At 68.0% G+C, this 109,392-nt stretch carries 118 protein-coding genes (1 of these 118 cut by a window edge); 84 read left to right on the top strand and 34 right to left on the bottom strand.

The annotated features are described in order from the left end of the window. Window positions 1-158, bottom strand: partial view of an NUDIX hydrolase gene (locus H610_RS25695; RefSeq protein ID WP_161630463.1) — the start only. Its footprint begins 280 nt before the window's first position; 158 of the gene's 438 nt are visible here — the first part of the coding sequence; its start codon is at window positions 156-158; its stop codon lies beyond the left edge, outside the window. After that, a complete protein-coding gene (locus H610_RS25690) occupies window positions 155-595 on the bottom strand; it encodes a GNAT family N-acetyltransferase (RefSeq protein ID WP_028239510.1) in 441 nt (146 codons plus the stop codon). The genes H610_RS25695 and H610_RS25690 overlap by 4 nt, the downstream gene beginning before the upstream one ends. Before the next feature lie 129 nt (window positions 596-724). On the opposite strand from H610_RS25690, the gene H610_RS0109880 reads away from it, so the two are divergent. The 3 genes from H610_RS0109880 to H610_RS0109870 all read left to right on the top strand — a co-directional run bounded on the left by H610_RS0109880 (window position 725) and on the right by H610_RS0109870 (window position 3,800). After that, window positions 725-2,668, top strand: coding sequence for a sodium:solute symporter family protein (locus H610_RS0109880; RefSeq protein WP_028239509.1), 1,944 nt, complete (start codon window positions 725-727; stop codon window positions 2,666-2,668). A 215-nt stretch (window positions 2,669-2,883) separates the two neighbouring features. Then, entirely contained in the window at window positions 2,884-3,399 is a 516-nt protein-coding gene (locus H610_RS0109875) for a hypothetical protein (protein WP_028239508.1), read from the top strand. Window positions 3,400-3,593: 194 nt separating this feature from the next. Next, window positions 3,594-3,800, top strand: coding sequence for a DUF2795 domain-containing protein (locus tag H610_RS0109870; RefSeq protein ID WP_028239507.1), 207 nt, complete (start codon window positions 3,594-3,596; stop codon window positions 3,798-3,800). Window positions 3,801-4,111: 311 nt separating this feature from the next. Here H610_RS0109870 and H610_RS0109865 read toward each other — a convergent pair whose 3' ends face one another. After that, window positions 4,112-4,903 (bottom strand): SIR2 family protein, encoded by a 792-nt coding sequence (locus H610_RS0109865; RefSeq protein ID WP_028239506.1) that lies wholly within the window; start codon window positions 4,901-4,903, stop codon window positions 4,112-4,114. Beyond that, window positions 4,904-5,452: a non-canonical purine NTP pyrophosphatase gene (locus H610_RS0109860; RefSeq protein WP_028239505.1), complete on the bottom strand. Its 549-nt coding sequence runs from the start codon at window positions 5,450-5,452 to the stop codon at window positions 4,904-4,906. 149 nt (window positions 5,453-5,601) lie between these two features. Here H610_RS0109860 and dgt point away from each other — a divergent pair, with 149 nt between their 5' ends. Beyond that, window positions 5,602-7,095 (top strand): dGTPase, encoded by a 1,494-nt coding sequence (gene dgt, locus H610_RS0109855; protein ID WP_028239504.1) that lies wholly within the window; start codon window positions 5,602-5,604, stop codon window positions 7,093-7,095. 456 nt (window positions 7,096-7,551) lie between these two features. Here the strand turns inward: dgt and H610_RS0109850 are convergent, their stop codons facing one another. Then, entirely contained in the window at window positions 7,552-9,216 is a 1,665-nt protein-coding gene (locus H610_RS0109850; RefSeq protein WP_028239503.1) for an electron transfer flavoprotein-ubiquinone oxidoreductase, read from the bottom strand. 323 nt (window positions 9,217-9,539) lie between these two features. On the opposite strand from H610_RS0109850, the gene H610_RS0109840 reads away from it, so the two are divergent. The 7 genes from H610_RS0109840 to H610_RS0109810 all read left to right on the top strand — a co-directional run bounded on the left by H610_RS0109840 (window position 9,540) and on the right by H610_RS0109810 (window position 16,233). Next, on the top strand, window positions 9,540-10,289 hold the full coding sequence (locus H610_RS0109840) for an electron transfer flavoprotein subunit beta/FixA family protein (RefSeq protein ID WP_028239502.1): 750 nt from the start codon (window positions 9,540-9,542) through the stop codon (window positions 10,287-10,289). Continuing rightward, a complete protein-coding gene (locus H610_RS0109835; protein WP_028239501.1) occupies window positions 10,289-11,218 on the top strand; it encodes an electron transfer flavoprotein subunit alpha/FixB family protein in 930 nt (309 codons plus the stop codon). The genes H610_RS0109840 and H610_RS0109835 overlap by 1 nt, the downstream gene beginning before the upstream one ends. 938 nt (window positions 11,219-12,156) lie before the next feature. Further along, window positions 12,157-12,981 (top strand): substrate-binding periplasmic protein, encoded by an 825-nt coding sequence (locus tag H610_RS0109830; RefSeq protein WP_028239500.1) that lies wholly within the window; start codon window positions 12,157-12,159, stop codon window positions 12,979-12,981. Window positions 12,982-12,992: 11 nt separating this feature from the next. Continuing rightward, window positions 12,993-13,346: a DUF4398 domain-containing protein gene (locus tag H610_RS0109825; RefSeq protein ID WP_051231646.1), complete on the top strand. Its 354-nt coding sequence runs from the start codon at window positions 12,993-12,995 to the stop codon at window positions 13,344-13,346. Beyond that, window positions 13,343-14,143 carry an OmpA family protein gene (locus H610_RS0109820; RefSeq protein ID WP_028239498.1) on the top strand — a complete coding sequence of 267 codons (801 nt, stop codon included), beginning with the start codon at window positions 13,343-13,345 and terminating at the stop codon, window positions 14,141-14,143. Before H610_RS0109825 ends, H610_RS0109820 begins: the two co-directional genes overlap by 4 nt. 121 nt (window positions 14,144-14,264) lie before the next feature. Next, window positions 14,265-15,722, top strand: a complete 1,458-nt coding sequence (locus tag H610_RS0109815; protein ID WP_028239497.1) for an aminotransferase-like domain-containing protein — start codon at window positions 14,265-14,267, stop codon at window positions 15,720-15,722. 25 nt (window positions 15,723-15,747) lie between these two features. Beyond that, a complete protein-coding gene (locus H610_RS0109810) occupies window positions 15,748-16,233 on the top strand; it encodes a hypothetical protein (protein WP_051231644.1) in 486 nt (161 codons plus the stop codon). A 6-nt stretch (window positions 16,234-16,239) separates the two neighbouring features. Here H610_RS0109810 and H610_RS0109805 read toward each other — a convergent pair whose 3' ends face one another. Further along, entirely contained in the window at window positions 16,240-18,855 is a 2,616-nt protein-coding gene (locus H610_RS0109805) for an EAL domain-containing protein (protein ID WP_084166425.1), read from the bottom strand. A 141-nt stretch (window positions 18,856-18,996) separates the two neighbouring features. Continuing rightward, on the bottom strand, window positions 18,997-19,164 hold the full coding sequence (locus H610_RS24880; protein ID WP_084166424.1) for a DUF2897 family protein: 168 nt from the start codon (window positions 19,162-19,164) through the stop codon (window positions 18,997-18,999). A 162-nt stretch (window positions 19,165-19,326) separates the two neighbouring features. On the opposite strand from H610_RS24880, the gene pyrF reads away from it, so the two are divergent. After that, on the top strand, window positions 19,327-20,022 hold the full coding sequence (gene pyrF / locus H610_RS0109795; protein WP_028239494.1) for an orotidine-5'-phosphate decarboxylase: 696 nt from the start codon (window positions 19,327-19,329) through the stop codon (window positions 20,020-20,022). 39 nt (window positions 20,023-20,061) lie between these two features. On the opposite strand, the gene H610_RS0109790 is transcribed toward pyrF, so the two are convergent. Then, window positions 20,062-21,066 carry an NADP-dependent oxidoreductase gene (locus tag H610_RS0109790; protein ID WP_028239493.1) on the bottom strand — a complete coding sequence of 335 codons (1,005 nt, stop codon included), beginning with the start codon at window positions 21,064-21,066 and terminating at the stop codon, window positions 20,062-20,064. 177 nt (window positions 21,067-21,243) lie between these two features. Continuing rightward, entirely contained in the window at window positions 21,244-22,434 is a 1,191-nt protein-coding gene (locus H610_RS0109785; protein WP_043238170.1) for a benzoate/H(+) symporter BenE family transporter, read from the bottom strand. A gap of 119 nt (window positions 22,435-22,553) precedes the next feature. Between H610_RS0109785 and H610_RS0109780 the strand changes: the two genes are divergently transcribed. The 19 genes from H610_RS0109780 (at window position 22,554) to flhB (ending at window position 39,407) form a co-directional block, all read left to right on the top strand. Next, window positions 22,554-23,192, top strand: coding sequence for a hypothetical protein (locus H610_RS0109780; protein WP_028239491.1), 639 nt, complete (start codon window positions 22,554-22,556; stop codon window positions 23,190-23,192). Between the two features lie 139 nt (window positions 23,193-23,331). Continuing rightward, a complete protein-coding gene (gene fliE / locus H610_RS0109775) occupies window positions 23,332-23,661 on the top strand; it encodes a flagellar hook-basal body complex protein FliE (protein WP_028239490.1) in 330 nt (109 codons plus the stop codon). Window positions 23,662-23,674: 13 nt separating this feature from the next. Beyond that, entirely contained in the window at window positions 23,675-25,465 is a 1,791-nt protein-coding gene (gene fliF, locus H610_RS0109770; RefSeq protein ID WP_028239489.1) for a flagellar basal-body MS-ring/collar protein FliF, read from the top strand. After that, window positions 25,458-26,474: a flagellar motor switch protein FliG gene (gene fliG / locus H610_RS0109765; RefSeq protein ID WP_028239488.1), complete on the top strand. Its 1,017-nt coding sequence runs from the start codon at window positions 25,458-25,460 to the stop codon at window positions 26,472-26,474. Before fliF ends, fliG begins: the two co-directional genes overlap by 8 nt. A gap of 10 nt (window positions 26,475-26,484) precedes the next feature. Further along, window positions 26,485-27,258, top strand: a complete 774-nt coding sequence (gene fliH, locus H610_RS0109760) for a flagellar assembly protein FliH (RefSeq protein WP_028239487.1) — start codon at window positions 26,485-26,487, stop codon at window positions 27,256-27,258. After that, window positions 27,248-28,606 carry a flagellar protein export ATPase FliI gene (gene fliI / locus H610_RS0109755; protein WP_028239486.1) on the top strand — a complete coding sequence of 453 codons (1,359 nt, stop codon included), beginning with the start codon at window positions 27,248-27,250 and terminating at the stop codon, window positions 28,604-28,606. Before fliH ends, fliI begins: the two co-directional genes overlap by 11 nt. Before the next feature lie 11 nt (window positions 28,607-28,617). After that, window positions 28,618-29,070 carry a flagellar export protein FliJ gene (fliJ, locus tag H610_RS0109750; RefSeq protein WP_028239485.1) on the top strand — a complete coding sequence of 151 codons (453 nt, stop codon included), beginning with the start codon at window positions 28,618-28,620 and terminating at the stop codon, window positions 29,068-29,070. Between the two features lie 84 nt (window positions 29,071-29,154). Next, a complete protein-coding gene (locus H610_RS0109745; protein WP_028239484.1) occupies window positions 29,155-29,460 on the top strand; it encodes an STAS domain-containing protein in 306 nt (101 codons plus the stop codon). A gap of 1 nt (window position 29,461) precedes the next feature. Next, window positions 29,462-31,156 (top strand): fused response regulator/phosphatase, encoded by a 1,695-nt coding sequence (locus H610_RS0109740; RefSeq protein WP_028239483.1) that lies wholly within the window; start codon window positions 29,462-29,464, stop codon window positions 31,154-31,156. Between the two features lie 28 nt (window positions 31,157-31,184). Next, window positions 31,185-31,544 carry an Hpt domain-containing protein gene (locus tag H610_RS0109735; protein ID WP_028239482.1) on the top strand — a complete coding sequence of 120 codons (360 nt, stop codon included), beginning with the start codon at window positions 31,185-31,187 and terminating at the stop codon, window positions 31,542-31,544. A gap of 932 nt (window positions 31,545-32,476) precedes the next feature. Next, a complete protein-coding gene (locus tag H610_RS0109730) occupies window positions 32,477-33,778 on the top strand; it encodes a flagellar hook-length control protein FliK (protein WP_028239481.1) in 1,302 nt (433 codons plus the stop codon). 180 nt (window positions 33,779-33,958) lie between these two features. Next, window positions 33,959-34,489 carry a flagellar basal body-associated FliL family protein gene (locus H610_RS0109725; RefSeq protein ID WP_028239480.1) on the top strand — a complete coding sequence of 177 codons (531 nt, stop codon included), beginning with the start codon at window positions 33,959-33,961 and terminating at the stop codon, window positions 34,487-34,489. A gap of 9 nt (window positions 34,490-34,498) precedes the next feature. Beyond that, the gene (gene fliM / locus H610_RS0109720) at window positions 34,499-35,470 is read left to right on the top strand and encodes a flagellar motor switch protein FliM (protein WP_028239479.1); all 972 of its coding nucleotides are present in this window, start codon (window positions 34,499-34,501) and stop codon (window positions 35,468-35,470) included. A 34-nt stretch (window positions 35,471-35,504) separates the two neighbouring features. After that, window positions 35,505-35,963 (top strand): flagellar motor switch protein FliN, encoded by a 459-nt coding sequence (gene fliN / locus H610_RS0109715; RefSeq protein ID WP_028239478.1) that lies wholly within the window; start codon window positions 35,505-35,507, stop codon window positions 35,961-35,963. Between the two features lies 1 nt (window position 35,964). Further along, window positions 35,965-36,387 carry a flagellar biosynthetic protein FliO gene (gene fliO, locus H610_RS0109710; protein ID WP_028239477.1) on the top strand — a complete coding sequence of 141 codons (423 nt, stop codon included), beginning with the start codon at window positions 35,965-35,967 and terminating at the stop codon, window positions 36,385-36,387. Then, window positions 36,387-37,175, top strand: a complete 789-nt coding sequence (fliP, locus tag H610_RS0109705; protein ID WP_028239476.1) for a flagellar type III secretion system pore protein FliP — start codon at window positions 36,387-36,389, stop codon at window positions 37,173-37,175. Before fliO ends, fliP begins: the two co-directional genes overlap by 1 nt. Next, window positions 37,172-37,441 (top strand): flagellar biosynthesis protein FliQ, encoded by a 270-nt coding sequence (gene fliQ / locus H610_RS0109700; protein ID WP_028239475.1) that lies wholly within the window; start codon window positions 37,172-37,174, stop codon window positions 37,439-37,441. Before fliP ends, fliQ begins: the two co-directional genes overlap by 4 nt. A gap of 28 nt (window positions 37,442-37,469) precedes the next feature. Then, a complete protein-coding gene (fliR, locus tag H610_RS0109695; protein ID WP_028239474.1) occupies window positions 37,470-38,246 on the top strand; it encodes a flagellar biosynthetic protein FliR in 777 nt (258 codons plus the stop codon). A 24-nt stretch (window positions 38,247-38,270) separates the two neighbouring features. Then, complete coding sequence (gene flhB / locus H610_RS0109690) at window positions 38,271-39,407, top strand: flagellar biosynthesis protein FlhB (protein WP_028239473.1); 1,137 nt, start codon at window positions 38,271-38,273, stop codon at window positions 39,405-39,407. Window positions 39,408-39,485: 78 nt separating this feature from the next. Here flhB and sodC read toward each other — a convergent pair whose 3' ends face one another. Next, window positions 39,486-40,007: a superoxide dismutase family protein gene (gene sodC / locus H610_RS0109685; RefSeq protein ID WP_028239472.1), complete on the bottom strand. Its 522-nt coding sequence runs from the start codon at window positions 40,005-40,007 to the stop codon at window positions 39,486-39,488. Window positions 40,008-40,271: 264 nt separating this feature from the next. Here sodC and flhA point away from each other — a divergent pair, with 264 nt between their 5' ends. The 15 genes from flhA (at window position 40,272) to H610_RS0109610 (ending at window position 55,036) form a co-directional block, all read left to right on the top strand. Continuing rightward, window positions 40,272-42,398, top strand: coding sequence for a flagellar biosynthesis protein FlhA (gene flhA, locus H610_RS0109680; protein WP_028239471.1), 2,127 nt, complete (start codon window positions 40,272-40,274; stop codon window positions 42,396-42,398). A 15-nt stretch (window positions 42,399-42,413) separates the two neighbouring features. After that, window positions 42,414-43,739, top strand: coding sequence for a flagellar biosynthesis protein FlhF (gene flhF, locus H610_RS0109675; RefSeq protein ID WP_028239470.1), 1,326 nt, complete (start codon window positions 42,414-42,416; stop codon window positions 43,737-43,739). Between the two features lie 86 nt (window positions 43,740-43,825). Then, window positions 43,826-44,653 carry a flagellar synthesis regulator FleN gene (gene fleN, locus H610_RS0109670; RefSeq protein WP_028239469.1) on the top strand — a complete coding sequence of 276 codons (828 nt, stop codon included), beginning with the start codon at window positions 43,826-43,828 and terminating at the stop codon, window positions 44,651-44,653. Between the two features lie 17 nt (window positions 44,654-44,670). Continuing rightward, window positions 44,671-45,396: an RNA polymerase sigma factor FliA gene (gene fliA / locus H610_RS0109665; RefSeq protein ID WP_028239468.1), complete on the top strand. Its 726-nt coding sequence runs from the start codon at window positions 44,671-44,673 to the stop codon at window positions 45,394-45,396. Window positions 45,397-45,587: 191 nt separating this feature from the next. Further along, window positions 45,588-45,962 (top strand): chemotaxis response regulator CheY, encoded by a 375-nt coding sequence (locus H610_RS0109660; RefSeq protein WP_170829026.1) that lies wholly within the window; start codon window positions 45,588-45,590, stop codon window positions 45,960-45,962. A 19-nt stretch (window positions 45,963-45,981) separates the two neighbouring features. Then, window positions 45,982-46,770, top strand: coding sequence for a protein phosphatase CheZ (locus H610_RS0109655; protein ID WP_028239466.1), 789 nt, complete (start codon window positions 45,982-45,984; stop codon window positions 46,768-46,770). Between the two features lie 10 nt (window positions 46,771-46,780). Next, a complete protein-coding gene (locus H610_RS0109650; protein WP_028239465.1) occupies window positions 46,781-48,982 on the top strand; it encodes a chemotaxis protein CheA in 2,202 nt (733 codons plus the stop codon). A gap of 37 nt (window positions 48,983-49,019) precedes the next feature. Continuing rightward, window positions 49,020-50,120: a protein-glutamate methylesterase/protein-glutamine glutaminase gene (locus H610_RS0109645; protein ID WP_028239464.1), complete on the top strand. Its 1,101-nt coding sequence runs from the start codon at window positions 49,020-49,022 to the stop codon at window positions 50,118-50,120. Window positions 50,121-50,141: 21 nt separating this feature from the next. Further along, window positions 50,142-50,882, top strand: a complete 741-nt coding sequence (locus tag H610_RS0109640; protein ID WP_028239463.1) for a flagellar motor protein — start codon at window positions 50,142-50,144, stop codon at window positions 50,880-50,882. A 3-nt stretch (window positions 50,883-50,885) separates the two neighbouring features. Beyond that, a complete protein-coding gene (gene motD, locus H610_RS0109635) occupies window positions 50,886-51,749 on the top strand; it encodes a flagellar motor protein MotD (RefSeq protein WP_028239462.1) in 864 nt (287 codons plus the stop codon). A 32-nt stretch (window positions 51,750-51,781) separates the two neighbouring features. Next, complete coding sequence (locus tag H610_RS0109630) at window positions 51,782-52,570, top strand: ParA family protein (RefSeq protein WP_028239461.1); 789 nt, start codon at window positions 51,782-51,784, stop codon at window positions 52,568-52,570. Between the two features lie 90 nt (window positions 52,571-52,660). Then, window positions 52,661-53,503: a CheW domain-containing protein gene (locus H610_RS0109625; protein ID WP_028239460.1), complete on the top strand. Its 843-nt coding sequence runs from the start codon at window positions 52,661-52,663 to the stop codon at window positions 53,501-53,503. A gap of 86 nt (window positions 53,504-53,589) precedes the next feature. Next, the gene (locus tag H610_RS0109620) at window positions 53,590-54,069 is read left to right on the top strand and encodes a chemotaxis protein CheW (protein ID WP_028239459.1); all 480 of its coding nucleotides are present in this window, start codon (window positions 53,590-53,592) and stop codon (window positions 54,067-54,069) included. A 3-nt stretch (window positions 54,070-54,072) separates the two neighbouring features. After that, a complete protein-coding gene (locus tag H610_RS0109615) occupies window positions 54,073-54,477 on the top strand; it encodes a DUF2802 domain-containing protein (protein ID WP_028239458.1) in 405 nt (134 codons plus the stop codon). A 121-nt stretch (window positions 54,478-54,598) separates the two neighbouring features. Continuing rightward, window positions 54,599-55,036, top strand: coding sequence for a rhodanese-like domain-containing protein (locus H610_RS0109610; protein WP_028239457.1), 438 nt, complete (start codon window positions 54,599-54,601; stop codon window positions 55,034-55,036). 3 nt (window positions 55,037-55,039) lie between these two features. Here H610_RS0109610 and H610_RS0109605 read toward each other — a convergent pair whose 3' ends face one another. Both H610_RS0109605 and fliK read right to left on the bottom strand, forming a co-directional pair. Continuing rightward, the gene (locus H610_RS0109605; RefSeq protein ID WP_028239456.1) at window positions 55,040-55,369 is read right to left on the bottom strand and encodes an EscU/YscU/HrcU family type III secretion system export apparatus switch protein; all 330 of its coding nucleotides are present in this window, start codon (window positions 55,367-55,369) and stop codon (window positions 55,040-55,042) included. Further along, complete coding sequence (gene fliK, locus H610_RS0109600) at window positions 55,366-56,904, bottom strand: flagellar hook-length control protein FliK (RefSeq protein WP_028239455.1); 1,539 nt, start codon at window positions 56,902-56,904, stop codon at window positions 55,366-55,368. Before fliK ends, H610_RS0109605 begins: the two co-directional genes overlap by 4 nt. A 142-nt stretch (window positions 56,905-57,046) precedes the next feature. Here fliK and ccmA point away from each other — a divergent pair, with 142 nt between their 5' ends. The 14 genes from ccmA to H610_RS0109530 all read left to right on the top strand — a co-directional run bounded on the left by ccmA (window position 57,047) and on the right by H610_RS0109530 (window position 69,270). Beyond that, on the top strand, window positions 57,047-57,682 hold the full coding sequence (ccmA, locus tag H610_RS0109595) for a cytochrome c biogenesis heme-transporting ATPase CcmA (RefSeq protein ID WP_043238164.1): 636 nt from the start codon (window positions 57,047-57,049) through the stop codon (window positions 57,680-57,682). Beyond that, the gene (ccmB, locus tag H610_RS0109590; RefSeq protein ID WP_028239453.1) at window positions 57,679-58,350 is read left to right on the top strand and encodes a heme exporter protein CcmB; all 672 of its coding nucleotides are present in this window, start codon (window positions 57,679-57,681) and stop codon (window positions 58,348-58,350) included. Before ccmA ends, ccmB begins: the two co-directional genes overlap by 4 nt. 51 nt (window positions 58,351-58,401) lie before the next feature. Next, window positions 58,402-59,157 (top strand): heme ABC transporter permease, encoded by a 756-nt coding sequence (locus H610_RS0109585; RefSeq protein ID WP_028239452.1) that lies wholly within the window; start codon window positions 58,402-58,404, stop codon window positions 59,155-59,157. Next, a complete protein-coding gene (ccmD, locus tag H610_RS0109580) occupies window positions 59,154-59,330 on the top strand; it encodes a heme exporter protein CcmD (RefSeq protein ID WP_028239451.1) in 177 nt (58 codons plus the stop codon). Before H610_RS0109585 ends, ccmD begins: the two co-directional genes overlap by 4 nt. Beyond that, window positions 59,327-59,794, top strand: coding sequence for a cytochrome c maturation protein CcmE (gene ccmE, locus H610_RS0109575; RefSeq protein ID WP_028239450.1), 468 nt, complete (start codon window positions 59,327-59,329; stop codon window positions 59,792-59,794). The genes ccmD and ccmE overlap by 4 nt, the downstream gene beginning before the upstream one ends. After that, window positions 59,791-61,764 carry a heme lyase CcmF/NrfE family subunit gene (locus H610_RS0109570; RefSeq protein WP_028239449.1) on the top strand — a complete coding sequence of 658 codons (1,974 nt, stop codon included), beginning with the start codon at window positions 59,791-59,793 and terminating at the stop codon, window positions 61,762-61,764. Before ccmE ends, H610_RS0109570 begins: the two co-directional genes overlap by 4 nt. Before the next feature lie 3 nt (window positions 61,765-61,767). Beyond that, complete coding sequence (locus H610_RS0109565) at window positions 61,768-62,298, top strand: DsbE family thiol:disulfide interchange protein (RefSeq protein ID WP_028239448.1); 531 nt, start codon at window positions 61,768-61,770, stop codon at window positions 62,296-62,298. Further along, the gene (locus H610_RS0109560; protein ID WP_028239447.1) at window positions 62,298-62,765 is read left to right on the top strand and encodes a cytochrome c-type biogenesis protein; all 468 of its coding nucleotides are present in this window, start codon (window positions 62,298-62,300) and stop codon (window positions 62,763-62,765) included. Before H610_RS0109565 ends, H610_RS0109560 begins: the two co-directional genes overlap by 1 nt. Further along, window positions 62,762-63,961, top strand: a complete 1,200-nt coding sequence (ccmI, locus tag H610_RS0109555) for a c-type cytochrome biogenesis protein CcmI (protein WP_028239446.1) — start codon at window positions 62,762-62,764, stop codon at window positions 63,959-63,961. The genes H610_RS0109560 and ccmI overlap by 4 nt, the downstream gene beginning before the upstream one ends. 32 nt (window positions 63,962-63,993) lie before the next feature. Beyond that, the gene (locus H610_RS0109550) at window positions 63,994-64,425 is read left to right on the top strand and encodes a hypothetical protein (RefSeq protein ID WP_051231642.1); all 432 of its coding nucleotides are present in this window, start codon (window positions 63,994-63,996) and stop codon (window positions 64,423-64,425) included. A gap of 110 nt (window positions 64,426-64,535) precedes the next feature. Continuing rightward, window positions 64,536-64,832: a flagellar protein FliT gene (locus H610_RS0109545; protein ID WP_028239444.1), complete on the top strand. Its 297-nt coding sequence runs from the start codon at window positions 64,536-64,538 to the stop codon at window positions 64,830-64,832. Between the two features lie 250 nt (window positions 64,833-65,082). Continuing rightward, a complete protein-coding gene (locus H610_RS0109540; protein WP_028239443.1) occupies window positions 65,083-66,555 on the top strand; it encodes a sigma-54 dependent transcriptional regulator in 1,473 nt (490 codons plus the stop codon). Between the two features lie 164 nt (window positions 66,556-66,719). Next, complete coding sequence (locus H610_RS0109535; protein WP_028239442.1) at window positions 66,720-67,862, top strand: sensor histidine kinase; 1,143 nt, start codon at window positions 66,720-66,722, stop codon at window positions 67,860-67,862. A gap of 4 nt (window positions 67,863-67,866) precedes the next feature. Further along, the gene (locus H610_RS0109530) at window positions 67,867-69,270 is read left to right on the top strand and encodes a sigma-54-dependent transcriptional regulator (protein ID WP_028239441.1); all 1,404 of its coding nucleotides are present in this window, start codon (window positions 67,867-67,869) and stop codon (window positions 69,268-69,270) included. On the opposite strand, the gene H610_RS0109525 is transcribed toward H610_RS0109530, so the two are convergent. Then, the gene (locus tag H610_RS0109525; RefSeq protein WP_028239440.1) at window positions 69,267-69,716 is read right to left on the bottom strand and encodes a MarR family winged helix-turn-helix transcriptional regulator; all 450 of its coding nucleotides are present in this window, start codon (window positions 69,714-69,716) and stop codon (window positions 69,267-69,269) included. The genes H610_RS0109530 and H610_RS0109525 overlap by 4 nt on opposite strands. Before the next feature lie 79 nt (window positions 69,717-69,795). Here H610_RS0109525 and H610_RS0109520 point away from each other — a divergent pair, with 79 nt between their 5' ends. Both H610_RS0109520 and H610_RS0109515 read left to right on the top strand, forming a co-directional pair. Next, a complete protein-coding gene (locus H610_RS0109520) occupies window positions 69,796-70,962 on the top strand; it encodes an aminotransferase-like domain-containing protein (RefSeq protein ID WP_028239439.1) in 1,167 nt (388 codons plus the stop codon). Between the two features lie 11 nt (window positions 70,963-70,973). Continuing rightward, complete coding sequence (locus H610_RS0109515; RefSeq protein ID WP_028239438.1) at window positions 70,974-71,576, top strand: glutathione S-transferase family protein; 603 nt, start codon at window positions 70,974-70,976, stop codon at window positions 71,574-71,576. Window positions 71,577-71,592: 16 nt separating this feature from the next. Here H610_RS0109515 and folE read toward each other — a convergent pair whose 3' ends face one another. The 4 genes from folE to H610_RS0109495 form a co-directional block, all read right to left on the bottom strand. Then, the gene (folE, locus tag H610_RS0109510; RefSeq protein WP_028239437.1) at window positions 71,593-72,141 is read right to left on the bottom strand and encodes a GTP cyclohydrolase I FolE; all 549 of its coding nucleotides are present in this window, start codon (window positions 72,139-72,141) and stop codon (window positions 71,593-71,595) included. Window positions 72,142-72,235: 94 nt separating this feature from the next. Then, window positions 72,236-72,796, bottom strand: coding sequence for a Smr/MutS family protein (locus H610_RS0109505; RefSeq protein WP_028239436.1), 561 nt, complete (start codon window positions 72,794-72,796; stop codon window positions 72,236-72,238). 52 nt (window positions 72,797-72,848) lie between these two features. Then, window positions 72,849-73,169: a hypothetical protein gene (locus H610_RS0109500; protein ID WP_028239435.1), complete on the bottom strand. Its 321-nt coding sequence runs from the start codon at window positions 73,167-73,169 to the stop codon at window positions 72,849-72,851. A 108-nt stretch (window positions 73,170-73,277) separates the two neighbouring features. Next, entirely contained in the window at window positions 73,278-73,871 is a 594-nt protein-coding gene (locus H610_RS0109495; RefSeq protein WP_028239434.1) for a cysteine hydrolase family protein, read from the bottom strand. Between the two features lie 168 nt (window positions 73,872-74,039). On the opposite strand from H610_RS0109495, the gene prmB reads away from it, so the two are divergent. Then, window positions 74,040-74,972, top strand: coding sequence for a 50S ribosomal protein L3 N(5)-glutamine methyltransferase (prmB, locus tag H610_RS0109490; RefSeq protein WP_028239433.1), 933 nt, complete (start codon window positions 74,040-74,042; stop codon window positions 74,970-74,972). 3 nt (window positions 74,973-74,975) lie between these two features. On the opposite strand, the gene H610_RS0109485 is transcribed toward prmB, so the two are convergent. Beyond that, the gene (locus tag H610_RS0109485; protein ID WP_028239432.1) at window positions 74,976-75,743 is read right to left on the bottom strand and encodes a hypothetical protein; all 768 of its coding nucleotides are present in this window, start codon (window positions 75,741-75,743) and stop codon (window positions 74,976-74,978) included. 139 nt (window positions 75,744-75,882) lie between these two features. Here H610_RS0109485 and aroC point away from each other — a divergent pair, with 139 nt between their 5' ends. The 8 genes from aroC (at window position 75,883) to H610_RS0109445 (ending at window position 81,224) form a co-directional block, all read left to right on the top strand. Then, window positions 75,883-76,974, top strand: coding sequence for a chorismate synthase (gene aroC, locus H610_RS0109480; RefSeq protein ID WP_028239431.1), 1,092 nt, complete (start codon window positions 75,883-75,885; stop codon window positions 76,972-76,974). A gap of 106 nt (window positions 76,975-77,080) precedes the next feature. After that, window positions 77,081-78,232, top strand: coding sequence for an MFS transporter (locus H610_RS0109475; protein ID WP_028239430.1), 1,152 nt, complete (start codon window positions 77,081-77,083; stop codon window positions 78,230-78,232). Beyond that, window positions 78,229-78,849 carry a methylthioribulose 1-phosphate dehydratase gene (locus H610_RS0109470; RefSeq protein ID WP_028239429.1) on the top strand — a complete coding sequence of 207 codons (621 nt, stop codon included), beginning with the start codon at window positions 78,229-78,231 and terminating at the stop codon, window positions 78,847-78,849. The genes H610_RS0109475 and H610_RS0109470 overlap by 4 nt, the downstream gene beginning before the upstream one ends. 38 nt (window positions 78,850-78,887) lie before the next feature. Then, entirely contained in the window at window positions 78,888-79,433 is a 546-nt protein-coding gene (locus H610_RS0109465; protein ID WP_028239428.1) for a 1,2-dihydroxy-3-keto-5-methylthiopentene dioxygenase, read from the top strand. Between the two features lie 9 nt (window positions 79,434-79,442). Continuing rightward, window positions 79,443-80,126, top strand: coding sequence for an acireductone synthase (mtnC, locus tag H610_RS0109460; protein WP_028239427.1), 684 nt, complete (start codon window positions 79,443-79,445; stop codon window positions 80,124-80,126). Window positions 80,127-80,210: 84 nt separating this feature from the next. Next, on the top strand, window positions 80,211-80,420 hold the full coding sequence (locus H610_RS0109455; RefSeq protein WP_028239426.1) for a PLD nuclease N-terminal domain-containing protein: 210 nt from the start codon (window positions 80,211-80,213) through the stop codon (window positions 80,418-80,420). A 1-nt stretch (window position 80,421) separates the two neighbouring features. Then, window positions 80,422-80,613 carry a PLDc N-terminal domain-containing protein gene (locus H610_RS0109450; RefSeq protein ID WP_028239425.1) on the top strand — a complete coding sequence of 64 codons (192 nt, stop codon included), beginning with the start codon at window positions 80,422-80,424 and terminating at the stop codon, window positions 80,611-80,613. Between the two features lie 50 nt (window positions 80,614-80,663). After that, a complete protein-coding gene (locus tag H610_RS0109445; RefSeq protein WP_028239424.1) occupies window positions 80,664-81,224 on the top strand; it encodes a histidine phosphatase family protein in 561 nt (186 codons plus the stop codon). Window positions 81,225-81,235: 11 nt separating this feature from the next. Here H610_RS0109445 and H610_RS0109440 read toward each other — a convergent pair whose 3' ends face one another. Next, window positions 81,236-82,120 carry a DNA-3-methyladenine glycosylase family protein gene (locus tag H610_RS0109440; protein ID WP_028239423.1) on the bottom strand — a complete coding sequence of 295 codons (885 nt, stop codon included), beginning with the start codon at window positions 82,118-82,120 and terminating at the stop codon, window positions 81,236-81,238. Between the two features lie 334 nt (window positions 82,121-82,454). Between H610_RS0109440 and speE the strand changes: the two genes are divergently transcribed. Together speE and H610_RS0109430 are read left to right on the top strand one after the other, a co-directional pair. After that, window positions 82,455-83,315 (top strand): polyamine aminopropyltransferase, encoded by an 861-nt coding sequence (speE, locus tag H610_RS0109435; protein ID WP_028239422.1) that lies wholly within the window; start codon window positions 82,455-82,457, stop codon window positions 83,313-83,315. A gap of 171 nt (window positions 83,316-83,486) precedes the next feature. Continuing rightward, window positions 83,487-83,828 carry a ribonuclease E inhibitor RraB gene (locus H610_RS0109430; protein WP_028239421.1) on the top strand — a complete coding sequence of 114 codons (342 nt, stop codon included), beginning with the start codon at window positions 83,487-83,489 and terminating at the stop codon, window positions 83,826-83,828. A 10-nt stretch (window positions 83,829-83,838) separates the two neighbouring features. Here H610_RS0109430 and H610_RS0109425 read toward each other — a convergent pair whose 3' ends face one another. Beyond that, window positions 83,839-84,804, bottom strand: coding sequence for a LysR family transcriptional regulator (locus H610_RS0109425; protein WP_028239420.1), 966 nt, complete (start codon window positions 84,802-84,804; stop codon window positions 83,839-83,841). A 104-nt stretch (window positions 84,805-84,908) separates the two neighbouring features. On the opposite strand from H610_RS0109425, the gene H610_RS0109420 reads away from it, so the two are divergent. Further along, window positions 84,909-85,664: a sulfite exporter TauE/SafE family protein gene (locus tag H610_RS0109420; RefSeq protein WP_028239419.1), complete on the top strand. Its 756-nt coding sequence runs from the start codon at window positions 84,909-84,911 to the stop codon at window positions 85,662-85,664. Window positions 85,665-85,667: 3 nt separating this feature from the next. Here the strand turns inward: H610_RS0109420 and H610_RS0109415 are convergent, their stop codons facing one another. Continuing rightward, the gene (locus H610_RS0109415) at window positions 85,668-87,053 is read right to left on the bottom strand and encodes an MATE family efflux transporter (RefSeq protein WP_028239418.1); all 1,386 of its coding nucleotides are present in this window, start codon (window positions 87,051-87,053) and stop codon (window positions 85,668-85,670) included. A 138-nt stretch (window positions 87,054-87,191) separates the two neighbouring features. Between H610_RS0109415 and pdxB the strand changes: the two genes are divergently transcribed. The 8 genes from pdxB (at window position 87,192) to H610_RS0109375 (ending at window position 95,019) form a co-directional block, all read left to right on the top strand. Then, window positions 87,192-88,346, top strand: coding sequence for a 4-phosphoerythronate dehydrogenase PdxB (gene pdxB / locus H610_RS0109410; RefSeq protein ID WP_028239417.1), 1,155 nt, complete (start codon window positions 87,192-87,194; stop codon window positions 88,344-88,346). A gap of 131 nt (window positions 88,347-88,477) precedes the next feature. Then, a complete protein-coding gene (gene dnaX / locus H610_RS0109405; protein ID WP_028239416.1) occupies window positions 88,478-90,562 on the top strand; it encodes a DNA polymerase III subunit gamma/tau in 2,085 nt (694 codons plus the stop codon). Between the two features lie 14 nt (window positions 90,563-90,576). Next, window positions 90,577-90,903 carry a YbaB/EbfC family nucleoid-associated protein gene (locus tag H610_RS0109400; RefSeq protein WP_008567825.1) on the top strand — a complete coding sequence of 109 codons (327 nt, stop codon included), beginning with the start codon at window positions 90,577-90,579 and terminating at the stop codon, window positions 90,901-90,903. Window positions 90,904-91,016: 113 nt separating this feature from the next. Next, complete coding sequence (recR, locus tag H610_RS0109395; RefSeq protein WP_028239415.1) at window positions 91,017-91,616, top strand: recombination mediator RecR; 600 nt, start codon at window positions 91,017-91,019, stop codon at window positions 91,614-91,616. Between the two features lie 125 nt (window positions 91,617-91,741). Further along, the gene (locus H610_RS0109390; protein ID WP_028239414.1) at window positions 91,742-92,731 is read left to right on the top strand and encodes an ABC transporter substrate-binding protein; all 990 of its coding nucleotides are present in this window, start codon (window positions 91,742-91,744) and stop codon (window positions 92,729-92,731) included. 84 nt (window positions 92,732-92,815) lie between these two features. After that, entirely contained in the window at window positions 92,816-93,562 is a 747-nt protein-coding gene (locus H610_RS0109385) for an ABC transporter ATP-binding protein (protein WP_028239413.1), read from the top strand. Next, window positions 93,559-94,332 (top strand): ABC transporter permease, encoded by a 774-nt coding sequence (locus H610_RS0109380; protein WP_028239412.1) that lies wholly within the window; start codon window positions 93,559-93,561, stop codon window positions 94,330-94,332. The genes H610_RS0109385 and H610_RS0109380 overlap by 4 nt, the downstream gene beginning before the upstream one ends. Window positions 94,333-94,341: 9 nt before the next feature. Beyond that, complete coding sequence (locus H610_RS0109375) at window positions 94,342-95,019, top strand: type 2 periplasmic-binding domain-containing protein (RefSeq protein ID WP_051231640.1); 678 nt, start codon at window positions 94,342-94,344, stop codon at window positions 95,017-95,019. 277 nt (window positions 95,020-95,296) lie between these two features. Here the strand turns inward: H610_RS0109375 and H610_RS0109370 are convergent, their stop codons facing one another. The 3 genes from H610_RS0109370 to hemN all read right to left on the bottom strand — a co-directional run bounded on the left by H610_RS0109370 (window position 95,297) and on the right by hemN (window position 98,082). Then, window positions 95,297-95,845: an adenine phosphoribosyltransferase gene (locus tag H610_RS0109370; protein ID WP_028239410.1), complete on the bottom strand. Its 549-nt coding sequence runs from the start codon at window positions 95,843-95,845 to the stop codon at window positions 95,297-95,299. Between the two features lie 15 nt (window positions 95,846-95,860). Next, window positions 95,861-96,595 carry a fumarate/nitrate reduction transcriptional regulator Fnr gene (fnr, locus tag H610_RS0109365; protein ID WP_028239409.1) on the bottom strand — a complete coding sequence of 245 codons (735 nt, stop codon included), beginning with the start codon at window positions 96,593-96,595 and terminating at the stop codon, window positions 95,861-95,863. Between the two features lie 104 nt (window positions 96,596-96,699). Next, on the bottom strand, window positions 96,700-98,082 hold the full coding sequence (gene hemN / locus H610_RS0109360) for an oxygen-independent coproporphyrinogen III oxidase (protein ID WP_028239408.1): 1,383 nt from the start codon (window positions 98,080-98,082) through the stop codon (window positions 96,700-96,702). Between the two features lie 209 nt (window positions 98,083-98,291). Between hemN and nadE the strand changes: the two genes are divergently transcribed. Further along, window positions 98,292-99,122, top strand: coding sequence for an ammonia-dependent NAD(+) synthetase (nadE, locus tag H610_RS0109355; protein ID WP_028239407.1), 831 nt, complete (start codon window positions 98,292-98,294; stop codon window positions 99,120-99,122). A 7-nt stretch (window positions 99,123-99,129) separates the two neighbouring features. On the opposite strand, the gene H610_RS23680 is transcribed toward nadE, so the two are convergent. The 9 genes from H610_RS23680 to ccoN form a co-directional block, all read right to left on the bottom strand. Further along, entirely contained in the window at window positions 99,130-99,864 is a 735-nt protein-coding gene (locus tag H610_RS23680; protein ID WP_043238157.1) for a sulfite exporter TauE/SafE family protein, read from the bottom strand. After that, window positions 99,861-100,070 carry a cbb3-type cytochrome oxidase assembly protein CcoS gene (ccoS, locus tag H610_RS0109345; protein ID WP_028239406.1) on the bottom strand — a complete coding sequence of 70 codons (210 nt, stop codon included), beginning with the start codon at window positions 100,068-100,070 and terminating at the stop codon, window positions 99,861-99,863. The genes H610_RS23680 and ccoS overlap by 4 nt, the downstream gene beginning before the upstream one ends. An 11-nt stretch (window positions 100,071-100,081) precedes the next feature. Beyond that, a complete protein-coding gene (locus H610_RS0109340; RefSeq protein WP_028239405.1) occupies window positions 100,082-102,484 on the bottom strand; it encodes a heavy metal translocating P-type ATPase in 2,403 nt (800 codons plus the stop codon). 13 nt (window positions 102,485-102,497) lie between these two features. Further along, window positions 102,498-102,998: a FixH family protein gene (locus H610_RS0109335; protein ID WP_028239404.1), complete on the bottom strand. Its 501-nt coding sequence runs from the start codon at window positions 102,996-102,998 to the stop codon at window positions 102,498-102,500. Between the two features lie 12 nt (window positions 102,999-103,010). Beyond that, window positions 103,011-104,420, bottom strand: coding sequence for a cytochrome c oxidase accessory protein CcoG (ccoG, locus tag H610_RS0109330; RefSeq protein WP_028239403.1), 1,410 nt, complete (start codon window positions 104,418-104,420; stop codon window positions 103,011-103,013). A gap of 129 nt (window positions 104,421-104,549) precedes the next feature. Next, window positions 104,550-105,512, bottom strand: coding sequence for a cytochrome-c oxidase, cbb3-type subunit III (gene ccoP, locus H610_RS0109325; protein WP_028239402.1), 963 nt, complete (start codon window positions 105,510-105,512; stop codon window positions 104,550-104,552). Beyond that, on the bottom strand, window positions 105,509-105,703 hold the full coding sequence (locus H610_RS0109320) for a CcoQ/FixQ family Cbb3-type cytochrome c oxidase assembly chaperone (protein WP_028239401.1): 195 nt from the start codon (window positions 105,701-105,703) through the stop codon (window positions 105,509-105,511). The genes ccoP and H610_RS0109320 overlap by 4 nt, the downstream gene beginning before the upstream one ends. A 6-nt stretch (window positions 105,704-105,709) precedes the next feature. Next, window positions 105,710-106,321, bottom strand: a complete 612-nt coding sequence (gene ccoO / locus H610_RS0109315) for a cytochrome-c oxidase, cbb3-type subunit II (protein WP_028239400.1) — start codon at window positions 106,319-106,321, stop codon at window positions 105,710-105,712. A 12-nt stretch (window positions 106,322-106,333) separates the two neighbouring features. Further along, window positions 106,334-107,758 (bottom strand): cytochrome-c oxidase, cbb3-type subunit I, encoded by a 1,425-nt coding sequence (ccoN, locus tag H610_RS0109310; RefSeq protein ID WP_028239399.1) that lies wholly within the window; start codon window positions 107,756-107,758, stop codon window positions 106,334-106,336. Between the two features lie 54 nt (window positions 107,759-107,812). On the opposite strand from ccoN, the gene H610_RS0109305 reads away from it, so the two are divergent. Continuing rightward, window positions 107,813-108,499 (top strand): alpha/beta family hydrolase, encoded by a 687-nt coding sequence (locus H610_RS0109305; RefSeq protein WP_028239398.1) that lies wholly within the window; start codon window positions 107,813-107,815, stop codon window positions 108,497-108,499. Between the two features lie 3 nt (window positions 108,500-108,502). On the opposite strand, the gene tsaA is transcribed toward H610_RS0109305, so the two are convergent. Continuing rightward, on the bottom strand, window positions 108,503-109,207 hold the full coding sequence (tsaA, locus tag H610_RS0109300; protein WP_028239397.1) for a tRNA (N6-threonylcarbamoyladenosine(37)-N6)-methyltransferase TrmO: 705 nt from the start codon (window positions 109,205-109,207) through the stop codon (window positions 108,503-108,505). Window positions 109,208-109,392: the final 185 nt, after the last annotated feature.

Genomic DNA, 109,392 nt, shown 5'->3' with positions numbered 1-109,392 from the left:
TCCAGTTCGCGGGCCAGCGTCTGGCGCGGCGATTCGCCCGGTTCGGCCTTGCCGCCCGGGAGCATGAAGGTCTGCGTGCCGCGCTTGCGCACGAGCAGCACGCGGCCCTGGGTGTCGAACAGGCAGGCGATTGCGAGGGTCAGGGTAGGCAGGGTCACGCGCGGGGCTCCCGGGCTGTGGGCGGCATGCCGGATCGGCACAGCGCCAGAAGGGGTTTCCGTTGTCGGTAGCGGGCTAGGCGCTCCGCCAGTTCGGGCGGCAATTGCATCGTCTCGGCGAACCCGGCATCGGCGTAGAAGGCCGCCAGCTCCGGCGCACAGAACAGCCACACCGGCTGCCGTGCCGAGTCGAGCGCGCAGCCCAGCAGGGCGCGGCCGACGCCCTGGCGACGCGCCGCCGGCGCTACCAGCAGTCCGGTCAGCCAGAGGCCTCCGGCCACCGGCCGCAGGTTGAGCCCGCCGACGATCTCGCCTCGCCGCGCCACCCAGCAGCAGCCGGGGCGGCCCGCGCGCATCGGGCTGCGATGGGCGCGGTAGAACTTGTCCAGCAATGGCTTCTGATCGTCCTCGAGCCGGGCGAAGGCTGGCCTGTTCATGCGCTCATGCCTGGTGGGGAGTATTCGGATGCATGGGTTTCCGGCGACCGACCGTTCGTCCAGTCGATGCATTTTTTCCTGGCCGGCCGGCTCTCAGGGTGAGAGCCCTCCAACAACAGGAAGAACAACATGTTGGACCTTCTGATCGTGGTGGCCTTCGTTATTTACGGCCTGGGCGCGGGTTTGAGGGCGCGCAGCAAGGCTTCCGAAAGTCTCCAGGAGTATTTTCTCGCGGGCAAGACCATCAAGGGATGGCGCGCCGGTTTCTCGATGGCGGCGACCCAGTTCGCCGCCGACACGCCGCTGCTGGTGACCGGCCTGGTGGCCACCGCCGGCGTGTTCGCGCTCTGGCGCCTGTGGATCTACGGGCTGGCCTTCCTGCTGATGGCCTTCGTGTTCGCCGCCGGCTGGCGTCGCGCCGGCGTGCTCACCGATGCCGAGCTGACGCGGGTGCGCTACAGCGGCAAGGGTGTGACGCCGCTGCGGCTGCTCAAGGCCATCTACTACGGCACGGTGATCAACTGCGTGGTGCTGGCGATGGTGCTGGTCGCGGCGATACGCATCGCCGAAGTCTTCCTGCCCTGGCACGACTGGCTGCCGGCGGGCCTCTACCAGCCGATCGTGAGCTTCGTCGCCAGCACCGGGCTGCAGCTCGGCGAAAGCATCACCGGGCTCGAGCCCGCGGTGCTGACGGCCAACAACCTGATCTCGATCCTGCTGATCCTGGCCTTCACGGCGATGTATTCGATCACCGGCGGCTTGCGTGCGGTCATCCAGACCGACGTGGTGCAGTTCAGCATCGCCATGATCGGCACCTTGCTCTACGCCTGGTTCGTGGTCGATGCGGCCGGCGGGCTGGGCGGCCTGACCGACCGCGTGGTCGAACTCTACGGTGCGGAACAGGCGGGCAAGATGCTGTCCTTCTCGCCGCCCAGCAGCGCCGGGGAGGCGCTGCTGCCGTTCCTGGTGATCATCGGGCTGCAGTGGTTCTTCCAGATGAACTCGGACGGTACCGGCTATCTGGCGCAGCGCAGCATGGCCTGCAGCAGCGACCGCGAGGCACGGATCGCCTGTATCGTCTTCACCTGGCTGCAGATCCTGCTGCGCAGCCTGATCTGGCTGGCCATCGCCATCGGGCTGCTGGTGCTCTATCCGTTCGCGGTCGGCGACATGGGCGGCGACGGCTTCGCCGCCGGTCGCGAAGCGCTGTTCGTGCAGGGCATCGAGGATCTGCTGCCGCCCGGCGTGCGTGGCCTGATGCTGGTCGGCCTGCTCGCCGCGCTGGCCTCGACGGTGGACACCCATCTCAACTGGGGCGCGTCCTACTGGAGCAACGACGTCTACGCCGGGGTGGTGGCGCCGCACGTGCTCAAGCGCCAGCCGCGCGATCGCGAGCTGGTGATCGTCGCCCGGCTGTCCAACGTGCTCATCCTGGTCATCGCCATGGCGGTGATGGCCAATCTTGGCTCGATCCAGACGGCCTGGTTCATTTCGCTGCTGTTCGGCGCGGGCATGGGCTCGGTATTGGTGCTGCGCTGGCTGTGGGAGCGCATCAACCTCTACTCGGAACTCACGGCCATGGCGGTGTCGCTGATCACCGCGCCCTTGCTGCTCTACTTCATGGGTGCCGACCCGGACGAGGAGTGGATTCGCCTCGGCATCATGGCGCTGGTGACCACCACGGCGGCGGTCCTGGTGACCTTCATCACCCCGGAGACCGACGATGCCACGCTCAGCCGCTTCTACCGCCGTGTCCGCCCGTTCGGCTTCTGGGGCCGCGCCGCCTCGCTCTGCGGCGTCAGCCCGGCGACCAGCCGCAACGCGCTGGGCACCCGCCTGGTGGCGGTGGTGACGACCGCCATTTCGCTCTACACGCTGCTGATCGGGATCGGGCGCCTGCTGTTCCCGCCGCCCGAAGGGGGCACGCTGCTCAGCTGGGTCTGCGTCGCGATCGGCGTCCTGCTGGTGCCGGTCTGGATGCGCATGCTGTTCCGGCGCGACTTCGACGGCGTTCCGGAAGACGAGTCTCTGCACGAGCATGAAAAGGCAGGACGACAGCCTTCGCGTATATGACCGAAGGCGACGCGCCGAAGAATCCGCTGCAAGTCATGCCGTTTCGCTTGTTGTTCGTCCGGACATTCGCAAGTTGTCGCCTGAGTGTCTGTCTGTTCAAAAAAGAGTGCCGTTCATGCCAGACGGCTGAACGGTACGGGAACTCTCTTGTCATTAATGCACGCAATACGTCCACGTATGCGCGTTCCTACCCATGAACAACAAGAGGCTGAGTCATGAACAGACTTTTCAAAACCTCCTTACTTGTCGCGGCAATGTTTCCCTTTGCAGCTTTCGCGACACCGCAGGCGGGTGACCAGGAAGTGACTCTCGGCGGTGCGGGAAGCAGCGACAAGGACTTCAACGATACGGTGTTTTCCGTCCAGGGCAGTTGGGGTAAATATCTGAGCGACTCTTCCCTATGGGGTATTCGTCAGACGGTGAACGCCCGGGATAGTGAAGGCGAGAGCGTGCAGTGGGACGGTTCGACCCGCGTGTTCTACGACTATCATTTCGGTACCGGCAACGCCCGTCCGTTCGTGGGGGTGAGCCTCGGCGGCTTGTACGGTGAGGAAGTGGACGAAACTTTCATGGGCGGTCCTGAGGTCGGCATCAAGTACTGGGTGCATGATCAGACCTTCATTACCGCGATGGCCGAATACCAGTTCCTGTTCAAGAGCGGTAGCGACGCGCGCGATCGTTATGACGACGGTGCGTTCTTCTACAGCGTCGGTGTCGGTTTCAACTTCTGAGTGAGACTGTTGGCGCCGAATCGCTTCGGCGCCAATTCCACCTTTTCCCGCCCCCCGTAATCCTCAACAGAATATATATAGCGCGCATTCATCGCCCCTCCGGCTGTTTCCTCGAACGCCTCATGACCCTGTCGAGTCTCAATTGAGCACGCCCGAATTCGAAGGGCCTATCAATCGACAGAGGAGACCGATTCATGACCAGAGGGCTCGGTGGCAAATCCCCGGCGAACGTCACTCACCATCTCAAAGGCATCGATTTTCCGGCCGGACGCGAGGATCTCGTCGAACACGCCAGGAAGAACGATGCCGACCAGGAAGTCCTGGATGTGCTCGAGCAGATGCCCGACGAGAAGTACGGCAGCATGGCTGCGGTGATGAAAGGGCTCGGTGAGGTCGAGTGACACCGAGAAGGCCCCGGACCCCGGGGCCTTCTTCGTTTCGGCACCTCGTGGGAGCGGGCTCTGCCCGTGATCCCTTGCCAGCATGATCCCCATCGCGTTGCGACCATTCGCGAGCTTGCTCGCTCCTACGGGAGGGGGAGCACCTGGCGTCGTGCAGGGGCGGTCGCAGGCAGAGCCTGCTCCTACGGGGCACCGGCTTTTCCCTTCTCCCCGCGGGAGAAGGTGGCCCGCAGGGCCGGATGAGGGCCGCTGCATCGAGCAGGCTCGTTCGCGGTCGAGACCACGTTCGGTGCGGGCAGGGCCGGCGCAATCTACCCCTCGACCAGGTCCTGCAGGAACTGCCTGAGCGCCAGGCCCGGGTCGTCGATCTCGGAGGAGAGCATGCGGATGCCCCACTGGCTGAGGATCTCCTCCTGCACCGGGTTGGGCTTGTGCGAGAACACGTAGGAGATGGGCCTGACGCCCAGGCTTTCGTGCTTGCTCCAGATCTTCGACAGCTTGTGGAACAGCAGGCGGATGTTGGTATCGGACAGGCTGTAGCCGATGAACAGCACCGCCTTGCTCAGGGTGTCGGCGCGCAGCTTGATGTCCAGCGGCGTCTCGAACTGCAGGCGCTCGTAATAACTCGTCTCGTCCAGCACGATCGAATCGTCGTCGTCGAAATCGCCGTGGAACTTGATGATCTGCCGCACGCCCTCGTGCGCCTTGGCCAGGTCGCTGGCGTTGGCGATCTTGATGTAGTCGGCGCCGTAGGCGTCGTGCGCGTACTCCAGCCAGCGGTCGTAGTTGGTGGTGTAGATGGAGGCGAAGCGGCCCTGCACGATCAGCCGGTGGATGTCCGACTGGCGAACGTCGATGTCCTTGTGCCACTCGCGGTCCATCCAGCTGCGCAGGCCGCCGATGTTGCCCTTCTTGATGCGGTAGTACTCGGCCAGCGCGAGGAAGTTGCCGTAGGTGTTGAACACCTCGGGGTCGTAGTCGAGCTGCAGGGCGATCTGGTCGATCAGCCGCCGCCAGGGCGGCAGCCCGATGTTCGCCGACACGCCGGAGCCGACGAAGAGGATCAGCCGGTTGCTGCGGTAGGCCTCCCGTAGCTTCTCCATTCAGGTGTTCCTCAGGTGTTCGACGAACGCCTCCAGCGCCCTGCGCCGCATCGACAGTTCGTTCTTCGTCTCGCCCAGTTCCGCCAGAGTGCGCTCCTGGCCGTCCGGTATGAACACGCTGTCCCACTCGAACGCCCGGTCGGAGGAGGGTTCGGCGGCAATCCGGCCTTCCAGCCGGCCCTCGAAGAAATGCCGCTTGCGCCCGTCGCAGTAGCCGATCAGCGTGCGGCCGATCGCGCGCGGGTCGTCCAGCTGGCCGATCAGGGCGGCAAAGCGCTCGGCTTGCAGCATGTCCCAGAAGCGTTGCGTCAGGCCGCCGGGGAATCCGTTCAGGCTGGGAATCTCCAGCCCGGTGTGCTCAACGAACACCGGCTTGCCGATCAGCCGGAAGGCGGCCAGCAGCTTGGTGCTCACCAGCAGCTGCATGTCGTCGCTCTGCAGTTCCTCGATCTCGACCGGATAGGGGAGCACGTCGAGGCCGAGCGCCGAGGCGATCTCGCAGACTTCGCGTATTTTTCGATCGTTGCTGGAAACGAACCTGATCTTCATGTCGCCGCCTGTCCGGGCCTTCAGTTAGGACGCGTGCGGCCGTGGACGGTTCGGGCTGCCGGTCGGGCGGCCGGGCCGGCGCCTGGCACGCTTGGTAAAAACCGGGGCGCGGCGTAGGCTGCGGGCTTCTCTGGCAGGAAGGTGGTGCGATGCGGCCTGGTCTGGATTTGCGGCACAAGATTTCTCGCGAACGTCCCCGTGGAGGCGCGCGGGAGCGCCTGCGCGCCCATGAATGCAGCCCTGATGAGCTGCAGCATGAGCTGGAAAGCGACCGCGGCCGCATCATCAACTCGGCCGCCGTCCGGCGCCTGCAACAGAAGACCCAGGTCTTCCCGCTGGAGCGCAACGCCGCGGTGCGCAGCCGCCTGACCCATTCGCTGGAGGTCCAGCAGACCGGTCGCTATATCGTCCGCACCCTGTACCGGCAGCTCGGCGCCAGCGCCGCCGATTACGGCCTGCTGGGTCTCGAGGACGCGCTCGAGAGCCTGGTGGAGATGGCCTGCCTGACCCACGACATCGGCAACCCGCCGTTCGGCCACTTCGGCGAATTCGCCCTCGGCGACTGGTTCGAGCGGCATCTCGACGACCTGCTCGCCGCCGCCGTGCCGGTGGAGCAGGGTGACCCAGCGTTGCGCGAACGCATGCGTGCCGACCTCGCGCATTTCGAAGGCAACGCCCAGGCGCTGCGGCTGGTGGTCAGGCTGCTGCGGCTGAACCTGACCTACACCCAGACCGCGGGGCTGCTGAAGTACGTGCGTCCCGCGCATCTGCCCAGGCCGGACCGCGACGCCCCCGGCGCCTACCTGAACAAGAAGCCGGGCTTCTATCTTTCCGAGGCGCCCTTCCTCGAGCGGCTGCGCGGCGCGCTGGACATGGCGCCGGCGACCCGCCATCCGATCGTCTACATCATGGAGGCCGCCGACGACATCGCCTACTGCCTCGCCGACATCGAGGACTCGGTGGAGAAGGGCATCCTCGACATCGACACGCTCGCCATGCTGCTGATGCAGCGCTTTTCCGCGTTGGCCGACGTGGACGAGCCGCTGCCCGGTGGCGGGCAGAGCTTCCGGCAGCGGCTGGACGAGGCGCTGGAGCGGGCGCGCAGCGAGGAGATCAACCGGATCGGCGAATTCTTCGTCTGGCTGCGCGTGAAGATGATCCATCCGCTGGTGCAACACGCCGCCAGCCAGTTCATCGGCAATTTCGAGGCGGTGTACCACGGCACGCTCGACCGTGCGCTGATGGAGGACGACAGCCTGCCGCACGCCATCGTGCAGACCTTCAAGGACGTCGCCATGGAGCGGGTGTTCTGCCATCGCGAGGTGGAGACGCTGCAGCTGCAGGGCTTCCGCATCCTGCAGGGGCTGCTGGACTTCTATGCGCCGCTGTTGCGGGTGTCTCCCGACGATTTCCTCGCGCTGACCGAAGGATGCGATCGCCGGCATCCACAGCTGCAGATGCTCGCCCGCCGGCTGCCCAGCCACCTGCTGCGGGCCTATCGGGAGGCGGTGAAAGAGACTGCGGCGGGCGCCGACTGGTCGCTGTGGGAGTTCTATCACCGCTGCCGGCTGCTGCAGGATTTCGTCAGCGGCATGACCGACCAGCACGCCCAGGACGAGTACCGGACGCTCTGTGCCTGCTGATCGGGCCTCCGGGCCTGTGCGGGCGTGATCGGGGAAGGTGCGCATGGCGCGCCCCGCGAGCGCTGGGCGTGGCCTCGACGCAGGAGCGGTCTTGACCGCGAACAGGTGTGGACCCGATCGCGGTGGAGACGCTGCCACAAGAGCATCGCCCCAAGGTCGGGCCTCCCACAAAAGCACCGGCCCCTGTGGGAGGCGCGCCCTCGCGGCGACAGCGCCGGCCATGGCTCTTGGTGGGAGTGGCTTGGCTGCGAAAGGGCGGTGGAGACTGTTGCTCCCACGCTCACAGCCCCGACGCGGTGGAGACGCTGCCACAAGAGCATCGCCCCGAGGTCGGGCCTCCCACAAAAGCAGCGGGCCCTGTGGGAGGCGCGCACTCGCGGCGACAGTGCCGGCCACGCCTGGAGGCCGGAAACGAAAACGCCCGAACCAGGGTTCGGGCGTTTCGCTTTATGGCGATCACATGTTGGGGTAGTTCGGCCCGCCGGTGCCTTCCGGGGCGACCCAGGTGATGTTCTGCGCCGGGTCCTTGATGTCGCACGTCTTGCAGTGCACGCAGTTCTGCGCATTGATCTGGAAGCGCTTGCTGCCGTCGTCCTGCGTCACTACCTCGTACACGCCGGCCGGGCAGTAGCGCTGCGCCGGCTCGTCGTACAGCGGCAGGTTCTGCTCGATCGGGATGCTCGGGTCCTTGAGCTTGAGGTGGACCGGCTGATCTTCCTCGTGGTTGGTGTTCGACAGGAACACTGAGCTGAGCTTGTCGAAGCTGAGCACGCCGTCCGGCTTCGGATAGTCGATCTTCTTCGACTCGGAGGCCTTCTTCAGGTGGGCATGGTCGGGCTTGGTGTCGTGCAGGGTGAAGGGCAGCTTGCCGCCGAAGAGGTTCTGGTCGACGAAGTTGAAGGCGCCACCGAACAGCGCGCCCCACTTGTGCAGGGCCGGTCCGAAGTTTCGGCTGGCGTAAAGCTCCTGGTACAGCCAGCTGTTCTTGAAGCTCTCTTCGTAGGCGGTCAGCTCGTCGCCGCCTTCGCGCCCGGCGAACAGGGCATCGGCCACCGCCTCGGCGGCGAGCATGCCGGATTTCATCGCAGTGTGGCTGCCCTTGATCTTGGCGAAGTTCAGCGTGCCGGCGTCGCAGCCGATCAGGGCGCCGCCGTTGAAGACCATCTTCGGCAGGCAGTTCAGGCCGCCCTTGGCGATCGCGCGGGCACCGTAGGACACGCGCTTGCCGCCTTCGAGGTACTGCTTGATCACCGGGTGGTGCTTGAAGCGCTGGAACTCGTCGAAGGGCGAAATGTACGGGTTGCTGTAGGCCAGGTCGACGATCAGGCCGACCACCACCTGGTTGTTCTCCAGGTGATAGAGGAAGGAGCCGCCGCCGTTCTCGTTGTCGGTGAGGCTCAGCGGCCAGCCTGCGCCGTGCACCACCAGGCCCTGGTCGTGCTTGGACGGGTCGATGTCCCAGAGCTCCTTGATGCCGATGGCATAGTGCTGCGGGTCGACGTTGGCGTTGAGGTTGTAGCGGGCGATCAGCTGCTTGCCGATGTGGCCGCGGCAGCCCTCGGCGAACAGGGTGTACTTGGCACGCAGTTCCATACCGGGGGTGTACATGCCTTCCTTGGGCTGGCCTTCGCGGTTGACGCCCAGGTCGCCGGTGACGATACCGCGCACCACGCCCTGTTCGTCGATCAGCGCCTCCTGCGCGGCGAAGCCCGGATAGATCTCGACACCCAGGTTTTCCGCCTGCTGGGCCAGCCAGCGGCACAGGTTGCCGAGGGAAATGATGTAGTTGCCTTCGTTGTGCATGGTCTTGGGGACCAGCGCATTAGGCATCTTGGTGGCCGCTTCGGCGTTCTTGAACAGGTAGATGTCGTCGCGCTTGACCGGCGTGTTCAGCGGCGCCTCGAGTTCCTTCCAGTTGGGGAACAGCTCGTTCAGCGCGCGCGGCTCGAATACCGCGCCGGAAAGAATGTGCGCGCCGACCTCGGAACCCTTCTCGACCACGCATACACTAATCTCGTTGCCTGCTTCGGCAGCCTTCTGCTTCAGACGGCACGCGGCGGAAAGGCCTGCCGGGCCCGCACCGACGATCACCACGTCGAATTCCATGTACTCGCGTTCCATAGGCTAACTCCTAGTCAAGGCTTTGAAGATTTATAAGAATGGAGGGCTTGGATCCGGTGCGTGATCGAACCGAGCCGGCGCATTATATCGATCGGGATTCGCGGGTCCAATACAAACGTTTGTTTGAAATTCCTCAAGCCCTGTTAGAATCGCCCGTCTGCGGGTTTATCAAGGGTCATTCGCATTGTTGACCCCCCGCGCTCGAGCGGTCCAAGATACGGGCGGTTCTGCGCTCGCCGAAAAACAAGCCCAATGAAGGGTCGCTGAGCATGGTCCGGTTCGCCTCGGCGACGATAAATTCACCGGAGAGTAACGAGGAATCCATGAAGGTTCTTGTAGCTGTCAAACGAGTGGTCGACTACAACGTCAAGGTTCGCGTCAAAGCGGACAATTCCGGCGTCGACCTCGCCAACGTCAAGATGTCGATGAACCCCTTCTGCGAAATCGCCGTGGAAGAAGCCGTGCGCCTGAAAGAGAAGGGCGTGGCCAGCGAGATCGTGGTCGTGTCCATCGGCCCGACCGCTGCCCAGGAGCAGCTGCGCACCGCGCTGGCGCTGGGCGCCGATCGCGCCATCCTCGTCGAGTCGAGCGAAGAGTTGAACTCCCTGGCCGTGGCCAAGCTGCTCAAGGCCGTGGTCGACAAGGAGCAGCCGCAGCTGGTGATCCTCGGCAAGCAGGCGATCGACAGCGACAACAACCAGACCGGCCAGATGCTCGCCGCGCTGAGCGGCTACGCGCAGGGCACCTTCGCCTCCAAGGTCGAAGTCGCCGGCGACAAGGTCAACGTCACCCGCGAGATCGATGGCGGCCTGCAGACCGTCGCCCTGAACCTGCCGGCGATCGTCACCACCGACCTGCGCCTGAACGAGCCGCGCTACGCCTCGCTGCCGAACATCATGAAGGCCAAGAAGAAGCCCCTGGAAACCGTCACTCCCGACGCCCTGGGCGTGTCCACCGCTTCGACCGTCAAGACCCTCAAGGTCGAAGCGCCGGCTGCCCGCAGCGCCGGCGTCAAGGTCAAGTCCGTGGCTGAACTGGTCGAGAAACTGAAGAACGAGGCGAAGGTTATCTGATGGCTATCCTGGTTATCGCTGAACACAACAACGTCGTTCTCGGGACGGCAACCCTGAACACCGTTGCCGCGGCCCGGGCCATTGGCGGCGACATCCACGTGCTGGTCGCCGGCGCCGGTTGTGGCGCGGTAGGCGAGGCGGCAGCCAAGATCGAAGGCGTTTCCAAGGTACTGGTCGCCGACGACGCGGCCTATGCCCACCAGCTACCGGAAAACGTCGCGCCGCTGGTCGCCGAGCAGGCCAAGAGCTACAGCCACGTGCTGGCGCCGGCCACCACCAACGGCAAGAACTACCTGCCGCGCGTCGCTGCGCTGCTGGACGTCGACCAGATCTCCGAGATCATCGCCGTCGAGAGCCCCGACACCTTCAAGCGCCCGATCTACGCCGGCAACGCCATCGCCACCGTGCAGTCCAGCGCGCCGATCAAGGTGATCACCGTGCGCACCACCGGCTTCGACGCGGTCAACGCCACCGGCGGCAGCGCTGCCGTGGAAGCCATTGGCGGCGCCGGCGATGCCGGCAAGTCGGCCTTCGTCGGCGAAGAGCTGGCCACTTCCGACCGTCCGGAACTGACCGCCGCCAAGATCGTCGTTTCCGGCGGTCGCGGCATGCAGAACGGCGAGAACTTCAAGTACCTGTACTCGCTGGCCGACAAGCTCGGCGCGGCGGTGGGTGCCTCGCGCGCCGCGGTCGACGCCGGCTTCGTGCCGAACGACATGCAGGTCGGCCAGACCGGCAAGATCGTCGCGCCGCAGCTGTACATCGCGGTCGGCATCTCCGGTGCCATCCAGCACCTGGCCGGCATGAAGGACTCCAAGGTGATCGTGGCGATCAACAAGGACGAGGAAGCGCCGATCTTCCAGGTAGCCGATTACGGCCTGGTCGGCGACCTGTTCGAGGTCGTTCCGGAGCTCGAGCGTCTGATCTGACGGTCGTCGAGCCGAAAGAAGCCCGCTTTCGAGCGCAATGCTGTTCACTTAAGTATGGTCCCTTGGCCTCGGGCAGGCCTACGGCCTGCATCGCCGCGAGGGCGCGCCTCCCACAGGGATGTGGTGGATGCCGCAAGCCCGTCGGGAACGGGCGCGGCCTCCCACAGGGCTTGGCGGGCAACTCCGCTTTTGTGGGAGGCCCGACCTCGGGGCGAGCTTGCCTAAGTGAACGGCATTACGCTTTCGAGCGGGCTTTTTTGTGGGCGTCAGCCTGGGAAGCGGGTCTGTGGTGTAAATGCTGCCGCGCGGGTTTCACCCGCCCTGCGAAGTCGTGACAAGCGCTGGCGGGGAGGGCGGCTCTATACCCTTTCGAAGACCCGTAGCGCTTTCCTCGGCACAGGGCTACAGGTTGCGCCTCGCACGGCGCGTCACTTTTTCTTGTCTGCGGATCGCCGCCCGGGCCAAGAACAAGTAACCAAAAAGAAGGCCACCCCGACATCCGGGTCCGCCCGCTGTGCGGCCGGACTTCCCTCGCTCCGGCGCTGCTCCGGGGGCCGTCACGACGGGACGTCCCGCCTGGGCGGCCCCGTCCGTCGCTCCTTGCTCGGCGTCCATGCCTCGCGTCCCCCAGCGCAACGCCTACGCTCGGCCTCCTGACGGGGATTCGGGTGTCGTCCCCACCCTTGGTTGAGGTGGCGTAGGGTTGGATGACGGCGCAAACCTCATCCACGCAGGCGCCGATCGGCCAATCGATGTGCAGGGTATGTCGATGGGGGATTCTGCGGCCGCGGTTACCGCCTTTCGTCACATGCTTCCGAGGCAGCGTGGGCGCCAGAGCGAACGATGATCACCCTCAACCTTTTATGTGCCCCGATGGGGTAGGCCGCGGTAATATCCCGGCTCGACCGGCTGTCTCGCTCCTGCCGAAGAGGACCTGCATGCGGTTTGCGCTGCTTTCACGATTCGCCTTCGCCACCTTCCTGCTCGCCTCGCCGCTGCTCGCCAGCGCGGCCGCCAAGTGCGAGCGGCTGATCGCCACCGGCGCCAGCAACAATCCCCCGTATCTCTGGCGCGACCCGCAGAATCCGGAGCGGCTGATCGGCGCCAATGCCGACCTGCTCACGCGTGCCGCCGAAGCCATGGGCCTGCAGCTCGAAGTGCTGCACAGCGGCGATGCGCAGGCAGCGCTGGAGGAGGTGCGGACCGGGCGCATCGACATCCTCGCCGACGCCGTGCTGGTCGCCGACCGGCTCGACGAGCTGGATTTCATCCACCCACCGATCCTGCAGTTGCAGACGCTCGTCTGGGCGCCGCGCAACCGTACCTTCGGCTACCGCAGCCGCGAGGACCTCTCCGGGCTGCGGGGCATGGTGCTGGCCGGGCGCTCGCTCGGCAGCCAGTTCGACGCCTTCGCCGCCGAACGCCTGCAGCTGCGTCCGGTCCAGGGGCTGACCCGGGCGCTGCAGGAACTGGTGACCGGCGACGCCGACTACCTGCTGCACGAGCGCTTTTCCGTGCTCAGCCGCGCCGAGCCGCTCGGTCTGATGGACGACATCGAGCCACTGGAGCCGCCGGTGCTGAGCCGCAGCATGCACTTCGCCGTGTCCCACGATTCGGCCTGCAACAGCGCCTGGCTGCGGGGACAGCTGGCGCTGAAAATGACAGAATTCCGCGCCGCCGGTCTGCCTCGGCAACTGATCGAGGAGAACCTCGCGCGCTGGACGGCGCAGCAGCTGCAGCCGGCCGGCACTGCCAACGAATAGAGCATTCCGACGTGAACAAGACCCTCATCATCCTGCTTTCCGCGCTCGGCCTGCTGGCCGGCTGTGCGAGCGACCCGGTGCCGAGCGAGCAGCTACGGCTGACCGAACAGACCATTACCCAGGCCAAGGCGGTCGGCGCCACGTCCGAATCCGCCGAACTGGCGCTGGCCGAGCAGAAGCTCGCCGAAGCCGGCAGGGCGCTCGCCGACGGCGACAACAAGGCGGCGCGCCTGCTGGCGGAGCAGGCCGAGCTGGACGCGCGGCTGGCCGAGGCGCAGCACCTGAACCAGAAGAGCCGGGACCAGCTCGTGGAGCTGAGCGCCCACATCGCGCGGCTGCGCCAGCAACTCGGAGAGGTGCGATGAACGGGTGCGCGTGGATGCTGCTGTTGCCGGCCCTGGCGCTCGCCGGGTGCGCCAGCCAGGAGGCCGAGCAGGCCCTGGCCAGGGCCTCGGCCAGTTACGAAGGCGTTCGCCAGGACCCGGACGTGCTGCGCAGCGCGCCCAAGGAGGTGACGCGCGCCGGCGAGTCGCTGGAGCGTGCCCAGCGCTTTTCCGGCTACCTGGGCGCCAGCGGGGATGTCGCCCACTACGCCTACCTGAGCCAGCGTTACAGCGAGATCGCGCGCCAGCACAGCGAGCTGGCGCTCAACCAGGAACGCGCCGCGCAGATGGGCATGGAGCGCGACCGGCTGCGCATGGCGCTGCAGGAGGCCGAGCTGCTCAGCGCCCAGCAGCAGGGGCGCTGGCTGGAGGACCAGATGATGAGCCTGGCGGCGACCGAAACCGACCGTGGCCTGGTGATGACCCTCGGCGACGTGCTGTTCCAGTCCGGCAGCAGCGCGCTCAGCCCGTCGGCCAGCCGGACGCTGCTGCGCCTGGCGCATTTCCTGCGCATCAATCCGCAGCGGGTGATCCGCATCGAGGGCTACAGCGACAATCGGGGCAATGCCGCCGCCAACCTGGAGCTCTCGCGGGCCCGGGCACAGTCCGTCGCGCAGTTGTTGCAGGAGCTGGGAGTCGCGCCCGAGCGCATGCAGGTGACGGGCTACGGTGAAGCGTATCCGCTGGCGGAGAACGCGTCGGAGCGGGGTCGGGCGCAGAATCGCCGGGTCGAGATCGTCTTTTCCGACGCCCAGGGCGTGCTGAGCGCGCCGCGCTAGCGGTTTCCCGCGGTGCGGCGCGCTCGCGAGCCGCACTGTGCCATCCAGGCGGGCAATAACTGTACTGGTGTTTGGTCGTCCTCTGGGCTACTGTTTCGGTTCAGTTCCAGGGGACGGTGCCATGACCAATCTGTTGCTTTACCAGCGTATCGCTCAGCAGCTTGCCGAAGACATCCGCCGCGGCGTCTACCGCCCCGGCGAGCGGGTGCCGTCGGTGCGCAAGATGAGCCTGCAACTGAACGTCAGCCACGCCACCGTCCTGCAGGCCTACGCCAATCTCGAAGACCAGGGGCTGATCCGCGCACGCCCGCAATCGGGGTTCTACGTCCACCAGACCGCCGCGCTGACCGCGCCGACGCCGGACATCGCGCGGGTGGAGCGGCCAACCCTGGTCACCCGCAGCAGCATCATCAACCAGGTGCTCAGCCAGACCCGCCGCGAAGGCGTCATCCCGCTCGGTGCGGCGGTGCCGCACGTCGACTACCTGCCGGTGCGGGCGCTGCACCAGCAACTGGCCAAGGTCACCCGTTTCCACAGCGCCCAGGCCTTCAGCTACATGTTCAGCCCGGGCTTCGAGCCGCTGCGCCGGCAGGTGGCGATCCGCATGCGTGACGCCGGAGTGGTGGTGGACCCGGCCGAGATCGTGATCACCCATGGTTGCGTCGATGCGCTGCAGATGTCCCTGCGCGTACTGACCAGGCCCGGCGACCTGATCGCCGCCGAGTCGCCCACCTACTACGGGCTGCTGCAGCTGGCCGACCTGCTGGGGCTGAAGGTCATCGAGATTCCCAGCGACCCGACCACCGGCATCAGCCTGGAAGCCCTGCAGCTGGCCGCCAGCCAGTGGCCGATCAAGGCCCTGGTACTCACCGCGCGGCTGAGCAACCCGCTGGGCGGGACCATCCCGGAGCCGCGCCAGCGGCAGCTGCTGGAGCTGGCCGGGCGCTTCGACATCCGCGTGGTCGAGGACGACATCTACGGCGAGCTGCTGTTCGAGCAGGGCACGGTCAAGGCGCTGAAGTCGCACGACCGCGACGGCCGGGTGATCTACTGCTCGAGCTTTTCCAAGACCCTGTCGCCGGGCGTGCGCATCGGCTGGATCATCGCCGGGCCCTACCAGGCCGAGGTCCAGCGGCTGCAGACCTTCAGCACCCATTCGGCCTGCAGCCTGACGCAGATGGGGGTCGCCGCCTACCTCGAGAATGGCGGCTACGACCGCCACCTGCGCTCGATCCGCCAGGAATACCGCAAGAACCTGACCGCCTTCCAGCTGGCGGTGCAGCGCTACTTCCCCGAGGGCACCCAGATGACCCGGCCCAGCGGCGGCTTCATCCTCTGGGTCAGCCTGCCGGCGCCGGTCAACACCAAGGCGCTGCACGGCCGCGCGCTGGAACGCGGCATCAGCATCGCGCCGGGGCTGATCTTCAGCAATACCGAGCAATTCAACCACTGCATCCGGCTCAACTGCGCGCTGCCGATGGGGCGTGCCGCCGAGCAGGCGCTGCGTACCCTGGGTGCGTTGGCGGCCGAGCTCTGCGACGAGGCGCAGGCGGAGTCCGCGCCGTGCCAGATGGCCTGAGCGGCGAACGGGAGGCGGACGAACGATGACGAACAGGCTTTGCTGCGCCTTCGGGCTGGGCTTGCTGCTGCTGGCCGGTTGCGAGCGCGAGGTGCCGGCACCGCCGGGCCCGGCTCCGACGCCGGCCGCGCCGACCACCGAACCGAGCGCGCCGGCAAGGCCCGAACCGCCGGCCGTGCCGCCGCCGTCGCAGGCGCAGGCGGCTGCCGTGGCCGCATCCTCCGCCCCGGCCGCGCCGCCGCGCGAGCGGCGCCCCGCGTCGCCGGCGAAAGGCCAGGCGCAGGCGGAGGAAAATGTCCGGGTCCAGTCGCTCGATCTGGACCTGAGCCTGCCGGAGGATTGGGCGGCCGAGCTGATGCCCGAATCCATGGAGCCGCAGCCGCTGCTGCCGCCGCTGTTCGGCGCGCATGAGCCGGACGGCGTCGGCCTGAGCGGTCGGCTGATCTCCGGCCAGCAGCCCGACGATCCGCTGATCCAGGGCGCCGAGGTGCAGTTCGAGTTCCGCCGCTGAGGCCGTTCAGCCCGGCGCCTGCCCGAACAGCTGGTAAAGCGCCTGCGCAGGCAGCGGCTGGCTCATGTGGAACCCCTGCACCTCGGTGCAGCCGGCGGCCACCAGCGTCTGCAACTGGTCGGCGGTCTCCACGCCCTCGGCGGTGACCTCCAGGCGCAGGCCGCGGCCCAGGCCGATGAGGGCGTGCACGATGGACTGGTCGTCCGGCGAACTGGCCATGCCGGCGACGAAACTGCGGTCGATCTTGATCAGGTCGAACGGGAAGTTGCGCAGGTTGCTCAGCGACGAATAGCCGGTGCCGAAATCGTCCATGGCCATGCGCACGCCCAGCGCCTTGAGGCTGCGCAACAGTTCCAGGGTCGCCTGGCTGTCGTGCAGCAGGGCGCTCTCGGTGATCTCCAGTTCCAGCCGGCCGGCCGGCAGATCGCTTTCGAACAGGGCGGCGCGAACCTCGTCCAGCAGCTTGCCGCGCCGCAGCTGGATCGCCGACAGATTGACCGAGACCACCGTGTCCTGCGGCCAGTGCCTGGCCTGCACGCAGGCTTCGCGCAGCACCCAGGCGCCCAGCGGCACGATCAGCCCGGTCTCCTCGGCCAGCGGTATGAAGGTGTCGGGCAGCAGCAGCCCCTGCGTGGGGTGCTGCCAGCGCAGCAGCGCCTCGGCGCCGCGCAGTCGCAGCCCTTCGCTGAGGTAGCGCGGCTGGAAGTGCAGGACGAACTGGCCCTTGTCGATGGCCGTGCGCAGTTCGTCCTCCAGGCGCTGGCGTTCGTGCAGGCGGTCGTCCATTTCTTGGGAATAGAAGCGCCAGGCGCCGCGCCCGTCCGCCTTGGCCTGGTACAGCGCGACGTCGGCGCGGCGTAGCAGCTCGCCGGCGCGCGCGGCGTCCTGCGGGGCGTTCGCGATGCCGATGCTGGCGCCGATGTACAGGCGCTGGCCGGCATGCTGGAAGGGCTCGTCCAGTGCCGCCATCAGGCGCGCGCAGAGGTGCTCGATGTCGGCCTCGGCATGCGTTCCGTCGAGCACCATGACGAACTCGTCGCCGCCCAGGCGGGCGATTAGGTCGCCGTCGCGGGTACACAGCCGCAGGCGCTCGGCCACCTGCAGCAGCACCTCGTCGCCGGCCGCGTGGCCAAAGGTGTCGTTGATCGGCTTGAAGCGGTCGAGGTCGATGTACAGCAGGGTGCAGGCCGCCGGCTGGCCGCCGCCGGGCTCGAGCCGTTGCTCGAGGTGCTCGCGCAGCTGGTTGCGGTTCGGCAGGCCGGTCAGTGCGTCGTGCTGCGACAGGTGGGCGATGCGCGCCTGCGCCTCGGTTTCCTCGGTGGTGTCGGTCGCCGTGCCCCGGTAGCCGATCAACCTGCCGTCGCGCAGGATAGGCTTGGCCGCCAGCCGGCAGTGCCGGGCGTGGCCGTCGGCCGAGCGATAGCGGCAGCGCAGGGGCGCCTCGTCGGGGCTGAGCAGCCAGCCCTGCAGCGCCTCGTCGTCGCTGGTCAGCAGGGCGCCCAGCGGCTGCTCCAGCCAGACCTCGGGCCGGTGCCCGGTGATCTGCTCGAAGCGGCAGGAGAGGTAGGTCAGGCGCAACTGCTCGTCGGTCTCCCAGATCCAGTCCGAGGCGGCCTCGGCGACGTCGCGAAAGCGCGCTTCGCTGGCCGCCAGGGCCTGGCGGCTGTTGGCCAGCCGCTCGTAGCTGGCGTCCATCAGCTGAGTGGCGCGCAGCGCCTGGCGCAGCAGCAGCCAGGCGAGGAAGCCGAGGCCGAGGCTGACCAGCGCGAGGATGGGCAGCGTGACGAACAGCATATGCCGGCCGGGGCGTTCGGGCGTCCAGCCGAAGGTGAGCGGCGTGCCGTCCTCGTAGCGCAGGTGGATCGACGCGTCGTCCGCCTCCTCGTCGCGCGGCACCACCCGCAGGCCTTCGACGGCGTAGGCTTCGCCGAGCTGTTCGAGGCGCTCGGGGTCCAGCACGTCGGCGAGGATCAGCACCGAGGCAGGGCCGTCCATGGGCGGCACGTCGCTGTGGCCAGGCGTGAACATCGCCGCGGCGGCGATCACCGGCGTGCCGGCGGAGCTCAGTACCGCGGTGGCGCCTTGCTCGTCTGCGCCGCGGGCCTGATCCAGCAGCCGCGGCAGCCCGGACTGGAACCAGGCGGCGGCGTCGACCGTGACCAGCTTGCCGTCGATCACCGAATAGGTGGTGCGACCCTGCGCATCCACCACGAACAGGCCTTCAGTGCCGAAGTCCCGATGCAGGGAAGGGCCGAGGTTGCCCTGGCGATAGGCCCACTCGATGTCGGGCACCCCGTTGAGCCGGGCATAGGCATCGCCCCAGAAGGCGTTGTCGGCCACCGAGCGGGCCAGCCACTCGTGCGGTACCTGCAGCGCCTTCTCGGCGAGGAAGCGGCCGCGCTCAAGCTCCTCCCGGTCCAGGTTGCGGGCCAGATGGGCCAGCGTGATCGCCGTCCCCAGCAGGGCGCTCAGCAGCAGGCAGACGATGCCCGGCAGAACGCGGCGGGCGAAGGTCGCCTGGAATTTCGGCAGGGAAGAAAAAGGCAGATCGGACAACGGTCGCTTCCTTGAACGGGCATGCACGACGGAGCCCCGGTAATCGCCGGGGCCTGTCTCTGTCATGCGCCGGCTTTTCGGCGGTCATGAGGATCTGAGCAGGAAATGCGCCCCCTCGTTCGGGCAAGGCCGAGGCGACGACGAATGGCTTAAGGTCTGTTGCCATTTGACGCGGCAACGCGGCTCGCGACGAAACGGCAACAGACCTTAGCGGTCTTGCGCGTCGCGCGCGTCGGCTTCGGCGTTGCGCTTGGCGATCTGACGTTTCTGCTCCTCGGTCAGCGGGATCTTGCGCGAGGTCGAACGCAGCGCCATGAGGCTGCCGACGATCGACCCCAGGGCGAGGGCGAGTATCAGCCAGGCATACCAGGGCATTGTCTTTCTCCAGGCAGATGAGAGGTTCACCTTACTGCAGGTGGGGAGTGCGGCGATAGGATCGACAGCGCGCACCAGCGCGCTTGCGATGGCTGGCCTGCCGATCATCCGCGGCCTACCTTTTTCTGCGACAATGCGCGCCGTTTTTCGTGAGGCCCCGCCATGACCTGCCAGACTCCCATCATCGTCGCCCTCGATTTTCCCAGCCGCGAGGCCGCGCTGGCGCTCGCTGCCCGGCTCGATCCGACGCGGTGCCGCGTCAAGGTCGGCAAGGAGCTGTTCACCCGCTGCGGGCCGGCGATCGTCGAGGCGCTGCAGGGCCTGGGTTTCGAGGTGTTCCTCGACCTGAAATTCCACGACATCCCCAACACCACGGCGATGGCGGTCAAGGCGGCCGCCGAACTGGGCGTCTGGATGGTCAACGTGCATTGCTCCGGCGGCCTGCGGATGATGGCGGCCTGCCGCGACGTGCTGGAGCAGGGCGGCGGTGTGCGTCCGCTGCTGATCGGCGTGACGGTGCTGACCAGCATGGAGCAGGGCGATCTGGCGCAGCTGGGCCTGGACGTGCCGCCGCAGGAGCAGGTGCTGCGCCTGGCCGGGCTCGCCGAGCAGGCGGGGCTGGACGGGCTGGTGTGTTCGGCCCAGGAGGCGCCCGCGCTCAAGGCGCAGCTGCCGCGCCTGCAGCTGGTCACCCCGGGCATCCGCCCGGCCGGCAGTGCCGGCGACGACCAGCGGCGCATCCTCACTCCGGCGCAGGCGATGCAGGCCGGTTCCGACTACCTGGTGATCGGCCGTCCGATCAGCCAGGCCGCCGATCCGGCGGCGGCCCTGGCGGCGGTGGTCGCCGAGCTGTCCTGACCAACCGCGCCGCGGCTGCGACCGCGGACGTTCGCCGGGTCAGCTCACCTTGAGCACGAGCTTGCCGAGGTTGCCGCCGGTGAACAGCTTCATCAGGGTTTCGGGGAAGGTCTCCAGCCCCTCGACGATGTCTTCCCTGCTCTTGAGCTGCCCGCTCTGCAGCCAGCCGGCCATGTCGCGCATGGCTTCGGGATAGCGGGAGACGTAGTCGGTCACCACCATGCCTTCCATGCGCGCCCGGTTGACCAGCAGCGACAGGTAGTTCGACGGCCCCTTGACCGCCTCCTTGTTGTTGTACTGGCTGATGGCGCCGCAGAGCACCACGCGCGCCTTGAAGTTCAGCCGGGTCAGCACGGCGTCGAGGATGTCGCCGCCGACGTTGTCGAAGTACAGATCCACGCCTTTCGGGCACTCGCGCCTGAGCGCGGCGTGCAAGTCCTCGCCCTTGTAGTCGATCGCCGCATCGAAGCCGAAATCCTCGGTGAGCAGGCGGCACTTGTCGGCGCCACCGGCAATCCCCACCACGCGGCAGCCCTTGATCCGCGCGATCTGCCCGGCCACGCTGCCGACCGCCCCAGCGGCGCCGGAGACCACCACCGTCTCGCCGGCCTGCGGCGCGCCGACCGCCAGCAGCCCGAAGTAGGCGGTCATCCCGGTCATGCCGAGCGCCGACAGGTACAGCGGCAGGGGCGCCTGGCCGGGGTCGACCTTGTAGAAGCCGCGCGGCTCGCCGAGGAAATAGTCCTGCACGCCGAGGGCGCCGTTGACCCAGTCGCCCACCGCATGGTCAGGGTGCTGCGAGGCGACCACCTGGCCGACGCCCAGGGCCCGCATCACCTCGCCGAGACCGACCGGCGGGATGTAGGACCTGGCGTCGTTCATCCAGCCGCGCATCGCCGGGTCGATCGACAGGTACCGCACCCGCACCAGGATCTGCCCTGGCGCCGGCTCGTCCAGCGGCGTTTCGACGAAGCGGAAGGTATCGCGCGTAGGGGCGCCGATCGGGCGCTGGGCCAGCAGGCACTGGCGGTTGAGGATCGTCATCTCGGGTCTCGACTGGCTGAGGGAAAGGGTCGATCTAGCCTGCGCTCGCGACCCTGGGCAAGGTCCGGATGCTCTGTGGAATATGGCGACATTTGGCCGGCTGATCGGCCGGGCGGTGCGACCGTCACCACCGGCGTGCCCTGGCGGTCGGCGGCGGGGCGACCGTGATCTATACCCTCAGCCGGCCTTGCGGATGTTGAGGATCCACAGCGTCAGCACGCCGGCGACCAGCCCCCAGAGCGCCGAGCCGACGTTCCACAGCGACAGGCCCGAGGCGGTGACCATGAAGGTGATCAGTGCCGCTTCCCGCTCGCTGGGCTGCTGCATCGCCTGGGTCAGCCCGGCGCCGATCGAACCGAGCAGCGCCAGCGCGGCGATCGACAGCACCAGGGCACTGGGGAAGGCGGCGAACAGCGCGGCCAGGGTGGCGCCGAACAGCCCGGCGATGCCATAGAAGATTCCGCACCAGACCGCCGCGGTGTAGCGCCGCGCCGGGTCGGGGTGCGACTCTCCGCCGGCGCAGATGGCCATGGTGATGGCCGCCAGGTGGATGCCGTGCGAGCCGAAGGGCGCCAGCAGCACCGAGGCGATGCCGGTGACGGAGATCAGCGGCGAGGCGGGCACGGTGTAGCCCTCGGCGCGCAGCACCGCCAGCCCGGGCATGTTCTGCGAGGCCATGGCGATGACGAACAGCGGAATGCCGATGCTGACCACGGCCGCCAGCGAGAACGATGGCGTGGTCCACACCGGCACCGCCAGCTGCAGGCTGAAGCCGCTGAAATCCAGCAGCCCGAGCGCGCCGGCCAGCGCGCTGCCGACCAGCAGCGCGCTGAGCACCGCGTAGCGCGGGAACAGCCGCTTGGCCAGCAGGTAGCTGAAGAACATCGACAGCACCAGCAGCGGCTGTACCTCCACCGCATGGAAGATTTCCAGGCCGATGCGGAACAGCACGCCGGCCAGCAGCGCCGCCGCCAGCGAGGCAGGCACGTGGCGCATCAGGCGCTCGAAGCTGCCGGTCAGCCCGCACAGGGCGATCAGCGCCGAGGCCAGGATGAAGGCGCCGATCGCCTCGCCGTAGGGGACGCCGGGCAGGCTGCCGATCAGCAGCGCGGCGCCCGGCGTCGACCAGGCGATCACCACCGGCGTGCGAAAGCGCAGCGACAGGACGATGCTGCAGATCGCCATGCCGATCGACAGTGCCCAGATCCAGGAGGAAATCTGCCCGCTGCTGAGACCGGCCGCCTGGCCGGCCTGGAACATCAGCACCAGCGAGCTGGTATAGCCGGTGAGCATGGCCACGAAGCCGGCGACGATGGTGGAGGGGCTGCTGTCGGCCAGCGGTCGCATGGGCAGGCGGGTGGCTTCCATGGGGGATTCCGGAGCGGTCAAAAGCGCTAGGCTAGCGGCCAATGCACGATGGCGCCCGGTACAGCCGGGCGCGCAAGCGGCGATACAGTCGCGCGAGGCGATGAGGGCGAGGAGCGAGCGTGGAACCGGACAACCCCTATGCGGCGCCCGAGGCGCCCCTGATCGAACCGACGCGGCCAGCGGCCATCGGCGCCTGGACGGTCGGCCAGTTGCGCCTGCTCGCCGCCCTGAGCGCGGCTGCGGTGCTCGGCACGCTGGTGATGTCGGTCTTGCTGCTGACCATCGATCCGCTGCTGCACCCGGCGCTCACCCGGCTCGGCGAGTGGATGGGCCCGCTGGTGGCGGTGCTCGGCTGTTATCTGCTGATCCGTTTCAAGCAGTTCGTCGAAACCCGCTTCGAGGCCCCGCGGCTGGCCTGGCCGGTGTGGTCGCTGGTGGTCGTCAGCCTGGTGGTCACCGGCCTGGAGATCGCGCTGGGCGACGCCATGCTGATGACGCCGGGCTGGGCGATGCTGCTGTACTTCGCCACGGTGGCGCTGTACGGGCTGGTCACCGTCTGGTTCGGCATCCGGCTGCTGCGGGTGCACGACGTCTATGCCGCCGTGCGAGTGCTGGCCTGGCTGGCCATCGTCGGCGGCGCGATGCTCGCTTCGGTGATCCTGGTGCTCGCCGCGCTGGTGCCCCTGCTGGGGGTGCAATTGGCGATGACGGCGGTGTTCCTGCGCGGCGCCTCCGAACGCCGTGCGCTGGGCCCGTAGGGTGGATGACGGCGTAGCCTCATCCACGCGTCTGGCCGGTGTCCGGTGCCCCGCAAAAAGGGCCTTCCGATAGCTGGCATCCTTGTTGCTAATGTCCCTGCACTGGCGGAAAAGCGTCAAAAATCCGCGGAGAGGACAGATGAGCCAAGGTGTCGAATTCAATCGCTTGATGCTGGAAATGCGGGCCATGCAGATGGATGCGATGGCGCGCGCGAAGCCGGCACCGACGCCCGAGCAGGTGAGCGGCCCGAGCTTCGCCGACATGCTCGGCCAGGCGGTCAACAAGGTGAACGAGACGCAGCAGGCATCGAGCCAGCTGGCCACCGCCTTCGAGATGGGGCAGAGCGGCGTCGATCTCACCGATGTGATGATCGCTTCGCAGAAAGCCAGCGTTTCCTTCCAGGCCCTGACCCAGGTACGCAACAAGCTGGTCCAGGCCTATCAAGACATCATGCAGATGCCGGTCTGAGGTGGAGTGAGTCATGGCTGAAGCGGTAACCACCAACATCCCGGTCCCTGCCGATTCCGGCGCGGCGAAAAAGCCCCTGCTGGGCCTGTCGTTCCTGGAAAACCTCTCGGAAATGTCCATGCTGCGGCAGATCGGCCTGCTGGTCGGCCTGGCCGCGAGCGTCGCCATCGGCTTCGCCGTGGTGCTCTGGTCGCAGCAGCCGGACTACCGTCCGCTGCTCGGCAGCCTCGCCGGGATGGACGCCAACCAGGTGATGGAAACCCTCGCCGCGGCGGACATCAAGTACACCGTCGAGCCCAACTCCGGCGCCCTGCTGGTCAAGGCCGACGACCTGGCCCGCGCGCGCCTGAAGCTGGCCGGCGCCGGCATCGCGCCGGCCGACAGCACCGTCGGCTTCGAGATCCTCGACAAGGAGCAGGGCCTGGGCACCAGCCAGTTCATGGAAGCGACCCGCTACCGTCGCGGCCTGGAAGGCGAGCTGGCGCGCACCATCACCAGCCTGAACAACATCAAGGGTGCCCGCGTGCACCTGGCGATCCCGAAGAGCTCGGTGTTCGTCCGTGACGAGCGCAAACCGACCGCCTCGGTGCTGGTCGAGCTGTACCCGGGGCGCAGCCTCGAGCCCAGCCAGGTGATGGCGATCATCAACCTGGTGGCCACCAGCGTGCCGGAACTGACCAAGTCGCAGGTCACCGTGGTGGACCAGAAGGGCAACCTGCTGTCCGACCAGCAGGAGCTGTCCGAGCTGACCATGGCCGGCAAGCAGTTCGACTACAGCCGCCGCATGGAAGGCCTGTACACCCAGCGCGTGCACAACATCCTGCAGCCGGTGCTGGGCATGGGCCGCTACAAGGCGGAGGTGAGCGCCGACGTCGACTTCAGCGCCGTCGAGTCGACTTCCGAGACCTTCAACCCGGACCAGCCGGCGCTGCGCAGCGAGCAGAGCGTCAACGAGCAGCGCCAGAGCAGCCTCGGCCCGCAGGGCGTGCCGGGCGCGCTGAGCAACCAGCCGCCGGGGCCGGCGACCGCGCCGGAGCAGACCGGCGGCCAGGCTGCCGGGGTCGGCGCGGTCCCCCCGGGCCAGCCGCTGCTGGACGCCAACGGCCAGCAGATCATGGACCCGGCCACCGGCCAGCCGATGCTGGCGCCCTATCCGGCGGACAAGCGCGAGCAGGCCACGCGCAACTACGAGCTGGACCGTTCGATCAGCTACACCAAGCAGCAGCAGGGCCGCCTCAAGCGCCTGTCGGTGGCGGTGGTGGTGGACGACCAGGTGCGCATAGGCGCCGACGGCCAGGCGGTACGCCAGCCGTGGTCGGCCGACGACCTGGCGCGCTTCACCCGCCTGGTGCAGGACGCGGTGGGCTACGACGCCAGCCGTGGCGACAGCGTCAGCGTGATCAACACGCCCTTCGCCCCGGACGTCGCGGAAGAATCCTTCGAGATCCCGTTCTACTCGCAGCCCTGGTTCTGGGACGTGGTCAAGCAGGTACTCGGCGTACTTTTCATCCTGGTACTGGTGTTCGGCGTGCTGCGCCCGGTGCTGAACAACCTGACCGGTGCGGGCAAGGGCAAGGAGCTGGCCGCCGGCGGTGTGGGTGGCGAGAACGGGCTGGGCGAGATCGCCGGTCTGGACGACGAGCTCGCCAGTGATCGGGTGAGCCTCAGCGGGCCGCAGAGTATCCTCCTGCCGAGCCCGACCGAGGGCTATGATGCCCAGCTCAATGCAATCAAAAGCCTCGTGGCCGATGACCCGGGCCGTGTCGCCCAGGTCGTGAAAGAGTGGATCAATTCCGATGAGTGAAACCCGAGTTCCGGTCAAGCTGAACAAGGTCGACAAGGCCGCGATCCTCCTGCTCTCGCTCGGCGAGACCGACGCCGCCCAGGTGCTGCGGCACATGGGCCCGAAGGAAGTGCAGAAGGTCGGTACCGCCATGGCGCAGATGCGCAACGTCCAGCGCGAGCAGGTCGAGAAGGTGATGAGCGAGTTCGTCGAACTCGTCGGCGACCAGACCAGCCTCGGCGTCGGTGCCGACGGCTACATCCGCAAGATGCTCACCGCCGCGCTCGGCGAGGAGAAGGCCGGCGGCCTGATCGATCGCATCCTGCTCGGCGGCAGCACCAGCGGCCTGGACAGCCTCAAGTGGATGGAGCCGCGCGCCGTGGCCGACGTGATCCGCTACGAGCACCCGCAGATCCAGGCGATCGTGGTGGCCTACCTCGACCCCGACCAGGCCGGCGAGGTGCTCTCGCACTTCGACCACAAGGTTCGCCTGGACATCATCCTGCGCGTGTCCTCGCTCAACACCGTGCAGCCGGCCGCGCTCAAGGAACTGAACCTGATCCTGGAGAAGCAGTTCTCCGGCAGCGCCAACACCACCCGTGCCTCGCTGGGCGGGGTCAAGCGCGCCGCCGACATCATGAACTACCTCGACAGCTCGGTCGAAGGCCCGCTGATGGACTCCATCCGCGAGATCGACCAGGACCTGTCGACGCAGATCGAGGACCTGATGTTCGTCTTCGACAACCTGGCCGACGTCGACGACCGCGGCATCCAGGCACTGATGCGCGAGGTTTCCTCCGACGTGCTGGTGCTGGCGCTCAAGGGAGCCGACGAGGCGGTCCAGGACAAGTTCTTCAAGAACATGTCCAAGCGCGCGGCCGAACTGCTGCGCGACGATCTGGAAGCCAAGGGACCGGTGCGCGTCAGCGACGTGGAGAACGCCCAGAAGGAAATTCTCACCATCGCTCGCCGCATGGCCGAAGCCGGGGAAATCGTCCTCGGCGGCAAGGGCGGCGAGGAAATGATCTGAGCCCCTGCCGATGGCCAAGGACAATCCGAGCGAACTGATCCGCGCCAAGGACCTGGGGGCCTTCGACCGCTGGGCGCTGCCCAGCTTCGACCCCGAGGGCGCCGAGCCGGAACCGGTCGAGCCGCCGGCACCGGAGCCCGAGGAAGAGCTCAGCCATGTCGAGGACGTTCCGGTAGAAGACGTCAAGCCCTTGACACTCGACGAACTGGAGGCGATCCGCCAGGAGGCCTACAACGAGGGCTTCGCCACCGGCGAGAAGGACGGCTTCCATGCCGGCCAGCTCAAGGCCCGTCAGGAAGCCGACACGGCGCTGGCGCCACGGCTGGCGAACCTCGAACGCTTGATGACGCAGTTGCTCGACCCGATCGCCGAGCAGGACGCTAACCTCGAGCACGCCATGGTTACCCTGGTCAGCCACCTGGCGCGCGAGGTGATCCAGCGCGACCTGCTGATCGATTCCAGCCAGATCCGCCAGGTCCTGCGCGAGGCGCTCAAGCTGCTGCCGATGGGCGCGGAGAACATCCGCATCTTCATCAACCCGCAGGACTTCGAGGCGGTCAAGGCGCTGCGCGAGCGGCACGAGGAGAGCTGGAAGATCCTCGAGGACGACAGCCTGCTGCCGGGCGGCTGCCGGGTCGAGACCGAGCACAGCCGTATCGACGCCAGCATCGAGACGCGCCTGGGCCAGGCGATCAAGCAGCTGTTCGAGCAGCAGCGCGAGAACGCCACCCATCCGCCGTCCGCCGACCTTTCCCTGGATATCGACGCCCCCCATGCACCTTGACCGCATCAGTTTCGCCCGCCGCTTCGAAACTTACCTCGGCGCGGTCAAGCTGCCCGGCCAGCCGGTGCTCGAGGGCCGCCTGCTGCGCATGGTCGGCCTGACCCTGGAGGCCGAGGGCCTGCGCGCGGCCATCGGCAGCCGCTGCCTGGTGATCAACGACGACAGCTACCACCCCTCGCAGGTCGAGGCGGAGGTGATGGGGTTCTCCAGCGGCAAGCTGTACCTGATGCCGGTCGGCAGCCTGGCCGGCATCGCCCCCGGCGCGCGCGTAGTGCCGCTGCCCAACACCGGCCGCCTGCCGATGGGCATGTCCATGCTCGGCCGTGTGCTCGACGGCGCCGGCCGCGCGCTGGACGGCAAGGGCGGGATGAAGGCCGAGGACTGGGTGCCGATGGACGGGCCGGTGATCAACCCGCTCAAGCGCCACCCGATCAGCGAGCCGCTGGACGTCGGCATCCGCTCGATCAACGGCCTGCTGACCGTCGGCCGCGGCCAGCGCCTCGGGCTGTTCGCCGGCACCGGCGTCGGCAAGTCGGTGCTGCTGGGCATGATGACCCGCTTCACCGAGGCCGACATCATCGTCGTCGGGCTGATCGGCGAGCGGGGCCGCGAGGTCAAGGAGTTCATCGAACACATCCTCGGCGAAGAAAGCATCAAGCGCTCGGTGGTGGTGGCCTCGCCGGCCGACGACGCCCCGCTGATGCGCCTGCGCGCGGCGCAGTACTGCACGCGCATCGCCGAATACTTTCGCGACAAGGGCAAGAACGTCCTGCTGCTGATGGATTCGCTGACCCGCTACGCCCAGGCGCAGCGCGAGATCGCCCTGGCCATCGGCGAGCCGCCAGCGACCAAGGGCTATCCGCCGTCGGTGTTCGCCAAGCTGCCGGCGCTGGTCGAGCGCGCCGGCAACGCGGAGCAGGGCGGCGGTTCTATCACCGCCTTCTACACCGTGCTCAGCGAGGGCGACGACCAGCAGGACCCGATCGCCGACGCCGCACGCGGGGTGCTCGACGGCCATATCGTGCTGTCGCGCCGGCTCGCCGAGGAAGGCCATTACCCGGCCATCGACATCGAGGCCTCGATCAGCCGGGTGATGCCGCAGGTGGTCAGCCCCGAACACCTGCGCGCCTCGCAGCGCTTCAAGCAGCTCTGGTCGCGCTACCAGCAGAGCCGCGACCTGATCAGCGTCGGCGCCTACGTGCCCGGCGGCGATCCGGAAACCGACCTGGCGATCGCGCGCCAGGCCGACATGGTCCGGTTCCTGCGCCAGCGTCTGGATGAGAGCGAGGGCCTGGCCAGCAGCGCCGGCCAGCTGTCCTCGGTGTTCAACCCCGGCGCCAAGGGCTGAGGGCGGGCTGAGTGTCGAGCAGTCGCGCCGACCGGCTCGCCCCGGTGATCGAGATGGCCGAACGCGCCGAGCGCGAGGCGGCCAAGCTGCTCGGCCAGGGACAGACGCAACTGACCCAGGCGAAGAACAAGCTGAGCGAGCTGGAGCAGTATTTCGGCGACTACCAGCGGCAGTGGATGGAGCAGGGCGCCAGGGGGGTGTCCGGCGACTGGCTGATGAACTACCAGCGCTTCCTGTCCCAGCTCGAGTCGGCCATCGGCCAGCAGCGGCGCAGCGTCGCCTGGCACGAGAACAACCTCGGCAAGCTGCGCGACCAGTGGCAGCAGCGGCATGCCCGGCTGGAAGGGCTGCGCAAGCTGGTCGAGCGCTACCTGCGGGAGGCGCGGGTCGCCGCCGACAAGCGTGAACAGCGTCTGCTCGACGAATTCTCCCAGCGGCTCGCGTCACGCAGTCGGCACGACTAGGTTGCCGGCACCGGAGTCGAGTGCTAAATCTCTGATATCCCCGGCTTATGCCGGCGGGTCCTTCTCCAGGTCAGGGAGTCTCCCATGTCAATCTCCTCGCAGCCTGCCGATGATGGTAGGGAACTGATCATCCACATCCAGGGCCGCTTCGATTTCAGCACGCACCAGGCATTTCGCGATGCCTACCAGAACGTCTCCGTCACGCCCCGGCGCTACGTCGTCGACCTCAAGGAGGCCACCTACCTCGACAGCTCCGCGCTGGGCATGCTGCTCCTGCTGCGCGACCATGCCGGCGGCGACGACGCCGATATCCACCTGATCAACTGCAACGCCGACGTCCGCAAGATTCTCTCGATCAGCAACTTCGAACAACTGTTCAAGATCGACTGACATGCCGCTGCGGCTGACGATCCTCATCGCCGAGGACAACCCCGCCGACCGGATGCTGCTGTCGACCATCGTCAGCCGCGAAGGCCACCGGGTGCTGACCGCGGCCAACGGCATCGAAGCCGTATCGCTGTTCCGCCAGGAGCGTCCCCAGCTGGTGCTGATGGACGCCCTGATGCCGGTGATGGACGGCTTCGAGGCGGCCCGGCAGATCAAGGCGCTGGCCGGCGACGAGCTGGTACCGATCATCTTCCTCACTTCGCTGGCGGAAAACGAAGCCCTGGCCCGCTGCCTGGAAGCGGGCGGCGACGACTTCGTCGCCAAGCCGTACAACCGCATCATCCTCGCCGCCAAGATCGGCGCCATGGACCGCCTGCGCCGCCTGCAGGCGACGGTGCGCCAGCAGCGCGACCTGATCAGCCGGCAGCACCAGCAGCTGCTGCGCGAGCAGGAGGTGGCCAAGGCGATCTTCGACAAGGTGGCCCACGCCGGCTGTCTCGACGCCCCCAACATTCGCTACCGGCAGTCGCCGCTGGCGCTGTTCAACGGCGACCTGCTGCTCGCCGCGCAGACGCCGACCGGGCGCATGTTCGTGCTGCTCGGCGACTTCACCGGCCACGGCCTGCCGGCGGCGATCGGCGCCATGCCGCTGGCCGAGACCTTCTACGGCATGGCCGCCAAGGGCTATTCCAGCAGCGACCTGCTGCGCGAGATGAACGCCAAGCTCAAGCGCATCCTGCCGGTGGGTGTGTTCTGCTGTGCCACGCTGCTCGACCTGTCCTTCGACAAGCGCACGGTGGACGTCTGGAGCGGCGGCCTGCCGGACGGCTACCTGCTCTGCGCCAACGGCACCCGGGTGCCGCTGAAGTCCCGGCATCTGCCGCTCGGCGTGCTCGAGCCGGAGGCCTTCGTCGCCCGCTTCGAGCCGCATACGCTGGCCGAGGGCGACCGGGTGCTGCTGCTGTCCGACGGCGTGGTGGAAAGCTGCAACGCGCAGAACGAGCTGTTCGGCGAGGCGCGCCTGCTGGCGGTGATCGACGCCAACCGCGAGCCGCTGCGCCTGCTCGAAGAAATCGTCGAGGCGCTGCTCGCCTTCCACGGCCAGGCACAGGACGACCTCAGCCTGGTGGAGATCGACGTCGACGGCCAGCCCGGGCCCATGCCGATCCAGGCATCCTACGTCGGTGCGGTGCAGCCGAGCCCGCTGGACTGGTCGGGCTCGTTGCTGCTGCGCGGCGAAACCCTGCGCGACTACAACCCCCTGCCGGCGCTGCTGCACCTGCTGCTGCAGGTGGTCGAGCTCAGGCGCCACGCCGGGCGTGTCTTCGCGGTCCTGGCCGAGCTCTACGCCAATGCCTTGGAGCATGGTGTGCTCGGGCTGGACTCGGCGCTGAAGGTCGACGCCGACGGTTTCGCCCGCTATTACCGGCTGCGCGAGCAGCGCCTGAGCGCGCTGCGTGACGGCTGGATCGAGATCGACCTGCGCGTGGAGCCGGAGGATCATGGCGGCTGCCTGCGCATCGGCGTTCGCGACAGCGGCGCCGGCTTCGACATCGCGCGCGCCCTGGCCGAGCAGCCGGCGACCGGCAAGCTGTCCGGCCGGGGGCTGGCGCTGGTGCGCGAGCTCAGCGACGGCTGCGCCGCGGATGCCGACGGACGTGGCGTCAGCGTGGAGTTCCGCTGGAGGCGTGAGGCATAATCGCGGCTTCCACCAAGGAGATGCCCCGGTGTCCGACGCCCACCTCGACAGCGCTGTGCTGGCCACCCTGCGGGTCGTGATGGAGGACGAGTACCCGGTCCTGCTGGATACCTTCCTCAAGGATTCCGAAGAGCGCGTGCGCCTGCTCCACCAGGCCTGTGCGGTCAGCGACGCCTATCTGCTGCGGCAGACCGCGCACAGCTTCAAGGGCAGTTGCAGCAACATGGGCGCGCCGCTGCTCACCGAGCTGTGCCGCGAACTGGAGGATAGCGCCCGCCGTGAGCAGCTCGACGGCGCGAACGAGCTGATCGGCCAGATTGAACGCGAATTCGCCATCGTGCGCATCCTCATGCGCGCCGAGCGCCAGCGCTTCGGCGCCTCGGGCTGAGCGCCGGGGCGCAGTTGCCGCAAGGGCAGGGCGTGCTCCCGCAGGCAGACCGGGCCTGGGCTGTAGGAGCGACCTTGGTCGCGAATCGTGTCGACGCCGTAGCTATGTTCCTTCGCGAACAAGGACTTAGCGTCTCCTCGCTCCCAAGGGAACTGAGAAGCCGCACCGCTGCGTGGGGCCAGGCCGTAGGGTGGGGCTGGCGGCGCTCCTTGGTGGGCTTCAGCCCACCAAGGAGGCCACGGTTTTCAGCATCTGGTGGGCTGAAGCCCACCCTACGAGGCAATCGCCGTGCGGGTGTTTCCCACAGACGAGGCCGGGCCCCGGCTGTAGGAGCGACCTTGGTCGCGAAGGGATTCGATGGCGGAGCTGCGTTCCTTCGCGAGCAAGGACTTAGCGTCTCCTCGTTCCCAAGGGGACTGAGAAGCCGCACCGCTGCGCGGGGCCAGGCCGTAGGGTGGGGCTGGCGGCGTTCCACGTGGGCTTCAGCCCACCAAGGAGGCCACGGTTTTCAGCATCTGGTGGGCTGAAGCCCACCCTACGAGGCAATCGCCGTGCGGGTGTTTCCCACAGACGAGGCCGGGCCCCGGCTGTAGGAGCGACCTTGGTCGCGAAGGGATTCGATGGCGGAGCTGCGTTCCTTCGCGAGCAAGGACTTAGCGTCTCCTCGTTCCCAAGGGGACTGAGAAGCCGCACCGCTGCGCGGGGCCAGGCCGTAGGGTGGGGCTGGCGGCGCCCCACGTAGGGTGGGCTTCAGCCCACCAAGGAGGCCACGGTTTTCAGCTCTGGTGGGCTGAAGCCCACCCTACCACGCCAGCCGCCGCAAGGCGCGCCCGCTGCAGGCGAGACCGGCCCAGCGCTGGCGGCCTTGGTCGTGAGCGCTGGCCTGATCCTTGCAACCACACCGCCAAGATCATCCCGAGCGGAAAGACGCCATGTCCGTTTCACCCGATACGCTACTCAAGCTGAACACCGATATCGGCAGCCGTACGAACCCCTCCCGAACCACTACGCCCGCGCAGTCCCAGGCGGACGCGGGGCGTTTCGCCGAACTCTACGCGCAACAGCGCCAGCCCCGGCAGCCGCAGGCGGCGGCGCCCGAGCGGCAGGAAACCGCGCCCAGGCCGAAGCCGGCCGAGCGTCAGGAACCCGCCGCGCGCGCCAAGCCGGCCGAGCGTCGCGAAGCGGGCGCTGCAGAGCGCAGCTCGAACGCCGAAACCCGGGACACCGAGCAGACGCCGCAGACCGCCGGCGGCGACGAAAAGCCGGCGGTTGCCGCCAGCGGCAATGCCTTGCCCGCCGAAGAACCGGCGACCGACCAGGGTTCCGAGACGGATCCGCTGCTGATGCTCGGGCTCGCCGGGCAGCTGCCGGTCGACAACGCCCAGGCGGCCGCGGCGATGAGTGTGCCGGGAACCGCCCAGGCGCTCGACGAGATGCCCGAGGAGGTCTCGCTGGAGGACCTGCTCGGCGGCCTCGGCGATCCGCTGAAGAAATCCACGGGAAAGGACGAGGCGGTGGCGCTGGCCTCCGGCTCGGCCGATCCGAAGGGCCAGGCGGCGGCGAAGAGCGGTGACGGCTTCGTCGCGACCCTGCTGGCCGTCAAGGGCGAGTCGGAGAAAGACGAGTCGCTGGGCGACGCCCTGGCCCTGGAGGACGGGCTGCAGGCGCTCGACGGGCCGAAGGAAACCCGTAGCGCCACGGCTGACGCACTGGGCGCCCGGCTCAACACCCTGGCCCAGGCCGTCGGCCAGGCGCAGCAGGCTCAGCGCCCGGCGCAGGTGCCGGGGCAGCCGGTGCCGATGCAGCAGAACGGCTGGAGCGAGCAGGTGGTGGACCGGGTGATGTGGCTGTCCAGCCAGAACCTCAAGTCGGCCGAGATCCAGCTCGACCCGCAGGAGCTCGGCCGCCTCGAAGTGCGCATCGAGATGAACAAGGATCAGACCCAGGTCACCTTCCTCAGCCCGCACGCCGGCGTGCGCGATGCGCTGGAAGCCCAGTCGCAGCGACTGCGCGACCTGTTCACCCAGCAGGGCATGAACCTGCTGGACGTGAACGTCTCCGACCAGTCGCTCGCCCGGGGCTCGCAGGGGCAGGGCGGCGACGGGCAGGGCCGTGGGCGTGGCGGGCTGCTCGGCGAGGGCGGGGACACCGGCGACGAGCGGCTGCTGGGCACCAGCGAAATTTCCGCCGACCGGACCGGCGGCGATCGCGGGCTGGTCGACTATTACGCCTGATTCGCCAGGCGGCTGAGCGACCGGCGCCCTCGAGGCGCCGGTTTCGTTTTCGCATCCGGTGATCGGCGCGGGCGGCTTCCCGCGCATTTACGCCATGCAGGCCGGCTGATACTTTGGCACAGCTGTTGCTCCCAAGCCTTTGAACACAGGTGAAACGCTTCAAGATGACGGATTTCTGGCATGGCTAAGAAACAGGCAACGGCTCCCGCGGCGACGGCCGGCGACGCGCCGGCGGGTGGCAAGGGAAAGCTGAAACTGATCATCGTCGGCGTGGTCGCCTTCTTGTTGGCGATCGGCCTGTCCATCGGCGGCACCTGGTACGTGATGCAACAGGGCCAGGAGCAGGAGGCCGCGGCGCCGGCCGAGGGCGCGCCGGGCATGCCGCAGCGGCAGGCCGCGGTGTACGAGGTGCTGATGCCTGCCTTCGTGGTCAACTACAACCAGAACGGACGGCAGCGCTACATGCAGACTACCCTCGCGCTGATGTCGCGCGATCCGGTGGCCCTGGGCGCGCTGAAGGAACACATGCCGCTGTTGCGCAACCGGCTGGTGATGCTGTTCTCCAGCCAGGATTTCGCCGCGCTGGCCACGCCGGTCGGCAAGGAGATGCTGCGCCAGCAGGCGACTGCCACGGTGCAGGAACTGGCACAGAAGGAACTGGGCAAGCTCGCCGTCGAGCAAGTGCTGTTCACCAATTTCGTATTGCAATAAGAGTTCTCCATGGCCGTTCAAGACCTGCTTTCCCAAGACGAGATCGACGCGCTGCTGCACGGCGTCGACGACGGTCTGGTCGAGACCGAGAGCGACAGCGAGCCGGGTAGCATCAAGAGCTACGACCTGACCAGCCAGGACCGCATCGTCCGCGGCCGCATGCCGACCCTGGAGATGATCAACGAGCGCTTCGCACGCTACACCCGGATCAGCATGTTCAACCTGCTGCGGCGCTCGGCCGACGTTTCGGTCGGCGGCGTGCAGGTGATGAAGTTCGGCGAGTACGTGCACTCGCTGTACGTGCCCACCAGCCTCAACCTGGTGAAGATGAAGCCGCTGCGCGGCACCGGCCTGTTCATCCTCGATGCCAAGCTGGTGTTCAAGCTGGTCGACAATTTCTTTGGCGGCGACGGCCGCCACGCCAAGATCGAGGGCCGCGAGTTCACCCCGACCGAGCTGCGGGTGGTGCGCATGGTGATCGACCAGGCCTTCGTCGACCTCAAGGAAGCCTGGCACGCGGTGCTGGACGTCAACTTCGAGTACATCAATTCCGAGGTGAACCCGGCGCTGGCGAACATCGTCAGCCCCAGCGAGGTGGTGGTGGTTTCCACCTTCCACATCGAGCTGGACGGCGGCGGCGGCGACCTGCACGTGACCATGCCGTACTCGATGATCGAGCCCATCCGCGAGATGCTCGATGCCGGCTTCCAGTCCGACGTCGACGACCAGGACGAACGCTGGGTCAAGGCGCTGCGCGAGGACATCCTCGACGTCAACGTGCCGCTGGGCGCCACCGTGGTCCGGCGCCAGCTCAAGCTGCGGGACATCCTCAACATGCAGCCGGGCGACGTGATCCCGGTGGAGGTGCCCGAGGACATGATCATGCGCGCCAACGGCGTGCCGGCCTTCAAGGTCAAGCTCGGTGCCCACAAGGGCAACCTGGCGCTGCAGGTGCTGGCGCCGGTCGAGCGCCCCCGCTGATATCCACCCTATTCGTGCCGTTCGAGGATTTCCCATGGCAGACAACGAACAAACTCCCGAAGAGCAGGCGCTGGCCGACGAGTGGGCCGCCGCGCTCGCCGAGGCGGGCGATGCCAGTCAGGACGACATCGATGCGCTGATGAACAGCGCGCCCGCCAAGCCGGCGCCCCCGCGTGCGCCCATGGAGGAGTTCGGCAGTTCGCCGAAGCCGAACGCCAACATCGGCCTGGAAGGGCCGAACCTCGACGTGATCCTCGACATTCCGGTGTCCATCTCGATGGAGGTGGGCAGCACCGAAATCAGCATCCGCAACCTGCTGCAGCTGAACCAGGGCTCGGTGGTCGAGCTGGACCGCCTGGCCGGCGAGCCGCTGGACGTGCTGGTCAACGGCACGCTGATCGCCCACGGCGAGGTGGTGGTGGTGAACGAGAAGTTCGGCATCCGCCTGACCGACGTGATCAGCCCCAGCGAACGCATCAAGAAGCTGCGCTGAGATGGGCAGGTTCGCGGCTTTCCTCCTGGCCCTGCCGGCGCTGCCGGCGCTCGCCGCCGAGCCCGCGGCGAGCATGAGCGGCTCCGACATGGGCGGACAGATCACCAAGCTGCTGTTCGGCCTGCTGCTGGTGGTCGGGCTGATCTTCCTGCTCGCCTGGCTGCTGCGCCGGGTCCAGCAACTGAACCCGCGCGACGCCCAGGCCATCAAGCTGGTGTCGAGCCGCTCGCTCGGCCCGCGTGACCGCCTGGTGCTGGTCCAGGTCGGCGGCGAGCAGATCCTGCTCGGCATGAGCCCCGGCCGCATCACGCCCCTGCACGTGCTCAAGGACCCGGTGATCCTGCCGGACGCCGAGCCGGCCAGCCCCGAATTCGCCCAGCGCCTGATGGAACTGCTCGGCAAGGATCAGAAGGACAGACACTGATGCTTCGACTCGTGCTGGCGCTGCTGCTGGTGCTGGGGGCCCCGCTCGCGCTCGGCCAGGAACTCGGGCCGCTGGTGCGCGAGGGTGAGAACCCGCTGTCGATCCCGGCGATCACCCTGACCACCGACTCCGAAGGCCAGCAGGAGTACTCGGTCACCCTGCAGATCCTGCTGATCATGACGGCGCTGAGCTTCATTCCGGCGTTCGTCATGCTGATGACCAGCTTTACCCGGATCATCATCGTCTTCTCCATCCTGCGCCAGGCGCTCGGCCTGCAGCAGACGCCGTCGAACCAGATCCTCGTCGGCCTGGCGATCTTCCTCACGCTGTTCATCATGGCGCCGGTGTTCGAGCAGGTGAACCGCGACGCCTTGCAGCCCTACCTCAACCAGCAGTTGACGGCGCAGGACGCGATCGCCCGGGCCGAGGTGCCGCTGAAGGACTTCATGCTGGCGCAGACCCGCGAGAGCGACCTGGAGCTGTTCGTGCGGCTGTCGCGGCGCACCGACATTCCGTCGGCGGATGCCGCGCCGCTGACAATCCTGGTGCCGGCGTTCGTCACCTCCGAGCTGAAGACCGCCTTCCAGATCGGCTTCATGATCTTCATCCCGTTCCTGATCATCGACATGGTGGTGGCGAGCGTGCTGATGGCGATGGGCATGATGATGCTGTCGCCGCTCATCGTCTCGCTGCCGTTCAAGATCATGCTGTTCGTGCTGGTGGACGGCTGGGGGCTGATCATCGGTACCCTGGCCGGCAGCTTCGGCACGCTGGGAGGTTCCCCATGACACCCGAGGTGGCGGTCGACCTGTTTCGCGAGAGCCTGTGGATCACCGCCATGATCGTCGGCGTGCTGGTGGTGCCGAGCCTGCTGGTGGGCCTGGTGGTGGCCATGTTCCAGGCCGCCACGCAGATCAACGAGCAGACCCTGAGTTTCCTGCCGCGCCTGATCGTCATGTTGTTGACGCTGATCTGGGCCGGCCCCTGGCTGGTTCGCGAGCTGATGGAGTACACCCAGACGCTGATCACCAACATCCCGCTGGTCATCGGCTAGCGCAGCGCGATGGCACGGGCGCTCGCGCATGCTTGAACTGACCGAGGGACAGATCGGCGGCTGGGTCGCGGCCTTCCTGCTGCCGCTGTTCCGCATCGCCTCGATGCTGATGGTCATGCCGATCATCGGGACCCAGCTGGTGCCGACGCGGGTGCGGCTGTACCTGTCGCTGGCCATCGCCGTGGTGCTGGTGCCGACCCTGCCGCCGATGCCGGAGGTCGAGGCGCTGAGCCTGCGCGCGCTGGTGCTGGTGGCGCAGGAGGTGCTGGTCGGCGCGATGATGGGCTTCGTCCTGCAATTGTTCTTCCACCTGTTCATCGTCTCCGGGCAACTGCTGGCGATGCAGATGGGCCTGGGTTTCGCCTCCATGGTCGATCCGGCCAACGGCGTCTCGGTACCGGTGCTCGGCCAGTACTTCAACATGCTGGTGATCCTGCTGTTCCTGGCCATGAACGGCCATCTGGTGACGCTGGAGATCCTCGCCGAAAGTTTCGTCACGCTGCCGGTGGGCGAGGGATTGGGCACCAACCACTACTGGGCGGTCGCCGGCAAGCTCGGCTGGGTGCTCGGCGCCGGCCTGCTGCTGGTGCTGCCGGCGATCACCGCGCTGCTGGTGATCAACCTCGCCTTCGGCCTGATGACCCGGGCGGCGCCGCAGCTGAACATCTTTTCCATCGGCTTCCCGCTGACGCTGGTGCTGGGCCTGATCATCGTCTGGATCGGTATTGCCGACCTGCTGTCGCAATACCAGATATTCGTCACCGAGGCGTTGCAACTGCTGCGCGAACTGGTGAGGGCCTCATGAAGCGTCGGACGTCTGAGGTGCGTCGTGGCTGAAAACGAGAACGGTGCCGACAAGAGCGAAGAACCCACGGCGAAACGGCGCCAGGAGGCCCGCGAGAAGGGCCAGCTGGCGCGCTCGCGCGAGCTGAACACGGTGGCCGTGATGATCGGCGGCATCGGCGGGCTGCTGGTTTCCGGCAGCAGCCTGGCGCAGAGCCTGATGGCGGTGATGCGCGGCAGTTTCGAGGTCAGCCGCGAGACCCTGCTGCAGCCGGACGCCATGGCGCAGATGCTGCTCGCCGCCGGGCTGGTGGCGCTGAAGGCGACGCTGCCGTTGCTGTTCATGCTGCTGGTGGCCTCGATCGTCGGACCGATCTCGCTCGGCGGTTGGCTGTTCTCGGGCAAGGCGATGGCACCGAAGTTCAGCCGCATGAACCCGCTGTCCGGGCTCAAGCGCATGTTCTCCACCCACGCCCTGGTGGAGCTGCTCAAGGCGCTGGGCAAGTTCCTGGTGGTGCTGGCGGTGGCGCTGGTGGTGCTGACCGCCTACCAGGACGACCTGCTGTCGATCGCCAAGCAGCCGCTGGAGCTGGCCATCGCCCACAGCGCGGAGATCGTCGGCTGGTGCGCGCTGTGGATGGCCTGCGGGCTGATCATCATCGCCGCGGTGGACGTGCCGTTCCAGCTCTGGGACAACAAGCAGAAGCTGATGATGACCAAGCAGGAGGTCAAGGACGAGTACAAGGATTCCGAGGGCAAGCCGGAGGTCAAGGGCCGCATCCGCCAGATGCAGCGCGAGATGGCCGAGCGCCGGATGATGCAGGCGGTGCCCGAGGCCGACGTGGTCATCACCAACCCGACCCACTTCGCCGTGGCGCTCAAGTACGACGTCGACAAGGGCAACGCGCCGGTGCTGCTGGCCAAGGGCGGCGACTTCCTGGCGCTGAAGATCCGCGAGGTAGCGCAGGAGCACAAGGTGATGGTGCTCGAATCACCCGCGCTGGCGCGGGCGGTGTACTACTCCACCGAGCTGGACCAGGAAATCCCCGCCGGCCTCTACCTCGCCGTGGCCCAGGTGCTGGCCTACGTCTACCAGTTGCGCCAGTACCAGGCCGGCCAGGGCAAGCGTCCCGACCCGCTGCGCGACCTGCCGATTCCGAAGGAATTGCGTAGGGACGAATAAAGCGAGAAGCCGAATAAGAGGCTTGAGGCTTGAGGCTGGAGGCGGGGGTGTTTATCCGTCCAGCCTCCAGCCTCCAGCCTATTCGATCACCCCACACGCCACCCGCGAGCCGCCGCCGCCGAGCGGTTTGGGGTGGTCGGAATGGTTGTCGCCGCCTTCGTGGACCATCAGCGCCAGGCCGCTGATGCGGTCGAGGCTGACGATGCGTGGCGCCAGCACCGGATAGTGGGCCATCCCCTGGTCGTCGACGAACAGCGCCGGCAGGTCGCCCAGGTGGCCGTCGCCCCAGGGTTCGCCGTGCTTGCCGGTGTTGTTCGGGTCCCAGTGGCCGCCGGCGGCGCCGGCCGCGGTGGGCTTGCCGTCGGTTTCCGCCGGTTCGCAGCTGCCCTTGGCGTGGATGTGGAAACCATGCACCCCCGGCGGCAGGCCCTTGAGGTCCGGGCGCAGGACGAGCCCGTGCTCGGTTTCCTCGACCTGCACCTGGCCGACGGAATCGCCGACGCCCTGGGCGCTAACCGCGTTCATCTCCACCGAGAGGGTGGCGGCCTGTACCCCGACGGCACAGGCGCCGGCGAGGGAGGCGATGATCCAGCGTTTCATGACGACACTCCTGTTGTTCTGGGATTCGGGAGGAACCGGCCGCGGCCGGTGACTCTGTGACCCGCGACAGGCGCGCGTGTTCGCTGGGCGTTCCTCGCGGGGAAAGTTCGGGGCCGGGCTGCCTGTGCGGGAGACTGGGCGTGCGCCTGTCGTAGCCGGCCGATGCCAGTGACGACGGGATTCTCCAAGTTGGTCTCCTTCTTGCTCTATGCCAGCCAGGGCGCTCTTGGCGTCAGAATTCCGTTCCGCTGCTCCGGGGGCTTCGTGGACCGCACGCAAATGATCACGCTACGCAACAACCTGGCCGGGGTGGGCCGCGGCAACCTGGGTGTGCCGCTGCTGCTGCTGGTCATGCTGGGCATGATGATGCTGCCGGTGCCGCCGTTCTTGCTGGACGTGCTGTTCACCTTCAACATCGCGCTGTCGATCGTGGTCCTGCTGGTCTGCGTGTACGCCATGCGGCCACTGGATTTCGCCGTTTTCCCGACGGTGCTGCTGGTGGCCACGCTGCTGCGCCTGGCGCTGAACGTCGCCTCGACGCGGGTGGTGCTGATCCACGGCCACGACGGCGGTTCGGCGGCCGGCCACGTGATCGAGGCGTTCGGCAACGTGGTCATCGGCGGCAACTACGTGGTCGGCGTGGTGGTGTTCGCCATCCTCATGATCATCAACTTCGTGGTGGTGACCAAGGGCGCGGGGCGGATCTCCGAGGTGAGCGCGCGCTTCACCCTCGATGCCATGCCCGGCAAGCAGATGGCGATCGACGCCGACCTCAACGCGGGCCTCATCGACCAGGCCGAGGCCAAGAAGCGCCGGGCCGAAGTGACCTCCGAAGCTGATTTCTACGGCTCCATGGACGGTGCCAGCAAGTTCGTCCGCGGCGACGCCATCGCCGGCCTGCTGATCCTCTTCATCAACCTCATCGGCGGCATCGCGATCGGTATCGCCCAGCACCAGATGAGCTTCTCCGAGGCCGGCCAGGTCTACGCCCTGCTGACCATCGGTGACGGCCTGGTGGCGCAGATTCCGTCGCTGCTGCTGTCGACCGCCGCGGCGATCATGGTGACCCGCGTTACCAGTTCCGAGGACATGGGCCAGCAGGTCAACCGGCAGATGTTCGCCTCGCCGAAGGCGCTGGCGGTTTCGGCGGCCATCCTCATCGCCATGGGCCTGGTGCCCGGCATGCCGCACATGTCATTCCTCGGCCTCGGCGGCATCGCCGCCGGCGGCGCCTACTGGATCTACCACCGCCAGAAGCAGGCCAAGGCCGTCGAGCAGCAGGCCGTCGAAAAACAGGCGCAGGAGATGCTCCCGGCCCAGCAGCGCGCGGCGGAAACCAAGGAGCTCGGCTGGGACGACGTGACCCCGGTGGACATGGTCGGGCTCGAGGTCGGCTACCGGCTGATCCCGCTGGTCGACCGCAACCAGGGCGGGCAGCTGCTGGCGCGGATCAAGGGCGTCCGCAAGAAGCTCTCGCAGGACCTGGGTTTCCTCATGCCGTCGGTGCATATCCGCGACAACCTCGACCTGATGCCCAACGCCTACCGCCTGACGCTGATGGGCGTGAGCCTGGCCGAGGCCGAGGTCTACCCGGACCGCGAGCTGGCGATCAACCCCGGCCAGGTGTTCGGCACGCTCAACGGCGTCGCTACCAAGGACCCGGCCTTCGGCCTGGAGGCCGTGTGGATCGAGAGCAGCCAGCGCGACCAGGCGCAGTCGCTCGGCTACACCGTGGTCGACGCCAGCACCGTGGTCGCCACGCACCTCAACCAGGTTCTGCACAAGCATGCCCACGAGCTGCTTGGCCACGAGGAAGTCCAGCAACTGATGCAGCTGCTGGCCAAGAGCTCGCCGAAGCTGGCCGAGGAGCTGGTGCCGGGGATGATTTCGCTGTCGACGCTGCTCAAGGTGCTGCAGGCGCTGCTGCAGGAGCAGGTCCCGGTGCGCGACATCCGCACCATCGCCGAGGCCATCGCCAACGTCGCGCCGCGGAGTCAAGATCCCGTCGCGATGGTGGCTGCGGTTCGCGTCGCGCTGTCGCGCGCAATCGTCCAGGGCATCGTGGGACTAGAGCCGGAGCTGCCTGTGATCACGCTGGAGCCGCGTCTGGAACAGATATTGCTCAACAGCCTGCAGAAGGCCGGACAGGGTTCGGAAGATGGCATTCTTCTCGAGCCGGGAATGGCCGAAAAGTTGCAACGTTCCCTGGTAGAGGCAGCACAGCGTCAAGAAATGCTCGGCAAGCCGGCGATCCTGCTGGTGGCCGGTCCGGTTCGGGCGATGCTGTCGCGGTTCGCCAGACTGTCCGTGCCGAGCATGCACGTACTGGCCTACCAGGAAATTCCGGACAACAAGCAGGTCACCATCGTCGCGACGGTGGGTCAGAACTAATCGAGGTTGCAGGCCATGCAGGTCAAACGTTTCTTCGCCGCCGACATGCGGACCGCCATGAAGCTGGTCCGCGACGAGCTGGGGGCCGACGCCGCGATCATCGGCAACCGCCGGGTTGCCGGCGGTGTCGAGCTGACCGCCGCGCTGGACTATCCAGTGTCGGCGCCGGCCGCGCGTCAGCCGAATCCGGCGCTGGAAGCCGAGCTGCGCAAGACCCAGGCGAAGATCGCCTCGGCGCATGCCAGCCTGGCCAGCCGTGAGCAGGGCGAGGCCCGCGACCGTCAATTGTTCGCCAACGAGTCGCTGGTGGCGCCGGAACTGCCGGCCTCGACCGTCTCCGCGACGCCCGCCAGGCCGGCCCCGGACGCCGAGGCGCTGGCTGCCCGTGCCGCCGCCGACTCGCGCGCGCTGGACGCCATGCGCGCCGAACTCAACGGGCTGCGCGAGCTGATCCAGGTGCAACTCGGTTCCATCGCCTGGGGCCAGATGCAGAGCAGCCGTCCGCAGCAGGCCAACCTCTGGCGCCGGCTGCAGCGCATGGGCCTGCCGGTCGAGCTGTCGCGCGCGCTGCTGGACAAGGTCGCCGGCATCGAGGAGCCGCGCCAGGCCTGGCGCATGCTGCTGGCCTACCTCGCGCAGGGCATCAAGATCCCTGCGCAGGAACCGCTGGAAGAGGGCGGGGTGATCGCGCTGGTCGGCCCGGCGGGGGCCGGCAAGACCACTACGCTGGCCAAGCTGGCGGCCCGCTACGTGCTGAAGTACGGCGCGCAGAACATCGCGCTGGTGAGCATGGACAGCTACCGCATCGGCGCCCAGGAGCAGCTGAAGACGCTCGGGCGCATCCTCAACGTGTCGGTGACGCCGGTCGATCCCGGCCAGTCGCTGACCCAGGTGCTGGCGCCGCTGGCTCGCAAGCGGGTGATCCTCATCGACACCGCCGGCCTGCCGGCCAGTGATCCGGCGCTGCGTCTGCAGCTCGAGGCCCTGGCCAGCCGCGGGCTGCGTTCGAAGAACTACCTGGTGCTCGCGGCGACCAGCCAGAGCCAGGTGCTGCGTGCGGCCTGGCACAGCTACCGCCGCTGCGGGCTGGCCGGCTGCATCCTGACTAAACTCGACGAGGCCGGCAGCCTCGGCGAGGTGCTGGGTCTGGCCATTGGCCAGCAGCTGCCGGTAGCCTATCTCGCCGACGGTCCGCGTATCCCGGATGATCTGCATCTGCCACGCAGTCATCAGCTGGTCAGTCGCGCCGTGAGTCTGCAGGCGCCGGAGAACCCCAGCGAAGAAACCATGGCCGACCTGTTCGCGGGTCTGTACAACGAAGCGACTCGCCAGGCCGGATGACATCCGGGCGTACGGTCAGAATCGAAAAGGGCGCTTGCGGGCGCCTCGCGGGCCCGGTGCCCGGAAACACATAAGGTGTCAAGAAAATGGGAATGCATCCCGTACAGGTGATTGCGGTGACCGGCGGCAAGGGTGGCGTCGGCAAGACCAACGTGTCGGTGAACCTGGCGCTGGCGCTGGCCGACCTCGGCCGCCGCGTGATGCTGCTGGACGCCGACCTCGGTCTGGCGAACGTCGACGTGCTGCTCGGGCTGACCCCCAAGCGCACCCTGGCCGACGTGATCGCCGGCGAGTGCGACCTGCGCGACGTGATCCTGCAGGGCCCCGGCGGCGTACGCATCGTGCCGGCGGCCTCGGGCACGCAGAGCATGGTGCAGCTGTCGCCGATGCAGCACGCCGGGCTGATCCAGGCCTTCAGCGAGCTGAGCGACAACCTCGACGTGCTAATCGTCGACACCGCGGCCGGTATCGGCGATTCGGTGGTCAGCTTCGTGCGGGCCGCGCAGGAGGTGCTGCTGGTGGTCACCGACGAGCCGACCTCGATCACCGACGCCTACGCGCTGATCAAGCTGCTCAACCGCGACTACGGCATGAACCGCTTCCGTGTGCTGGCCAACATGGCCCACACGCCGCAGGAAGGGCGCAACCTCTACGCCAAGCTGACCAAGGTCACCGACCGCTTCCTCGACGTCGCCCTGCAGTACGTCGGCGCCGTGCCCTACGACGAGTCGGTGCGCAAGGCGGTGCAGAAGCAGCGCGCGGTCTACGAGGCCTATCCGCGTTCCAAGTGCTCGCTGGCCATCAAGGCCATCGCGCAGAAAGTCGACACCTGGCCGCTGCCGGCGAATCCGCGCGGCCACCTGGAATTCTTCGTCGAACGCCTGGTTCGACCTGCCGCAGATACCCCAGCATGAACAGCGCCGGACTTCGTATGTACAACAGCAAGGCACAGGCGAAGGATTCGCAGCACCGTCTGATCGACCAGTACGCCCCCCTGGTGAAACGCATCGCCTACCACCTGCTGGCCCGCCTGCCGGCCAGCGTGCAGGTCGACGACCTGATGCAGGCCGGCATGATCGGCCTGCTGGAGGCGGCCCGCAAATACGACTCGGGCAAGGGCGCGAGCTTCGAGACCTACGCCGGCATCCGCATCCGCGGCGCCATGCTCGACGAGGTCCGCAAGGGCGACTGGGCGCCGCGCTCGGTGCATCGCAACTCGCGCATGGTGAGCGACGCGATCCGTGCCATCGAGGCGAAAACCGGACGTGACGCTAAAGATCAGGAAGTTGCTGCCGAACTTAAATTGAGTCTCGATGAGTACTACGGCATCCTTGGCGACACCCTGGGCAGCCGCCTGTTCAGCTTCGACGACCTGTTGCAGGAAGGCGAGCACGGCGAACTGAGCGAGGATGCCGCGAGTGCGCATCCCGAGCCGTTTCGCGACCTCGAAGACGAACGCTTCCAGGATGCGCTGGCCGAGGCCATTTCGAACCTGCCGGAGCGCGAGAAGCTGGTGCTCTCGCTGTACTACGACGAAGAAATGAATTTGAAGGAAATCGGCCAGGTGCTGGGCGTCAGCGAATCGCGCGTCAGCCAGCTGCACAGCCAGTGCGCCGCCCGCCTGCGCGCCAGGCTCGGCGAGTGGCGCACGCACTGACCGGTTTCCATTGGATGTTGTACTCAACTGCTTTGAGCCCGCTTGGTACCGCGAGCGAAGGCCAGGCAAGGCAAGGTCGCCACGGGCGAGCGAACGTTCCGACGACCTCGACGCAGCATGACCAGGCGCAACAGATCCTCAACGGGCTCTGAGGCATTTTGAGACTTACGGAGGTCGACTTGGACAAGAACATGAAAATCCTCATCGTCGATGATTTCTCGACGATGAGGCGGATCATCAAGAATCTCTTGCGTGATCTGGGCTTCACCAATACCGCCGAAGCGGACGACGGCACCACCGCGCTGCCGATGCTGCAGAGCGGCAGCTTCGATTTCCTCGTGACCGACTGGAACATGCCCGGCATGACCGGCATCGACCTGCTGCGCGCCGTGCGCGCCGACGAGCGTCTCAAGCACCTGCCGGTGCTGATGGTGACCGCCGAAGCCAAGCGCGACCAGATCATCGAGGCCGCCCAGGCCGGCGTCAACGGATACGTCGTAAAGCCCTTCACAGCCCAGGTGCTCAAAGAAAAGATCGAGAAGATCTTCGAGCGCGTTAACGGGTGATGTCTGCCGCGAGGGCGCTATGGAGCACAACGAGTCACACTCAGGCGACCTCGAGTCGTCGCTGAAAATTCATGCCGACGATCTGGCCGGCCTCCTGCAGCAGGGGCAGTTCGGCGAGGCTGCGCGACTGATCCACGAGCTGTCCGAGATCCACGATCGTGAGCTGTATAACGAGGTCGGCAAGCTGACTCGGGAGCTGCACACGGCCATCGTCAACTTCCAGATCGACCCCCGCTTCCCCCACGCCGAGGAGGTGTCGCAGATTTCCGACGCCACCGAGCGGCTGTCCTACGTGGTGCAGATGACCGAACGCGCCGCCAACCGCACCATGGACCTGGTGGAAGAGTGCGCGCCGCTGGTGAACGACCTCAACGACGAGGCGCAGACCCTGTCCGCCGACTGGGGTCGGTTCCTGCGTCGGGAAATGAAGGTGGAGCATTTCCGCGAGCTGGCCAAGCGTATCGAGCTGTTCCTGGCGCGCGGCGAGCGTGACACCCAGAAGCTCTCCGCTCACCTGAACGACATCCTGCTGGCGCAGGACTATCAGGACCTCACCGGGCAGGTGATCAAGCGCGTGACCAGCCTGGTCACCGAGGTGGAGGCCAACCTGGTCAAGCTGGTGCTCATGGCCAGTCAGGTCGACCGCTTTACCCACCTCAAACATGACCACGAGCAAATTCGACAAGAGCAAGAACGACAAAAATCACCCACCAGGGGTGAAGGTCCGCAGATTCATGCCGATAAGCGTGAGGACGTCGTATCCGGTCAGGATGACGTCGACGATCTGCTTTCCAGTCTAGGGTTCTAGGGGTGCCAATATGAGCTTCGACGCCGATGAAGAAATCCTTCAGGATTTCCTGGTTGAGGCTGGCGAGATACTTGAGCAGCTGTCCGAACAGTTGGTGGAGCTGGAAAGCAGCCCGGACGACACGGCCCTGCTCAATGCCATTTTCCGCGGGTTCCATACCGTCAAGGGTGGGGCCGGTTTTCTCCAGCTGAACGAGCTGGTGGAGTGCTGCCACATCGCCGAGAACGTGTTCGACATCCTGCGCAAGGGTGAGCGTCGCGTCGATTCGGAATTGATGGACGTGGTGCTGCAGGCACTCGACGCCGTCAACGAAATGTTCTCCCAGGTCCGCGAGCGCGTCGAGCCGACGCCTGCTTCGCCGGAACTGCTGGCCGCGCTCGCCCGCCTGGCCGAGCCGGCCGGGGCCCAGTCCGCCGAGCCGGCGGCCGCGCCCGTGCCTGCCGCCGCGCCGCCGGCTGGCGATGGCTCCGACATCACCGACCAAGAGTTCGAGCAGCTGCTCGATGCCCTGGGCGACCAGGCGGCCGCGGCCGGCGCGACCGAAAAAGCCAGCGGCGAGCCTGCGAGCGACGAGATCACCGACGACGAGTTCGAGGCGCTGCTCGACCAGTTGCACGGCAAGGGGCAGTTTTCCGCAACGGATGCCGCGCCGGCCAAGACCGAGGTGACGGCCGAGCCGGTCGCCGCATCTTCCGGCGGCGACGAGATCAGCGACGACGAATTCGAAGCGCTGCTCGACCAGTTGCACGGCAAGGGCAAGTTCAACGGTGCCGCCGAGCCTGTGCCGGCGGAACCGGCTGCGCCGGCCGGGCCGGCACCTGCCGCCGGCGGCGATCTGATCACCGACGACGAATTCGAAGCGCTGCTCGACCAGTTGCACGGCAAGGGCAAGTTCAACGAGGCCGCGGTCGCGCCGGCCGAGGCGAAGCCGGCTCTCGCCGCGAAACCGGCGGCTGCGGCCAAGCCGGCCCAGGCCCCGGCGCGTGCGGCGGCCAAGCCGGCGACCGCTCCGGCGGCAGGCGCCGACAAGCCTGCCGCGAGCGAGGCCGAGACCACCGTACGGGTCGACACCGCGCGGCTCGACGAGATCATGAACATGGTCGGCGAGCTGGTGCTGGTGCGTAACCGCCTGGTACGCCTGGGCGCCAACAGCGGCGACGAGGCCATGGCCAAGGCCGTGTCCAACCTCGACGTGGTCACCGCGGACCTGCAGACGGCCGTGATGAAGACCCGCATGCAGCCGATCAAGAAGGTCTTCGGCCGCTTCCCGCGCCTGGTTCGCGACCTGGCGCGCAACCTGAAGAAAGAGATCAACCTGGAGCTGGTGGGCGAGGAGACCGACCTCGACAAGAACCTGGTCGAGGCGCTGGCCGACCCGCTGGTGCACCTGGTGCGCAACGCGGTCGACCACGGCATCGAATCGCCCGAGGAGCGCGAGGCGGCAGGCAAGCCGCGAACCGGGCGGGTGGTGCTCTCGGCCGAGCAGGAAGGCGACCACATCCTGCTGATGATCACCGACGACGGCAAGGGCATGGATGCCGACATCCTGCGCGCCAAGGCGGTGGAGAAGGGCCTGCTGGACAAGGACGCGGCCGAAAGGCTGAGCGACCTGGAGTGCTACAACCTGATCTTCGCCCCGGGCTTCTCGACCAAGACCGAGATTTCCGACGTCTCCGGGCGCGGCGTGGGCATGGACGTGGTCAAGACCAAGATTTCCCAGCTCAACGGCACGGTCAACGTGTTCTCGCAGAAGGGGCAGGGCTCGAAGATCGTCATCAAGGTGCCGCTGACGCTGGCGATCATGCCGACGCTGATGGTGATGCTCGGCAACCAGGCCTTCGCCTTCCCGCTGGTCAGCGTCAACGAGATCTTCCACCTCGACCTGTCGCGCACCAACATCGTCGACGGCCAGGAAGTGGTGATCGTGCGCGACAAGGCGCTGCCGCTGTTCTACCTCAAGCGCTGGCTGGTGCATGGCACCCATCAGGAAGAGCAGCGCGAGGGGCACGTGGTCATCCTCAGCGTCGGCAACCAGCGCATCGGCTTCGTCGTCGACCAGCTGGTGGGCCAGGAAGAGGTGGTCATCAAGCCGCTCGGCAAGATGCTCCAGGGCACCCCGGGCATGTCCGGCGCGACCATCACCGGTGACGGTCGCATCGCCCTGATCCTCGACGTTCCCAGCATGCTCAAGCGTTACGCGCGGCGGATCTGATCGACCGGCGGCTCCGGCCGCCGTCGCAGGAGTTTTTATGGCAGTCAAGGTCCTGGTAGTCGACGATTCCGGCTTCTTCCGTCGGCGCGTCTCGGAAATCCTGTCGGCTGATCCGGCCATCCAGGTGGTCGGCACCGCTACCAACGGTCGCGAGGCGATCGATCAGGCGCTGGCGCTCAAGCCCGACGTCATCACCATGGATTACGAGATGCCGATGATGGACGGCATCACCGCAGTGCGGCAGATCATGCAGCGCTGCCCGACGCCCGTGCTGATGTTCTCGTCCCTGACGCACGAGGGTGCGCGGGTCACGCTCGATGCGCTGGACGCCGGCGCCGTCGATTACCTCCCGAAGAATTTCGAGGACATCTCGCGCAACCCGGACAAGGTCCGGCAGCTGCTCTGCGAGAAGGTCCACACCATCGCCCGCAGCAACCGCCGCTACAGCGGCCTGCTGTCCTCGCCGTCGGCCGGTGCCGGCTCGTCGGCGCGTACCAGTGCTCCGACGACCGGGGCGGCGGCGCCGCGTACCGCCCAGAGCGCGTCGCCGGCGAGCACGCAGGCGCCGCGGCGCAAGGCCTACCGGCTGGTGGCGATCGGCACCTCGACCGGCGGACCGGTGGCGCTGCAGCGCGTGCTGACGCAGCTGCCGGAGCGCTTTCCGTCGCCCATCGTGCTCATCCAGCACATGCCGGCGGCCTTCACCAAGGCCTTCGCCGAACGCCTCGACAAGCTCTGCCGGATTCGCGTCAAGGAAGCCGAGGACGGCGATCAGCTGCGTCCGGGGCTCGCCCTGCTGGCGCCCGGCGGCAAGCAGATGATGGTCGACGGCCGCGGCTCGGTGCGCATTCTCCCGGGCGACGAGCGGCTGAACTACAAGCCGTGCGTCGACATCACCTTCGGCTCGGCGGCCAAGGCCTTCCATGACAAGGTGCTGGCGGTGGTGCTCACCGGCATGGGCGCGGACGGTCGCGAAGGGGCGCGCATGCTCAAGCAATGCGGCAGCCAGGTGTGGACGCAGGACGAAGCCAGCAGCGTGATCTATGGCATGCCGATGGCGGTGGTGAAGGCCAATCTCAGCGACGCCAGCTACAGCCTGGACGACATCGGCCGGTTCCTGGCCGAGGCCTGTCAGTGACGGCGCGGGGTCGGTAGTTCCATGGATGTGCTCAGTCTCATCGGGCTGACCCTGGCGTTCATCGCCATCGTCGGCGGCAACTTCCTCGAAGGTGGGCATGCCGGTGCATTGCTCAACGGCCCCGCGGCGCTCATCGTGCTGGGCGGCACCCTGGGTGCGGTGCTACTGCAGACCCCGATCACCGCGTTCAAGCGCGCCATGTCGATCGTCGGCTGGGTGCTGGTGCCGCCGCGCATAGACCTCTCCGGCGGCATCGATCGGGTGGTCGGCTGGAGCATGACCGCGCGCAAGGAAGGCCTGCTGGGCCTCGAGCCGCTCGCCGAGGCCGAACCCGACCCGTACGCCCGCAAGGGCCTGCAGCTGCTGGTCGACGGCGTCGAACCGGAAGCCATCCGCAGCATTCTCGAAGTGGACCTCTACACCCAGGAGGCGCGCGACCTGCGTGCGGCCAAGGTGTTCGAGGCCATGGGCGGCTACGCGCCGACCGTCGGCATCATCGGCGCGGTGATGGGGCTGATCCACGTCATGGGCAACCTCGCCGACCCGGGGCAGCTCGGCAGCGGCATCGCGGTGGCCTTCGTCGCCACCATCTACGGCGTGGCCTTCGCCAACCTGCTGGTGCTGCCGATCGGCAACAAGCTCAAGTCGCTGGTGCAGAAGCAGTCGGCCTATCGCGAGATGCTGCTCGAGGGCGTGCTGTCGATCGCCGAAGGGGAGAACCCGCGCTCCATCGAACTGAAGCTCCAGGGTTTCATGGACTGAGCCATGCGCCGTCGAATCGAAGAGGAACACGATAACCACGAACGCTGGCTGGTGTCCTACGCGGACTTCATCACGCTGCTGTTCGCCTTCTTCGTGGTGATGTATTCCATCTCGTCGATCAACGAGGGCAAGTACAAGATTCTTTCCGAGTCGCTGGTCGGCATCTTCAATCAGCCCGATCGTTCCATCGCACCGATCCAGGTGGGCGAGAACCGCCCGGCAGCGGTCGAGGCGCCGCGTCCGGAGAACGATCCAGCGCCCGCCACGCAGGGCGAGTCCGAGGCCGTGCTGGACGACATCGCCCGCAGCATGCGCGAGGCCTTCGGCGATCTGATCGAGACCGGCCAGCTGACCGTGCGCGGCAACGAGCAGTGGGTCGAGATCGAGCTCAGCTCGAGCCTGCTGTTCCCCAGCGGGGACGCCATCCCCAACGACAACGCTTTCGCCTTGGTCGAGCGTGTCGCCAGAATTCTGGCGCCGTACCGCAACCCGATCAACGTGGAAGGCTTCACCGACAACCTGCCGATCAGCACGCCGCAGTATCCGACCAACTGGGAGCTGTCGGCTGCCCGTGCCGGCAGCGTGGTACGCATGCTCGCGGCGCAGGGCGTCGACCCCGAGCGCCTGGCGGCGGTCGGCTACGGCGAGTTCCGGCCGATCGCCGACAACGCCACGGCACAGGGGCGGGCGCGCAACCGCCGGGTGGTGCTGGTGATCTCGCGCAACCTGGACGTGCAACGCAGCAGTACCGGTGTGGGCAACAGCAGCGCGGCCGCCGCTGGCATGCAACCTGCAACCGACACTGCCAGTCCGGCATCCGTCGCGGGTGCCGTCAATTCCCCGTCGGGTCTCCCCGCGAGCCCCTGATCCCCGCCTGCCAAGGTCGGGAGGAACACTGAATGAGAGTCTGGGCTGTAGCCAATCAAAAGGGCGGTGTGGGCAAGACCACCACCTCCGTCGCGCTCGCCGGCCTGCTCGCCGACATGGGCAAGCGGGTCGTGGTGGTCGACCTCGATCCGCACGGTTCGCTGACCAGCTACTTCGGTCACGACCCCGACAGCCTCGAGCACAGCGTCTTCGAGCTGTTCCAGCACCAGGGCGGCGTGCCGGCCGGGCTGCCGGCGCAGCTGCTGCTGCCGACCAGCCACGAGCGCATCGCGCTGCTGCCGTCGAGCACGGTGCTGGCGACCCTCGAGCGGCAGTCGCCGGGGCAGAACGGCCTCGGCCTGGTCATCGCCAAGAGCCTGTCGCAGCTGTGGGGCGATTTCGATCACGCGATCATCGACAGTCCGCCGTTGCTCGGCGTGCTGATGGTCAACGCCCTGGCCGCCAGCCAGCACCTGGTGATCCCGGTGCAGACCGAGTTCCTCGCGGTCAAGGGGCTGGAGCGGATGGTCAGCACGCTCACCATGATCAACCGTTCGCGCCGCCAGGCGTTGCCGTACACCATAGTGCCGACCCTGTTCGACCGCCGCACGCAGGCGTCGATGGGCACCCTGAAGGTGCTGCGCAACGCCTACGAGGCGAACCTGTGGCAGGCCTTCATCCCGGTCGACACGCGCCTGCGCGACGCCAGCCGCAGCGGCGTGACGCCCTCGCAGCACGATGCCGGCAGCCGCGCGGTATTGGCCTACAAGGCGCTGCTCAAGCACCTGCTGGCCCTGCAGACGGCGCCGCAGGTGGCCTGACGGCATGCCGCCGGACGGCGCCGCCCACGCGGCGCTCAAGTCGCGTCGGCCGCGGCCGATAGCCTGTTTAACTTCAAACGAGTCCGTTGCATGAGTCGCACCGTACCGACTGCCACCCGCCCGCAGCTGGCGCTGCAGTCCTACCTGGACGCGCTGCTCCAGGAAGCCAGCATCGAGCTGGCCGAATCCGTCGACGCCGACGAATTCCAGGCCGCGGTGCTGGAAGAGCAGCGCCGCGACCAGGCGCTGGCGTCGGTCTCGCGCGCCGCCCGGCCGGAGCCCGTGGCCCCGGTGGCCGAAGTGCGGCCGCCGAAGCCGGTCGCGCCGGTGGCGGTGCCCGAAGTGGTAGTGCCGGTTGCGCCGCTGGTGATCCCGGCTCCCGTCGAACCGCCGGCGCCGGTCGCCGAACCGCTCCGTCCGAGCGTCGAGCGTCTCGAGCCCGCGCCGGTGTCGATCGACCGGCAGCCGAGCTGGGCCGACGAGCCGTTCGAGTGCCTGCTGTTCGACGTCGCCGGCCTGACGCTGGCGGTGCCGCTGGTAAGCCTGGGCTCCATCTACCCGCTGGCGGGCCAGGAACTGACGCCGCTGTTCGGCCAGCCGGACTGGTTTCTTGGCATACTGCCGTGCCAAGCTGGCAACCTCAAAGTGCTGGACACGGCGCGCTGGGTGATGCCGGACCGTTACCGGGACGATTTCCGCCAGGGCCTGCAATACGTCATTTCCGTGCAGGGCTACGAATGGGGGCTGGCGGTACATCAGGTCAGCCGGTCGATCCGGCTCGACCCCCGCGAGATCAAGTGGCGCAGCCAGCGTGGCCAGCGCCCCTGGCTCGCCGGGACGGTCATCGAGCACATGTGCGCGCTGCTGGACGTGGCGGCGCTCGCCGAGCTGATCGCCAGCGGCGCCGTCCGCCACCCGGGAACGCGGGCATAGCTGTCAAGAAAACACGGGGCCGCAGGGCGCGGCCCGAGCGCATCGAAGAATCGACCGCCTGGGCGGTGAATGAAGAGGCTGGGGATATGAAAAACATGGCTGGGCAGGGTTCGGACGATCCGATCCTGCAGTGGGTGACCTTCCGTCTGGACAACGAGACCTACGGCATCAACGTCATGCAGGTGCAGGAAGTGCTGCGCCACACCGAGATCGCGCCGGTGCCCGGTGCGCCGAGCTACGTGCTCGGGATCATCAACCTGCGCGGCAACGTGGTGACCGTGATCGACACCCGCCAGCGCTTCGGCCTGGATCCGGCGCCGGTCACCGACAACACCCGCATCGTCATCATCGAGGCCGATCGCCAGGTGGTCGGCATCCTCGTCGACAGCGTGGCCGAGGTGGTCTACCTGCGCCAGTCGGAGATCGAAACCGCCCCGAACGTCGGCAACGACGAATCGGCCAAGTTCATCCAGGGCGTCTGCAACAAGAACGGCGAGCTGCTGATCCTCGTCGAGCTGGAAAAGATGATGACCGAGGAAGAGTGGTCGGAACTCGAGAGCATCTGATCCATGCTGATCGCCGCGGTCGTGTTCCTGGCGGTCTGCTGCGCGGGCCTGCTCGGTTTCTGCCTGTGGCTGCTGAAACTGCAGCGTCTGCAGGCACGGCAGCAGGCCGAGCGTGATGCCGCGCACGAGCGGCGCGCCCGCGAACTGGGCAAGCGGCTCGATGCCTACCTGATGGGCAGCGTGCGCATGGGCGAGGAGCTGCAGGAACTGCGGCGCCTCGTCGAGCCGCTGCCGGACCGGCTCAACCAGATGGAGCAGCGCGATCCCGGCAGTCTTTCCTTCACCCAGGCCGCGCGCCTGATCGGCATGGGCGCCAGCGTCGACGACCTGACGCAGGCCTGCGGGCTGACCCAGGCCGAGGCCGAGCTCATGAGCCGCCTGCACCAGCCGCGCCCGCCGGAACGCTAGCCGGCGGCCCCGCCCGTCCCCTTGCCGGCCATGGCGCCGGAACCTCGCGGCAGGACTTTCCTCCAACGCTCAGGACCCGTCCGGGCCCTACTCGTTGCGGCCGCCGGCCGAGGAGGGCGTCATGTTGCGCATTCTCGCTTTTATCGTCGTGTTCCTCCCGGTCGGCGTCCAGGCCACCGAGGCGCCCCTGCAGGTCCAGGGGGCGATGACCATCAACGTGCATCAGGCCAAGCGGCTCTACGACCTGGGCGCCGTGTTCGTCGACGTGCGCCCGGTACGCGAATGGAGCTGGGGCCATGTGTACGGGGCCGTCCACCTGGATTTGCAAGACGGTTTCCAGGGGCTCGCGCAGCCGCAATGGCCGCGCCAGGTGCCGTTGGTCGTCTACTGCGACAGCGAGGTCTGCCCGAGCGGCGCGGAGGCGGCGCGCATGGCGGTCGACTGGGGCTACGTGCAGGTGTTCTATTTCCGCGGCGGCTATTTCGCCTGGCAACTGGCGGACTATCCGCAGGGCAAGGGCGAAGCCGGCGAGTTCGGCGAGCTGACCGCGCGGCGCTGAGCGTCAGTCGGCGTCCGGGCCCGGCAGGCGCGGCAGTTCGTCGCCGGCCTCGGTGCGGCCGAAGCCGGGCGGGCACTTGCCCTTGAGGTACCAGGCGAAGGCGATGATCTCGGCGATGGTGCGGTAGAGCGCTTCGGGGATCGCCTCGCCCAGTTCCAGCTGGGCCAGCAGGCGTACCAGCTCGGCGTTCTCGTAGATCGGTACGGCGTGCTGGCGGGCGATGGCAATGATCGCCTCGGCCAGTTCGTCGTCGCCCTTGGCGGTGAGGTTGGGCGCGTTGCTGCCGTCGTAGGACAGGGCGATGGCGCGCCGGCCGCCGAAATGATCGGTCATGCGGTTTCGTCCACGAAGCGTTGTTGCAGGGTGGTGCGCCGGCCCTGGGGCGGCGTGCCCTGGCGGCAGGCCAGTTCGTTGACGGTCAGCCCGGCGGCCACCAGGCGCTCGCGCAGATGGTCGAGTTCGCCGTCGATCAGGCGCGCGGTGCCGGCGCGTTCGGCCCACAGCTGGCTGGACAGCATGCCCTGTGCCAGCTGCGCCTGCACCTGCAGCGGGCCGAGCGGGGCGACGTCGAAGGCCAGCTCGATCCGCCAGACCGGCTGCTGGTCCTTCTGCCGCTGTGGATCGGCCGGCTCGTCCTCGCGCTGCACCTTGACCTGCAGCGGCACCAGTTGCTGCTGATCGCGCATCGGTACCTCGAACTGCCAGGTTGTGACCGGATTGCCGTCCGGGCCCGGCTGGGTCTGTGCCAGGCTGGACAGCTGGTGGGTCTGCAGGCGGGCGATGGCGGCGGCGGCGAGCTTGAGCAGCATTTCCAGATCCGGTTCCTGATCCAGGCTCTCCAGCAGCCGTGCCGGCAGCGGGAACCCGGTGCCCTGCTGGCGCAGGCCGGCCTGCCCCAGCGCGCCCAGGGCGCTGCGGGCGAAGGCCGGCAGTGCCTGGGCAAGGTTCGCGCTCGCCTGGTTCGTCGCCAGCGGCGAACTGCCGGGCAGGTTCGGCAGCAGCTGGGCCACCAGCCGCAGCAGGCCGGCCTTGACGTCTCCCTGCAGGGCATCGGTGTGCCCGGCGAGCAGGCGCGCCTCCATCAGCAGGCCGCTCTTGCCCAGGGCCTGCGCCAGCGCCTTCGCCTCGCCCAGCTCGGCCATCTGCGGCAGGCCCTGGAGCAGGGCGCTGGCGGCGGCGCGCAGCCCCTCAGGCGCATTCCCGGGGAGCCGCTGCAGTGCGCCGAGCAGGGCGTCCAGCGAGCCCTGGCGGGCGTTCTGCGCGCCGAGCTGCTGGCCCAGGGCGAGGCCGTCGAGGCGGCCGCCGAGCGGGATCAGCGTCAGCGTCCGATCGTCGCGCACGCGCGCGGTGAGCAGGCTGCCGACCGCCAGCGGCGTGCTCGTCTCGATGCTCAGCTTGCGGCCCGCCAGGTTGCCGTCGAGCAGCGACACGATGACCTTGTAGATCGCCTGCTGCCCGCGGGCGTCGGCGACCTGCTGGGCGGCGACGACCTTGCCCTGCAGCAGGCTGCCGGTGGGGAAGAGGTCCAGGTCGAGGCTGTCCAGCGGCTGGCGGCCGGCCGGCGCGAGGGTGCCGCTGAGGCGGCTGTCGGACAGGGCGGTGATGCCGTAGGCGGTTCCCAGCGCCACCGGTCGGCTGGCGCTCGCCTGCAGCAGGGCCTGGCGACCGTCGGCCAGGGTCAGGCGCAGCACGACCTGGAAGCTCTGGGCCTGCTCCCTGACCGAGACCACCTCCGCTTCCGCGCTCTCGCCGGCCAGCAGCAGGCCCTGCATCGGCTGCAGCAGCTTGAGTGCCAGGTCGGCGGCCGCGCCGCCCGCGCGCTGGGCGTTGGCGACCGGCATCGGCGCTGCGATCTTGATCTGAGTCATCTAAGGTCCGATTGCCTTACACCCTGTCGAATTTCCACCCCGCGACCGGTGTGCTTGCCATGTATAATTTCGGCCCGCCGTGGCCGGCTGCATCAGTATAGCGGCCGGTTCCCCGTCCTCTTGAATGCCAGGTGTCCCTAGCGTGTCCAGTCCCTTTCTCGAAGCCGTGTCGCTCAGCTGTGAGCGGGACTGGCGCCTGCTGTTCGAGAAGCTCGACCTGAGCCTGCTGCCGGGCCAGATGCTGCAGGTGGCGGGGCCCAACGGCAGCGGCAAGACCAGCCTGCTGCGCCTGCTGGCCGGTCTGATGCAGCCGACCGCCGGCGAAGTGCGGCTGAGCGGGCGGCCGTTGCGCGAGCAGCGCGCCGAGCTGGCGCGTAACCTGCTGTGGATCGGGCATGCCGCCGGCATCAAGGGCCTGCTCACGGCGGAGGAGAATCTCGCCTGGCTGTGCGCGCTGCACCGGCCGGCCTCGCGCGAGGCGATCTGGCAGGCGCTGGCCGCGGTGGGGCTGCGCGGCTTCGAGGACGTGCCCTGTCACACCCTTTCGGCCGGGCAGCAGCGGCGGGTCGCGCTCGCCAGGCTGTACCTCGAGGCGCCGCCGCTGTGGATTCTCGACGAGCCGTTCACTGCGCTCGACCGGCACGGCGTGGCCCAGCTCGAGGCGCACCTGTCGGCGCATTGCACCGGCGGCGGCATGGTGGTGCTGACCACCCACCACAGCCTGACCGAGCGCCCGGCCGGCTATCATGAACTCGATCTGGGGCAGCGCGCCGCATGAGCAACGTCTTCGCGCTGCTGTTCCGACGCGAGGCCCGGCTGCTGTGCCGGCGCCCGGCCGAGCTGGCCAACCCGCTGGTGTTCTTCGCCATCGTCATCGCGCTGTTCCCGCTGGCGGTGGGGCCGGAGTCGCAACTGTTGCAGAGCATTTCTCCCGGCCTGGTGTGGGTGGCGGCGCTGTTGGCCGTGCTGCTCTCGCTGGACGGGCTTTTTCGCAGCGATTTCGAGGATGGTTCCCTCGAGCAGTGGGTCGTTTCGCCGCACCCCCTGGCCCTTCTGGTGCTCGCCAAGGTGCTGGCACACTGGGTTTTTTCCGGCCTGGCGCTGGTCCTGCTCGCTCCCTTGCTGGGGCTGATGCTCGGGTTGCCGGCCAGCACGCTGCCGGTCCTGCTGCTGTCGCTGCTGCTCGGCACCCCGGTGCTCAGCCTGCTCGGCGCGGTCGGGGCGGCGCTGACGGTCGGGCTCAAGCGCGGGGGCTTGCTCCTGGCGCTGCTGATACTGCCGCTGTACATCCCGGTGCTGATCCTCGGCAGCGGGGCGTTGCAGGCGGCGCTGCAGGGACTGCCCGCGGCCGGCCACCTGTTGTGGCTGGCCAGCCTGACCGCCTTGTCGGTCACCCTGACCCCCTTTGCGATCGCCGCCGGTCTGACGATCAGCGTCGGCGAATGACAGGTGCACCATGCGAACATGCCTGATGTCCATTGCTGCCGAGGCCGCCCGATGAACTGGACCTGGTTTCACAAGCTCGGCTCGCCCAAGTGGTTCTACGAGATCGGCGGGCGCTGGCTGCCCTGGTTCGGCTGGGCCGCCGCGATCCTGCTGCTGGTGGGCACCGTCTGGGGCCTGGCCTTCGCGCCGCAGGACTACCAACAGGGCAACAGCTTCCGAATCATCTACATCCACGTGCCGGCAGCCTTTCTGGCCCAGTCGATCTACGTGATGCTGGCGGCGGCCGGCCTCGTCGGGCTGGTGTGGAAGATGAAACTGGCCGACGTCGCGCTGCAGCAGGCCGCGCCGATCGGCGCCTGGATGAGCTTCATCGCGCTGCTCACCGGCGCGGTCTGGGGCAAGCCGACCTGGGGCGCCTGGTGGGTCTGGGACGCGCGCCTGACCTCGATGCTGATCCTGCTGTTCCTGTACTTCGGCATCATCGCCCTGGGCCAGGCGATCAGCAACCGCGACAGCGCCGCCAAGGCCTGTGCGGTGCTGGCGATCGTCGGGGTGGTGAACATCCCGATCATCAAGTATTCGGTGGAGTGGTGGAACACGCTGCACCAGCCGGCCACCTTCAAGATCACCGAGAAGCCGGCGATGCCGGCGGAAATGTGGCTGCCGCTGCTGGTGATGGTGCTGGGCTTCTACTGTTTCTTCGCGGCGGTGCTGATCATGCGCATGCGCCTCGAGGTATTGCGTCGCGAAGCGCGGGCCAGCTGGGCGAAGGCCGAGGTGCGCGCGCTGGTGGAGAAACACGCATGAGCTTCTCGTCGTTCTCCGACTTCTTCGCCATGGGCAACCATGGTCTCTACGTATGGACCGCCTATGGCGTCAGCCTGGCGGTGCTCGGGTTGAACCTGGCCCTGCCGCTGGTCGCCCGGCGGCGTTACCTGCAAGACGAGGCGCGCCGTCTGCGCCGGGAGGAAAACAAGTGAATCCGGTGCGCAAGAAGCGTCTGTACATCGTGCTCGCCATCCTGGCGGGCGTGGGCATCGCCGTGGCGCTGGCGCTCTCCGCCCTGCAGCAGAACATCAACCTGTTCTACACACCGAGCCAGATCGCCCACGGCGAAGCGCCCGAAGGCACCCGCATCCGCGCGGGCGGCCTGGTGGAGCAGGGCTCGGTGCAGCGTCACCCGGAAACCCTTTCGGTGGACTTCCGCGTGACCGACGGCGCCGAGACCGTGACCATCCGCTATCAGGGCATCCTGCCGGACCTGTTCCGCGAAGGGCAGGGCATCGTCGCGCTCGGCCGCGTGGATGCCGACGGCGTGCTGGTGGCCGACGAGGTGCTGGCCAAGCACGACGAGAACTACATGCCGCCGGAAGTCACCCAGGCGCTGGAGAAGAGCGGCATGATGAAGCACTACGAGGGCGGCAAGCAGGAGTACGTGCAATGATCCCGGAGCTCGGCCACCTGGCGATGATCCTCGCGCTGTGCCTGGCGGTGGTGCAGGGCACGCTGCCGCTGATCGGCGCCTGGCGCGGCGACCGGCAGTGGATGGGCCTGGCGCAGCCGGCCGCCTGGGGGCAGTTCGCCTTTCTCGCGTTCTCCTTCGCCTGCCTGACCCAGGCCTTCCTGGTCGACGACTTCACCGTCGCCTACGTGGCCTCCAACTCCAACAGCGCCTTGCCCTGGTACTACAAGTTCAGCGCCGTATGGGGCGCGCACGAGGGCTCGCTGCTGCTCTGGGCGTTCATCCTCGCCGGCTGGACCTTCGCCGTGTCGATCTTCTCGCGGCAGCTGCCGGAGGAGATGCTGGCCCGCGTGCTCGGCGTGATGGGGCTGATCAGCATCGGCTTCCTGCTGTTCCTGATCATCACCTCCAACCCCTTCGAGCGGCTGCTGCCGCAGGCGCCGGCCGACGGCCGGGACCTCAACCCGTTGCTGCAGGATTTCGGCCTGATCGTCCATCCGCCGATGCTGTACATGGGCTACGTGGGCTTCTCGGTGGCCTTCGCCTTCGCCATCGCCGCGCTGCTCGGCGGCCGCCTGGACGCGGCCTGGGCGCGCTGGTCGCGGCCCTGGACGCTGGTGGCCTGGACCTTCCTCGGCATCGGCATCGTGCTCGGCTCCTGGTGGGCCTACTACGAGCTGGGCTGGGGTGGCTGGTGGTTCTGGGACCCGGTGGAGAACGCTTCCTTCATGCCCTGGCTGGTCGGCACTGCGCTCATCCATTCGCTGGCGGTGACCGAGAAGCGCGGGGTGTTCAAGAGCTGGACCGTGCTGCTGGCGATCGCCGCCTTCTCGCTGAGCCTGCTCGGCACCTTCCTGGTCCGCTCCGGCGTGCTCACCTCGGTACACGCGTTCGCCACCGACCCGGAGCGGGGCGTGTTCATCCTCTGCTTCCTGCTGCTGGTGGTCGGCGGCTCGCTGACGCTGTTCGCCCTGCGCGCGCCGGCGGTCAAGAGCCAGATCGGCTTCGCGCTCTGGTCGCGCGAGACCTTGCTGCTGGTCAACAACATCCTGCTGGTGGTGGCGACCGCCACCATCCTGCTCGGCACGCTCTACCCGCTGCTGCTCGACGCGCTCTCCGGCGCCAAGCTGTCGGTCGGCCCGCCGTACTTCAATGCGCTGTTCCTGCCGCTGATGGCGCTGCTCATGCTGGTCCTGGCGGTCGGCGTGCTGGTGCGCTGGAAGGACACGCCGGTGAAATGGCTGCTGGGCATGCTGATGCCGATCCTGCTCGCCAGCGTGGTGCTCGGCGGCCTGGCCTCGCTGCTGTTCGGCGATTTCCACTGGGCGGTGCTGGCGGCCTGCCTGCTGGCGGCCTGGGTGGTCGCCGCCGGCGTGCGCGACCTGCTCGACAAGACCCGCCACAAGGGCCTGGTCAGGGGCGCGCGCGGCCTGTCGCGCAGCTACTGGGGCATGCAGCTGGCGCACTTCGGCATCGCCGTCTGCGCGCTCGGCATCGTGCTGTCCAGCCAGCAGAGCGCCGAGCGCGACCTGCGCCTGGCGCCGGGCGAATCGCTCGAGCTCGGCGGCTACCGCTTCGTCTTCGAGGGCGCCGCGCACCACGAGGGGCCGAACTACACCTCCGATCGCGCCACCGTCCGCGTGCTCGACGAGGGCCGGGAGGTCGCCGTGCTGCATCCGGAGAAGCGCCTCTACACCGTGCAGCAGATGCCCATGACCGAGGCCGGCATCGATGCCGGCTTCACTCGCGACCTCTATGTCGCGCTCGGCGAGCCGCTGGAGAACGGCGCCTGGGCCGTGCGCGTGCACATCAAGCCTTTCGTGCGCTGGATCTGGCTGGGCGGGCTGCTGATGGGCCTCGGTGGCCTGCTGGCGGCCAGCGACCGCCGCTACCGGGTCAAGGTGCGTACGCGCGTGCGCGAGGCGCTCGGCCTCGCCGAACAAGGAGCCTGACCGATGAGACGTGTGCTGTTGCTGTTGCCGCTGGTGATCTTCCTCGGCGTGGCAGTGTTCCTTTACCGCGGCCTGTTCCTCGATCCCTCCGAGCTGCCCTCGGCGCTGATCGGCAAGCCCTTCCCGGCCTTTTCCCTGCCCTCGGTTCAGGCAGGCGAGCCGGCGATCACCGAGGCCGACCTCAAGGGCCGGGCGGCGCTGGTCAACGTCTGGGGCACCTGGTGCGTGGCCTGCAAGGTCGAGCACCCGGTGCTCAACCAGCTCGCGTCCCAGGGCGTGGTGATCCACGGCATCAACTACAAGGACGACAACGCCGCCGCGCAGGTCTGGCTGCGCGACTTCCACGATCCCTACCAGCTGAACGTCAGCGATGCCGACGGCAACCTCGGCCTGGACCTGGGCGTGTACGGCGCGCCCGAGACCTTCCTCATCGATAAGGACGGCATCATCCGGCACAAGTACGTGGGCGTGATCGACGAGCGCGTCTGGCGCGAGCAGATCGCCCCGCTGTACCAGGAACTGGTGGACCAGTGATGAAGCGCCTGATCGCCGCCCTGGTGTTCGGCCTGGGCCTCACGGTTGCCCATGCGGCCATCGATACCTACGAATTCGACAGCGAAGCCGAGCGCGAGCGTTACCGCACGCTGACCGAGGAACTGCGCTGCCCGAAGTGCCAGAACCAGAACATCGCCGACTCCAACTCGCCGATCGCCATGGACCTGCGCCGGGAAATCTACCGGATGCTGGAAGAGGGCCGCAGCAACGACGAAATCGTCGATTACCTGGTGGCCCGCTACGGCGACTTCGTGCGCTACCGGCCGCCGCTCAACAGCACCACGCTGCTGCTCTGGTACGGCCCCGCCGGCCTGCTGGTGATCGGCTTCGGGGTGGTGGTCGTGATGCTCGTGCGCCGTCGCCGCGGGGCAGCCCGCCCCGAGAACCATTCGCTTTCCGAGGCCGAGCGTGAACGCCTCGCCTCGCTGCTGGAAAACAGGAAATGATCGATCTGTGGATTGGCGCCGGCCTGCTGTTGCTGGCGGCGCTGGCGTTCCTGCTGCTGCCGCTGGTTCGTGGTCGGCGGTCGCAGGCCGAAGAGGACCGCACGGCCCTCAACGTGGCCCTCTATCAGGAGCGCCTGGCCGAGCTGGATGCCCAGCGCGCGGCCGGCACGCTGTCCGGTGAACAGCACGAGGCGGGCCGCGTCGAGGCGGCCCGCGAGCTGCTCGAGGACACCGAGGGCGCCGAGGCCCGCAAGGGTGCCCGGCTCGGACGGGCGGTGCCGTTGCTGGCGACCCTGCTGGTGCCGGCCGTGGCCTTCGGCCTCTACCTGCACTGGGGCGCGAGCGACAGGCTGCAACTGGCCCGGCAGTTCGCCGAGCAGCCGCGCTCGGTCGAGGACATGATCGGCCGCCTGGAACAGGCGGTACGCGCCCAGCCGGAATCGGCCGAGGGCTGGTACTTCCTGGGGCGTGCCTACATGGCGCAGGAGCGCTCGGCGGAGGCGGCCAAGGCCTTCGAACGGGTGGTCGAGCTGGCCGGACGCCAGCCCGAACTGCTCGGCCAATGGGCGCAGGCGCTGTACTTCGCCGAGGGCCGCAAGTGGACGCCGCAGCTGCAGACGCTGACCGAGGAAGCCCTGCGCGGCGACCCGCACGACAGCACCAGCCTCGGGCTGCTCGGCATCGCCGCCTTCGAGGACGGCCGCTTCCAGGAGGCGGTGGATTTCTGGGAGCGCCTGGTGGCGACCCTGCCGCAGGAGGACCCGTCGCGCCAGGCGATCCGCGCCGGCATCGAGCGCGCCCGTGCACAGATCGACGGCGGCGCTGCGCCGGCGCAGGGGCAGGCCGAAGCGCCGGCCACCGAGCTGCAGGTGCGGGTCAGCCTCGCGCCCGAGGTGAGGGCGCAGGTGCAGCCGGGCGACAGCGTGTTCGTCTTCGCCCGCGCGGTCTCGGGCCCGCCGATGCCGCTGGCGGTCAAGCGCCTGTCGGTCGACCAGTTGCCGGCGACCGTGACGCTGAGCGACGCCGACGCGATGATGCCGCAGTTGAAACTGTCGGGCTTCGATAGGATCAGATTGATGGCGCGCGTGTCCCGCGAGGGCGACGCCATGCGCGGGGAGTGGCTGGGCCAGAGCGAACCGCTCGAGCCGTCGGCGGCCGATGGGCCGGTTGAACTCTCGGTGGACCGGCCGGAGTGACCTGACAACGCGGTAACGGAATGGAGAAGGGCATGCGGGACAGCCAGCGGGTGGCGGGGCGGTTGGGACGAGGCGTGGCCATCCTGGGGCTGGCCCTCGGGCTGGCCGCCTGTGCCGGCAATCCCTACAGCAGCCAGCCGGCACCGCAGCCGGCGCCCGAACCCGTTCCGCCGGCGCAGGAGCCCAGCCGTCCGGTGATCACCCCGCCGCCGGTGCAGAGCACGCCGGCGCCCCGCCCGCCGGCCACGCAGAAAAGCCACCCGCGCTATGCGCCGCCACCGCATGTCGACGCGCACTGGGACAACCGGCTGGGCGTCTACGTGGTGGAGGGCTCTGAGCTGTTCTACCGCGAGCGGCTCTACTATCGCTGGGACGGTGACTGGCTGTGTGCGCCGCGCCCCGAAGGCCCCTGGGAGCCGGTGCCCGCGCCGAGCGTACCGCCGGGACTGCGCAGCCGATATTGAGCTAAAGGTGCGCGCACCGGTGCCGATAAGAGGGAAGCAGCAGCCACAGACGGCTGCTCGGATGACGGCCGCACGATCCTGGCGGCGATCAGAAGCGGGAGTGGTTGTTGATGAATGCATCGGTCAAACGCCTGGAAGAGACGGGCACCGCCTTGCGCGAAGCGCTGCAGCGGCAGGACTGGAGCGCGATCGGCGAATTGGATCTGCAGTGCCGCCAGGCCGTCGACGAGGCCATGCGCGAACCCCAGCGCGACGTGGAACTGGTGCGCGAGCGCATGCAGGAGCTGCTCGATCTCTACCGCCAGTTGGTCGATATGTGCCAGAACGAAAAGCGTCGGCTGGCCAGCGAGTTGCTGCAGCTCAATCAGTCCCAGCAGGGCGCCAAGGTCTATCAGCTGTTCGGCTGATTCATGCAGGCAGGCGGACGCCCGGCGGTTTGCCTGCTTTTCCCGGTTTTTCGCAGCGGATTGCCCGCACGCTCGCCTCTTTTGTTCCGCGCGGGAAGTTGACGCCCGGCTCCGCAGCGAAATTGTCACGTCATAAATTTGACTCAGTGCGCATTTTTAACTTAACTAATGGCGTTCTGCCGTTTGTCGAACCCGCCTGGTTGCGTCTCGGCAGGCCTCCTATCTCGGCGAAAAGAGACCTGGAAAAAGAATGTGGCGCGAAACCAAGATTTTGTTGATTGACGATGACAGCGAACGCCGCCGCGATTTGGCCGTCATCCTGAATTTTCTCGGCGAAGAGCATCTGGCCTGTCCCAGCAGCGAATGGCGCCAGGCCGTCGAGACGCTCGAATCCAGTCGCAACGTCCACAGCCTCATGCTCGGCCAGGTCAACAGCAAGGGTGGGCCCATCGAACTGCTCAAGCAGATCGGCCAGTGGGACGAGAACATCCCGCTGCTGCTGATCGGCGAGCCCGCGCCGGCCGACTGGCCGGAGGACATCCGCCGCCGGGTGCTGGTGAGCCTGGAAATGCCGCCGAGCTACAACAAGCTGCTCGACTCGCTGCACCGGGCGCAGGTCTATCGCGAGATGAACGACCAGGCGCGCACCCGCGGCCGCCATCGCGAGCCGAACCTGTTCCGCAGCCTGGTCGGCACCAGCCGCGCCATCCAGCACGTGCGGCAGATGATGCAGCAGGTCGCCGACACCGACGCCAGCGTCCTCATCCTCGGCGAATCGGGGACCGGCAAGGAGGTGGTGGCGCGCAACCTGCACTATCACTCCAAGCGCCGCCAGGCCCCCTTCGTGCCGGTCAACTGCGGGGCGATCCCGGCCGAGTTGCTGGAAAGCGAGCTGTTCGGTCACGAAAAGGGCGCCTTCACCGGCGCCATCACCGCGCGTGCCGGCCGCTTCGAGCTGGCCGACGGCGGCACCCTGTTCCTCGACGAGATCGGCGACATGCCGCTGCCAATGCAGGTCAAGCTGCTGCGCGTGCTGCAGGAGCGCACCTTCGAGCGGGTCGGCAGCAACCGCATGCAGAACGTCGACGTGCGCATCATCGCCGCCACCCACAAGGACCTGGAGAAGATGATCGTCGAGGGGACCTTCCGCGAGGACCTCTACTACCGGCTCAATGTCTTCCCCATCGAGATGGCCCCGCTGCGCGAGCGCGTCGAGGACATCCCGCTGCTGATGAACGAGGTCATCTCGCGGATGGAGCACGAGAAGCGCGGCTCCATCCGCTTCAACTCCGCGGCCATCATGTCGCTGTGCCGGCATGACTGGCCGGGCAACGTCCGCGAACTGGCCAACCTGGTCGAGCGCATGGCGATCATGCATCCCTATGGCGTGATCGGCGTGCACGAACTGCCGAAGAAATTCCGTCACGTCGATGACGACGACGAGCAGTACATGCCGCCGATCCATGAAGAAGAGGAAGAGCGCGCCGCCATCACCGCCCCCATGCCGGGGCAGGAAGGGCGGGCGATGCTGCCGGCCGAGGGGCTCGACCTCAAGGACTACCTCGGCAACCTGGAGCAGGGCCTGATCCAGCAGGCGCTCGACGATGCCGGCGGCGTCGTCGCCCGTGCCGCCGAACGCCTGCGCATCCGCCGTACCACGCTGGTGGAGAAGATGCGCAAGTACGGCATGAGCCGCCGGGAAGAAGAGGACGAGCAGGTCTGACCGGACGCGCCGGCTTCCATACATCCTTCATGCAGGCACGGGGCTTGCAATCACGCTGACAGTGACAATCTTCCGACGCCTGTCAGCGAGTGAGCCTTGTGAAACCGATTGCCCCGCCGAGCCGTCCCGCCCGTCCCGAAGCCTGCGCTTCGGGCGGGGAACCCGTGCACCTGCGGCAGTCGCTGGAGCGGGTCGAGCGGATCGCCCATCAGCTCGGTGATTCGCACGGCCTGCTGCAGGCCCATGTCGCCGCCCTCGAAGACCGCCTCGAAGTCGTCAGCGCGCAACGCCTACAGGAACTCGACGAGAAGGAGCGCCTGGCCAAGCGCCTGCAGAGCCTGCTCGACTCGCTGCCCGGCGGCGTGGTGGTGCTCGACGGCCAGGGCGTGGTCCGCGAAGCCAATCCGGTGGCCCGGCAGCTGCTCGGCGAGCCTCTCGAGGGCGAGCTGTGGCGCACGACCATCGCGCGCTGCTTCGCCCCGCGCCGCGACGATGGCCACGAGATTTCCCTGAAGGACGGCCGCCGCCTGTCCATCTCCCTGCGGTCGCTGGACGGCGAGCCCGGCCAGCTGATCCTGCTCACCGACCTGACGGAAACCCGTCGCCTGCAGACCGAGCTGGCGCGTCACGAGCGGCTGTCGGCGCTGGGGCGGATGACCGCCTCGCTGGCCCATCAGATCCGCACGCCGCTGTCCGCCGCGCTGCTCTATGCCAGCCACCTCAGTGACGCTCCGCTGCCGGCCGAGCAGCAGCAGCGCTTCGCCGCGCGCCTCAAGGCGCGGCTGCTGGAACTCGAGCACCAGGTGCGCGACATGCTGGTGTTCGCCCGCGGCGACCTGCCGCTGACCGACCGGCTGATGCCGCGGCAGTTGCTGCAGGCGTTGCAGGCCGCGGCCGAGACCCACCTGCAGGGCGCCGCGGTGCGCTGGCAGTGCGACGCCCACGCCGGGCGGCTGCTGTGTAACCGCGACACCCTGGTCGGCGCGCTGCTCAACCTGATCGAGAACGGCCTGCAGGCGGCGCACCCACAGCCGCGGCTGAAGATCCATCTCTATGCACGCGGCGACAGGCTGCGGATCTGCGTCAGCGACAACGGTCCGGGAGTCGCGCCGGCGATCCGCGCCCGCCTCGGCGAGCCGTTCTTCACCACCCGCCAGACCGGCACGGGGCTGGGCCTGGCCGTGGTTCAGGCGGTGGCCCGTGCCCATCGCGGCGAATTCAAGCTGTTATCCCGGTCAGGCTTCGGCACCTGCGCGCGCCTCGTGCTGCCGCTGCTGCCCGCCGACCTGACCGCCAACCGAGAGTGATGCCATGAGCACCAGGATTCTATTGGTCGAGGATGATCCCGCCCTGCGCGAAGCGCTGGCCGACACGCTGGGCCTGGGCGGCTACGACTACCGAGCGGTCGACGGCGCCGAGGCGGCGCTGGCGCTGCTTTCGCAGGAGACCTTCTCCTTGGTGGTCAGCGACGTGAACATGCCGGGCATGGACGGCCACGCGCTGCTGGCGACCATCCGCGCACGTTACCCGCAGCTGCCGGTGCTGCTGATGACCGCCTACGGCGACGTCGAGCGCGCGGTCGAGGCGATGCGCCAGGGCGCCGTGGACTATCTGGTCAAGCCGTTCGAGCCGCGCCGGCTGCTCGGCCTGGTCTCGCGTCACGCCTGTGGCCATTGCGGCGGGGACCAGGCAGGGCCGGTCGCCGTCGAGGCGGCCAGCCAGCAGTTGCTGGCACTGGCCGCGCGGGTCGCGCGCAGCGGCTCGACCGTGCTCATCTCCGGCGAATCGGGCACCGGCAAGGAGGTGCTGGCGCGCTACATCCACCAGCAGTCGCCGCGCGCCGGCAAGCCCTTCGTCGCCATCAACTGCGCGGCCATTCCCGACAACATGCTCGAGGCCACGCTGTTCGGCCACGAGAAGGGCGCCTTCACCGGGGCGATCGCCTCGCAGCCCGGCAAGTTCGAGCTCGCCGAAGGCGGCTCGCTGCTGCTCGACGAGATTTCCGAAATGCCGCTGGCGCTGCAGGCCAAGCTGCTGCGCGTGCTGCAGGAGCGCGAGGTGGAGCGGGTCGGCGGGCGCCGGCCGATCCCGCTGGACATCCGGGTGATCGCCACCACCAACCGCGACCTGGCGGCGGAAGTGGCAGCCGGCCGCTTCCGCGAGGACCTGTTCTACCGGTTGTCGGTGTTTCCCCTGGCCTGGCCGCCGCTACGCGAACGGCCGGCGGACATCCTGCCCCTGGCCCGGCGCCTGCTCGCCAGCCATGCGGCCAGGCTGGGGCAGGGGCCGGCACGCTTTTCCGCTGGTGCCGAGCAGTGTCTGCTCCAGCACCCCTGGCCGGGCAACGTGCGCGAGCTCGACAACGCCGTGCAGCGTGCCCTGATCCTGCGCCAGGGCGGGCTGGTCCAGCCGCACGACCTGTGCCTGACGGCACCGATCGGCCTGACCCCGTCGAGTGCGCCCGCGATGACGATGAATGCAGTCGACAGTGTTGCGGCCGTTTCCCGACCGCAGGCGGTGGACAGCGCCGGCGCGCTCGGCGAGGACCTGCGCCGCCGCGAGTTCGAGATGATCCTCGAGACCTTGCGCGCCGAGCGTGGTCGGCGCAAGGAAGCGGCCGACCGCCTGGGCATCAGCCCGCGCACGCTGCGCTACAAGCTGGCGCAGATGCGCGACGCCGGGCTCGACGTCGAGGCCTGTCTCTACGCGAGCTAGGCGCTCTTCTTCGGCGGCCGGTCGGCCAGCGCCTGGTTCACCGACAGCCAGGCGGCCACCGCCGCTTCGCCCATGTCCCCGAACACGCGCCGCAGGTGGCGGATCTGCTCGCGGCGCAGCCGCTGTTCCAGCTGCTCGCCGTCGGCGGTGAGGGCGAGCAGGCGCTTGCGCTTGTCGTCCTCGGCGGGCCGGCTGTCCACCAGCCCCATTTCGATCAGCTGGCGCAGCGGCGTGTTGAGCGCCTGCTTGCTCACCCCGAGCCGGGCGAGCAGCGCGCTGACGCTCAGCCCCGGGTCGCTGGCGATGAAGAACAGGATACGGTGATGCACGCGCGACAGGCCGCGACGGGCGAGCATCTCGTCCGGCTTGGCGGTGAACGCCTGGTAGCCGCGGAAGAACACTTCCATGACGTGGCGTTGAACGGCGCTGTTTTTTAGGTCAGGCATATTGACGTTTTTATCGATGCGGCGTTAGTTTCGGTCAACCAGTTTGACTGATTTCTCCCGCCCCCGCACCGGTGTCCCCATGGCCTTCTCCGAACGCGTCGACCGCCTCAAAAGCTCCCTCATCCGTGAAATCCTCGCCGCTGCCCAGCAGCCAGGGATGATGTCCTTCGCCGGCGGGCTGCCGGCCGAGGGCATGCTGCCGCAGGTGGACTGGGCGCCGATGCCGGCGAGCATGGGCCAGTACGGCATGAGCGAGGGCGAGCCGGCGCTGCGCGAGGCGATCGCCGCCGAGGCGCGCGCCCGTGGCATCGCTTGCGATGCGGGCCAGGTGCTGATCGTCAGCGGTTCGCAGCAGACCCTCGATCTGGCGGCGAAGCTGTTCATCGACCGCGGCACCGAGGTGCTGGTGGAGTCGCCGACCTACCTGGCCGCGCTGCAGTCGTTCCAGCTGTTCGGCGCCGACTGCCTGGCGGTCCCGCAGACCGCCGAAGGCCCGGATCTGGAGGCGCTGCACGAGCGCCTGCTGAACCACAAGCCGGCCTTCGCCTACCTCATTCCGACCTTCCAGAACCCGTCGGGCGTGCGCTACAGCGAGGCGCGCCGGAGTGCCGTCGCCGAACTGCTGGACGAGTTCCAGGTGACCCTGATCGAGGACGAGCCCTACCGCGAGCTGGTGTTCGACGGCGGCGAGGCGACCCCGCTGGTGGCGCGGCTGCAGCGCGCCAGCTGGATTCATACCGGCACGGTGTCGAAGACCCTGCTGCCGGGCCTGCGGGTGGGCTACCTGATCGCAAGCCCGGACCTGTTCCCCCATCTGCTGCGCCTGAAGCAGGCGGCCGACCTGCATACCAACCGCGTCGGCCAGTGGCAGGCGCTGCAATGGCTGGGTAGCGAGCGCTACCGTGAGCACCTGGCGGCATTGCGTGCCTTCTACCGCGAGCGGCGCGACGCCATGCAGTTGGCGCTGACCGAACACTTCGCCGATCTGGCCGATTGGGAAGTGCCGCAGGGCGGACTGTTCTTCTGGCTGGCGCTGAAGCGGCCGGTCGATACCCGCGCGCTGCTGCCCAGGGCGCTCGAGCGCCAGGTGGCGTTCATGCCCGGCGAGCCGTTCTTCGTCGAGCCGGAGCGCAACCCGGGATACCTGCGGCTGAACTTCAGCCACGTGCCGCCGGAGCGCCTGGGCGAGGGGCTGCGGCGCCTGGCCGAAGTGATCCGCGAGGCATTGCCGGCCGAGGCGGCCTAGGAGGCACCGACATGTACAAGGTCTATGGCGATTACCGCTCGGGCAACTGCTACAAGGTCAAGCTGATGCTCCACCTGCTCGGGCAGCCGTACCAGTGGGAGGCGGTGAACGTGCTGCGTGGCGAGAGCCGCTCCGAGGCGTTCCTGGCGAAGAATCCCAACGGCAAGATTCCGGTGCTGGAGCTGGACGACGGCACCTGCCTGTGGGAGTCGAACGCGATCCTCAACTTCCTCGCCGAGGGCAGCGAGTTCCTGCCGAGCGATCCGCGCCTGCGCACCCAGGTGCTACAGTGGCAGTTCTTCGAGCAGTACAGCCATGAGCCCTATATCGCGGTGGCGCGCTACATCAAGCTCTATCTCGGGCTGCCGAAGGAGCGTCGCGCGGAGTACGAGGCCAAGCAGCTGGACGGCTACCACGCCCTGAACGTCATGGAGCAGCAGCTGCGGCGCACGCCCTACCTGGTCGGCGAGGCCTACTCGATCGCCGACGTGGCGCTCTATGCCTACACGCACGTGGCCGAGGAGGGCGGGTTCTCGCTGGAGGCGTATCCGGCGATCCGCGAATGGCTGGCGCGCGTGGCCAGCCATCCGCGGCACGTCGGCATGTTCGACTGAGCTGAGCGCTCGGGGTCTACTTGTTCACCAGGCCGAGGAATTCGGCGCGGGTCGCGACGTTCTCGCGGAACGCGCCGAGCATGACCGAGGTGACCATCGAGGAGTTCTGCTTCTCCACGCCGCGCATCATCATGCACATGTGCTGAGCCTCGATCACCACCGCCACGCCGGCGGCGTCGGTGATCTGCTGGACCGCTTCGGCGATCTGGCGCGTGAGGTTCTCCTGGATCTGCAGGCGCCGCGCGTACATGTCGACGATCCGCGCCACCTTCGACAGGCCGAGCACCTTGCCGTTGGGCAGGTAGGCCACGTGCGCCTTGCCGATGAAGGGCAGCATGTGGTGCTCGCACAGCGAATAGAGCTCGATGTTCTTCACCAGCACCATCTCGCTGTTGTCCGAGCTGAACAGCGCGCCGTTGGTTACTTCCTCGAGCGTCTGCTGGTAGCCGCGGCAGAGGTACTGCATGGCTTTGGCAGCGCGCTTGGGCGTGTCGACCAGGCCTTCGCGGGTGACGTCTTCGCCGATCTGGCTGAGGATGGCGGTGTACTGTTGTTCCAGGGACATTGAACTACCTGTTGAGGCCTCGTGTGGGCGCGAAGCGCGCAGGGTAGGGCGCGGGCGGCGGGCTGACAAGTGTTTCGCTCGGCCGCCGGCCCGGCTACTCGTCGCGACCTTCGAGCATGGTTCGCCTGAGCATCACGTACAGGGCACCGGTGCCGCCGTGGCGGGGCTGGCAGGAGGCGAACGCCAGCACCTGCGGATGCTGGCGCAGCCAGGTGTTGACGTGGCTCTTGATCAGCGGCCGCTTGCCGTCCAGGCGCGCCGCCTTGCCGTGGGTGACGCGCACGCAGCGGATTTCGTACTTGCCCGCTTCGGCGATGAATTCCCACAGTTGCTCGCGGGCCTTCTCGACGCTCAGGCCGTGCAGGTCGAGGCTGCCCTCGAAGGCGATCTGGCCGGCCTTGAGCTTGCGCACCTGGCTGTCCTGCACGCCGTCGCGGGCCCAGAGGAGCTCGTCCTCGGCACCCACGTCGATGATGAACTGGTCGGACAGGCCGTCGACCCGCGTCTCGCCGCTGCGGACCGTGGCGCTGGCGCGACGCGTGGCCAGCTGCGCATCGTTGCGCCGCGGCTTGCCGGGATCGGCGCGGTCGTGGCTGAGCGGCCTGACACCGCGCACCGCGCTACGGAAAAGGGAAAGATCATCGTCGTCTTGCATGCTGGCCTCCGCATCGGCCGGGCATTCTAGCAGGCCATGGGCGCTGCACGGATCAGCCGCGCTTCCTCATCAGGTGCGGCGACAGGCTGAGTCCGTTCGGCTGGCGGCCGCGGCGCCGGCAGCGCCGCCAGAGGAACAGGCCGAACCACAGCAGCAGCACGCCGCCGGCCAGCAGGACGAGGGCGCCGTCGCGGCCGCTGCCGAGGCCGCCGAGCGCCTCTGCGCCGCCGGCCAGCGAGATCGCGCCGAGCGCGCCGAGCAGCAGGCCGACCAGGGCGAACAGGGCACCGAGGGCTGCGCAGAAGCGCAGACGCCAGCTCTTGGGCTCCTGCGGACGCAGGCGGCGGGCGTCGAAACCATCGGATATCTTCATTCCGATTACCTCTTCGGGAACAGGGCTATGACCGGAACGTGACGGTCGGGTTCACCGGCCGCCGGTTCGGGTCGCCTGCCTTCAAGGTAGCGGCATCTGGGCCTCGCGTCAGGCGAGGGCGGCGGCGTCCTCGACGCAGACCGCGAAGTTGTCGGCGAGAATCGCCATTTCCATGCGGTGCACCTGGGCGGCGTCCAGCACCTGGTCGCCCATCGGCAGGTCGCGGGTGGCGCAGGCCCGGTCGACCAGCGTACAGCGGTAACCGTAGTCCTTCGCGGCGCGCACCGTGGTGCTGACGCTCGAGTGGGTCATGAAGCCGCACACCACCAGGTCCAGGTGCCCGAGCTGCTGCAGGGTCTCATGCAGCTCGGTGCCGGCGAAGGCGTTGGGCAGGCGCTTTTCCACCACGATCTCGCCGGCCGCCGGTGCGGCCTCGGGCATGATCTGACCGCGATGGCCCTGCGGGTCGAACAGGCCGCCGCTGATGCCCAGGTGCCTGACGTGGACTACCGGCGTACGCGCCTCGCGCGCCGCCGCGAGCAGCCGGGCGATTTCCGGCAGCGCACCGTCGAGTCCGGGCAGGGCGAGCACGCCGCTACGGTATTCCTCCTGCGCATCGATGATCAGCAAGGTGGCATTGGCCAGTTTCGCCGGTGCGTAACCACGGCCACTGAGCTGAAGCATGGTCTGCGGCAAGGTCATACGGACTCCTTGGTTCGAGGGTGGCTGTCATGGCGCGAGATTGTGGCCACATGAACCGGCCCGATGCAATCGGCCATCATCACTATGGCAAGGGTGAATACCGCGTCAAGAAGCGAAAAGCATCCGCGCTTCGGCTAAACTTGCCGGCTTTTCACCGGAGATGCCGCCGTGACCGCTTCAGCCTCCCGCCTGCGTACCCTGCGCGACCACATCCGCTGGGCCGTGAGCCGCTACCACGCCGAGCAGCTGTTCTTCGGCCACGGGACCGACAACGCCTGGGACGATGCGCGGCAACTGGTGCTCGGCGCCCTGCATCTGCCCTGGGAACTGGCCGACGGCTACCTGGACTGCCGCCTCGAGGACGACGAGCGCGAGCATCTGCAGGCGCTGTTGCGGCGGCGCATCGAGGAGCGCGTGCCCACCGCCTACCTGCTCGGCCAGGCATGGTTCTGCGGGCTGCCCTTCATCGTCGACGAGCGCGTGCTGATCCCGCGCTCGCCCATCGCGCAGCTGATCGAGCGCCGCTTCGAGCCCTGGCTGCCCGGCGAGCCCGCGCGCATCCTCGACCTGTGCACCGGCTCGGGCTGCATCGGCATCGCCTGCGCCTACGAATTCCTCGAGGCCGAGGTGGTGCTAGCCGACCTCTCGTTCGACGCGCTGGAAGTGGCCAACCGCAACATCGAGCACCACGGGCTCGAGGAGCGCGTCTACGCCGTGCAGGGCGACGGCTTCGACGCGCTGCCGGGCCAGCGCTTCGACCTGATCGTGTCCAACCCGCCCTATGTCGACGCCGAAGACTTCGCCGACATGCCGGCCGAGTATGGCCACGAGCCGGCGCTGGGGCTGGCCTGCGGCAACGACGGGCTGGACCTGGTGCGGTGCATTCTCGCCGAGGCGGCCGACCACCTGACCGAGCAGGGCGTGCTGATCGTCGAGGTCGGCAACAGCCAGGTGCACGTCGAGGCGCAGTACCCGGAGGTGGACTTCACCTGGCTGGACTTCCCCGAGGGCGGCCACGGGGTGTTCCTGCTGGCAGCGCGTCAGTGCCGGGAGCATCAGGCGCTGTTCCGCGAGCGCCTGGCGTCCCGTACGGGCGACTGAGGCTCAGCGGGTCGCGATCCAGATCAGCAGGCCGCCCTGGAACAGCGCGAAGGCGACCAGGCAGGCGACGGTGAAACGCAGCGTGCCGTCCTCGCGGCGCAGCTGGGCGATGCGCTCGTTCAACTGGCGGATCTGGTTCTCCTGGGCGTCCAGGTTGCGGTCGGCCTGCTCCAGCATGCCGCCCGCTTCGGCGAGCGGCACCACGCCGACCCGTTCGGGATTCCAGTCGCTGCTCAGGGCCGAAACGCTCGGCGCCGCGTAGACCGCCTTGAGCTGGCGCGCGTCGGCGTAGGTCACCTCGAAGCCCTGCGCCAGCAGCATGCGGTCGCGTATCAGGCGCTGCTCCTCGTTCGCCGCGGTACCCAGCGCGCCGCCTTCGAGCTGGTACTGACCCCAGCGCTTCTTCGCCCAGGCCGCCCCGCGCGCCAGCAGGAAGCGCCCGAGTCCGCGGTTGGCCGGATTCAGCCGCAGCCCGCTGTCGGGGCCGAAGCGGACCTCCCGGGTGCGGTGGTCGGCCCAGACCTCCAGCAGGTTGTGGTCGCGGTGCGAGGCCTCGCCGGGCACACGGATGGTCAGGCGCAGCAGGCTGAGCTGCGGGCTGTGCCGCTCCACCTCGCCGAGTTCGACGAAGCGAAGCGGCCGCGGGCCGTTGCGGTCGGTCGCCAGCGGCGCCAGGCGCAGCAGATGGAAGCGCTCCGGCGCCAGCCCGTTCCAGGGATGCTGGGCCGGTGCCTGGGGTTGCTGCGTGGCGGTTTCTTGGGTATCGCTCATGACGTATCCCCGTCCCGGGGTGGATGGCTGTTTCGATTGTATCGGCCGCCGCGGCCTGCGCTGCAGTGCCGGCGGTCAGCGCCGCAGCCAGTAGGGTATACTGCCGCGCATTTTTCGAGGCCCTCAGCGGAGCATCTGCATGTCCGGCAACACCTACGGCAAGCTGTTCACCGTCACCACCGCCGGCGAAAGCCATGGTCCGGCGCTCGTCGCGATCGTCGACGGCTGCCCGCCGGGCCTGGAACTCACCGCCGAGGACCTGCAGCGTGACCTCGACCGGCGCAAGCCGGGCACCAGCCGGCACACCACCCAGCGCCAGGAGGCCGACGAGGTGGAAATCCTTTCCGGGGTGTTCGAGGGCCGCACCACCGGCACCGCCATCGGCCTGCTGATCCGCAACACCGACCAGAAGTCCAAGGACTATTCGGCGATCAAGGACCTGTTCCGCCCCGCCCACGCCGACTACAGCTACCACCACAAGTACGGCATCCGCGACTACCGCGGCGGCGGCCGCAGCTCGGCGCGCGAGACGGCCATGCGCGTGGCCGCCGGCGCCATCGCCAAGAAGTACCTGGCGACCCTCGGCATCCAGGTGCGCGGCTACATGAGCCAGCTGGGGCCGATCGAGATTGCATTCAAGAGCTGGGACAGCGTCGAGCGGAACGCCTTCTTCTGTCCCGATCCGGACAAGGTGGCCGAACTCGAGGCCTACATGGACCAGCTGCGCCGCGACCAGGACTCGGTGGGCGCGAAGATCACCGTGGTCGCCGAGGGCGTGCCGCCGGGCCTGGGCGAGCCGATTTTCGACCGCCTGGACGCCGACCTGGCCCACGCGTTGATGAGCATCAACGCGGTCAAGGGTGTGGAAATCGGCGCCGGCTTCGCCTGCGTCGCCCAGCGCGGCACCGAGCACCGCGACGAACTGACCCCGGAAGGCTTCCTGTCCAACAACGCCGGCGGCGTGCTCGGCGGCATCTCCTCCGGCCAGCCGATCGTCGCCCACCTGGCGCTCAAGCCCACCTCCAGCATCACCACCCCCGGCCGCTCGATCGACGTCCACGGCGCCCCGGTGGAGGTGGTCACCAAGGGCCGCCACGACCCCTGCGTCGGCATCCGCGCCACGCCGATCGCCGAGGCGATGATGGCCATCGTGCTGATGGATCACCTGCTGCGGCACCGGGCGCAGAATGCCGGGGTGCGGGTGGACACGCCGGTGTTGGGGCAACTGTGAATCGAAGCCTTCGGCTCGAGGCTGGACGCTTGAGGCTGGACGCTTCCCGGAACGGCTGTTTCGTCCAGCGTCCAGCCTTGAGCCTCCAGCGATACACGCAAAGGTCATGACGCAGCCGATACCCTATTGGCGCCTGTCCGGCTTCTACTTCTGCTACTTCGCCCTGCTCGGGGCGACCGCGCCCTTTCTCGGGCTGTATTTCGACCACCTTGGCTTTTCCGCCGAACGCATCGGCGAACTGGTGGCCATCCCCATGCTCATGCGCTGCCTGGCACCCAACCTCTGGGGCTGGCTGGGTGACATCACCGGCCGGCGGCTGGCCATCGTGCGGCTCGGCGCGGCCTGCACACTGCTGTCGTTCTCGCTGATCTTCCTCGGCCAGAGCTACGCCTGGCTGGCGCTGGTGATGGCGCTGCATGCCTTCTTCTGGCACGCCGTGCTGCCGCAGTTCGAGGTCATCACCCTGGCGCACCTGCGCGAGCAGGCCGCCCGCTATAGCGAGATCCGCCTGTGGGGCAGCATCGGCTTCATCGTCGCGGTGATCGGCCTCGGCCTGCTGTTCGAGTGGATGAGCCTGGACGCCTACCCGCTGGCGGTGACGCTGGTGATGGCGGCGATCCTGGCCAGCAGCGCCTGGGTGCCCTCGGCCGAGCCGGCGCAGCGGACGGAAACGGCCGGCGAGGGCGGTTTCCTCCGGCAACTGCGGCGCCCGCCGGTGCTGGCGTTCTTCGCCTGCGTGGCGCTGATGCAGCTCAGCCACGGACCTTACTACACCTTTCTCAGCATCCACCTGGAGGCGCAGGGCTACTCGCGCGGCACCATCGGCCTGCTCTGGGCGCTCGGGGTGGTGGCGGAGATCCTGCTGTTCCTGGCGATGGCGCGCATCCTCGGGCGTTTCTCGGTGCGCCGGGTACTGCTGGCGAGCTTTCTGCTGGCGGCGCTGCGCTGGCTGCTGCTCGGGCAGTTCGCCGATCACCTGGCGGTGCTGCTGTTTGCGCAGGTCCTGCACGCGGCGACCTTTGGCTGCTTCCACGCGGCGAGCATCCATTTCATCCAGCAGGCCTTCGGCGCGCGACAGCAGGGCCAGGGCCAGGCGCTGTACGCCACCCTGGCGGGAACCGGCGGGGCGCTCGGCGCGCTCTACGCGGGTTACGCCTGGAAGGCGCTGGGCGCCGGCTGGACCTTCAGCATCGCCAGCCTGGCGGCGCTGGCCGCAGCGGTTATCATTGCCACCCGTTTGCAGGAGAACCGGGCATGACCGCCACACGAGAACACCTGGCCCAGGCCATCATCGAGGCCGGGCGTTTCCTTTACGGCCGCGGCTGGTCGCCGGCGACGAGCAGCAACTATTCGGCGCGCCTGACAGACAGCGAGGTGCTGCTGACCGTCTCCGGCAAGCACAAGGGCGAGCTCGGCCCCGACGACCTGCTGGCCACCGACCTGGCCGGCAACAGCCTGGAGCCGGGCAAGAAGCCGTCGGCCGAAACCCTGCTGCACACCCAGCTGTACAGCTGGCGCCCGGAGATCGGCGCCGTGCTGCACACCCATTCGGTCAACGCCACCGTGCTGTCGCGCCTGACCCTGAGCGATTCGCTGGTGTTCGCCGACTACGAGCTGCAGAAGGCCTTCGCCGGCATCTCCACGCACCAGTCGCAGGTGCTGGTGCCGATCTTCGACAACGACCAAGACATCGCCCGGCTGGCCTTGCGCGTGCAGCCCTGGCTGGACGAGCACCCGGACTGCGTCGGCTACCTCATCCGCGGCCACGGCCTGTATACCTGGGGCGCGCGCATGAGCGACGCGCTGCGCCAGGTGGAAGCCTTCGAGTTCCTGTTCGAGTGCGAGCTGAAGATGCGCGCGCTGAGCCGCGCCTGACTGACCCGCGACCGCCGTCGCCACCGAGAGGCATTGCCATGAGCATTCTGAGCGTTTACCAGGACACCCATCCCGAGCAGCCGATGAAGGTGCTCACCCATCCCGAGGACATCGGCGCCACCCTGGCCGAGGTCGGCGTGCGCTTCGAACGCTGGGAGGCCAGCGCGCCGGTGGCCGCCGGCGCCAGCCAGGAGGAGGTGATCGCCGCCTACCGGCCGCAGATCGACAAGCTGATGACCGAGCGCGGCTACGTCACCGTCGACGTGATCAGCCTGAACAGCGACCACCCGCAGAAGGCCGAGCTGCGCGCCAAGTTCCTCGACGAGCACCGGCATGCCGAGGACGAGGTACGCTTCTTCGTCGCCGGCCGCGGGCTGTTCACCCTGCACATCGGCGACCGGGTGTTCGCCGTGCTCTGCGAGAAGAACGACCTGATCTCGGTGCCGGCCGGCACACCGCACTGGTTCGACATGGGCGAGAATCCGCACTTCGTCGCCATCCGCCTGTTCAACAACCCGGAAGGCTGGGTGGCGCAGTTCACCGGCGAGGACATCGCCGCCCGCTTCCCGCGCCTGGAAGACTGAGGACCGCCCATGCCGATCAAGGCCATCCTCACCGACATCGAGGGCACCACCAGCGCCGTCAGTTTCGTGTTCGACGTGCTCTTTCCGTACGCCCGCCGTCATCTGCCGGCCTTCGTTCGCGCGCATGCCGACGAACCCGAGGTCGCTGCCCAGCTGGACGCCACGCGGCAGGACGCCGGCGAGCCGGGGGCCTCGCTGGAGCGCACCGTCGAGATCCTGCTCGGCTGGATCGACGCCGACCGCAAGGCCACCTCGCTCAAGGCCCTGCAGGGGATGATCTGGCAGCAGGGCTACCAGGCCGGGGAGATCCGCGGCCACGTCTACCCGGATGCGGTGGACGCGCTGCGTCGCTGGAAGGCCGAGGGGCTGGGGCTCTACGTGTATTCCTCCGGCTCGATCCAGGCGCAGAAGCTGATCTTCGGCTGCTCCGAGGCCGGCGACCTGACGCCGTTGTTCTCCGGCTACTTCGACACCACCTCCGGGCCCAAGCGCGAGGCCGAATCCTACGCGCGCATCGCCGGGGCGATCGGGCTGCCGGCCGGCGAGATCCTGTTTCTTTCCGACGTGGTCGAGGAACTGGACGCGGCGCGCGCCTCGGGGTTGCGGACCTGCGGACTGGCCCGCGACGGCGGCACGCTGGAAGGCCACCGGACGGTGGCGAGCTTCGCCGAGATCGATCCCGCCGGCGCCTGAGCGCTCTGGCATCGCGTCCGGCGGACTGAACCCTGCGCATCCGGCGGTATCCCAATTGGGAGACCATCGATACGGGAGACGACCATGGACGCATTTGGCGGCATTTTCGGCCTGATCATCCTGGCGCTGGATATCTGGGCGATCATCAGCATCGTGCGCAGCGATGCCAGCGGCGGCAAGAAGGTCCTGTGGATCCTGTTGATCGTCATCCTGCCGGTGCTTGGCCTGATTCTCTGGGGCATCATGGGGCCGCGTGGCAACCGCATCGACGACCGTTCCAGCCTGAAGCCCTGAGATGGACGGGCTCGGCGCCTTCGTCGCGGTGATGGTGGCTGTACTGGACGTGATCGCCATCGTCCACGTCTGGCGCAGCCGGATCGAGACCGGGCGCAAGGTCGTGTGGAGCGTGGTGATCGTCGTTGCGCCGGTGATCGGCCTGATCTGCTGGGCGCTGGCGGCGCTGCGCATCGGCAAGGTGAGGTTGTGATGGCCGGTACCGGCGGCGCCAGGCCGCGGCGTATCCTCTGAGCCGCTAGCATGTGGCGCTGGCTGCTGTCATTGGCGGTCGCCGGGCTGGGCAGCCTCGTCTGGGCGCAACCGCCGGACGCCGCCTGGCAGGCGCTGGCCCAGGGGCGCGCGGTGCTCATGGTCCGCCATGCCACGGCGCCGGGATTCGGCGATCCGCCGGGCTATCGGCTCGACGACTGCAGCACCCAGCGCAATCTGAACGATGTGGGCCGGGGCGAGGCGCGCCGCTGGGGCGAACTGCTGCGCCGCCAGGGCATCGAGCGGGCACGGGTGTTCAGCAGTCGCTGGTGCCGCGCCCGGGAAACCGCGGAGCTGATGGGGCTGGGCCCGGTGAACGCGCTCCCCGCGCTGGATTCCTTCGTCGACGACCGCTCCCGGGAGGCAGTGCAGACCGCCGAACTGCGCCGCCACCTGGCTAACCTCGAGCCCGGGCCGCCGGTCGTGCTGGTCGCCCATCAGGTCAACATCACGGCGCTCACCGGCGGCTGGGCGCGCTCCGGGGAGGGGCTGATCCTCGCGCTGCCGCTCGCCGAACCGCCGCAGGTGCTGGCGCGCATCCCGCCGCCCTGAGCAAGGGCGATCTAGGGTGGCGCGCCGGCGTAGTTCTGCCACAGATGAATCGCCGCGTAGGCGCGCAATGGCCGCCAGGCTTCGGCGCGACGTGTCAGGCTGCGCGCATCGATGCCGCCCGGCCCCCACAGCGGCGCCTTGAGCAGGCCCAGGTCGGCGGCTGGGAAGGCGTCGGGATCGCCGAACGCCCGCAGGGCGATGTACTCCGCCGTCCAGGGGCCGATGCCCGGCAGCCGGCACAGCCGTTCGACCAGTTCGTCCGCGCCCTCGCGCACGTGCAGCTCCAGTGCCCCATCGGCAATCGCCGCGGCCAGGCGCTGCAGCGTCTGCAGGCGCCGCGCGGGCATGCCGATGTTGTCGAGGCTGGCGCCGGCCACCGCTTCCGGGCTCGGAAACAGCCGGTCGAGTCCGGCCTGAGGGGCGTCCACCAGCGGCTCGCCGAGTCGCTCGGCGATGCGCCGGGTGATGGTCACCGCGGCCTTGATCGACACCTGCTGGCCGACCACTGCGCGCACCGCCTGCTCGAACGGATCGAAGGCAGCCGGCAGGCGCAGGGCGGGGCTGGCCGCGACCAGCGGGCCGAGCAGCGGGTCGTCGGCGAAATGCGCCTGGATTTGCGCCGGGTCGCGGTCGAGGTCGAACATGTGCCGCACGTGCCGTTCGAGATGCTCGTGCAGCGTCTCGGGCAGCTCGCTGAGGGTCAGTTCGAGGCTCGCCAGGCCGGGCAGCGGGCGCACCCGCAGCCAGCCGCTGACGCCGGCGAGGCGGAACGTGCGGGCATAGCTGCTATCGTCCAGGTACTCGACGCCCGGCAGCAGGCGCAGCGAGAAATGGCGGTGGAACTGCCGCCAGTCCCAGGGTTCCCGGTAGGGCAGGTGGCTGATGTGCAGGCTCATGGCGGCACCATAACCGCTTCGGCCGCCGGCTGTCCTGCCTGGCATTGTGGCTGCTCCCACCAAGAGCCGTGCCGAGGTCAGTGGCCGGCATGTCGCCGCGAGGGCGCGCCTCCCACAGGGTCCGGTGCAGCATTGCCTGCTTTTGTGGGAGGCCCGACCTCGGGGCGATGCTCTTGTGGAAGCGGTCTTGACCGCGAACGAGTTCCGGCCCGCAGTCGCCGCGAGGGCGCACCTCCCACGAGGTTCGACCTGTCATGCAGGCCGACGTAGAATGCGCGCCTTTTCCGCACGGGCGCGCGCCGCCCGGATGCTCACCCTGTATGGAGATCGGCCCATGACCGACTACCAGGAAACGCTCTACGCCGGCTATGGCCAGCGCTTCGCGATCGACCGGATGCTGCACGAGGTGCGCACCGAGCACCAGCATCTGGTGATCTTCGAGAACGCCCGCATGGGCCGCGTGATGGCGCTGGACGGCGTGATCCAGACCACCGAGGCGGACGAGTTCATCTACCACGAGATACTCACCCACGTGCCGATCCTCGCCCACGGCCGCGCGCGCCGGGTGCTGATCATCGGCGGCGGCGACGGCGGCATGCTGCGCGAGGTGGCCAAGCATCGCGAGGTGGAGCACATCACCATGGTCGAGATCGACGGCACCGTGGTGCAGATGTGCAAGGAGTTCCTGCCCAACCACTCGCGCGGCGCCTTCGACGACCCGCGGCTGAACCTGGTGATCGACGACGGCATGCGCTTCGTCGCCACTACCGAGGAGCGCTTCGACGTCATCATCTCCGACTCCACCGATCCCATCGGTCCGGGCGAAGTGCTGTTCTCCGAGAATTTCTACCAGGCCTGCCGCCGCTGCCTGAACGAGGGCGGCATCCTGGTCACCCAGAACGGCACGCCCTTCATGCAGCTCGGCGAGGTGCAGACCACCGCGCAGCGGATGAACGGGCTGTTCGCCGACTGGCACTTCTACCAGGCCGCGGTGCCGACCTACATCGGCGGTGCCATGGCCTTCGCCTGGGGCGCCTGCGACAGCGCCAGCCGCCGCGTGCCACTGGACGTGCTGCGCCAGCGCTTCGCCGGCAGCGGGATCGTGACCCGCTATTACAACCCCGAGATCCACCTCGGCGCCTTCGCCCTGCCGCAATATGTGTTGCAGGCGATCAACAAGCCCGGCAATGTCTGAATCGTGGCTGCGGACGGAGCGCCCGCTCCGTCCGTGAAGGCACAGGCAGCCCCTTGCCAGGCTGCCTGTGCGCCTGTCCAGGGCGCCGACGAGGCGAGGAACCCGTACGCGCCAAGGCGCTCCTAACTTCGAAGGGTCAGATTCATCCACGCTTGAGAGGAGGTTGTTTTCATGAGTGCCACCTTCCACGAGGATGTCAGCAGCACCGTATTGCGGCGGATGAAAGAGGGCGGTTTCGATTTTGCCCGCGTCCACCCGATCGATTTCTACGCGATCTTCCCCGACGAGAAACGCGCGCGCATCGCCGCCAGCAAGTTCCGCGGGGAGTCGACCAACACGCAGATCTACGCCCGCGACGACGGTGCCTGGAACCTGCAGGTCAGCAAGGTGATGTACGCCACCTACGACGGCATCGGCGACTTCGAACAGGACCTTGAGAACCTGGTCGAGCCGCTCGGTGGCGTGGTCGACGGCTGGGGCGTGACGCAGGAAGTCGAGGTCCAGCGCGCCTGAGGCGCGGGGGTCACTGCGCCTGCGCCGGGATCAATCCTTTCTGCAGCGCCATGTCCCAGGGCGCGACCGGGCCGAAACGGTTCTTCAGGAACTCCAGCAGCAGCCGCGTGCGCGCGTCGGCTTCGCGGGTCAGGCGCAGCGCATGGATACCGGTCGGTTCGGGCGGCGGCAGCCCGCGCTCGCAGAACAGTGGCACCAGTTCGCCGCGCAGCAGCGCTTCGCTGGCCAGCCAGGTCGGCAGATGGGCGATGCCCAGGCCGGCGATCGCCGCGGTCAGCAGGGCCTCGCCGTTGCTGGCGACGAAGCGCAGCCGCCCCGGGCGCAGCAGCCGCTGGCGGCCGTCCACCTCGAAGCGCCAGGCATGCGGCGGGCCCAGCGCATCCCAGTCCACGCCTTCGTGCTCGGTGAGTTCCAGCGGTGAACGCGGCACGTCGCGCCGGGCAAGGTACGCCGGGCTGGCGCAGACCACGCGGATCACCGGTGCCAGCGGCGTGGCCACCAGGCGCGAGTCGGCCAGCGCGCCGATCCGCAGCACCAGGTCCACTTCGCCGAGGTGTTCGCCGCCCAGGTCGACGAAGCTGTCGATCAGGCGCAGTTGCACCTCGACGTTGGGGTAGCTCGCCAGGAAATCCACCAGCGCCGGAGCCAGCAGCCGGCGGCCGAAGGGGGCGGGCGCCTCGATGCGGATGCGTCCCTCCGGCCCGACGTCGCGCGCCGAGGCTTCGGCGCGGGCCAGCTGCAGTTCCCTTACCACGCGCCGGGCGCGTTCGGCGAAGGCGGTGCCGGCGGTGGTCGGGCGCACGGCATGGGTGGTGCGGCTGAACAGCCGGCAGCCGAGCGAGCGTTCCAGCGCGTCGATCCGCCGGACCACGGCCGAGGGGGTGAGCGAGTGCTGTCGCGCCGCCGCGGAAAAGCTCCCGCTGGCCAGGACATCGAGGAAAAGGCTCAGCTGCTGGGTGAGGGCATCGGGCTGCATCGGGGCTCGCCTGTGAGGAAAACGCAAAGCCATTGTGCGTGCTTGTGCGTTTCCAGGCCAAGCACTGGCGTCTACCATGTGCGCGATCGTTTGCGAGGTGAATGATGGGCCTGCTGGAATTCGGACTGGACGTGCTGTTGGGTGTGGTGCTGGGAACGCTGGGCGGGTTGTTCGGCATCGGCGGGGGGCTGATCGCCATTCCGGTCATCGGGGTCGTGTTCGGTATCGACCAGCAACTGGCGCAGGGCACCGCGCTGGTGATGGTGGTGCCCAACGTGGTGCTCGCCATCTGGCGCTACAACCAGCGCAACCGGATCGACTGGCGTCATGCATTGGCGCTCGGCATCCCAAGCCTGTGTCTGGCCTACTTCGGCGCCGCCATCGCGGTTTCGCTCGATGCGGTGCTGATGCGCCTGATCTTCGCCGGGTTCCTGCTGGTGCTGGCGCTCTACACCCTGCTGCGGGTGTTCCTGCAGACCGCGCCGGGCGGCACCACCCTGCGCCACTCCTGGCCCTGGCTGGCCGCCCTGGGCGGCGGCGCCGGCGCGCTGGGCGGGCTGTTCGGGGTCGGCGCCGCGCTGCTGGCGACGCCCGTGCTGACCTCGGTGTTCGGTGCTTCGCAGGTCGTCGCCCAGGGGTTGTCGCTGTCGCTGGCGCTGCCTTCGACCAGCATCACGCTGGCCACCTATGCCATGCACGACCAGGTCGACTGGCTGCTCGGGCTCCCGCTGGCTGTCGGCGGGCTGCTCAGCATCAGCCTTGGGGTGAAGCTGGCCCACGCGCTGCCGGAGCGGACGCTGCGGGCGATGTTCAGCGGTTTCCTGGTGCTCAGCGCGGTGCTGCTCGCGCTGGAAGTCTGAGGCTCAGACGCTCGCCCGCGCGCGCCGGCGGATCTGCTTGCGCGAGCTGCGCGCCAGGCGGATGCCCAGCAGCACGGCGGCGCAGCTGAGGCCGGCGATCAGGCCCTGCCAGAGGCCGCTCGGGCCCGACGGCTCGCCCAGCCAGTCGCTCAGGCCGAGGGCGTAGCCGATCGGCAGGCCGATGCCCCAGTAGGCGAACAGGGTGAAGATCATCGTCATCCGCGTGTCCTGGTAGCCGCGCAGCGCGCCGGCGGCGGTCACCTGCACCACGTCCGAGAACTGGAACAGCGCCGCGTAGAAGAACAGGTTGGCGGCTATCGCGATCACCGCCGGGTCGGGCGTGTAGATGCGGGCGATGTCCTCGCGCAGGAGCAGCATGCCGCTGGCCGAGAAGCAGGCGTAGAGTAGCGCCATGATCATCCCCACGCCGGCGACGAAGCGCGCGTCGCGCGGCGCACCGCGGCCGAGGGCCTGGCCGACGCGGACGGTGATGGCCATCGCCAGCGACAGCGGAATCATGAAGATCAGCGAGGTGAAATTGAGGGCGATCTGGTGCCCGGCGACCACGGTGGCACCGAGCCCGCCGATCAGCAGGGCGATGACGGAGAAGATGCTCGCCTCGGCGAACACCGCGACGCCGATCGGCACGCCGACGGCGAGCAACCGGCGAATCTCGTCCCAGCGCGGCGCCTCGAAATGGCTGAACAGCCCGCTCGGCTGGTAACAGGGTGCGCGGCGCACCCAGTACAGCATGCCCAGCAGCATGGCCAGCATCACCAGCGCGGTGGCCCAGCCGCAGCCGACCCCGCCCATCGCCGGCAGGCCGAGCTTGCCGTAGATGAACACGTAGTTGAGCGGAATGTTCAGCAGCAGCCCGAGCAGCCCCAGCACCATGCTCGGCCGGGTGTGCCCGAGCCCGTCGCTGAAGCAGCGCAGCACCTGGTACAGGGCGATCGGCGGGAAGCCGCAGGCCACCGCCCGCAGGTAGGCCATCGAGGGTTCGACCAGTGCCGGGTCGACCTGCATCCAGCGCATCACCGGGGCGGCGTTCCACAGCAGCAGCGCGCACAGTGTGCCGATGCCCAGGCCGAGCCAGAGCGCCTGGCGCACCAGCGGGCCAATTTGCGCGGTCTCGCCGGCTCCGTGCTTCTGCGCCACCTTGGGGGTGGTCGCCAGCAGCACGCCGGTCATCAGCAGGAAGGTGGGCACCCAGATGGAATTGCCCAGCGCCACGGCGGCCAGGTCTTCGGGGCTGACGCGGCCGGCCATCAGCGTGTCGACGAAGCCCATCGCGGTGTGGGCGAGCTGGGCGATCATGATCGGCAGGGCAAGGATGAAGAGCGCGCGCAGTTCGTTGCCAACGCGCCGGAATCTGGCCTCGGCGGGCATCTTTCTATCCGGTTGTATACAGGCGGGCGGGCTAGTGTACGCGTGCGCGTGATACCGAGAAAGCGCGATGCAGAGCCCCGCCGTATTGAAAGTGACGCCTGCTAGACTTCAGCGCTCTGCCTTGAGGATCTCCTTGCAATGCGCATTCTCGCCGACGAAAACATTCCCCTGGTCGAGGCCTTCTTCGGTCATCTCGGCGAGATTCGCCGCATGCCGGGCCGGGCGATCAACCGTGCGGCCACCGAGCAGTGCGACCTGCTGCTGGTGCGCTCGGTGACGTCGGTCGACCAGGCGCTGCTCGAGCATACGCCGGTGCGCTTCGTCGGCACCTGCACCATCGGCACCGATCACCTGGACGTGGAATTTCTCGACCGCACCGGGATCGCCTGGGCCCGTGCGCCCGGCTGCAACGCCCGCGGGGTGGTCGACTACGTGCTCGGCAGCCTGCTGGCGCTGGCCGAGTGGGAGGGCGTCGACCTTTCGACGCGGCGCTACGGCGTGGTCGGTGCCGGCGAGGTTGGCGGGCGACTGGTCGAGGTGCTGCGGGGGCTGGGCTGGGAGGTGCTGGTCTGCGATCCGCCGCGCCAGCAGCGCGAGGCGGGCGATTTCGTCTCGCTCGACCGACTGCTGAACGAATGCGACACCCTCAGCCTGCACACCCCGCTGACCCTGTCCGGCGAGCTGGCGACCTTCCACCTGCTCGGTCGCGAGCGGCTGGAGCGGCTGCTGCCCGGCAGCTGGCTGATCAATGCCAGCCGTGGCGCGGTGGTCGACAACGCCGCCCTGCGCGAACTGCTGCTGCGCCGGCCCGACGTGCAGGCGGTGCTCGACGTCTGGGAAGGCGAGCCGCAGGCCGACGCCGAGCTGGCCGAGCTGTGCCGCATCGCCACGCCGCACATCGCCGGCTACAGCCTGGAGGGCAAGCTGCGCGGCACCGCGCAGATCTATCAGGCGCTGTGCCGGGCGCAAGGGCTTGCGCCACAGGTGGAACTGGCCGGGCTGATGCCGGCCGCACCCTTGCGGCGACTGGGCTTCGGCCCGACGGTGACGCCGGCGCGCCTGCTGGAAACCCTGTGCCGCGCCGTCTATGACCCGCGCCGCGACGACGCGGATTTTCGGCGCAGCCTGCTGGGCGACGAGCAGGCCCGCCGCGAGGGTTTCGATCGGCTGCGCAAGGGCTACCCGGTGCGGCGCGAGATCGACGGGCTGGAGGTCGAGCTGCCGGCGGGCGCCGACGCGGGCTGCGCCAGGGTAGTGAGGGCGCTCGGCGCGCAGCTGGTCGGCGAGGGCTGAAGAGCCGGTCGCGCACGGTGGCGCGTGCGTGTTTTGGGATGGCGTGCGTGCCGAGGGTCGGCCGGCCGGATGCATTTTGCGGCCTGCTCCGCTAGGATTGTCCGCTCTCCGCTTTTCCCCGCGATGGTCCTATGAGTTACCAGGTGCTAGCCCGCAAGTGGCGTCCACGCTCGTTCCGCGAAATGGTCGGCCAGACCCACGTGCTGCGCGCGCTCATCAACGCCCTGGACAACCAGCGCCTTCACCACGCCTACCTGTTCACCGGCACCCGTGGCGTGGGCAAGACCACCATCGCCCGGATCATCGCCAAGTGCCTGAACTGCGAGACCGGCATCAGCTCGACGCCCTGCGGCCAGTGTTCGGTGTGCCGCGAGATCGACGAGGGCCGCTTCGTCGACCTGATCGAGGTCGACGCGGCGAGCCGGACCAAGGTCGAGGACACCCGCGAGTTGCTCGACAACGTGCAGTACGCGCCCAGCCGCGGCCGCTACAAGGTCTACCTGATCGACGAAGTGCACATGCTTTCGACGCACTCGTTCAACGCCCTGCTCAAGACACTCGAAGAGCCGCCGCCGCACGTTAAGTTCCTGCTCGCCACCACCGACCCGCAGAAGCTGCCGGTCACCATCCTCTCGCGCTGCCTGCAGTTCTCCCTGAAGAACATGCCGCCGGAGCGGGTGGTCGAGCACCTGAGCCACGTGCTCGGCGTCGAGCAGGTGCCGTTCGAGGAGGATGCGCTCTGGCTGCTCGGGCGCGCGGCCGACGGCTCGATGCGCGATGCCATGAGCCTTACCGACCAGGCCATCGCCTTCGGCGAGGGCCGGGTGCTGGCCGCCGACGTGCGGGCGATGCTCGGCACGCTGGACCACGGCCAGGTCTACGGAGTGCTGCAGGCGCTGCTCGAAGGCGATGCGCGGGCGTTGCTCGAGGCGGTGCGCCAGCTCGCCGAGCAGGGGCCCGACTGGTCCGGCGTGCTGGCCGAGATGCTCAACGTGCTGCACCGGGTGGCCGTCGCCCAGGCGCTGCCGGAGGCGGTGGACAACGGCCAGGGCGACCGCGACCGGGTGCTGGCGCTGGCCCGGGCGCTGCCGGCCGAGGACGTGCAGTTCTATTACCAGATGGGCCTGATCGGCCGTCGCGACCTGCCGCTGGCACCAGATCCGCGCAGCGGCTTCGAGATGGTCCTGCTGCGCATGCTGGCGTTCCGCCCCGCCGGCAGCGAGAGTACACCGCAGACACCGCTAAAGCACCTGGGAATCAGCCCGGCCACGACTGATTCCCAGGCGCCCCAGGTGGCCCCGGCGGCCACCCCATCGATGCCGCCTCCCGCGGCGGCACCTGCCGTCGCCCCGGCGCCTGTCCCCGCACCGGTCACCCAGGCTCCGGCTCCTGCGCCCGTCGCCCCGGCACCCGCAGCGGCGCAGCCGGCACCGCCCGTCCAGGCGCCGGAGCAGCCTGCCCCGGCGCCGGAAGCGCCGACTGTCGAGGTCCCGTCGCCAAGCGGTGTGGCCGAGCCGGTGGAGCCGCAGCGCATCGACCTGCCCTGGGAAGAGCCGCCGGCCACGCCGCCGGTGGCGGCCGACCGGGCGGCCGCGGAGGAGGCCGGGGAGGCGGGACAGGGCGTCTCACCCGAGCCTTCGGCCGAGGAGCACGTCGCCACCGTGGTGGTAGTCAACGAGGTGGAGGAGGAAGAGCCGCCGCTGACCGACGAGGACTATTTCGAAGTCGAGTCGCAGGTGGAGGCCTTTCTCAACGACATCGACCAGGTTCGCGAGGAGCCGGCCCCCGCCGAGCCCGAGCCGGCCGCGCGACCGGCCACCGGCCTCGCCGCGCAATGGCTGGAGCTGTTCCCGCAGCTCGGGCTGTCCGGCCTGACCGGCAGCATCGCGGCCAACTGCACGCTGGTCGCGGTCGAGGGCGACCACTGGACGCTGCACCTGGATCCGGCGCAGAGCGCCCTGTTCAATGCCACCCAGCAACGCCGCGTGAACGAGGCCCTGAATCAATACCACGGGCGCCCGCTGACCCTGACCATCGACTTGCAGGCGCCCGAGCAGGAAACCCCCGCGCAGGCCGCCGCGCGCAAACGCCGCGAGCGGCAGCGGGCGGCCGAGCAGTCGATCATGAGCGACCCCGTCGTCCAGCAACTGATGGAGCAGTTTGCCGCGGTGGTTCGCGAAGATACCATCGAACCCGTTGAACACTCAGAACCCTGACCGAGGTACATCCCATGATGAAAGGTGGCATGGCCGGCCTGATGAAGCAGGCCCAGCAGATGCAGGAAAAGATGCAGAAGATGCAGGAGGAGCTGGCCAACGCCGAGGTGACCGGTCAGTCCGGCGCCGGTCTGGTGAGCGTGGTGATGAACGGCCGGCACGACGTCAAGCGCGTCAGCCTGGACGACAGCCTGATGCAGGAGGACAAGGAAATCCTCGAAGACCTGATCGCTGCCGCGGTCAACGACGCGGTGCGCAAGATCGAGCAGAACAGCCAGGAAAAGATGGCCGGCATGACCGCCGGCATGCAGCTCCCGCCGGGCTTCAAGATGCCGTTCTAAAAGCAGCTTGAAGCCAAAAGCCTGAAGCTGGAAGAGAGAACGTACAGAGCATTCTGGCTACGACTCGCGTACTGATCGGCTTCCAGCCTCCAGCCTCCAGCCTTGAGATTTACATGAGCTTCAGCCCCCTGATTCGCCAACTCATCGACGCATTGCGCATCCTGCCCGGCGTCGGGCAGAAGAGCGCCCAGCGCATGGCGTTGCAGATGCTCGAGCGCGACCGCAGCGGCGGCCTGCGGCTGGCCCAGGCGCTCAGCCGCGCGATGGAAGGCGTCGGTCATTGCCGGCAATGCCGCACCCTGAGCGAGGACGAGCTGTGCCCGCAGTGCGCCGACCCGCGGCGCGACGACAGCCTGCTGTGCGTGGTGCAGGGGCCCATGGACGTCTTTGCCATCGACCAGACCGGTTTTCGCGGCCGTTATTTCGTGCTCAAGGGGCACCTGTCGCCGCTGGACGGCCTCGGCCCGGAGGCCATCGGCATTCCCGAGCTGATGGCGCGCATCGAGGCCGGCGCCTTCGCCGAGGTCATCCTCGCCACCAACCCGACGGTCGAGGGCGAGGCGACCGCGCACTATATCGCCCAGCTGCTCGCGTCCAAGGCGCTGACGGTCAGCCGGATCGCCCATGGCGTTCCGCTGGGCGGCGAGCTGGAGATGGTCGACGGCGGCACCCTGGCGCACGCATTCGCCGGCCGTAAGCCGATCCAGCCATGATGGCGATGACATATCTGATGCACATCGCTCTGCGACTGGTGTAGAGTTATAAGCCATCCGACATCAATAACTAAAAAGCATTAGATGCTTCGATCTGGTTATAACTGCCTACGAGGTCGTTTCGAATGAAGGTTAAATTCTGGCTTATTCCTGCCCTGGTGCTCGTCAGCGTGTTCGCCCAGGCGCAGGAGAAGATGAAGATCGGTTTCATCCGGGTGATGGACGATGCCCAGGCCATGGTCGCCCACGAGGCCGGCCTGTATGCCAAGCACGGCCTCGACGTCGAACTGGTGGAATTCAGCTCCGGTACCGACCTGATCAAGGCGATCGTCGGCGGTCAGCTCGACACTGGCGTGCTCGGCTTCACCAATGCCGTGGCCTGGGCCTCCAAGGGCGCGGACCTCAAGGTGGTCGGCGGCGCCCAGCAGGGCTACCACTCGATCGTCGCCCGCGAAGGCACCGAAATCGATGACGTGGCCGACCTCAAGGGCCACACCCTGGCGTCGCAGAAGGAAGGCAGCACCGCCGACACCGTACTGCGCGGCGTGACGCTGAAGAACGCCGGCGTCGAGGCCAAGGACGTGAACATCATGGGCGTCAGCCCGGCGGTCGCCGTGCAGTCGCTGGTCTCCGGCCGGGTGGACGCGGCCTTCCTGTTCGAGCCCTACGACCGTATCGCGCAACTGGTGGCTCCGGTCCGGCAGATCTACGAGATCGGCGAAGTCTGGCCGTTCCCCTGCATGGTGGTGATCACTTCGGGCGCCACGCTGGAGAAGCGCAAGGATGCCGTGTGGAAGTCCCTCGACGCCCAGCGCGAAGCCATCGAGATGCTGGAGAACCAGCCGGCCGAGGCCGCCAAGCTGATCGCCGACTACTTCATCGCCGAGCCAACGCTCAAGACCCTCAAGCGCGGCGAGCTGCCGCGCGAGCAGGTGATCGAGGAAGCGATCGCAACCCAGACCTTCAGCGCCAAGCTGGATGAAGACGACCTGGGCCGCATCCAGGAACTGGCGGACATCCTGCAGTCGCAGGGGGCGCTCAAGACCCGCGACGGCAAGCCGTTCGACACCGCCGCGATACTCGACCTGTCGTGGCAGCAGGCCCGCGAGCTCTGATCGTTCCGGCGTATGTTCACCGCTGCCCAGCCACCCGGCTGGGCAGCGTCGTTTCAGGCGCCCAGAGGGCGAGATGGAATCTTCATGCAACTGAGCTTTGAAAACGTAGACAAGCGCTTCGGCGAGCTGGAGGTCATCAAGGGCTTCAGCCGCGAAGTGGGGCAGGGCGAGCTGGTCGCGCTGGTCGGTCCGTCCGGCTGCGGCAAGTCCACCCTGCTGCACCTGGTGGCGGGGCTGGAAAAACCCAGCGGCGGGCGTGTGCTGGCCGACGGCAGGCCGGTCGCGGGCCCGGGCCCGCGGCGCACCCTGGTGTTCCAGGAGCACGCGCTCTATCCCTGGCTGACCCTGCAGGCGAACGTCGCCATGGCCCTGGAGCTGCAGGGCACGGACAAGGCCACCGCATTCCGTGAGGCAACCAACTGGCTCGGCCGGGTCAATCTCGCCGGCTTCGAGCACTATTACCCGCACCAGGTTTCCGGCGGCATGCGCCAGCGCACGGCGCTGGCCCGCGCCTTCATCGCCAAGCCCGAGGTGCTGCTGCTCGACGAGCCCTTCGGCGCGCTCGATGCGCTGACGCGCATGGCACTGCAGGACGTGCTGCGCGACCTCATCGAGGAGCACCAGCCGACCGTGCTGCTGGTGACCCACGACGTCGACGAGGCGCTCTATCTTGCCGATCACGTGCTGGTGTTCAGCTCGCGCCCGGCACGGGTGCTGAAGGCGTTCGATTTCGCCCATTGCGAAAAGAGCCACGACCTCTCCGGGTTCGCCGCCGAGCGCAAGGAGATCCTCAGCCTGCTGGGCATCAAGACCGAGGTGGAGCACGCATGAGCCAGGCGCGTCGTTTGACAGGTCCCAAAAAGTACCTGGCCGTGGTGCTGGCGATCGCCTTCATCGCACTCATCTGGCAGGCCGCCGCCTGGAGCCTGCCGTCGTTCCTCATGCCGGGCATCCCCACCGTGATCGATCGGCTGATCGAAGCGGTGCAGCAGGAGGAATTCCGCGCCGGCCTGCTGGGCAGCATGAGTCGCCTGGGCAGCGGCTACGGTTTCGCCCTGCTGTTCGGCATCGGCTTCGGCCTGGTCGGCGGGGTGCTGTTCTTCTTCCGCGAGACGCTGCGCTCGGCGATCGTCATCCTGCAGTCGATCCCCTCGATCGCCTGGGTGCCGCTGTTCCTCATCGTCATGGGCTTCGGTAACCTGCCGATCATCGTGGTGGTGGCGCTGGCGGCCTTCTTCCCGATGGCGCTGTCGGTGATGAACGCGACCGAGAGCGTCCAGCCGGTGCACGTTTCCGCCGCCCGGGTGATGGGCGCCAGCCGCTGGCAGCTGCTGCGCCGCGTCTACCTGCCGGCGGTGATGCCGGAGTTGATCACCGGCGCCCAGCTGGCCTTCGGCAACGCCTGGCGGGCGCTGATCTCGGCCGAAATGCTGATCGGCTTCGGCCAGGGCCTGGGGCGCTCGCTGGCCTACTCGGGCGAGATCGCCGACATGGTCGGGGTGATGATGAACATCCTGGTGATCGCCATCCTGGCGACGCTGATCGATCAGGTGGTGCTGGAGAAATTCAAGCAGCGCGTGCTGCGCTATCAGTACGTCTGAGGTGCGTCCATGACCCGCTGGTTGCTGACACTGCTGATGCTCTGCGGCCTCTGCGCCCCGGCGCTGGCGGAGCCGGGCTACCGGCTGGTCGGCGATTACCGCCCGCTGCGCGCCAGCGACCAGGCCGTGCCGGCCGACAGCTTCGAGCAGCAGCTGGCTGCCCGGCTGCTGGCGCAGTGGCAGCCGGGCAGCGCCCTGACCCTCGGCGCGCAGCCCGAAGGCGCGGTGCTCTACGCCTCGCGCGCCGCGGCACTGACCGCCGGCGAAGGCGGCCTGAAGAACTGGGCGGCGCTGCGCGGCCAGCCGTTCTGCGTCACCGCCGGCAGCCCGCATGCCGAGACGGTGGCCAGGCTGTACGGCGGCCAGCCGCGCGCCTATCCCAGTACGGCGCACGCGCTTAACGGCCTCAAGCTCGGTGAGTGCAGGGCCGTGGTCGAGGACGAGCGGCTGCTGCGCGACATCGCCGGCCTGCCGGAATGGCGCAGGTACAACCGCCTGCTGCCGCCGTTGAAGACGTCGGTCGCCGAGTTGCGGGCCGCTCCAGCCGATCCGGCGGAACAGGCCGCGCTCGAGAAGGTGGTGGCGACGCTGCGCAAGAGCGGCGAACTGGATAGCCTGACCCAGACCTGGGTCCACGAGGTTGCCTTCCAGGCCTACGTGCTCGCCGATACGCTGGATTGCCACTGACCGGCTGATACCCCCTGTAACTGGCAGAAAGAGCGATCGCCTGATTCCAGAGCTGGCTGCGGTGCTTGTATCCGCGAGCGCCGCGGCGGGCGCCTCTGGTACCGGCCTGCGCCGGTACGACGGGGGTGGGGTTGTCGCTGTGGTGTGCGGCCTTCTCCCTGGCCGTCGCCCCGGCGTAGGCCGGGGCCCGGGTGGCTGAGTGCGAGTTCGAGTCGGGCGGGGGCCCTGCTGGACTTCGGAGCGGGCCTGGGTCGCAGCGTCGGGCCGAGTTCCGTGCTCAGTGCTCGTCGAGGCCGAAGGCGGTGAGCGTGAAGGTGGGGATGCCGATGTCCTGCAGGCGGCGCGAGCCGCCCAGTTCGGGCAGATCGATGATGGCGGCCGCTTCGTAGACGCTGGCGCGCATCCGCCTGACCAGTTGGGTGGCGGCCAGCAGGGTGCCGCCGGTGGCGATCAGGTCGTCGAACAGCAGCACCTGGTCGCCTTCGCAGAGGCAGTCGGCGTGCACTTCCAGGTGCGCCTCGCCGTATTCGGTGCGGTACGACTCGCTGAACACCTCGGCAGGCAGCTTGCCCTGCTTGCGGAACAGGATCAGCGGCTTGTTCAGCTCGTAGGCGATGATCGAGCCGATGAGGAAGCCGCGTGCGTCCAGTGCCCCGATGTGGCTGAAGTCGGCTTCCACGTAGCGCTGGATGAAGCTGTCGGCGACCATCCGTACCGCCCGCGGCGACTGGAAGATCGGTGTGATGTCACGGAAGATCACGCCAGGCGAGGGGAAGTCCGGCACCGGGCGGATGAGCGTCTTGATCGCGAATTCGTCGAAGATCATGGCGGGCTCCGGCCGTCAGGCGTCCATGTTGCCGCCGGCGAGGGCGCACAGGCCGATGGAGTCGAGGATGCGCACTTCCTTGCCTTCGGCTTCGATCAGTCCGTTCTGCTGGAAACGGGTGAAAACGCGCGAAACGGTTTCCACCGCGAGGCCGAGGAAGTTGCCGATCTCGTTGCGCGACATCGACAGGCGGAACTGGTTGGCGGAGAACCCGCGGGCGCTGAAGCGCGCCGAGAGGTTGACCAGGAAGGTGGCGATGCGCTCGTCGGCCGACTTCTTCGAGAGCAGCAGCATCATCTGCTGATCGTCGCGGATCTCGCGGCTCATGATGCGCATCAGCTGCCGGCGCAGCTGCGGCAGCATGAGGCTGAGCTCGTCGAGCTTCTCGAACGGAATCTCGCACACCGATGTGGTTTCCAGCGCCTGTGCGGAGACCGGATAGGCCTCGGTATCCATGCCCGACAGGCCCACCAGCTCGCTCGGCAGATGGAAGCCGGTGATCTGCTCTTCGCCGCTGTCCGTCACGCTGAACGTTCGCAGGGCGCCCGAGCGTACGGCGAACACCGAGTGGAAGCGATCACCCTGGCGGAACAGCGTCTCGCCCTTCTTCAGCGGGCGGCCGCGCTTGACGATCTCGTCGAGCGCGTCCATGTCCTGCATGTTGAGGGAAATGGGCAGGCAGAGGCCAGCCAGACTGCAATCCTTGCAGTGGGCTTGGCGCAGGAGGCTCGCCTTGGTTGACTCTGACATGGGGATTCCTGACGCAGAACGGTTTCGGCGGCAAGGGTAACGCACCCGACCGTCCACGCCAACGGTGCTGGCCGCGGAGTCGGATGGCGTCACGCCGTCCAGCGTCAGATCACCCGGGAAAAGCGTTGCATGGTTTGTCCGTCGAGGTAGTGGTCGAACAGCATGCACACCGAACGCACCAGCAGGCGTCCGGCCGGCTGGATGACGATGTGCTCCTCGTCGAGCACGATCAACTGGTCGCTGGCCATCCGCTCGAGCATCGGCCAGGCCTCGGCGAAGTAATCGCGGAAGCGGATTCCGAAGTCGGTCTCTATGCAGCGGAAATCGAGTTCGAAATCGCAGATCAGCTTCTGGATCACCGCGCGGCGGATGCGGTCGTCCTGGCTGCAGCGCAGACCGCGCACCGTGGCCAGCGCGCCCTGGTCGAGGGTTTCCTGGTACTTGCCGAGGTCGGGCGTGTTCTGGCAGTAGAGGTCGCCGATCTGGCTGATGGAGGAGACCCCCAGGCCGATCAGGTCACAGTGGCCGTGGGTGGTGTAGCCCTGGAAGTTGCGCTGCAGGCGGCCCTCTTCCTGGGCGCTGGCCAGCTCATCGTCGGGCAGGGCGAAATGGTCCATGCCGATGTAGCGGTATCCCGCGCCGGTCAGCTGCTCGATGCTGTGCTGCAGCATGGCCAGCTTGTCCCCGGGGCTGGGCAGGTCGTCGGCGTTGATCCGCCGCTGCGGCTTGAAGCGCTCCGGCAGGTGCGCGTAGTTGAACACCGACAGCCGGTCGGGTTGCAGGCCGATGATGGTTTCGACGGTCCTGGCGAAGCGCTCCGGCGTCTGCAGGGGCAGCCCGTAGATGAGGTCGATGTTCACCGAGCGGAACTGCAGGGTGCGCGCCGCTTCGATGATGGCCACCGTCTCCTCGAGGGTCTGCATGCGATTGACCGCGCGCTGCACCTGCGGGTCGAGGTCCTGCACGCCCAGGCTGACCCGGTTGAAGCCGAGCTCGCGCAGCAGGCCCATGGTCGACCAGTCGGCCTCGCGCGGGTCGATCTCGATGCCGTAGTCGCCGGAATCGTCGTCGAGCAGGGTGAAATGCTGGCGCAAGTGGTTCATCACCCGGCGCATCTCGTCGTGGCTGAGGAAGGTCGGCGTGCCGCCGCCGAAGTGCAGCTGCTCGACCACCTGGTCCGGACCGAGGTGGCTGGCGATCAGGGCGATCTCCTTCTCCAGCCGCTCGATGTAGGGCAGGGCGCGCCCGCGGTCCTTGGTGATGACCTTGTTGCAGCCGCAGTAGTAGCAGATGTTCGCGCAGAAGGGCACGTGGATGTACAGCGACAGCGGTCGCTCGGCCCGGCGGCTGTTCTGCAGCGCGGCGACCAGGTCGCCCGGGCCGATGCCGGCGTTGAACTGCACCGCAGTCGGATACGAGGTGTAGCGCGGGCCGGCGTGATCGTAACGGCGGATCAGGTCGGTGTCCCAGCGGACGGCGTCGAGCATGTGGGCTTCCCCGGTAGACTGCGATGTCGGCGATTCTAGGGAGGGCGGCCTGGCGGGAACTTGACCTGTATCAAGCTTGCCCTGACGCTGCCGGCCAAGCGACGATTGGCCGACCGGACCGCTGAATTTGCCGTCTTCCGGTTGTCGGAAAGGATGGCACTCGGCTGCCAATCACTGTTCGGCCCCCTGGGCCCAAGGAGGAAAACGTCATGCACAGTCGCCAGCCCGAAATCGCTGCCGCGCTCAAGGTTTGCCCGCCATTCGAGGGCCCGGAGGCGATCCAGGCCGAGATTGACCGCCGTGTCGCCTTCATTCAGGACTGCCTGCGCCAGTCGGGCATGAAGACGCTGGTGCTGGGCATCAGCGGGGGCGTCGACTCGACCACCGCCGGCATGCTCGCCCAGCGTGCGGTAGAGGGGCTGCGCGCCGCCGGCGAGGGCGACGACTACCGCTTCATCGCCGTTCGCCTGCCGTACCAGGTGCAGCACGACGAAGAAGAGGCGCAGCTGGCCGTCGATACCATCAAGCCGGACGAGTGCCACACGGTGAACATCGGCGCGGCCGTGCAGGGCCTGGCGCGTGCCGTCGAGGCACTCGACGGGCTGACCCCGGAGCTGCGCGACTTCGTGCTCGGCAACACCAAGGCGCGCATGCGCATGGTCGCCCAGTACACCATCGCCAATGCCCGCCAGGGGCTGGTGATCGGCACCGACCACGCGGCCGAGGCGGTGATGGGGTTCTTCACCAAGTTCGGCGACGGCGCCTGCGACCTGACGCCCCTGACCGGCCTGGTCAAGCATCAGGTGCGCCAGCTGGCGGCGGTGCTCGGCGCGCCGGAGCGCCTGGTGCAGAAGGTGCCGACCGCGGATCTGGAGGAACTCACGCCCGGCAAGCCGGACGAGCATGCGCACGGCGTGACCTACCGCGCGATCGATGCCTTCCTGCACGGCGAGGAAGTGTCCGAGGAAGACGCGCGCACCATCGTCCAGACCTACGACAAGACCCAGCACAAGCGCGAGCTGCCGAAGGAGCCGTTCTGAGCGGCAGTCAGTGATGGTGGTGGGCGGGTTCGCCCGGGGTTTCGGCCGGTGCCGCCCCGCCATGCCCCATCAGCCAGTGCTGGTGGGGGCCGGGCAGCGTCCACAGGCCGAACAGGATCACCAACACGCCGCCGGCCATGCGCACGCCCTTGCGCCGCAGCAGTGCGGTGATTCGTTCGGCGGCCATCCCGGTGGCCAGCAGCACTGGCCAGGTGCCGATGCCGAACGCCAGCATCAGCAGCGCGCTGTTCAGTGCGTCGCCCTGGCTCGCCGACCACAGCAGGGTGCTGTAGACCAGACCGCAGGGTAGCCAGCCCCAGAGCGCGCCGAGCAGTAGCGCACGGGGCAGGCTGGAGACCGGCATCAGGCGGCTGGCGAACGGCTGGATGTGCCGCCAGAGTCCGCGTCCGAGCGCCTCGATGCGGGTCAGCCCGCTCCACCAGCCGGCCAGGTACAGGCCCATGACGATCAGCAGCCCGGCAGCGACCACGCGCAGCGCCATCGCCGCCGGGCTGCTGGCCACGGCCCAGCCGGCCAGGCCGATCAGCAGGCCGGCGCTGGCGTAGCTCAGCACCCGGCCGAGGTTGTAGGCCAGCAGCAGGCGCAGACGCCGGCTGCGCTGTTGCGGCGGAATCGCCAGGGTCAGGGCGCCCATCAGCCCACCGCACATGCCGAGGCAGTGCCCGCCGCCGAGCAGGCCGAGGATCATCGCCGACACCAGCTGGGGAAACAGTTCGGTCACGTCTTGCGCTCGTCGTCGCCGTCCGTGGACCGTTCGGCTTCGTCGATGCCGGCCTGGTGCCTGGGGTCTTCGTCGTCGAACAGGATGCTGTGCGCGGGACCTTCGAGATCGTCGTACTGGCCGCTGTCGACTGCCCAGAAGAACAGCCAGATCGCCAGCGCGACGATGATCACGGCGATCGGAATCATCACGTAGAGCGCAGCCATGGTACCTCCTCTCAGGTGCGTGCCAGACGCAGGGCGTTGAGCACGACCAGCAGCGAGCTGGCCGACATGCCGAGTGCCGCCCACATCGGGGTGACCCAGCCAACCGCGGCGAAGGGGAGCACCAGGCCATTGTACAGGCTGGCCCAGACCAGGTTCTCGACGATGATCCGCCGGCTGCGCCGGGCCATGACGAAGGCCTGCGCCAGGCTTTCCAGGCGGTTGGAGAGCAGTACCGCATCGGCGCTGGTCTTGGCCAGGTCGGTCGCTGAGCCCATGGCCACGCTGATGTCGGCGGCGGCCAGAACGGGAACGTCGTTGACGCCGTCGCCGACCATTAGCACGCGTTTGCCGGCCTGTTGCAGGCGCGCCAGCTCGGCCAGCTTGTCCGCCGGCGTGAGGCCGCCGGCGACGCGGCCGATGCCCAGCTGGCGCCCGACCTCGGCGACCATCGGCGAGCTGTCGCCGGACAGCAGCACGGTCGACCAGCCCTGGCGTCGGCAGACCTCGAGCAGTGCCGGCGCGTCCTCGCGCACCTGGTCGTCGAGGACGAACCAGGCCAGCGGGCCTTCGCGGTCGCCGAGCAGCAGCCACTGGCCCGGCTCGTTCGGCGTCGGCGGTGACTCGCGGTCGGCCAGCGAAGCCACGAAGGCCGGTTGGCCGATGCGCAACTGCCGCTGCGAGACGCGTCCCTCGAGGCCGAAACCGGGCACGTTCTCGACGTGCTCGGCGGCTTCCGGCGCGCGACCGAAGGCGCGGGCGATGGGGTGCTCGGAGCGGTTCTCCAGTGCGGCGGCCAGCGCCAGGCAGGCATCGGCGGACAGCTCGCCGCCCAGCGGGCGGATCTCGCGCAGGGTCAGCCGGCCCTCGGTCAGGGTGCCGGTCTTGTCGAACACCACCGTGTCGATGTGGTTCAGGCCTTCCAGCACGTGCCCGCGGGTGACCAGCAGACCGAGGCGGTGCAGGCTGCCGGTGGCGGTGGTCAGGGCCGTCGGGGTAGCCAGGGAAAGGGCGCAGGGGCAGGTCGCCACCAGCAGGGCGAGCACGATCCAGAAGGCGCGACCGGCATCCAGCTGCCACCACACCAGGCCGACCACCACCGCCGCGACCAGCACCACGACGAGGAACCACTGCGCCACGCGGTCGGCGAGCTCGGCCAGCCGCGGCTTGTCCGCCTGGGCGCGCTCGAGCAGGCGGACGATGGCCGACAACCGGCTCTCGTCGCCGAGGGCCTCGACCGCCAGCGTGAGCGGCCCCTCGACGTTCAGCGTGCCGCCGGTGACCGTGTCGCCCGGCCCCTTGGGCAGCGGCAGGTACTCGCCGGTCAGCACCGACTCGTCGACGCTGGACAGACCTTCGAGGATGCGCCCGTCGGCGGGAATCAGCGCGCCCGGCGGCACCAGCACGCGGTCGCCGGGTTTCAGTTCGGCGAGCAGCACGCGCTCGCTGTCGCCGCTGGCGTCGAGCCGCAGGCAGGAGGCCGGCAGCAGGTTGACCAACTGCGCGGTCGCCGCGGCGGTGCGTTCGCGGGCGCGCCTTTCCAGGTAGCGGCCGGCGAGCAGGAACAGGGCGAACATGCCCACCGCATCGAAATAGAGCTCGCCGCGGGCGGTCACGGTGGACCAGATGCCGGCCACGTAGGCGCCGCCGATGGCCAGGCTGACCGACACGTCCATGGTCAGGTGGCGCGTGCGCAGGTCGCGCAGCGCGCCCTTGAAGAAGTCGGTGCAGCAGTAGAAGACGATGGGGGTGGTGAGGAACAGACTGACCCAGCGCAGGATGCGATCCATGCCGGGCGACAGGTCGAGGTTGAATTCAGGCCAGGTGGCCATGCTCGCCATCATCACCTGCATCCACAGCAACCCGGCGACGCCCAGCTGGCGCACGGCCCGGCGATTCTCGCGGGCCATGCGCGCGGCCGCCTCGTCGGGCTGGTAGGGGTGGGCGGCATAGCCGATGCGGCGGATCTGCGCGAGCAGTTCGCTGAGCGGCAGGCGGGCGTCGTCCCAGCGCACCTGCAGACGGTGGTTGGAGAGGTTCAGCGAGGCGTCCTCGACCGCCGGCAGCGCCTTGAGGTGCCGCTCGATCAGCCAGCCGCAGGCGGCGCAGCTGATGCCTTCGATATGCAGCGCGGTGCGGGCCAGTTCGCCCTCGTGGGCGACGAAGGGTTGCTGCACGTCGGGGCGGTCGTAGAGTTCGAGCTCCTCGGTCAGCGCGCGGGGCAGGGCGCCCGGGTTGACCGAGGTGTCGCTGCGGTGCTGGTAGTAGCTTTCCAGGCCGCCGGCGACGATGGCTTCGGCCACCGCCTGGCAGCCCGGGCAGCACAAGGCCCGGGTCTCGCCGAGTACCCGGGCCTGGAAGTGGCTGCCGGCGGGAACCGGCAAGCCGCAGTGATAGCAGGGGAGCGGTGCGGCCATGCGTCGTTCGGGCTCAGTGGTTCAGCTCGAAGGCGCGTCCCGGCTCGATGGTTTCTTCCTCGAACAGGCGCCATTGCTGGCCGCCCTCGTCACCGAGCAGCTCGACGAAGCGTCGGCCGCGCACGGCGTCCTGCATCTGGCCCTGGTAGACGCCGTTGCCCTGGGGCACCAGGACGACCCGGCGGTCGCGCTCGGGCTGCGTCGGCGAGAGCAGGTTGAGGACCAGCTGGCGCGGCTGGCTGATGCCGCTCAGCTGGAGCTCGGCCACGCCGGTCTCCTCGTCCAGCGAGACGGCGGCGCCCATGCCGAGCCGTTCGGCCAGCTGCTCGCGTTCCAGCGACTGGTTGATGCCCTTGCCGGCGTCGTAGTAGTTGTCGGCCACCAGGCTGTCGGAGTTGTTCGTCGCGATCACCAGCAGCGAGGTGCCGAGCACCACGGCGCTGGCGAGGATGGCGATGACGAACCAGGCCCAGAACTGCCTGTACCAGCGGCTGCTTTCGGTTTTCGAATGCATCGGGATCTCGTGTCAGCGAACGCTTGGGCCGATGAAGCGGCTGTCGGCGTCGTCTTCGATTGAGGGATCGTCGGCCGACTGCACATGGAAGACGATCTTGTTGGTGCTCGACGGCAGCTTTTCCGGCGGCGCGGCGAGTTCGGCGGTCACCGTCACCAGCTCGCCGGCGGCGGCGGTGATTTCCTGGCGACCGTTGTACTCCAGGCCGTCGAGGCCGGAGGCGCTGATCACGAAGGTCTGCGGGTGCTGGGCCTTGTTCATCACCTTCAGCGAGTAGACGTTCTCGATATAGCCCTCGGCGTTCTCGCGGTAGAGCACGCGGTCCTTCGACACGTCCAGCTTCACCAGCGGACGGGTGGCCACGGCGTAGCCGAACACGCCGATCATCGCGGCCAGCGCCAGCGCGTAGCCGATCAGGCGCGGCCGCAGGATGTGCGTCTTCTGCCCCGACAGGTTGTGTTCGGTGGTGTAGCTGATCAGCCCGCGCGGATAGCCCATCTTGTCCATGATGGTGTCGCAGGCGTCGATGCAGGCGGCGCAGCCGATGCATTCGATCTGCAGACCGTCGCGGATGTCGATGCCGGTCGGGCAGACCTGGACGCACATGGTGCAGTCGATGCAGTCGCCCAGCCCCAGCGCCTTGTAGTCGGCGTCCTTCTTGCGCGGGCCCCGGCGTTCGCCGCGCCGCGGATCGTAGGAGACGATCAGGGTGTCCTTGTCGAACATCACGCTCTGGAAGCGCGCATAGGGGCACATGTAGATGCACACTTGCTCGCGCAGGTAGCCGGCGTTGCCGTAGGTGGCGAGGGTGAAGAAGCCCACCCAGAACAATGCCCAGCCGCCGACCTCCAGTGTGAAGAAGTCGGTCACCAGCTCGCGGATCGGCGTGAAGTAGCCGACGAAGGTGATCGCCACGGCGAAGGACACCAGCAGCCAGATCGCGTGCTTGGCGGCCTTGCGCACGAACTTGTTGCCGCTCATCGGCTGCTTGTCCAGCTTCATGCGCTGGTTGCGGTCGCCTTCGGTGACCTTCTCGGCCCACATGAAGACCCAGGTGAACACGCTTTGCGGGCAGGTGTAGCCGCACCAGACGCGTCCGGCGAACACGGTGATGAAGAACAGGCCGAAGGCGGCAATGATCAGCATCGCCGACAGCAGGATGAAGTCCTGCGGGAAGTAGGTGGCACCGAAGATGTAGAACTTGCGCTCGGGCAGGTTCCACCAGACGGCCTGACGGCCATCCCAGTTCAGCCACACGGTACCGAAGAACAGCAGGAAGAGGGCGGCACCGCCGACGCGGCGCAGGTTGCGGTACAGCCCGGTGAAGGCGCGCGTGTAGATGCGTTCACGGGTTGCATAGAGGTCGACGCTTTCCACCTTTTTTGGGGGAGTGACGTCGTGTACGGGGATTTTTTGACTCATCAGGCATACCGAATCGAGGTTGGCGCCCCGGCCGATGCATGGCCGGCCGGGGTCGATTTCCTACTGCGTATGGTACGCCTGCACCAGGGGTGGCATGTGCGACAGTACGTCGCGCAACCCCCCAGGGGCTCACTCGCCTCGGGACTGTTGCGAGAGGCTGTATACGTAGGCGGCCAGCAGGTGGACCTTGTCGTTGCCGAGGGTCTCTTCGTGGGCGGGCATACGGCCATTGCGGCCATAACGCAGGGTTTGCTGGACCTGGGCGAAGCTCGAACCGTACAGCCAGGTCCGGTCGGTCAGGTTGGGCGCGCCCATGGCCTGGGTGCCCTTGGCGTCCGGGCCGTGGCACACGGCGCAGTTGGCGGCGAAGATTTCCTTGCCCTTGGCCACGTCGATTTCCATGTCTTCCGGATTCTTCAGGCCCGACAGGCTGCGCACGTAGCCGGCGACGTGGCGGATGCCTTCCTCGCCGATGACATCACGCCAGGCCGGCATGGTGGCCTGGCGGCCGCCCATGATGGTGGTCTTGATGGTCTCGGCTTCGCCGCCCCACAGCCAGTCGTTGTCGGTCAGGTTGGGGAAGCCGTAGGCACCCTTGGCGTCGGAGCCATGGCAGACGGCGCAGTTGGAGGCGAACAGCCGGCCGCCCATCTTCAGCGCCTGCTCGTCCTGGGCGACCTGCTCGATCGGCATGGCGGCGTACTTCTTGAACAGCGGGCCGTACTTGGCTTCGGCCTGGGCCATTTCCTTTTCCCACTGGTGCACGCCGGTCCAGCCCTGCTCGCCGGTGGCGAAGGCGGTCTGCGCCTCGTTGTCCAGGTACTGGTAGCCCGGGAGGATGCCCTTCCAGTTGCCCAGGCCGGGGTAGAGCACCCAGTAGCCGAGGGCAAAGACGATGGTGGCGACGAACAGCAGGAACCACCACTTCGGCAGCGGGTTGTCGTATTCCTCGATGCCGTCGAAGGCGTGGCCGAGGGTCTCATCCGTGGTTTCGCGGCGCTGGCCCTTGCGGGTCGCGAAGATCAGCCAGACCAGCGCGGCGATCAGGCCGAGGGTCAGGATGGTGATGTACCAATTCCAAAACGAGGTCATTCGCTCTTACTCCGGGAAACGTCTTCGTCCGGCTTCTTCGGGGCCTGTTCGTCCGGCTCGTCGGCAAACGGCAGGTTCGCCGCTTCGTCGAAGCTTTTCTTGCGCTTGCCGTTGTAGACCCAGATCACCAGGCCGACGAAGGCAACGAAAACCAGCAGGGTGCCCAAACCGCGAAGCGTTCCGATATCCATTGTCAGTTACCGTTTGTTCTTGATGGCCAGACCGAGGCCCTGGAGATAGGCGACGACGGCGTCCATCTCGGTCTTGCCGGCGACGGCTTCGCGGGCGCCGGCGATGTCCTCGTCGGTGTAGGGCACGCCGAGGGTGCGCATGGCTTCCATCTTCTTGGCGGTGTCGCGGCCGTTCAGGCGGTTCTCCACCAGCCAGGGGTAGGCGGGCATCTTCGACTCGGGCACGACGTTGCGCGGGTTGTACAGGTGCGCGCGGTGCCAGTCGTCGGAGTAGCGGCCGCCGACGCGGGCCAGGTCCGGGCCGGTGCGCTTGGAGCCCCAGAGGAAGGGGTGGTCCCAGACGCTCTCGCCGGCGACGGAATAGTGGCCGTAACGCTCGGTCTCGGCGCGGAACGGACGGACCATCTGCGAATGGCAGCCGACGCAGCCCTCGCGGATGTAGATGTCGCGACCTTCGAGCTGCAGCGCGGTGTAGGGCTTCATGCCCTCGACCGGGGTGTTGGTGACGTCCTGGAAGAACAGGGGGACGATCTGCACCAGGCCGCCGATGCTGACGGCCAGGACCATGAACAGGGCCAGCAGGCCGACGTTCTTCTCGACTTTTTCGTGTTGCTTCACTTCGTGAACTCCTTAGGCCATCTGCGCCGCGGCTTCATATTCCGCCGGCTTGGCCGCACGAACGGTGCGCCAGGTGTTGTACGCCATGAGCAGCATACCGGTGAGGAAGAACACGCCGCCAAGCCAGCGAACGATGAAGCCCGGATGGCTGGCTTCCAGCGCTTCGACGAACGAGTAGGTGAGGGTGCCGTCCTCGTTCACCGCGCGCCACATCAGGCCCTGGGTGATGCCGTTGACCCACATCGAGGCGATGTAGAGCACCGTGCCGACGGTGGCCAGCCAGAAGTGGGTGTTGATCAGGCCGATGCTGTGCATCTGCTCGCGGCCGAAGACCTTCGGGATCAGGTGGTAGAGCGAGCCGATGGAGATCATGGCGACCCAGCCGAGGGCGCCGGCGTGGACGTGGCCGATGGTCCAGTCGGTGTAGTGGGACAGGGCGTTGACGGTCTTGATGGCCATCATCGGGCCTTCGAAGGTGGACATGCCGTAGAAGGCCAGGGAGACCACCAGGAAGCGCAGGATCGGGTCGGTGCGCAGTTTGTGCCAGGCGCCGGAGAGGGTCATCATGCCGTTGATCATGCCGCCCCAGCTCGGCGCCAGCAGGATGATCGACATCACCATGCCGAGCGACTGGGCCCAGTCAGGCAGGGCGGTGTAGTGCAGGTGGTGCGGGCCGGCCCAGATGTACACGGCGATCAGCGCCCAGAAGTGCACGATCGACAGGCGATAGGAATACACCGGGCGCTCGGCCTGCTTGGGCACGAAGTAATACATCATCCCGAGGAAGCCGGCGGTGAGGAAGAAGCCCACGGCGTTGTGGCCGTACCACCACTGCACCATGGCGTCGGTGGCGCCGGCATACAGCGAGTAGGACTTGAATGCGCTGACCGGGATTTCCAGGTTGTTCACCACGTGCAGCAGGGCGACGGTGAGGATGAAACCGCCGAAGAACCAGTTGCCGACGTAAATGTGACTGACCTTGCGCTGCGCCACGGTGCCGAAGAAGACGATGGCGTAGGCGACCCAGACCACGGTGATCAGGATGTCGATCGGCCATTCCAGCTCGGCGTATTCCTTGGAGGTGGTCAGGCCCAGCGGCAGGGTGATCGCGGCGAGCACGATGACCAGTTGCCAGCCCCAGAAGGTGAAGGCCACCAGCGGGCCGCCGAACAGGCGGGTCTGGCAGGTACGCTGGACGGCGTAGTAGGAGGTGGCGAACAGTGCGCAACCGCCGAAGGCGAAGATCACCGCGTTGGTGTGCAGCGGGCGCAGGCGGCCGAAGCTGGTCCACGGCAGATCGAAGTTGAGGTCCGGCCAGGCCAGTTGTGCGGCAATGAAGACGCCGAGCCCCATCCCGACGATTCCCCATACCACCGTCATGATGGCGAATTGGCGGACCACCTTGTAGTTATAGGCGGTGCTGGTTGCTGTGTTCATCGATGGCTTCCATCCACGGTAGTGACAGATTGCTTTCAGAAAAGCGGGGCAAGCATGGAGAAAGCGCAGGTGGGCGGTATTGACGCGGGTCAATGCGCGCAGGGCGGGGAGATGGACGGCGGGATCTGGAATCGCGTGGCCGGCAGGCCGGTCGCCAGCCTGGTCCTCGCCCACGGGGCGGGAGCGCCGATGGACAGTCCGTTCATGCAGGGCATGGCCGAACGGCTGGCGGCGCGCGAGGTAGAGGTGTTCCGCTTCGAATTCGCCTACATGGCCGCGCGGCGTGTGGATGGACGCAAGCGGCCGCCGAATCCGCAGGCGGACCTGCTGCGCCAGTGGCGGGAGCGGCTGGAGCAGGTGCGGCCACAGGCCGCAGGGCCGCTCGCCATCGGCGGCAAGTCGATGGGCGGACGGATGGCCAGCCTGCTGGCCGACGAGCTGCAGCCGCTGGCGCTGGTCTGCCTGGGTTACCCGTTCCATGCCGCCGGCAAGCCGGACAAGCCGCGCGTGGCGCACCTGGAAACCCTGCGCACGCCGACGCTCATCGTGCAGGGCGAGCGCGATGCGCTGGGCGATCGGCAGACGGTGGCCGGATACCGGCTATCGGCGGCGATCGACGTCCACTGGCTGGTGGCGGCCGACCACGACCTCAAGCCGCTCAAGCGCTCCGGCCACACCCATGCCGAGCACCTGGATGCCTGCGCCGACGCGGTCGCGCAGTTCCTGCGCAGTCGCGTCTGATCGCTACGAATGACCTGCCTCGCGGGCGATCTCGACCACCCGGATGCAGTGTGGGGAGGGGTAGTGCCAGCGTACCTCGACGTCCCAGAATCGGGTACCGTAGCGGCGGTCCGGGGCGGGCTGCTGGTAGGCGGGGCGGGGATCTTGCGCCAGGCATTGCTCGATCAGCTCGACCAGCGGCTGGCCGAGGCGCAGCGCCTGCTCGCGGGCCTGCTGCAGGCAGCCGTCGGCCCACTGCACCCCGATGGCCGGCGGCGGCTCGGGAGCCAGCGCATTGCGCGCATCGGGCAGTGAATCGGCATAGGGCACGTAGGGCTTGATGTCCAGCACCGGCGTGCCGTCCAGCAGGTCGATGCCCGAGAGCAGCAGGCGGCCGGGCTCGACACCTTCCAGCTTCACCACCGACTGGCCGATGCCGTTGGGCCTGTGGGTCGCGCGGGTGGCGAACACGCCGACGTAGCGATTGCCGCCGAGCCGCGGCGGCCGCACGCGCAGGCGTGGCTCGGCTTCCAGCGCCTGGTGGAAGAGGAACAGCAGCCAGACGTGACTCACCTGCTCCAGCCCCTCGAGCGCCTGGGGCTGGTCGAACGGTGGCAGCAGTACCAGCTCGCCGCGCGCCGCCGGCGCCAGGTGCGGCTGGCGCGGGATGGCGAACTTCTCCCGGAAGCAGGAACGGAGGATGCCGATGGGGGAAACAGAATAGGACATGGCGCGGCGCCCGGATGCAGGGGTGCGCCATCTTAACCGGTCGTTGGGGGCGGGTATGTCATGGGACGGGGCTTCGCGCCCTCATCCGGCCCTGCGGGCCACCTTCTCCCGGCGGGAGAAGGGAAAGGCACCGCGGCGGCCGTCCCCTGTAGGAGCAGGCTCTGCCTGCGACCCGCCGTCATGCA

It is taken from the genome of Stutzerimonas azotifigens DSM 17556, assembly GCF_000425625.1.
In the GTDB taxonomy this organism is placed as follows: Bacteria; Pseudomonadota; Gammaproteobacteria; order Pseudomonadales; family Pseudomonadaceae; genus Stutzerimonas; species Stutzerimonas azotifigens.
Note: the sequence above shows the minus strand (reverse complement) of the source record. Positions and strands in the feature narration are given on the sequence as shown.

Bases quoted from the DNA above. Each gene is read 5' to 3' on its own strand.
- H610_RS25690 (WP_028239510.1), bottom strand. From the start codon at position 595: ATGAACAGGCCAGCCTTCGCCCGGCTCGAGGACGATCAGAAGCCATTG.
- H610_RS0109880 (WP_028239509.1), top strand. From the start codon at position 725: ATGTTGGACCTTCTGATCGTGGTGGCCTTCGTTATTTACGGCCTGGGC.
- H610_RS0109875 (WP_028239508.1), top strand. From the start codon at position 2,884: ATGAACAGACTTTTCAAAACCTCCTTACTTGTCGCGGCAATGTTTCCC.
- H610_RS0109870 (WP_028239507.1), top strand. From the start codon at position 3,594: ATGACCAGAGGGCTCGGTGGCAAATCCCCGGCGAACGTCACTCACCAT.
- H610_RS0109865 (WP_028239506.1), bottom strand. From the start codon at position 4,903: ATGGAGAAGCTACGGGAGGCCTACCGCAGCAACCGGCTGATCCTCTTC.
- H610_RS0109860 (WP_028239505.1), bottom strand. From the start codon at position 5,452: ATGAAGATCAGGTTCGTTTCCAGCAACGATCGAAAAATACGCGAAGTC.
- dgt (WP_028239504.1), top strand. From the start codon at position 5,602: ATGCGGCCTGGTCTGGATTTGCGGCACAAGATTTCTCGCGAACGTCCC.
- H610_RS0109850 (WP_028239503.1), bottom strand. From the start codon at position 9,216: ATGGAACGCGAGTACATGGAATTCGACGTGGTGATCGTCGGTGCGGGC.
- H610_RS0109840 (WP_028239502.1), top strand. From the start codon at position 9,540: ATGAAGGTTCTTGTAGCTGTCAAACGAGTGGTCGACTACAACGTCAAG.
- H610_RS0109835 (WP_028239501.1), top strand. From the start codon at position 10,289: ATGGCTATCCTGGTTATCGCTGAACACAACAACGTCGTTCTCGGGACG.
- H610_RS0109830 (WP_028239500.1), top strand. From the start codon at position 12,157: ATGCGGTTTGCGCTGCTTTCACGATTCGCCTTCGCCACCTTCCTGCTC.
- H610_RS0109820 (WP_028239498.1), top strand. From the start codon at position 13,343: ATGAACGGGTGCGCGTGGATGCTGCTGTTGCCGGCCCTGGCGCTCGCC.
- H610_RS0109815 (WP_028239497.1), top strand. From the start codon at position 14,265: ATGACCAATCTGTTGCTTTACCAGCGTATCGCTCAGCAGCTTGCCGAA.
- H610_RS0109810 (WP_051231644.1), top strand. From the start codon at position 15,748: ATGACGAACAGGCTTTGCTGCGCCTTCGGGCTGGGCTTGCTGCTGCTG.
- H610_RS0109805 (WP_084166425.1), bottom strand. From the start codon at position 18,855: ATGACAGAGACAGGCCCCGGCGATTACCGGGGCTCCGTCGTGCATGCC.
- H610_RS24880 (WP_084166424.1), bottom strand. From the start codon at position 19,164: ATGCCCTGGTATGCCTGGCTGATACTCGCCCTCGCCCTGGGGTCGATC.
- pyrF (WP_028239494.1), top strand. From the start codon at position 19,327: ATGACCTGCCAGACTCCCATCATCGTCGCCCTCGATTTTCCCAGCCGC.
- H610_RS0109790 (WP_028239493.1), bottom strand. From the start codon at position 21,066: ATGACGATCCTCAACCGCCAGTGCCTGCTGGCCCAGCGCCCGATCGGC.
- H610_RS0109785 (WP_043238170.1), bottom strand. From the start codon at position 22,434: ATGGAAGCCACCCGCCTGCCCATGCGACCGCTGGCCGACAGCAGCCCC.
- fliE (WP_028239490.1), top strand. From the start codon at position 23,332: ATGAGCCAAGGTGTCGAATTCAATCGCTTGATGCTGGAAATGCGGGCC.
- fliF (WP_028239489.1), top strand. From the start codon at position 23,675: ATGGCTGAAGCGGTAACCACCAACATCCCGGTCCCTGCCGATTCCGGC.
- fliG (WP_028239488.1), top strand. From the start codon at position 25,458: ATGAGTGAAACCCGAGTTCCGGTCAAGCTGAACAAGGTCGACAAGGCC.
- fliH (WP_028239487.1), top strand. From the start codon at position 26,485: ATGGCCAAGGACAATCCGAGCGAACTGATCCGCGCCAAGGACCTGGGG.
- fliI (WP_028239486.1), top strand. From the start codon at position 27,248: ATGCACCTTGACCGCATCAGTTTCGCCCGCCGCTTCGAAACTTACCTC.
- H610_RS0109745 (WP_028239484.1), top strand. From the start codon at position 29,155: ATGTCAATCTCCTCGCAGCCTGCCGATGATGGTAGGGAACTGATCATC.
- H610_RS0109740 (WP_028239483.1), top strand. From the start codon at position 29,462: ATGCCGCTGCGGCTGACGATCCTCATCGCCGAGGACAACCCCGCCGAC.
- H610_RS0109730 (WP_028239481.1), top strand. From the start codon at position 32,477: ATGTCCGTTTCACCCGATACGCTACTCAAGCTGAACACCGATATCGGC.
- H610_RS0109725 (WP_028239480.1), top strand. From the start codon at position 33,959: ATGGCTAAGAAACAGGCAACGGCTCCCGCGGCGACGGCCGGCGACGCG.
- fliM (WP_028239479.1), top strand. From the start codon at position 34,499: ATGGCCGTTCAAGACCTGCTTTCCCAAGACGAGATCGACGCGCTGCTG.
- fliN (WP_028239478.1), top strand. From the start codon at position 35,505: ATGGCAGACAACGAACAAACTCCCGAAGAGCAGGCGCTGGCCGACGAG.
- fliO (WP_028239477.1), top strand. From the start codon at position 35,965: ATGGGCAGGTTCGCGGCTTTCCTCCTGGCCCTGCCGGCGCTGCCGGCG.
- fliP (WP_028239476.1), top strand. From the start codon at position 36,387: ATGCTTCGACTCGTGCTGGCGCTGCTGCTGGTGCTGGGGGCCCCGCTC.
- fliQ (WP_028239475.1), top strand. From the start codon at position 37,172: ATGACACCCGAGGTGGCGGTCGACCTGTTTCGCGAGAGCCTGTGGATC.
- fliR (WP_028239474.1), top strand. From the start codon at position 37,470: ATGCTTGAACTGACCGAGGGACAGATCGGCGGCTGGGTCGCGGCCTTC.
- sodC (WP_028239472.1), bottom strand. From the start codon at position 40,007: ATGAAACGCTGGATCATCGCCTCCCTCGCCGGCGCCTGTGCCGTCGGG.
- flhF (WP_028239470.1), top strand. From the start codon at position 42,414: ATGCAGGTCAAACGTTTCTTCGCCGCCGACATGCGGACCGCCATGAAG.
- fleN (WP_028239469.1), top strand. From the start codon at position 43,826: ATGGGAATGCATCCCGTACAGGTGATTGCGGTGACCGGCGGCAAGGGT.
- fliA (WP_028239468.1), top strand. From the start codon at position 44,671: ATGTACAACAGCAAGGCACAGGCGAAGGATTCGCAGCACCGTCTGATC.
- H610_RS0109660 (WP_170829026.1), top strand. From the start codon at position 45,588: ATGAAAATCCTCATCGTCGATGATTTCTCGACGATGAGGCGGATCATC.
- H610_RS0109655 (WP_028239466.1), top strand. From the start codon at position 45,982: ATGGAGCACAACGAGTCACACTCAGGCGACCTCGAGTCGTCGCTGAAA.
- H610_RS0109650 (WP_028239465.1), top strand. From the start codon at position 46,781: ATGAGCTTCGACGCCGATGAAGAAATCCTTCAGGATTTCCTGGTTGAG.
- H610_RS0109645 (WP_028239464.1), top strand. From the start codon at position 49,020: ATGGCAGTCAAGGTCCTGGTAGTCGACGATTCCGGCTTCTTCCGTCGG.
- H610_RS0109640 (WP_028239463.1), top strand. From the start codon at position 50,142: ATGGATGTGCTCAGTCTCATCGGGCTGACCCTGGCGTTCATCGCCATC.
- motD (WP_028239462.1), top strand. From the start codon at position 50,886: ATGCGCCGTCGAATCGAAGAGGAACACGATAACCACGAACGCTGGCTG.
- H610_RS0109630 (WP_028239461.1), top strand. From the start codon at position 51,782: ATGAGAGTCTGGGCTGTAGCCAATCAAAAGGGCGGTGTGGGCAAGACC.
- H610_RS0109625 (WP_028239460.1), top strand. From the start codon at position 52,661: ATGAGTCGCACCGTACCGACTGCCACCCGCCCGCAGCTGGCGCTGCAG.
- H610_RS0109620 (WP_028239459.1), top strand. From the start codon at position 53,590: ATGAAAAACATGGCTGGGCAGGGTTCGGACGATCCGATCCTGCAGTGG.
- H610_RS0109615 (WP_028239458.1), top strand. From the start codon at position 54,073: ATGCTGATCGCCGCGGTCGTGTTCCTGGCGGTCTGCTGCGCGGGCCTG.
- H610_RS0109610 (WP_028239457.1), top strand. From the start codon at position 54,599: ATGTTGCGCATTCTCGCTTTTATCGTCGTGTTCCTCCCGGTCGGCGTC.
- H610_RS0109605 (WP_028239456.1), bottom strand. From the start codon at position 55,369: ATGACCGATCATTTCGGCGGCCGGCGCGCCATCGCCCTGTCCTACGAC.
- fliK (WP_028239455.1), bottom strand. From the start codon at position 56,904: ATGACTCAGATCAAGATCGCAGCGCCGATGCCGGTCGCCAACGCCCAG.
- ccmB (WP_028239453.1), top strand. From the start codon at position 57,679: ATGAGCAACGTCTTCGCGCTGCTGTTCCGACGCGAGGCCCGGCTGCTG.
- H610_RS0109585 (WP_028239452.1), top strand. From the start codon at position 58,402: ATGAACTGGACCTGGTTTCACAAGCTCGGCTCGCCCAAGTGGTTCTAC.
- ccmD (WP_028239451.1), top strand. From the start codon at position 59,154: ATGAGCTTCTCGTCGTTCTCCGACTTCTTCGCCATGGGCAACCATGGT.
- H610_RS0109570 (WP_028239449.1), top strand. From the start codon at position 59,791: ATGATCCCGGAGCTCGGCCACCTGGCGATGATCCTCGCGCTGTGCCTG.
- H610_RS0109565 (WP_028239448.1), top strand. From the start codon at position 61,768: ATGAGACGTGTGCTGTTGCTGTTGCCGCTGGTGATCTTCCTCGGCGTG.
- H610_RS0109560 (WP_028239447.1), top strand. From the start codon at position 62,298: ATGAAGCGCCTGATCGCCGCCCTGGTGTTCGGCCTGGGCCTCACGGTT.
- ccmI (WP_028239446.1), top strand. From the start codon at position 62,762: ATGATCGATCTGTGGATTGGCGCCGGCCTGCTGTTGCTGGCGGCGCTG.
- H610_RS0109550 (WP_051231642.1), top strand. From the start codon at position 63,994: ATGCGGGACAGCCAGCGGGTGGCGGGGCGGTTGGGACGAGGCGTGGCC.
- H610_RS0109545 (WP_028239444.1), top strand. From the start codon at position 64,536: ATGAATGCATCGGTCAAACGCCTGGAAGAGACGGGCACCGCCTTGCGC.
- H610_RS0109540 (WP_028239443.1), top strand. From the start codon at position 65,083: ATGTGGCGCGAAACCAAGATTTTGTTGATTGACGATGACAGCGAACGC.
- H610_RS0109530 (WP_028239441.1), top strand. From the start codon at position 67,867: ATGAGCACCAGGATTCTATTGGTCGAGGATGATCCCGCCCTGCGCGAA.
- H610_RS0109525 (WP_028239440.1), bottom strand. From the start codon at position 69,716: ATGCCTGACCTAAAAAACAGCGCCGTTCAACGCCACGTCATGGAAGTG.
- H610_RS0109520 (WP_028239439.1), top strand. From the start codon at position 69,796: ATGGCCTTCTCCGAACGCGTCGACCGCCTCAAAAGCTCCCTCATCCGT.
- H610_RS0109515 (WP_028239438.1), top strand. From the start codon at position 70,974: ATGTACAAGGTCTATGGCGATTACCGCTCGGGCAACTGCTACAAGGTC.
- folE (WP_028239437.1), bottom strand. From the start codon at position 72,141: ATGTCCCTGGAACAACAGTACACCGCCATCCTCAGCCAGATCGGCGAA.
- H610_RS0109505 (WP_028239436.1), bottom strand. From the start codon at position 72,796: ATGCAAGACGACGATGATCTTTCCCTTTTCCGTAGCGCGGTGCGCGGT.
- H610_RS0109500 (WP_028239435.1), bottom strand. From the start codon at position 73,169: ATGAAGATATCCGATGGTTTCGACGCCCGCCGCCTGCGTCCGCAGGAG.
- H610_RS0109495 (WP_028239434.1), bottom strand. From the start codon at position 73,871: ATGACCTTGCCGCAGACCATGCTTCAGCTCAGTGGCCGTGGTTACGCA.
- H610_RS0109485 (WP_028239432.1), bottom strand. From the start codon at position 75,743: ATGAGCGATACCCAAGAAACCGCCACGCAGCAACCCCAGGCACCGGCC.
- aroC (WP_028239431.1), top strand. From the start codon at position 75,883: ATGTCCGGCAACACCTACGGCAAGCTGTTCACCGTCACCACCGCCGGC.
- H610_RS0109475 (WP_028239430.1), top strand. From the start codon at position 77,081: ATGACGCAGCCGATACCCTATTGGCGCCTGTCCGGCTTCTACTTCTGC.
- H610_RS0109470 (WP_028239429.1), top strand. From the start codon at position 78,229: ATGACCGCCACACGAGAACACCTGGCCCAGGCCATCATCGAGGCCGGG.
- H610_RS0109465 (WP_028239428.1), top strand. From the start codon at position 78,888: ATGAGCATTCTGAGCGTTTACCAGGACACCCATCCCGAGCAGCCGATG.
- mtnC (WP_028239427.1), top strand. From the start codon at position 79,443: ATGCCGATCAAGGCCATCCTCACCGACATCGAGGGCACCACCAGCGCC.
- H610_RS0109455 (WP_028239426.1), top strand. From the start codon at position 80,211: ATGGACGCATTTGGCGGCATTTTCGGCCTGATCATCCTGGCGCTGGAT.
- H610_RS0109450 (WP_028239425.1), top strand. From the start codon at position 80,422: ATGGACGGGCTCGGCGCCTTCGTCGCGGTGATGGTGGCTGTACTGGAC.
- H610_RS0109445 (WP_028239424.1), top strand. From the start codon at position 80,664: ATGTGGCGCTGGCTGCTGTCATTGGCGGTCGCCGGGCTGGGCAGCCTC.
- H610_RS0109440 (WP_028239423.1), bottom strand. From the start codon at position 82,120: ATGAGCCTGCACATCAGCCACCTGCCCTACCGGGAACCCTGGGACTGG.
- speE (WP_028239422.1), top strand. From the start codon at position 82,455: ATGACCGACTACCAGGAAACGCTCTACGCCGGCTATGGCCAGCGCTTC.
- H610_RS0109430 (WP_028239421.1), top strand. From the start codon at position 83,487: ATGAGTGCCACCTTCCACGAGGATGTCAGCAGCACCGTATTGCGGCGG.
- H610_RS0109425 (WP_028239420.1), bottom strand. From the start codon at position 84,804: ATGCAGCCCGATGCCCTCACCCAGCAGCTGAGCCTTTTCCTCGATGTC.
- H610_RS0109420 (WP_028239419.1), top strand. From the start codon at position 84,909: ATGGGCCTGCTGGAATTCGGACTGGACGTGCTGTTGGGTGTGGTGCTG.
- H610_RS0109415 (WP_028239418.1), bottom strand. From the start codon at position 87,053: ATGCCCGCCGAGGCCAGATTCCGGCGCGTTGGCAACGAACTGCGCGCG.
- pdxB (WP_028239417.1), top strand. From the start codon at position 87,192: ATGCGCATTCTCGCCGACGAAAACATTCCCCTGGTCGAGGCCTTCTTC.
- dnaX (WP_028239416.1), top strand. From the start codon at position 88,478: ATGAGTTACCAGGTGCTAGCCCGCAAGTGGCGTCCACGCTCGTTCCGC.
- H610_RS0109400 (WP_008567825.1), top strand. From the start codon at position 90,577: ATGATGAAAGGTGGCATGGCCGGCCTGATGAAGCAGGCCCAGCAGATG.
- recR (WP_028239415.1), top strand. From the start codon at position 91,017: ATGAGCTTCAGCCCCCTGATTCGCCAACTCATCGACGCATTGCGCATC.
- H610_RS0109390 (WP_028239414.1), top strand. From the start codon at position 91,742: ATGAAGGTTAAATTCTGGCTTATTCCTGCCCTGGTGCTCGTCAGCGTG.
- H610_RS0109385 (WP_028239413.1), top strand. From the start codon at position 92,816: ATGCAACTGAGCTTTGAAAACGTAGACAAGCGCTTCGGCGAGCTGGAG.
- H610_RS0109380 (WP_028239412.1), top strand. From the start codon at position 93,559: ATGAGCCAGGCGCGTCGTTTGACAGGTCCCAAAAAGTACCTGGCCGTG.
- H610_RS0109375 (WP_051231640.1), top strand. From the start codon at position 94,342: ATGACCCGCTGGTTGCTGACACTGCTGATGCTCTGCGGCCTCTGCGCC.
- H610_RS0109370 (WP_028239410.1), bottom strand. From the start codon at position 95,845: ATGATCTTCGACGAATTCGCGATCAAGACGCTCATCCGCCCGGTGCCG.
- fnr (WP_028239409.1), bottom strand. From the start codon at position 96,595: ATGTCAGAGTCAACCAAGGCGAGCCTCCTGCGCCAAGCCCACTGCAAG.
- hemN (WP_028239408.1), bottom strand. From the start codon at position 98,082: ATGCTCGACGCCGTCCGCTGGGACACCGACCTGATCCGCCGTTACGAT.
- nadE (WP_028239407.1), top strand. From the start codon at position 98,292: ATGCACAGTCGCCAGCCCGAAATCGCTGCCGCGCTCAAGGTTTGCCCG.
- ccoS (WP_028239406.1), bottom strand. From the start codon at position 100,070: ATGGCTGCGCTCTACGTGATGATTCCGATCGCCGTGATCATCGTCGCG.
- H610_RS0109340 (WP_028239405.1), bottom strand. From the start codon at position 102,484: ATGGCCGCACCGCTCCCCTGCTATCACTGCGGCTTGCCGGTTCCCGCC.
- H610_RS0109335 (WP_028239404.1), bottom strand. From the start codon at position 102,998: ATGCATTCGAAAACCGAAAGCAGCCGCTGGTACAGGCAGTTCTGGGCC.
- ccoG (WP_028239403.1), bottom strand. From the start codon at position 104,420: ATGAGTCAAAAAATCCCCGTACACGACGTCACTCCCCCAAAAAAGGTG.
- ccoP (WP_028239402.1), bottom strand. From the start codon at position 105,512: ATGACCTCGTTTTGGAATTGGTACATCACCATCCTGACCCTCGGCCTG.
- H610_RS0109320 (WP_028239401.1), bottom strand. From the start codon at position 105,703: ATGGATATCGGAACGCTTCGCGGTTTGGGCACCCTGCTGGTTTTCGTT.
- ccoN (WP_028239399.1), bottom strand. From the start codon at position 107,758: ATGAACACAGCAACCAGCACCGCCTATAACTACAAGGTGGTCCGCCAA.
- H610_RS0109305 (WP_028239398.1), top strand. From the start codon at position 107,813: ATGGAGAAAGCGCAGGTGGGCGGTATTGACGCGGGTCAATGCGCGCAG.
- tsaA (WP_028239397.1), bottom strand. From the start codon at position 109,207: ATGTCCTATTCTGTTTCCCCCATCGGCATCCTCCGTTCCTGCTTCCGG.